The organism is Pseudoxanthomonas sp. LjRoot125, assembly GCF_964252705.1.
Taxonomy (GTDB): Bacteria; Pseudomonadota; Gammaproteobacteria; order Xanthomonadales; family Xanthomonadaceae; genus Pseudoxanthomonas_A.
Genome location: NZ_CAXUOY020000001.1, coordinates 2,085,852 through 2,198,005 on the forward strand (window position 1 = coordinate 2,085,852; position 112,154 = coordinate 2,198,005).

Sequence of the window (112,154 nt, forward strand, 5' to 3'; positions counted from 1 at the left end):
CGCAAGTAGCTGGCCGTCGCGGCTACGCCGAAGGCCAGCAGGGCGAGGACGGCGGTGCCGGCCATCACCCGGGTGGCGATGCTGCGGGAGGATGTACGAAGCAGAGCGGGCATGGCGACCTCGGAGGGGCTGTGCGATAGGGCGGTGCGTCGCACGCAGCGGATCCGTCAGGGCCGGACCGTCACGGCAGCGTCACAACCGGTATCGGCGCGCCCGGCGCGAGGTTGAGCGGATGGGGCGATGGATCGACGAAAGGTCGACCGGGGTCACGCCGCGCCGCGATCACGGGCGCTGCGCTGGCGCTCGAGGCGGAAGATGTAGCGCTGAAGCAGCGCATCGCCGCCGCGCGGCAGGTCGGTGAACTGGCATCCCGCGCGCCAGCTTTCGGTACCGTTCTGGTTGAGCTGGCTGTGCAGGCTCTTGACCATCAGCCGCAAGCTCAGCGGGCCGCTGTCGGGCAGGTGCAGCATGCAACCCGGAAATTCCTTGTACGGACGCAGCAGCGGATTCTCCGCCTGCACGGCCAGCGCGAGCCCTCCGCCGCTGATGTCCAGCACGCGGTAGCGATCGTAGGTGGTTTCGCCATCGGGATGATGCTGGGGAATGGCGCATTCCAGCGGTTGCGTCACCGGCACCTGCAGCCGGTAGAACTCCCGCCGCTGCAGGCGCAACACACTTTCCGGCAGGTCGGCGCGGAAGGCGATCTGGCCGCCCTGCATCACGCGGGTGAGTCCCTGCAGGCGGAACTGCACGTGGATGCGGTCCAGGCGCGAGACGCAGGTGATGTGCGAGGCTTCTTCGATGCTGCGATTGATGGTTTCGCTGGCGCTACCGTCTATCAGGATCGCATCGTCATCCTCCAGCACCTCCACCAGCGAGGTGGGAAAGGTGTGGTTGCGCGGCATCGCGCATCCGCTGACGAGCGCACGCTTGTCGATCAGCGACTGCATGATCTGCCGGATCGCGTGCTCGCCCCGCACCAGGAACTTTTCTTCGTCCTCGTAGCGGATCGGCTCGTCCAGCGGCGCGTCGGTGGAGTCGGTCATACAGGCAGGAACAGGGTCGCAGGCCTTGCGGAAGGCGTCACAGGCTGTATCGGCGTGCGTCGCACGATCTTTAGCGACACGCGAAACGCAAGCGGCCCGGTCGTGCCGGGCCGCTTGCGTGCAATGGGAGCGCCATCGCTGACGATCAGAACTCCTGCCAATCGCCGTCGGCGAAAGCGGGCTCGGGCTTGCGCGGGACCGGTTTGCGGGCCGCGGCCTTGGGTGCGGCCTTCGGCGTTGCCGTGTCGGCGATGGCCCGGCGCACGGGGGCGCTGATCGTGGCCTGCAGCTTGAACACCGACACCGAGGCCGTCAGCGCCTGGGCTTGTTCTTCCATGGAACGGGCAGCGGCGGAGGCTTCTTCCACGAGCGCAGCGTTCTGCTGGGTGGTTTCGTCCATCTGGGTGATGGTCTGGTTGACCTGTTCGATGCCGGCGCTCTGTTCCTGCGAGGCGGCGGAGATTTCGGCCATGATGTCGGTCACGCGCTGCACCGAGGCGACGATCTCGCTCATGGTCGTACCGGCCTGGTTCACCAGGGCCGAGCCATCGGCGACCTTGTCCACCGAGGTTTCGATCAGGCCCTTGATCTCCTTGGCCGCACTGGCCGAGCGCTGGGCCAATGTACGGACCTCGCTGGCGACGACGGCAAAGCCGCGGCCCTGTTCACCGGCACGCGCGGCTTCCACCGCGGCGTTCAACGCCAGGATGTTGGTCTGGAAGGCGATGCCGTCGATGACCGAGATGATCTCGGCGATCTTCTTGGAAGACTGTTCGATGTCGGTCATGGTGGAGACCACCTTGCCGACCACCTCGCCACCCTGCGAGGCGACACCGGCGGCGCCGATGGCCAGCTGGTTGGCCTGGCGGGCCGATTCGGCGTTCTGGCGCACGGTGGAGGTCAGTTCCTCCATCGAGGCGGCGGTTTCTTCCAGGTTGGCAGCCTGCTGTTCGGTACGACGCGAGAGGTCCAGATTGCCGGACGCGATCTCGCCTGCCGCCGTGTTGATGTTGCGCGAAGCATCCTGGATATGGCCGACGATCTCGGTCAACTGGGCGACCGTCGCATTGGCGTCATCACGCATGGTGGCGAATACGCCATGGAAGTCGCCTTCCATGCGGGCGGTCAGGTCGCCGCGGGCGATGGCCTGCAGCAGTTCGGAGACTTCGGCCAGGTTGCCGTCGGTGGTCTTCATCAGCCCATTGAGGCCTTCCACCATGTCGCGGAAGTCGTGCTGATACTTGTCGACGTCACCGCGATGGGAGAAGTCGCCTGCCGCGGCAGCGGAGGCCAGGCGTTTGATCTCGCCGTTGATCGCGGACAGGCTGGCCTTGGTCGCATCCATCGTCTGCGTGAGCACGGCCTTCTCGCCGGGCAGGCGGTCCATGTCGAGCGACAGGTCGCCGACCGCGTACCGCTGCATGACCTCGACGAGCCGCATCTTGACCGCGATATGCGAGGCCACCAGCGCATTGGTGGCACGTACCATGGCGCCGTACTCGCCGGGGAATCGGCTGTCGTCGATGCGGTAGCTGATGCTGCCTTCATCGTGCTGGCGCGTCATCTCGGTTTGTGCACCGATCACCGACACGACCTGCGTCTGCACGTGATGCATGGCCGACAACAGTTGGCCGACTTCGTCCTGGCGCCGGGTGTCGATCTTGCTGTCCAGCTTGCCCGCTGCCACGTGCTCGGCGATCTCGACGGCGGCGCGCAGGGGGTGCGACACCACCCGGCGCACCCCAATCCATGTCAGCACGGCGATGGCCAGGAGGGCGAGCGACGACAGCACCAGGATGCTGATCGTCAGCGCGTGGCTGGAAGCGACCACCGTCGAGCGTGGTTCCACGGCCACGAGCGCCCACTTCCATGGCGCGAAGCGTTTCACGGCCACCAGCGCGGGTTCGGCGGGCTCGCCCGCCTTGGGGGCGATATCGAGCACGTCATGGCCGTGATCCTGCTCGAGCAGGGCTTTCATCGCGGGCTGCGACTCGGCATCGACCACGGTGGTGTAGGACGACTCCTGGCTAGCCGGGTGCGCGGCGAGCGTGCCGTGATGGTCGCCTTCGGCGAGGTCGACGACGAAGAAATAGCCCGCTTCGCCCAGATGCGTATTGCGGAGCTTGTCCTTCAGCGCGGCCAGGCCATCGCCGTAATTCTGGCCGACGAACAGGATGCCTACCGTCTTGCCTTCGGCATCGGCGAGGGGTTCGTAATGGGTCATGTAGTCGCGGCCGAACAGACGCGCGCGGCCGGTGTACGGCTTGTCCTCGAGCATCAGCGCATAGGCCGGGTGCTTGTGGTCCAGCGCCGTGCCGATGACGCGTTCGTTCTCGGTGTTGCGGAGCGAGGTGGTGGCGCGGATGAACTCATCGTCCTTGCGCACGAACAGCGTCGCGACCACGTCGGTGGCCTCGGTGAACCGGTCGACGTCGGTGAAGTCGAGGTTGACGACTTGATCGCCGAAACGTAGTTCGGGGACTTCGTTGTCGCCGATCGGCATCGTGCGCGCAGGATCCACCGAGACGTCTCCCAACGGCAGCGTGGCGCGGAAGCTGTCCGCCATGCGCTGCGTGCCTTCCGAGAGCGTGCGGTCGTACAGGGAGACGGACTCCAGCATGACCTGTGCGGCGACGTCCAGGTCGGCGAGCGCGCGGTCCTCGATGGCGCGGCTGGACTGGCGCTGGACCACGAAGGCGAGGAGGAGCAGGACGATGGCGACGGCAACGGTCACCTGGAGCGAGAGCTTACTGCCGAGCGAGAGGCGCGCGAGTCGATTCATGAGGGCCGGAGGTGGGCTGAGTTATCGGAAGCGATATCGGCGTCGCGGCTCCAGCATTAAGTACATGAACGTACTTTCCCGATGAGCGGTAGGTGTTCTCCTGTCAGGCTCGCGCATTCGGAACGAAAACGGCCCGGAAATCCGGGCCGTCGTTCGAGCGAAGCGCTGATCCTTATGGGCTCAGAACTCCTGCCAGTCGCCATCGGCGAAGGCCGGCTCGGGCTTGCGCGGGGCGGGCTTGCGGGCCACGGCCTTGGGCGGGGCCGCCTTCGGTGCCATGGCGTCGGCGATGACGCGACGGACCGGCGCATTCATCGTGGCCTGGAGCTTGAACACCGACACCGACTCGGTCAGCACCTGCGCCTGTTCTTCCATGCTGCGCGCGGCCGCCGTGGCTTCCTCCACCAGCGCAGCGTTCTGCTGGGTGGTTTCGTCCATCTGGGTGATGGTCTGGTTGACCTGTTCGATGCCGGCGCTCTGTTCCTGCGAGGCAGCGGAGATCTCGGCCATGATGTCGGTCACGCGCTGCACGCTGGCGACGATCTCGCTCATGGTCGTACCGGCCTGGTTCACCAGGGCCGAACCATCGGCGACCTTGTCCACCGAGGTTTCGATCAGGCCCTTGATCTCCTTGGCGGCATTGGCCGAGCGCTGGGCGAGGGTACGCACTTCCGAGGCGACCACCGCGAAGCCGCGGCCCTGTTCACCCGCACGCGCGGCTTCCACCGCGGCGTTCAGCGCCAGGATGTTGGTCTGGAAGGCGATGCCGTCGATGACCGAGATGATCTCGGCGATCTTCTTGGAAGACTGTTCGATGTCGGTCATGGTGGAGACCACCTTGCCGACCACCTCGCCACCCTGCGAGGCGACACCGGCGGCGCCGATGGCCAGCTGGTTGGCCTGGCGGGCCGATTCGGCGTTCTGGCGCACGGTGGAGGTCAGTTCCTCCATCGAAGCGGCGGTCTCTTCCAGGTTGGCAGCCTGCTGCTCGGTACGGCGCGACAGGTCGCTGTTGCCGGAGGCGATCTCGCCGGCGGCGGTGTTGATGCTCAGGGCCGCCATCTGGATGCCGCCGACGATCTCGGTCAGCTGGGCCACGGTGGCGTTGGCGTCATCGCGCATGGTGGCGAACACGCCATGGAAGTCGCCTTCCATGCGGGCGGTCAGGTCACCGCGGGCGATGGCCTGCAGCAGTTCGGACACTTCGGCCAGGTTGCCGTCGGTGGTCTTCATCAGCCCATTGAGGCCTTCCACCATGTCGCGGAAGTCGTACTGGTACTTCTCCACGTCGCCACGCTGGGTGAAATCACCGGACGCAGCCGCCGTCGACAGGCGCTTGATCTCGCCGTTGATCGCAGACAGGTTGGCCTTGCACATGTCCATGGCTTCGGTGATGACGGCTTTCTCGCCGGGCAGGCGGTCCATGTCGATGGACAGGTCGCCAACCGCATAACGGCGCATGACATTGACGGCGCTCATCTTCACGCCGATGTGCTGCGCCACCAGGGTGTTGGTGTCGCGCACCATGCGGCCGTAGTCGCCGGGGAAGTTCGCATCGTCGATGCGGAAGCTGATCTGGCCTTCGTCGTGGCGACGGGTCATTTCGGCCAGTGCGGCGATCAGCGAGACCACCTGCACCTGCATGCGCTGCATGGCCGAGAGCAGCTGGCCCACTTCATCCTGGCGACTGGTGTCGATCTTGGCATCCAGGCGGCCGGCGGCCACGTCGTTGGCGACGCGCACCGCATCGGCGACCGGCCGCGCGATCGAGCGGCTGATGGTGAAGCCCAGCAACGATGCGAGCACGAGCACCAGCACCAGACCGCCGATCAGCGTGATCACCGTGCGCTCGTGCGCCTGGCGGGAGGCCTCGACGTTCTTGGACAGGTGGTCCACGTTGTACTGCGACAGCGTCTTGAGGTTGTCGAACAACTCACGACGCAGCTTGCGCGAATCGCTGCCGGAGATCGCCTTGGCGGTGTCGAAATCGTCGGCGGCGATCGCCGCGGCGATGCGGTCGTGCGCCTCGAAGTAGGCTGCGCGCGAGGACTCGACCTTCTTGTACAGCGCCAGCTCTTCGTCCGAGGACTCGGCCGGGATCGCGTTGTACGCGGCTTCCTCGGCGTCGATCAGTGCGCGGGTGTCCTTCAGGCGCTTGTCGTAGTCGGCCAGTTCGGCCGCGTCGCCCTGCTTGCCCAGTTGCGCTTGTTCGAACGTGCGGTACTCGCCCAGCTGCGCGCGCATTTCGCCGAGGTGCTGGACGGCGGGCATCCAGTTCTCGTTGACGTCGCGGATCTGCGCGTTGCCGTCATTCAGGCGCCACAGCGAGAACGCGCCGAGCAGCAGGGTCAGCAGCGTGGTGGAAGCGAAGGCCAGCGCCAGCTTGCGGGCGATGGACAGGTTCTGGAACCAGGTCATCTTGGATCTCCGGTGGAACATCAAAGGCGTGCATGCGGCGGAAGTCGGTGGGACTTCCATGACGCCAGGCATCGATGCCTCACTCCCGTGCCTGCGCAGCGACATTGCGCTGTCTGCACGTGGAGTAGCGGCGTATCGGGAGGGTTCTTTACGGCCGTTCGGCCGAAAGATAAGCGTGCTTACGAAACTGTCGCCGGCTCCCCGCGCGAACCGTGACCGGCGGCGCGGGGCAGGGGGGCGGAGCGGTCAGAACTGCAGCTGTGCGCGCAGCTCGAACACGGACGGATCGGCGGAGAAAGCGCCGCGCGTGGCGTCGGTTTTCACGTAGTTCGCCTGGAACTTGAAGTACTGCGTCAGGTACCAGTTCGCACCCAGCGTCCAATCGGACTGGCGGCCGCCGGCGATGCCATCGCTGTCCAGGTCGATGCGGCTGTAGCGCGCCAGTAGCTCCACGGCGCCGTACCGGCCCTTGGGCTTTGGATTGGCGACATTGCCGCCGCTGTAACCGCGCGATTCGCCCGTGGCGAACCAGCTGCCGAACACGTACGCGCCGTCCGCCGAGTAGGACGGCAGGCCGAGATCGCGCGCGGTCTCCTGGTGCAGGTACTCGCCCTGCACCGACCACGGGCCGTGGATCCACAGCGCTTCCAGGCCGGTGCGCTCGATGCGGTCCACGCGGGTCAGCGTGCCCGAATCCACCAGCCGGACCGCGGTCAGGGCGGCTTCCGGCTTGGCGCGCCAACGCACGCTCGGGTAGACGGTCACGCCGAGGCCGTTGACCTCGCTGTCCGGTCGTTCCTGCGATGCGGCCAGGCCGAGGTGCAGCACGTCGCCAGCGGCCTTGCGCGGTGTCCACGCCAGGCGCACGGCGGCGGTGTCGCCCTTGTTGTTGCCCAGCAGGTCGGATTCGAAGAAGTAGCCGGCATTGACCAGGTAGCGGTCGCGCTCGAAAGCCCAGTCGATGCCGCTGCGGCGGTTCTCGTAGAACGCCTGCGTGGGCAGCGACGCTTCCAGGAAGCTGACCGCACGCGTGGCGGTGTTGCCTTCGAAGCCCAGCGGAACCTTCATCTGGCCGATGCGCACCTTGCCCAGGTCGCGGCCGAACAAGGCCTTGGTTTCCACGCGCAGCGCCACGTCGTTCCAGCTCTTGGCCTGGAAGTCGTAGGTCACGCCGAGGTCGTACACGCCCTTGCGGCGCAGGGTGAAGCCGAGTTCCTGCCGGCGCCAGGCATCGTCGTCTTCCAGCACGGCGCCGTTGTAGCCTTCGCCGGAGAACTGGTTGAAGTCGTACTGGAGATTGCCGCCGAGGCTGAGTTCGGTGCCGTCGGCGAAGCTGATCTTCGGCGGCCAGGCAGCGGCCTTGGTTGCGCCGTCCGCGGCATGCGCGGGTGCGTGGGTGGCCGCCAGGGCCAGGGCGAGCAGGGAAAGTGCGTACTTCATGCGGATACCGTGAGTGTAAAGGCGTGCGTCACCGTCGTCGCCGGGAGACGGCGACGGGAGCGGTCACGCGGGGAAAGGGGTTCAGGCGGCCTGCTGCATCCGGCGCGTGCGCACCAGCCCGCCGATGTCGACGATCAGGGCGACGCGACCGTCGCCCAGGATGGTGGCGCCGGAGATGCCGTCGATGCGGCGGTAATTGTTCTCGAGATTCTTGACCACCACCTGCTGCTGGCCGATGAGTTCATCGACTTCCAGTGCAAGTTTCTGGCCATCGGCTTCGACCACCACGACGAGCGGGTCTTCGGCGCGCGCGTCGCCGTAGCGGTAGTACTCGTTGAGCGCGACCATCGGCAGATACTCGCCGCGCACGCGCAGCACGCGGCCGTCGCCGGCCACGGTGCGCACGTCCTCGGCCACCGGCTGCAGTGCTTCCAGCACGTAGCTCAGCGGCAGGATCAGGGTTTCGTCGCCCACCGACACCGCCATGCCATCGAGGATGGCCAGCGTCAGCGGCAAGCGGATCACCACGCGCGTGCCCTGGCCGGCCGCGCTTTCGAGCTGCACTTCGCCGCCGAGGGCCTGGATGTTGCGGCGGACCACGTCCATGCCCACGCCACGGCCGGACAGGTCGGTGACGGCGTCGGCGGTGGAGAAGCCTGGCTGGAAGATAAGGTCCCAGACCTGGGAATCGGTCGGGTTCTCCGGCACGGCGATGCCGCGTTCGGCCGCCTTGGCGAGGATGCGTTCGCGATTGAGGCCGCGGCCGTCGTCGCTGACTTCGATGACGATGTGGCCGCCCTGGTGCGATGCCGCCAGGGTGATCGTGCCGGTCTCGTCCTTGCCGGCTTGTGCGCGGACATCGGGCATTTCCAGACCATGGTCGATCGAGTTGCGGACCAGGTGCACCAGCGGGTCGGCGATGCGTTCGATCAGGCCCTTGTCGAGTTCCGTGCCTTCGCCGACGGTACGCAGGCGCACCTGCTTGCCGAGGCGGGCGGACAAGTCGCGGACCAGGCGCGGGAAGCGGCGGAACACCGCGTCCACGGGCAGCATGCGCACGCCGATGACGGCTTCCTGCAGATCGCGCGTGTTGCGCTCCAGCAGGTCGAGGCCGGCGAACAGGCGCTCGCACTGGGCGGGGTCGAGCACGCCCGACACCTGCTTGAGCATGGCCTGGGTGATGACCAGCTCGCCGACCAGGTTGATCAGACCGTCGATCTTGTCGACGCTGACGCGGATGGAGGTTTCGGCGGTGTCGTTGGCGGCGGCTTGCGCCGGAGCGGCACCGGCCTGCGCGGGGGCAGCGGCGCCGACGAGCTGCGCGGGCGCTGCTGCGGCGGCTTCGACGGCGGCGACCGGGATGGCATCGCGCTGCATCGGCTGGATGTCCAGCTCGCAATCGTCGACGACCCAGGCGAAGACATCGTCCACGGCGCTGCGCGGCACTTTGCCGATCAGGCCGAGGTCCCACGCGAGATAGGCTTCGAGCGGGTCGATCTGATCGAAGCCCGGCAGGCGTTCCAGCCGGCAGGCGACTTCCAGCGGGCCGAGGTGTTCCAGCTCACGGATGATCCGCAGCGGATCGTTGCCGCTCATGAACAGCGATGGCGCCGGCGTGAAGCCGATCTTCCAGCCTTCGGGCGTCTCGTCGGCCTTCGGCGCGGCCGCAACCGCGACGGGGGCGTCCTCGCCCGTCAGCACCGCGTTGAGGCGATCCTTGATCGCCTGCACGGCGGCAGGATCGGCGGGCGTACCGTGTTCGGCTTCGGCGAGCAACGCGCGCAGCACGTCCACCGAGGCGAGCATCGCGTCCACCGCCGGCGGGCTGACGGCGCGCTGGCCGGCGCGCAACTCGTCGAGCAGCGTTTCCAGCACGTGGGTCATGCCGGCGATCGCATCGAAGCCGAAGGTGGCCGAGCCGCCTTTGATCGAGTGGGCCGCACGGAAGATGGAATTGATCAGGTCGCCGTCACGGCTGCCTTGTTCCAGCGACAGCAGCCCCGCCTCCATGGCCTCGAGTCCTTCGCGACTTTCCTCGAAGAACGTGGCGTGGAAGCGCTGCATGTCCATGTTCATTGCGACGGAGACCTGTGGCGGAAGACGGTGTACGGGGGAAGGGTGGGGCGATCAGCCCAGGACTTTCTGGACGGTGGCGACCAGCTGTTCCGGATTGAACGGCTTGACCAGCCAGCCGGTCGCGCCGGCGGCCTTGCCTTCGGCCTTCTTGTCGGCGGCCGATTCGGTGGTCAGCATCAGCATCGGCGTGAACTTGTAGTCCGGCAGGCCGCGCAAAGCGCGGATCAGCGAGATGCCGTCCATGTTCGGCATGTTCACGTCGGTGACGACGGCATTGAAGCGTTGGCCCTGCGCGCGTCCCAGCGCGACCTGGCCGTCTTCGGCTTCGTCCACGGAGAAACCCGCCGAGCTGAGGGCGAAGGCGACCATCTGTCGCATCGAGGCCGAATCGTCCACTACCAGAATGCGTGCGCTCATGCGGCGTTCTCCACTTGTTGCGTATTGATGTTGATGTCGTCGGCGACCGGCAGGCCCAACTGGCGTCCCACGCCCAGCAGGCGTGCGGCGTCGCGGAAGCTCTGGCTGACCGCGCCGAAGTCGGTGGCCAGGCCCGCTTGCTGGCGCTGCCGCACGAAGCTGCACAGCACCTGCAGGCTGGCCGTGTGGATGCGCTGCACGGTGCCGGCATCCAGCACCAGCGGCGCCGCGTCGGCGACGTGCATGGCGAGATGCTGTTTGAGGTCGGTGGCAGCCTCGATACCGAGGTCGTCACCCAGGGGCACTGCGCTCATCGTGTCTCCGGAAGGGCGGCTCTAGAGCAGGTATCGGCGCGGGCCGATGGCTCTTTAGAGGTGCACGTGAATGTGTGACGCGCGTCGGACTGTCGCGGGGTGCGGTGCATGGGTCAGGTCAGCAGCTGCGAGGCGTCCAGCAGGATCACCGCGCGTTCATTGAGCCGCGCCACGCCGCGGAACAGCGGGTTGGCGATACGGCCCACGCGGGCGTTGTCCGGGGATTCGATCTGGTGGTCGCTGAGGTTGGCCACGTCCTCCACCGCGCTGACGCGCAGGCCGAGGATCTCGCCGTGCTCCTCGAGCACCACGATGCGGGTGGTCGCGTCGGGTTCGATCGCGCGTCGGCCGAGGTACAGGCCGAGGTCGATCACCGGCACCACCTGGCCGCGCAGGTTCATCACGCCGAGCATGTGCGGTGCGGCGCCGCGTAGCGGCAACAGGATGGCGGGCAGCACGACTTCCTGCACCTTTAGCAACTCCAGCGCGTAGTGCTGCTGGTCGCAGCGCAGGCGTAGCCAGCGCGTCTTGCGTTCGGTCGCCCGGCGGCGTTGGCCGGTGTCGACCGGCGTCTGCAGGTACGGGTGGGTAGGGAGCGGCGGCAAGGCGCGCGGCATCGCAGGTGCCACGGGTACAGCGGGTGCCGACGGTGGCTCCGCGACGGGCGCCGGCGACGGGGCGCGGGCCGTGGGTGCGGCATCCCCATGCAACGCATCGAGCAGGGCTTCGAACTCGTCGTCGGAAATCGCCTCGCCCGCCGGTGCGCGCGACGGCGCGATGGCCAGCGCAGGGGCCGCCGTTTGCACGGGCGTCGCAGCGGGTGCGGCTGGCGCCTGCGGGACGCCATCGCCATGCAACTGGTCGAGCAGGGCTTCGAATTCGTCGTCGGTGATCAGATCGGCTTCTGCGCCGGCACGGACGGGTGCGACTGCCAGGACCGGTGCCGACGGAGGTGCGGCAGGAACGTCAGGCGCGATAACCGGCGCCTCGACCACCTTCGCCTCGGCCACGGGCGCGGACGGGGGTTCGACGACGACGGCGGGCGGCGCTTCCGCCAACGGTGCCGGCGCAATGCCGACATCGCCGAGCAGGTCCTGCAGGTAATCGTCGAGGACGGCGGGCGTCGTCATGCCGCCTGCTCCGTGGCGCGCGCCTCGGTCAGCAGCAGCCAGTCCAGCGCGCGACGGTAGGCGGACAGGCCGCGGCCGGGATACTGCGCGGCCGGCGCGGAATGCGTCAGCGCTTCGACACTGCAGATGCGGGTGTCGTTGGGGATGGCATCGTTCCAGACCGACTCACCGTGGGTCTCCTGCATGGCTTTCAACGTGTCGGCGCCGGTGCGCGTGCGCTTGTCGTGCAGCGTGGGCAGGATCGACACCGGCAGCGCGCGGCGGCGCGAGCGTTCGATCATCTCGCTGGTGCGGCACATGCCCTTCAGGCCGTGCAACGCCAGCGGTTCGGTCTGGGTAGGAATGATGACGTGGTCCGCCGCGGCCAGCGCGTTGACCATCAGCAGGCCGAGCGTGGGCGGGCAATCGAACAGCACGTAGTCGTACGCGGTGCCGCCGCGCGTCAGCGCATTCGACAACGCCAGGCCCAGGCCGGGCTGGGTGGCGCTGCGGCGCTCCAGCGTGGCCAGCGGCGTCTGCGCGGCGACGAAGGCGAGGTTCTCGATCTCGGTGGCGCGCGCCAGGCGCGCCAGCTCGGGCGGATTCTCGTCGAACAAGTCCAGCACGCCGGCCGGCTGCGGATCGGCGGGCACGCCGAACGCACGCGTCAGCGATGCATGAGGATCCAGGTCCACCAGCAGCACGCGATAGCCGCGCATCGCCAGCCCGCGCCCGAGGGCGAGGGTGGTGGTCGTCTTGCCAACACCGCCTTTCTGGTTGGCGATCGCCCACACGCGCATCACTGGACTCCTTCATGGACCTGGGGCGCCGGCGGCGCTCCGGGCATGGGCGTCGCGGCGTGCGTCGGCAACGGCGGCAGCGAGATCACTGACGGCGGGGCGACGGCTTCCTGCTGAGCATGCAATTCCGGTGCCGGAGCACTGGGGCTCGCCAGGATGATCAGCAATACGCGGCGGTTGGCGTTGCGGCCCTCGATCGTCGCGTTGTCGGCGATGGGGCGGAACTCGCCGTAGCCGATCATCGCCAGCCGCTCCGGCGGGATTCCGTCGCGGACGAACAGGTGCACCACGCTGGCCGCGCGCGAGGACGACAGTTCCCAGTTGGAGGGGAACTGCGAGGTCCGGATCGGCCGGTCGTCGGTGTAACCCTCCACGCGGACCGAGTTCGGCACATCGGCCAGCACCGCGCCCAGCTTGCCGACGGTCTCCTGCGCCTGCGGGTCGAGCGTCGCGGAGCCGGTGGCGAACAGGATGTCGCTGTTGATCTGCACTTCCAGCCACAAGGAGGAGCGCTTGATGGTGACCAGCTTCTCGTCGATCAGCGGCGCCAATGCGCGCTCGAGGTCGTCGGCGATGCGCTTCAGCTCGCCCTGGGCGCTCTGCAGGCCCTTGGCGTCCAGCGCCAGGTTCATCTGCGAGGCCATCGCCGCCAGCAGGGTGACGTTGGGCGACGGCGAAGGGGCCGACGGGCCTTGCTTGGCACCGGACTTGATCGGTGAAGGACGGTCGAAGTCGGCGCCCTGCAACTGGTGGTTGCCCACCTGGACCGGGTTGATCGTGCGTGGAGCGCCGCCGAATGCAGCTGTCAGCGCGTCGGCCATCACCCGGTACTTGCCCTCGTTGATCGTGGAGATGGCGTACATCACCACGAAGAAGGCGAGCAGCAGGGTCATGAGGTCGGCGTAGGGGATCGCCCAGGCCTCATGATTGGCGTGTTCCTCGTGCTTGTGCCGGCGTGCCATGGTCGCGCCGGCTCAGTGCAGGAAGCCGGCCAGCTTGGCCTCGATGTTGCGCGGGTTCTCGCCCTGCGCGATGGCGATCAGGCCTTCGATGATCATTTCCTGCTCGCGGCTGCGCCCGCCGATGACGCTCTTGAGCTTGCTCGCGATGGGCAGGAAGAACAGGTTGGCCGAGGCGATGCCGTAGATCGTCGCGGTGAACGCGGCGGCGATGCCGTGGCCCAGCTTGCTGGGGTCGGCGAGGTTCTTCATCACGGCGATCAGGCCGAACACGGCGCCGATGATGCCCAGCGTGGGCGCGTAGATGCCCATGGCTTCGAACACTTTCGCAGCGGCGAGGTCCTGGTGCTCCTGGCCGTTGAGGTCGATTTCCATCATGTGCCGGATCGATTCCGGCTCCACGCCGTCCACCAGCATCTGCAGGCCCTTCTTCAGGAAGGGATCGTCCTGCTGGTTGACCAGCGGCTCCAGGCCCAGCAGCCCCTGCTTGCGCGCGATGTTGCTCCAGTCGACGATCTCGGCGATCAGTGCCTCACCGTCGTTGCCCGGCGGGCGGATCACCCAGCGCACGATGGCGACGGCGCGCTTGAACACCGGCGGCGGCGTGTGCACCAGGATCGCGGCGAGGGTGCCGAGGATCACGATGACGAACGCGGCCGACGACCACAGCGACGATAGGCCCGCACCCTTCAGGATGCTGCCACCGACCAGCGCGACGAGCGCGAGCAGGAGTCCGATGAGGCTGAAGATGTCCATGTAACGATCTATCGGCCCGATTCAGGTGGACTTGAGCTGGGCTTCTTGTAGGAGCGACGTAAGTCGCGACCGGGATCACACACCGATCTCTCACGTGGGAGCGACGTAAGTCGCGAGTTCTTTCCTTCAGGCATCTGGATTCGCCCGCACCGCGCCTCGCGGTCATCGCGACTTACGTCGCTCCCACGACAGCCTGCCGCGCTATGCGGTCGCGCGCAGGCCGTCCACGTCCAGGATCAGGGCCATGCGGCCGTCGCCGATCAGGGTGGCGCCGGCGTAGCCGGGCAGGCCGCGCACGGCGCGCGGCAGCGGCTTGATGACCACTTCCTCGCGACCGCGGACCTGGTCGACGACCAGGCCGAAGCGCTGGTCGCCCATCTGCAGCACCACGATGGTGAGCAGCGGTGCGGCGGTGGGTTCCACCTGCAGCCAGTCGCGCAGGTCGACCAGTGGCAGCGTGTGCGATTGGCGGTCGAGCACGGCGCGGCCGTCGAACCAGCGCAGGCTGGCGGCGGGCGCGTGCAGCACTTCCATGACCCGTGCCAGCGGCAGGGCGTAGACAGGCTCGCCGGCCTGCACCAGCAGCGTCGGCAGGATCGCCAGCGTCAACGGCACGCGGATGACGAAGCGGCTGCCGCGGCCCACGTCGGAATGGATGGTGATCTGCCCGCTCAGTTCGCGGATGCGCGACTGCACCACGTCCATGCCCACGCCACGGCCGGAGATGTCGGTCACCTCGGCCTTGGTCGAGAAGCCGGGCAGGAAAATCAGCTGCAGGCATTCGTCGTGCGACAGGCGCGCGGCGGCCTCGGGATCGATCAGGCCCTTCTCCAGCGCCTTGACGCGCAGGCGTTCGGGATCGATGCCGGCGCCGTCGTCGCGGATCTCGATGGTGACGAAATCGCCTTCCTGCTGCGCCGACAGGCGTACGTGGCCCTGGCGCGGCTTGCCGCTGGCATCGCGCAGCGACGGCACTTCGATGCCGTGGTCGATGGCGTTGCGCACCAGGTGCACCAGCGGATCGGCCAGGGCTTCGACCAGGTTGCGATCAAGCTCGGTGTCGGCGCCGACCAGTTCCAGGTCGACTTCCTTCTGCAGTTGGCGGGCGACGTCGCGCGCCACCTTGGGGAAGCGCGAGAACACCTTGCCGACAGGCTGCATGCGCGTGCGCATCACCGCGTTCTGCAGGCGCGCCGTGGCGATATCGAGGCTGCTGACCGCGCGGTCGAGTTCTTCGTCGCGGATGCGGGCGCGCAGGGTCTTCAGGCGATTGCGCGAAAGCACCAGTTCGCCGACCAGGTTGACGATCGCATCCAGCCGCTTGGTGTCCACGCGAATGGTCTGTTCCGCTTCGCCGCCGGCCTTCGCCGCCGGCTTGGCGGCCGGTGCGGGCTTGGGCGCGGCCGGTGCGGGGCGCGGTGTCGGCGCAGGCGCTGCGGCGGCTACCTGGGTGGGCGCGGCATCGCCGTGCAACTGGTCGAGCAGCGCTTCGAATTCGTCGTCGCTGATCAGATCGCCAGCGGCCGGCGCGGTCGACGTCGCGGCAGCAGGGGCGGCCGCCGGTGCGCTGCCGTGCACGTCGAACTGGTCGATCAGCGCCTGCGGCGCGTGCGGCGGTTCTTCGCCTGCGCCGATTGCGTCCAGCATCTGCTGCAGATAATCCAGCGACTGCTGGGCGGCGTCGAAATGATGCGGTTCCAGCGCGGCCTGGCCGGCGCGGACCAGGCCGAGGGTTTCTTCCGCCGCGTGGCAGAGGTTGACCATCGCCTGGATGCCGAGGAAGCCGGCGCCGCCCTTGAGCGTGTGGAAACCGCGGAACACGGCATTCAATTGTTCGCTGTCGGACGGGTCTTGTTCCAGCGTGACCAACTGTTCGCCCAGGCGATCGAGGATTTCCTGCGCTTCGATCAGGAAGTCGGCGGCGATTTCGGGCGTGACGGCGGACATGGACGGGCGGTTACCGGAAGCGGTCGATCAGCGGGCGGGGTGGACCAGGCGCGGCGACGCGGCGCGGCGCGCGGTCAGGCGCCGGGCGATCACGTCGCAGGCCAGCAGCAGCCCGACGAACAGCAGGAGGAGCGGATGACGATGGACGGAACGGTGGCGCATGGCAGGTCTCCGGTTCCGCAGCGCCCGGCGTGGGCTACAGGCCCAGGCCGGAGAGCAGGTCGTCGGCGTCGTCCTGCGAGAACGCGTTGCGGTCTAGACCAGCAACGGCCGGACCGGCGAGTTCTGAAGTCTCTTTCTTCTCCGGCGGCGGCAGGCCGAGCGCACCGAAGCCCTCGTGCACGCGGCGGACGATGCCGGCGACACGGCGGATGATCTGGCCGGTGAGGTCCTGGTAGCTCTGCGCCAGCGCCATTTCCGACAGGCCCTTGCCGATGCTGTCCACCAAGGCGGCCTGTTCGGCCGACAGGGCGGTGCCCTTCAGCTGGGTGGCGTAGCCGCGGCACTGTTCGGCCAGGTCCAGCGTCTTGTGGCTGGCCTGTTCGGTCATCTCGACCACGTGGTCCAGGCGCGAGCAGGCGTCGTCGAGTTCGCCCGCATCGGTTGGCGGAAGCTCGCCCAGGGTCTGTGCCAGCTCGCGGGCGAGGCGACCCAGGCCCTGCATCATCGGCTGCGTGCGCCAGGCGGCGATGGTGTCCAGTTCACGGCGCCAGCCAGCTTCGTCGCCCTGTTCCAGGGCGTCGAGCGCGTGCTGCAGCCGTTCCACCAGCGCGGCGCGCGCACCGGTGACGTCGGCGACGGCGTTCATCAGGCGGCTGCTCCCAGGCGTTCGAAGATCTTGCCGAGCTTCTCTTCCAGGGTCTGCGCGGTGAACGGCTTGATGATGTAGCCGTTCACGCCGTTCTGCGCGGCTTCGATGATCTGCTCGCGCTTGGCTTCGGCGGTGACCATCAGCACGGGGAGCGTCTTGAAGCGCTCGTCGGCGCGGATCGCCTTCAGCAGCTCGATGCCGGTCATGCCGGGCATGTTCCAGTCGGTGACCACGAATTCGAAGCTGCCCTGCGACAGCGCCGTCAGCGCGCTGTTGCCGTCTTCGGCCTCGGCGGTATTGGTGTAGCCGAGGTCGTTGAGCAGGTTCTTGATGATGCGGCGCATGGTGGAGAAGTCGTCCACGATCAGGATGCGCATGTTCTTGTTGGCGGTCACATCGAACTCCAGTAAAGCGTGCCCGGTGAGGGGCGAGGGCAGGGCAGGGGCTGCACGCGGCGGCCTACCGGAGCTTTATCGGCAGGCCGCGGGGATTCTTCAGTCGTCCGTTTCCAGGCCGGCGTCGGCCTTCTCGAAGACCTGCAGGCGGCCGCGCAGGCGGACCATGGCCTGGCCGTGGATCTGGCAGACCCGCGACTCGCTGACCCCGAGCACCGCGCCGATCTCCTTCAGGTTGAGTTCCTTCTCGTAGTACATCGAGAGGACGAGCTGCTCGCGTTCCGGCAGGTGGCCGATGGCCTTGACCAGTTGCTGGCGGAATTCGCTGCGCTCCAGGTTCTGCTGCGGCGACGGGCCGCCGGTACGCGCGGTGTTCGGCTCGCCGTGGTCGTCGATATGCGATTCCAGGCTCAACACCTGGCCGCGCGCGGCGTCTTCCATCAGGCGCAGGTATTCCGGCAGCGGCATCTCCATCGCCGAAGCGACTTCGGTGGCGATGGCGGCGCGGCCGGTGCGCTGTTCGATCTCGCGCACGGTGGCGGCGGCCTGGCGCGCACGACGGTGCACCGAGCGGGGCACCCAGTCGCCGCGGCGGATCTCGTCGATCATCGAACCGCGGATGCGGATCGAGGCATACGTTTCGAACGAAGCGCCCTGTTCGGCGTCGTAACTGCGCGAGGCTTCGATCAGGCCGATCATGCCGGCCTGGATCAGGTCGTCGATTTCCACGCTGGCCGGCAGGCGTGCCGCCAGGTGGTGGGCGATGCGGCGCACGAGGTCGGCATGCTGGGTGACGCAGTCGGTGGCGGCACTGCGCTGGACGGCGCGGTACTGGGCGGCGGCGGTGTTCATGCGGCCACCCCGCGCTGGATCAGGCGTTCGACGAAGAACTCCACGTTGCCGCGGGCACCCTGCGGCGGCTGCCAGCGGGCGGCGACGCGGGCGATGTCGGTGATGGCGCGTGCGGACGGGCTGCCCGGGTAGGCCTTCACGACGGCCTGCTGGCGCTGCACGGCGCGGCGCAGCCAGTCGTCCTGCGGCACGGCGCCCAGGTAGTGCAGGGCGACGTCGCCGAGGAAGCGTTCGCAGACGCGGGCCAGCTTCTCGTACAGCTTCCGGCCCTCGTTGGGATCGCGGACCATGTTGGCGATGACGTGCACGCGGTCCAGGCCGCGCTCGCGCGCCAGCACCTTGATCAGCGCGTAGGCGTCGGTGATCGAGGCCGGTTCGTCGCAGACCACCACGACGGTGTCCTGCGCGGCCTGGCAGAAGGTCAGCACGCTGTCGGTGATACCGGCGGCGGTGTCGACCACCATGACGTCGAGGGCGCGCTGCAGTTCGGAGAACACGTTGACCAGGCCGACGTGTTCGGCCGGCGTCAGTTCGGCCATGTGGCGGAAACCCGACGAAGCCGGCACCACCATCAGGCCTTCAGGGCCTTCCAGCAGCACGTCCTCGAGCTGGCAGCGGCCGGCGACGAGATCGGCCAGGGTGAACTTCGGCGACAGGCCGAGCAGCACGTCCACGTTGGCCAGGCCCAGGTCGGCGTCCATCAGCAGCGTGCGCTTGCCCATCTCGGCCAGCGAGATCGCCAGGTTCACGGAGACGTTGGTCTTGCCCACGCCGCCCTTGCCGCCGGTGATGGCGATGACGCGCACCGGATGGAACGCGGACGGGATCGGCGGGGTGCTGCGCGGATTGGTCTGCAGCAGGTGGTCAGGCGACATGGGTGGCCTCGGTCGAGCAGGGTTCGTCGGCTTCGCGGCGCAGCTGGTCCAGCCGCAGCACGAGGTGGGCGCTGTTGGCGCGGTGGAGGTCGTCGGGCACGCGCTGGCCGTCGGTCACCCAGGCCATCGGCAACTGGTGGTCCACGACCACCGACAGCGCGGAGCCCAGGCGACCGGTTTCGTCGAGCTTGGTCAGCACCACGCCTTGCGGCTGCACGGTGCTGAAGCGGCGGACGACTTCGTCCAGGTCGGAGAAATGGGAGTTGGCCGGCAGGCAGAGCAGGGTCTGCACCTGGCCGGAGGCGCGCAGCCAGTTGAGCTGGCCGACGAGGTTGCGGTCGCGCTGGCCCAGGCCGGCGGTGTCGATCAGCACCAGCTTGTAGTCGCGCAGGCGTTCCAGCACCAGCGCCAGGCTCTGCGCGCTGTCGGCTTCGTGGACCGCGATGCCGAGCTGGCGGCCGTAGCCGTGCAGCTGCTCGCGACCGCCGACACGCACGGTGTCGGTGGTGACCAGCGCGACGTCGCGCGCGTTGTGGCGCTGCGCGAAGCAGGCCGCCAGCTTGGCGATGGTGGTCGTCTTGCCGGCGCCGGTGGGGCCGACGAGCGCGATCACGCCGCCCGCTTCCAGCGGGTCGATCTCGGTGACGGGCAACTTCTTCGACAACAGGCCCAGCATCAGGCCGCGGCCGCGATGGGCTTCGGTGTCGGCAGGAATCTGCAGGGCGATGTCGCGGGTGATGCCGGCGTCGAAGCCGTAGTCCTCCATCAGTTCCATCGCCTGCATGCGCACCGGCGAACCGCGCAGGCGCTCGTCGGTGAGGCGGTGCATCTCGCGTTCGATCATTTCGCGCATCGCGGCCAGCTCGCCGCGCATGTGCACCAGTTGTTCGTCGCTTTCGCGGGCATCGGCCGTCTCGTCGGTCACGACGGTCAGCGTCGGCACGGTGACGGCGGAGGGGGCGGGGATGGCGGTCGCCGTGGTCGTGCGTGCGGCCGGCAAGCTGGCCACCTTCGGCGCGGGGGCCGGTTCCGGCAGCGAGACCGGCGGTGCGATCGACGGCAGCAGGGTATCCAGGTCCAGGGTGTCATCGACGTCCGCGCGCACGGCGGTACGCGCACGCGGCGCGGTGACGGGCTCGGCGATGGCGTCGTTGGTCGGGGCGATGGCCGGTCCCGGTTCGTTGGCGGGCGGTGCCGGCAGGCAGGCGGCCAGTTTGGAGGCGAAGGATTCGGGTTCGATCAGCTGCGGCGCGATCTCGCGCAGCGGCTGGCTGGGCGTGAAGCGCGGCGGCGCTTCGTTGGCAGCCGCGACCGGCGTGGCGGCGAGGGGTGCCGCGGGCGTGCGCGGCGCGACGACCGGGGTTTCAGTGCGCACGGCGGTTGCCTGTGCGGCCGGTGCCTGTGCCGTCTGGCGTCGCGCGAAGTAGCTGGCGGCGGCTTCGGCGGGCGACAGGACCGGTGCGCTCGGCGCGGGTGCCGCGGCATGCGCGTCGGTGTTCGTGGTGCGGTTCGGTGCGGCCGGATCGAGCAGCGGATGCAGCGGCGCGGTGGCGTTGGCCGGGCGCATCGCGTCCAGGGTGTGCTTCACCAGCGCTTCGTCGTAATTGCTGGCGGCGACGATTTCCACGCCGTCCTCGGTGACGCGATTGGACAGGATCACCGCATCCGGGCCGTGTTCCTGGCGGACCAGGGCGAAGGCGGTGCGCATGTCGGGAGCGACGAAGCGTTTGATTTTCATGGCGTGCTATCCGGTTCGGTGTCGCGTCGGGTTCTGCTGCTCCCGGTATCAGCTGATCGTGCCGACCAGCTTCAACCGCTTGTCTTCGGGAACCTCGCTGTAGGCCAGCACCGACAGCGAGGGGACGCTGTGGCGGACCAGGCGGGCGAGGGCGGCACGGACCGTTCCCGGTACCAGCACCACCGCAGGCTCGCTGCGGGCTTCCTGCTTGGTCACCACGTCGGCGAGGCTCTGGTGCAGGCGTTCCGCCAGTCCCGGTTCCAGCGCCGCGCCGGTTCCCTGGGTGCTGTCCTGCAAGACGCGTTCCAGATTCGGCGCCAAGGTGTAGACGGGCAGCTCAGGGGTCATGCCGGAGATCTCCTGCACGATGAAGCGCCCCAGCGAGGTGCGTACGGCGGCCGTGAGCGCGGCCGGATCGGTGTTCTGCGGCGCGAACTCGACCAGCGCCTCGACGATGCGACGCAGCTGGCGGATCGGCACGCGTTCGATCAGCAGGTTCTGCAGCACGCGCACCACGGTGGCCAGGGGCAGCGCCTTGGGCGTGAGGTCCTCGACCAGCTTCGGCGCGTTGCGGCCGAGCTGGGACAGCAGCTGCTGCACTTCCTCGTGGCCGAGCAGTTCCGGGGCGTGTTCGCGCACCAGGTGCGAAAGATGGGTGGCCATGACGGTGGCCGGATCGACCACGGTGTAGCCCAGCGATTCGGCCGTGGCCTTCTGGTGCGCCTGGATCCAGACCGCATCCAGGCCGAACGCCGGATCCTTGCCGGGAATGCCGTCGATGGCGCCGAACGCGCCGCCCGGGTCCAGGGCCAGCTCGCGATCGGGGTGGATCTCCGCAGTGGCGACCGGCACGCCGTGCACCAGCAGGCGGTACCCGTTGGACGGCAGTTCCAGGTTGTCGCGGATGTGCACCGGCGGGATCAGGAAGCCGAGGTCCTGGGTCAGCTTCCGGCGCACCGCCTTGATGCGGGACATCAGTTCGCCGCCCTGGTTCTTGTCGACCAGCGGAATCAGCCGGTAGCCGACTTCCAGGCCCAGCGGATCGACCGGGCGCAGTTCGTCCCAGGTCAGCTCGGCGTTGCGGTCGGGCGCACCCGGCGCGGGCAGGGCGGCGACATCGCCGCCGGCGGCCTCGGGGCCTTCCTGGGTGCGCTTCCACATCTTCCAGGCCAGGTAGCCGAGCACGGCGGCCAGCGTCAAAAAGGCGACGTTGGGCATGCCGGGCACCAGGCCGACCAGGCCCAGCACGCCGGCGGCCACCGCCAGCGCCTTGTGCTGGCCGAAGGCCTGGCCCATCACGGCCTGGCCCATGTCCTCCGAGCGCGAGGCGCGGGTGACAAGCATCGCCACGGCCGAGGAGACCAGCAGGGCGGGCAGCTGCGCGACCAGGCCGTCGCCGATCGACAGCAGCGTGTAGGTCGAGGCCGCATCCGCCGCCGGCATGCCGTGCTGGAACATGCCTACGGCGAACCCGCCGATCAGGTTGATGAAGAGGATCAGGATGCCGGCGATGGCATCGCCGCGGATGAACTTGTTGGCGCCGTCCATCGAGCCGTAGAAGTCGGCTTCCGCACGGACTTCCTCGCGGCGGGCCTTGGCTTCCTCGCGGGTCAGGATGCCCGCGTTGAGGTCGGCGTCGATGGCCATCTGCTTGCCGGGCATCGCGTCCAGGATGAAGCGTGCCGAGACCTCGGCGATGCGGCCGGCACCCTTGGTGATGACGACGAAGTTGATGATGGTCAGGATGGCGAACACCACGATGCCGACCGCGTAGTTGCCGCCCACCACGAACTCGCCGAAGGCCGCGATGACCTTGCCGGCGGCCTCGTGGCCGTCCTGGCCGTTGAGCAGGATCACGCGGGTGGAGGCCACGTTGAGCGCCAGGCGCAGCATCGTGGTCATCAGCAGGACGATCGGGAAGATCGTGAAATCCAGCGGCCGCTTCACGTAGATCACGGCCAGCAGCACCACCAGCGAGATGGCGATGTTGAAGCTGAAAAGCGCATCCAGCACGGCCGGGGCCAGCGGCACGACCACCATGGCGAGCAACGCCAGCACGACCAGGGGGGCGCCCAGGCCGTTCTTCAGCATGTCCATCCAGCGCATGCCGCCGGAGGCCGGTTGTGCGCTCATGCCTTGCCCCCGTGCTCATCCACGTCCACGGCGGGCATGTCCGGGTGCGGGGCGTCGCCCACGCGCCAGGCACGTAGCTGGTACACGTAGGACAGGATCTGGGCGACGGCGGCGTACAGTCTCACGGGGATTTCTCGGCCAAGCTGACCTTCGCGATACAAGGCGCGTGCCAAAGGCGGCGCCGACACGATGGCGATCCGGTGTGCGTCGGCGACTTCGCGGATCCGCAGGGCCAGTTCGTCCACGCCCTTGGCCACGACCCGGGGGGCACCCATCTGGCCGGCCTCGTACTTCAGCGCGACCGCGTAGTGGGTCGGGTTGACCACGATCACGTCGGCGGTGGGCACGTCTTCCATCATCCGGCGCTGCGACAGCTGGTGCTGCATCTGGCGGATGCGGCCCTTCACTTCCGGGCTGCCCTCGCTTTCCTTCATTTCCTTGCGCAGCTCTTCGCGGGTCATCTTCAGCTTCCGCAGCCAGTTCCACTTCTGGTACGGCGCGTCGAGGGCGGCCAGCAGGATCAAACCGCCGGTGGTGGCCAGCAGCAGGGTGCTGGTGAAGCCCAGGCCGCTGCGCACGGCCTGTTCCAGCGGCATCGTCAGCAGTTCGCGCAGGGGATTCAGGCCCAGCTTCAGGCAGATGGCCGCGGCGCCGCCGATCAGCACCACGCGCAGCAGCGACTTCAACAGCTCCGCCACGCTCTCCGCGCCGTACAGGCGCTTGAGCCCGGCCGCCGGACTCAACCGCTTGAAGTCGGGCATCAGCGCCTTCTGCGAGAACTGGAAGCCGCTCATCGCGATCGGCGCGGCCAGGCCGGCCAGCACGCAGATGCCGGCTACGGGTGCGACGACCGCCAGCAGCTTGAGCAGCAGCAGGCCGACGTGGCCGAACAGCTGGTCCGGCTGGCGCATCAGGGCGGGATCGGGGGTCAGCGCGATCTTCATCCAGCCCAGCGTGTTGCGGGCGAGGGAAGGCCCCATGGCGGTGATCGCCAGCACGCCCGCCCCGAATACCGCCGCCGTCGCCAGCTCGCGCGAGCGGGGGATGTTGCCCTGTTCCCGGGCTTCGCGGCGGCGTTTTTCGGTAGGAAGTTCTGTGCGTTCGCCGCTTTCGTCCTGCTCAGACATGGCGTGTTTCCGACGGGGTCGGGGCGATGGCTGCAAGTCCCGTTCCAGTCGGCGGGCGGGCGGCGACGTGGAATTGTCTAACGGCGCGTCGCGCGGCTAGCATGTAGGCATGCTGTTCCGCGCCCTCCGCCAACGCCGCTTCCTGCTTCGCCTGCCGGCGCTGGCGCTGCTGCTGCTGGCGGTGCTGGCCAATCCGGTGCTGGCCTCGCTGGGCGACCTGCATGAGCTGGGCAGCGGCGGCGAGCATCTGCATGCGGTCAGCGACCACGACGACGCGGGTCCCGCCCACGGACATGCCGATGGCGACGACGGCGAGGGCGACCTGCTGCATGCGCTGATGCATGCGAGCCATTGCTGCGGCCACCTGACGGCCATCGTGCCGGCACCGCTCGCGCTGCCCGGCATGCCGCCCGCGTGTGCGGCACCCATGGCCGACACCGTGCCGGTGCCTTCTCCGCAGCCGACTTCCCTGCTGCGTCCTCCGATCGTCGCGTGATGCCCGTGCCGGGCTGACGTTCCGTCGCCCGGCGTCCATCACCGACTTTCCGGAGATTTCCCATGTGGTTGCGACTGGCGGCATTGGCCGCCTTCGCGATCGCGCCGTGCGTGCACGCGCAGGCGCCATCGCCCGCTGTTCCCCCTGATGTCCTCACGCTCGACGACGCCATCGCGCGCGTCGCCCGTCTCCATCCCGACCTGCGCTTGTTCGATGCCCGCCGTGGCGCGCTACAGGCGGATTACGACGCTGCGTCACTGCAGCCGGCCCTGCGCGCGGGGCTGGAGATCGAGAACGCCCTCGGCAGCGGGGAGGCCCGCGCCTTCCGCCAGGCCGAGGCCACCCTGACCCTCGCCGGGGTGCTCGAACGTGGCGGCAAGCTGGATGCGCGGCGCACGCTGGCGCAGGCACGCATCGATGCGCTGGCCCTGCAGCGCGAAACGCAGCGACTGGACCTGCTGGCGGACGTCGCCCGCCGGTATCTGGCTGTCGCCGCGGCGCGCGCCCACAAGACCATCGCCCTGCAGGACATCGCGCAGCGCCAGCGGACCGTCGCCGGTGCACGTCACCGGCTGCAGGCGGGCGCTTCGCCGGAGTCCGTGGTGCTGACCGCGCAGGCCGCCCTGGCACGCGCCGAACTCGCGCAGGCGCGCGCAGAGCAGCAGGAGGTCGCCGCGCGCCAGCATCTGGCCGCGTTGTGGGGCGAACGCGCACCGCGTTTCGAGATCGTGCCGGCCGATCCGCTGGCGTTGCCCGACGTCGCAAGTGCGGCGGACTTGGCGGCGCTGCTCGACGGCATGCCGGAGCTGGCCCAGTTCGCCGACGAACGTCGCGTGCGTGAAGCGCGCGTGCGTCTTGCGCGCACTGCGGCAACACCCGATGTGGACTGGCAAGTGGGCGTGCGTCGGATGCAGGACGGCGGCGACATGGCGTTGGTCGGCGGCGTGTCGTTGCCGTTGGGTGGTGCGCGCCGCGCCGCGCCGGAGATCCGGTCCGCCGAGGCCGACCTCGCGGCGCTGGAGATCGAGCGCGAATCGCGCGACATCGCGCTGTACTCGACCCTGGCCGACGCGCATGGTCGTTACCGGGTGGCGCAGCTCGATGTGCAGCGCACACGCACCGATGTACTGCCGCGCCTGTTGCGTGCCGAGCAGGCGGCCGAGCGCGCGTATCGCGCGGGCGCCATCAGCTACCTCGAATGGGCGCAACTGCAATCCGAAACCACGGCGACGCGTCGCCAGCAACTCGACGCCGCGCTCGACGCGCAGGCGGCCCTGATCGAAATCCAGCGGCTCACCGGACAGGCGTTCGTCGCCGCCCCCGCCGCTTCACCGGAAGGAACGACACCATGACCCTGCGACCCCTGATCGGCGCGCTCGCGCTTTCCCTGTTGCTGGTCGCCTGTGGCGGCAAGGACGACCACGCCGAAGAGGGCCACGGCCACGAAGGCGAGGAACACGGCGCGGAAGAAGCCGCGCGCGGCGAACATGGCGGCCGGTTGCTGGCACAGGACGGCGTCACCGTCGAACTCGCCATCGCCGAGAGCGGCACGCCGCCGACCTACCAGGCGTGGCTCTACCGCGAGGGCAAGCCGCTGCCGGCGACGGCGGGCACCGTCGAAGTCCGGCTCGTCCGCCTGGGCAACGTGCGCGAAACCCACACGCTCGTGCCGCAGGCCGATGGCAGCCTGTTGGCGAAGAGCGTGGTCGGCGAACCCCATTCCTTCGATGTCGAGGTGGTCGCGACGGTGGATGGCAAGCCGCTGCGCTGGACCTATGACAGTTACGAGGGCCGCACCACCATTGCCGCGACGATCGCGGAGGATTCAGGGATCCGTGTCGCGCCCGCGCAGGCGGGCGTGATCGCCGACGAACACGAGGTGCAGGGCCTGCTGACGCCGGTGGAAGGGCGCGTGGCCAACATCGCGGCACGCTTCCCTGGGCCGATCCGTCGTCTCGCCGTCAATGTCGGTGATCGCGTGCAGGCCGGGCAGGCGCTGGCAACGGTCGAGAGCAATCTCAGCCTGACGACGTACACCGTGACCACGCCGATCTCCGGCGTGGTGCTGGCGCGCAACGCCACCGTGGGCGGCGTGGCCGGCGAGGGCGCCACGTTGTTCGAAGTGGCCGACCTGTCGTCGCTCTGGGTGGATCTGCACATCTTCGGCGCGGATGCCCAGCACATCGTGCCGGGCGTGCCGGTGACGGTGACGCGGCTCAGCGACGGCGCGACGGCGCAAACCACGCTGGAGCGCGTGCTGCCCGGCACGGCCACCGCCAGTCAGAGCACGGTGGCGCGCGCAACGCTGGCGAACGCCGATGGCCTCTGGCGGCCCGGCTCGGCAGTGAAGGCGCGGATCACGGTGGAACAGCAGCCCGCCGCGCTCGTCGTGCCAGTGGCGGCCTTGCAGACGTTCCGCGACTGGGACGTCGTGTTCGTGCGCGTCGGCGACACGTACGAAATTCGCCCGGTCGAGCTGGGCAAGCGCGATGCCGCGCGCGTCGAGGTGCTGTCGGGCCTCAAGGCGGGCGACCAGGTCGTGGTGGAGCAGAGCTACCTGGTGAAGGCCGACATCGAGAAATCGGGGGCCTCGCATGACCATTGAACCGACGCCCTTCGAACCGCGCGGCATGCTGGAACGCATCCTGCGCTTCGCCATCGCGCACCGCTGGCTGATGCTGGCGCTGACGATCGCACTGATCGCCGTTGGCAGCTGGAGTTTCAGCCGGCTGCCGATCGACGTCACGCCCGACATCACCAATGTGCAGGTGCAGGTCAATACGCAGGTGGACGGCTATTCGCCGCTGGAATCGGAACAGCGGGTGACCTTCCCGATCGAGACGGTGCTGGCAGGCCTTCCTGGACTGGACTACACCCGCTCGATCTCGCGCTACGGACTCTCGCAGGTGACCGTGGTGTTCAAGGACGGCGCCGACCTGTATTTCGCGCGCCAGCAGGTTGCCGAGCGCATACAGCAGGTGAAGTCCCAGTTGCCGGAGGGACTGGAGCCCGAAATGGGTCCCATCGCCACCGGCATGGGCGAGATCTTCATGTACACGGTGGAAGCCGAAGAGGCGGCGCGCAAGGCGGATGGCACCCCGTACACCGCCACCGACCTGCGCACGCTGCAGGACTGGGTGGTACGGCCGCAGTTGCGCAACGTGCCCGGCGTGACCGAGGTGAACACCATCGGTGGCTTTGCGCGACAGATCCACATCACGCCGGACCCGGCGCGGCTGGTCGCGCTCGGTTTCACCCTGCACGACGTGGTCACGGCAGTCTCCACCAACAACCAGAACGTCGGCGCGGGGTACATCGAGCGCAATGGCCAGCAGTTCCTCGTGCGCGCGCCCGGACAGGTCGCCGACCTGGATGGCATCCGTGACATCGTGCTCGACCGGCGCGACGGCGTGCCGATCCGCGTGCGCGACGTGGCGCAGGTCGGCGAGGGTCCGGAGTTGCGCACCGGTGCAGCGACGATGGACGGCCGCGAAGTCGTGCTCGGCACCACCTTCATGCTGATCGGTGCCAACAGCCGCGAGGTCGCGCAGGCCACCGCGGCGCGCCTGGCCGAAGCGGGCCGCAGCCTGCCGGCCGGCGTACGCGCCGTGCCGGTGTACGACCGCACCTCGCTGGTCGACCGCACCATCCGCACCGTGGCGAAGAACCTGGTGGAAGGCGCGTTGCTGGTCATCGCCGTGTTGTTCCTGCTGTTGGGCAACGTGCGTGCGGCGCTCATCACCGCGGCGGTGATCCCGCTGGCGATGCTGTTCACGCTGACCGGCATGGTCCGTGGCGGCGTGTCCGGCAACCTGATGAGCCTGGGCGCGCTGGATTTCGGCTTGATCGTGGACGGCGCCGTCATCATCATCGAGAACTGCCTGCGACGCTTCGGCGAGCTGCAGCACGCACTCGGACGCGCGCTGACCGAAGAGGAACGCCTGGATGCGACGGCGTCCGCGACTGCCGAGGTCATCCGGCCCAGCCTGTTCGGCCTGGGCATCATCACCGCGGTCTACCTACCGATCTTCGCGCTCACTGGCGTGGAGGGGAAGATGTTCCACCCGATGGCGATCACGGTGGTGTTGGCCCTGACCGGTGCGATGGTGCTGTCGTTGACGTTCGTGCCCGCCGCCATCGCGCTGTTCCTGCGCGGCAAGGTGCAGGAGAAGGACACGCGGCTGATGCAGTGGGCGCGCCGTGCCTACGCTCCGGCGCTGGCATGGGCGCTGCGCCGGCGCGTGCCGGTGGTCGCCGGCGCGTTGGCGACCGTGGTGCTGTGCGGCCTGCTGGCCACGCGCCTGGGTTCGGAGTTCGTGCCGAGCCTGGACGAAGGCGACATCGCGATGCACGCGATGCGCATTCCCGGCACCAGCCTGGACCAGGCCGTGCACATGCAATCCACGCTGGAGGCGCGGATCAAACAGTTCCCCGAGGTGTATCGCGTGTTCGGCAAGCTCGGCACCGCGGAGGTGGCGACCGATCCGATGCCGCCCTCGGTCGCCGACACCTTCGTCATGCTCAAGCCGCGCAACGAATGGCCCGATCCACGCAAGACGAAGGCAGCGCTGGTGGCCGAGATCGAAACCGCGGTGAAGCAGATCCCGGGCAACAACTACGAGTTCACCCAGCCGATCCAGATGCGCATGAACGAGCTGATCTCCGGCGTACGCGCGGATGTCGCGATCAAGGTCTACGGCGACGACCTGGATACGCTGGTCAAGCTCGGCGAACAGGTCGAAGCGGTGGCGAAGGCCGTGGATGGCGCCGCCGACGTGCGGCTGGAGCAGGCAACGGGCTTGCCGTTGCTGACGATCACCCCGGACCGCCAGGCGCTGATCCGTTACGGCCTTAATCCGGGTGATGTGCAGCACACCGTCGCGACCGCCGTAGGCGGCGAAGTGGCCGGCCAGTTGTTCGAGGGCGATCGTCGCTTCGACATCGTCGTGCGACTGCCGGAAGCGTTGCGACAGGACCCCGCCGCACTGCACGACCTGCCGATCCCGTTGGGCGGCGATGGCAACCTGGACGAGTCCACCCGCAAGCCGGGCTGGGATTCCGGCGCGCCGGGAACGGTGCCGCTGCGCGAGGTCGCCACGATCGCGACCACGCTGGGCCCGAACCAAGTGAATCGCGAGAACGGCAAGCGCCGCGTGGTGGTCACCGCCAATGTGCGCGGTCGCGACCTGGGCGGCTTCGTCGCCGAACTGCAGCAGCGGATCGATGCGGAGATCGAGGTGCCCGCCGGCTACTGGGTGGACTACGGCGGCACCTTCGAGCAGCTCATCTCCGCGGGCCAGCGCCTGGGCGTGGTGGTGCCGGTCACCCTGGTCATCATCTTCGCGCTGCTGTTCTGGGCGTTCGGCTCGTGGAAGGATGCGGCGATCGTCTTCACCGGCGTACCGCTGGCGCTGACCGGCGGCGTGGTGGCGCTGGCGCTGCGCGGCATCCCGTTGTCGATCTCGGCGGGCGTGGGCTTCATCGCGCTCTCGGGGGTGGCGGTGCTCAATGGCCTGGTGATGATCGCCTTCATCCGCAAGCTGCGTGAGCAGGGCGTGGTACTCGACACTGCCGTCGTCGACGGCGCGCTGGGTCGCTTGCGACCCGTGCTGATGACCGCGCTGGTGGCCTCGCTCGGCTTCCTGCCGATGGCGTTGAACGTGGGCGCGGGCTCGGAAGTGCAGCGCCCGCTGGCGACCGTGGTGATCGGCGGCATCGTGTCGTCCACGCTCCTGACCTTGCTGGTGCTGCCCGTGCTGTACCGATGGTGGCATCGCCGCGAGGAAGCGCGCGGCTGACATCGCCTAGAACAGGTCGTCCGCGATGACGTAGTTGTCGCGGCCGGCCGACTTGGCGCGGTACAACGCGGCATCGGCACGCGAGAACCAGTCGTGCCAGGTCTTCTCCTGTTCGCGCAGCAGCGCAGAACCGAGCGATATCGTGATGCGCCCGCCCGGTCCACGCAGCGCGCCACGCACCGCTTTGCGCAGACGCTCGGTGGCGGCTTCGAGGTCCGCGCTGGAATCCACTTCCAGCAGGACGACGAATTCCTCGCCGCCGAACCGGAACACCTGGTCGTTGCGTCGCATCTCGAAACGCAGGATCGACGCAAGGTCGGCGATGGCGGCATCGCCAGCCGCATGGCCGTAGAGGTCGTTGACCTCCTTGAACTTGTCCAGGTCCAGCACCACCAGGCCGAAGCCGCGGCCGCTGCGCTGGAACGCGTCGACCGCATCGGACAGCACGCGCTCCATGCTGCGTCGGTTTGGCAGGCCGGTCAGTGCGTCGAGCGCAGCGAGGCGCTCCAGGCGAGCGCGATCGTCCTGTGTCCTGGCCGCGAACACATGCGAGAAGCCGGTGACCAGGAGTGCGCTGATCAGCACCGAGGCGGCATGCACGCCATCGTGGAAGAAGCCCGGTATCAGCTGCATTCCGAGGATCAGCGCGACATTGCAGCCCACCGCCAGCCAGCGGTGCGCGATGAAGAAGTTGGTCAACAGGACGAGGTAGGTCCAACTGAGCGCCGTGTGCCCGGTGACCAGGCAGGCGGCGAACGTTGCCAGCGAGTTGAGAACGGCCAACGCATTCCCTGCGCGGACGCTGTCGCCGCTGCGCCAGGCGTACACCACCGGCAAGCACACGACCACGACGATGCCCAGGTCCAGCCAGGCCATCGGCCACTGTCCGGCGAACGCACGATAGGTGCCGAACGACGCGATGGTCACCGCCGTGATGGAACCCAGCAGGACGATGATGTCCAAGCGGAAATCGCGGCGTTTCGGCTTCATCTCGAGGGCCGGATGCGGACGATGGGAGTCGGTGTATTCGTCGCTCAACGGGAACAGGATCGGTCGGCTGCGCCACCCCGGCGCCCGCGCAGTGTAGGCCTTGGCCCGAAGGCGGGAGTGATGCCGGTCACGCTTGCCGACGCCGCGCCGGGTCGACCTGCACGGACCTCTCACACAATGCCCAAGCCGTCATTGCGCATTCAGCCGGTCGCGCCAAGACTCTCGCCACCGCATCGGAGGAGACCGGACATGAAGGCATTGAAGACCGCTGTGATGGTGGCGTCGCTGGGGTTTGCCATGGCGACCGCCATGCCGGCCCACGCGCAGACCGTGGGCTACAACATCCGCACCGGCGACGTCTGGGTGGATACGCGCCTGGGCGAAATCAACGATTACGGACGTCGTTACCGCGACCCGTTCGTGTCGGAAATGACCGGCTATTACGGAGCGCCACGCTCGCTGGTGCTCGAGCTGCTGGATCGTCGCGGGTGGGCGCCGGCCGACGTGTACTTCGCCTGCGCGATCGCGCGCGCGCTCGGCATCCCTTGCCTCGACGTCGTGCATCGTTACGACCGTAACCCGGGCATTGGCTGGGGCAATCTCGCCAAGCAGATGGGTATCAAGCCGGGCTCGCGCGAGTTCCACGCGCTGAAGAACGGCGCTGTCGGCACCTACGATCGCTGGGGCTACCCGATCCGTGTCGACCAGCGCGTCAGCGTGGACTGGTCCAAGCATGGTCCTGGCCATGGCAAGGGCGGCAACGGTGGCAAGCCCGCGCAGGCGGGTCCCGCGAAGCAGGACCACGCGGGCCATGGGCAGGGCAGCAACGGCAAGGGGCCCGGCAACAGCAACAAGGGCAACAACGGCAAGGGCAATGGGAAAGGCAACGGACGCGACTGAGCGCTCCGTTTCCGGAACGACGAACGGCCTCCTCGCGGAGGCCGTTTTCGTTTCTGGAGTCGTGTGCGTGCCATCACTGCGAGCGCGCGGGCGGCCCGCGTCGCGTGAGCGTCACGTGAAAGGGTTCTGGAGCGAGGTGTCGCATAGTCCGCCCGACGACATCCGCCTGCGCCACCCGCAGGCGCGGGCCTGATCGCCCGGCTCCATCCCGACGCCGATTGCACAGCACCGTTGGAACGAGGAAGCCCCACCATGCCGTTCCCCAGAACCGATCGACTTTCCTTCGCCATCGCAGGGTGGCTCGGCTGCACCGCCATGGCGGTGTCGTCCGCAGCATGGGGCGCGTGCGATACCCTCGCGCCCACCACGGGACAGCGCGTCGTCTGCGACACATCCGCACCCAATCCCGCCACCGGCGGCGTGGTCGCAGCGCCCGACAGCCGTGATGTGGGCGTGACCATTCTTTCCGGGAGCGCGCTCACGCCTGCCAGCGGGCCGGGCGTGCAGATTCGCGATGCGAGCCGGGTCGACAACCAGGGCACGATCGAACTCGCGGCCGGCAATACCCTCGATGCGGTGTTCGCACAGGGCAACGACAACGTCGTGACCAACGCCGGCCGCATCGTGACCGCGGGTGGCACGTCAGACGGTATCCAGACCAACGGCAGCCGCAACCTGCTCTCGAACGCCGCCACCGGCACCATCGCCACGACGGGTGCGGGCGCCAACGGGCTGCTGTCATTGGGCGGCAGCGCGAACACGCTGGAAAACGCAGGCGCCATCACCGTCGGCGGCACGGGAGCGAGCGCGATCCACGTCGACGGCGGCGTAGAAAACACCGTCGTGAATCGTGGAACCCTGACCGCACTCGGTGGCGCGGGCCACGGCATCAGCGTCGTCAATACCGCCGCGCGCGTGACCAACGAAGCCACCGGGCGCATCGCCAGCCAGTCCGGGCGCGGCATCGTCCTGACCGGCGGCGGTACGGTGGTGAACGAGGGCAGCATTGAAGCGCTGGCAGGCGTGGGCGTTGTCTTCGCCGGTACCGCGAATGGCACGTTGGTCAATCGCGGAACGATCCGGGGCACGGTGGGCGGGGTGGAGTTCGGTGCGGGTGCCGATCGGTTGGAGATGTTGGGTGGAACGATTTCCGGTGGCGTGAGCCAGGGCGAGGGCAACGACGTCCTCGTAATGGAAGCGCGCACCTTGCAGCAGGTCGACCAGGGCGGTGGCAACGACCAGGTCGACATGCGTGGCGGCACGATCACCGGTACCGTCCAACAGGGCGGTGGCGTGGACGATTTCGTGATGCGCGGTGGCCAGATAGGCGCGCTTCTGCAGGGGGACGCACTGGATACGTTCCTGATGACCGGCGGCCACATTGTCGGTGCCTTCGAGGATGGCGACCGCGCGGTGATGACGGGTGGCCGCATCGGTCGCGTCAACATGAAGTTGGACGACAACGTGTTCGAGATGTCGGGCGGGGTCATCGACGGCAACCTGGTGACTGGCTTCGGCAACGACACCATCGTGCTCACCGACGGCTACATCGGCGGCAACGTCAGCGTCAGCGGCGGCAACGACAGTGTGACCGTTCGTGGTGGCGTGATACGGGGCGAGGTGCGCGTCAGCACTGGCGACGACCGCTTCACGTGGGACAGCGGCGGCATCGTCTACGGCACCATCGATCTGGGCGATGGCAACGACGCGGCATCGCTGCGCAACCTGGGGAACGCACACCTGGGCGCGATGCCCTCGCTCGTGGGCGGCCTCGGTACCGACGCACTGCAACTGGACAACGTGACGACGGCTGGCGTAGCGCGGTACCAAGGGTGGGAGTCGATCGGCGCGCGCAATGACAGCCAGTTGGTCTTCGATGGCGATCTGGTGCTGGGTGACGCCGGCAGCGGTACCGGCGTCCTGGATGTCGATGCGAGCAGCACATTGTTCGCGGGCGGCGGCGCGCATGCCGTACTGCGCGCCTTCACGGATGGCCAGATGGCGGGCCTGGTGAACGCAGGTCGCATCGATCTGACCAATGGCACGTCGGGTGCGAGCGATACCTTCACCATCGTGGGCAATTACATCGGCCAGAATGCGGCGGTGTTCCTGCAGACGGTGCTTGGCGACGACACTTCCGCATCCGACCGCTTGATTCTGTCCGGCGGAACGGCGAGCGGTACGACCGGGTTGGAGATCGTCAACCTGGGCGGGCAGGGTGGTGCGACGTTGCTGGACGGCATCCTGGTCGTGCAATCGCTGGCGGGGGCGAGTTCCACGGACACGGCCTTCGCTTTGTTCAGTCCGGTGGCCGCGGGCGCGTTCGAGTACTTCCTGTTCAAGGGCGGCATCTCCGACGGCAGCTCGGAAAACTGGTACCTGCGCTCGACGCTGGTCGCGCCGCCGACAGCACCGCCGCCCACGCCCGCACCCGCGCCGGATCCCACCCAGCCAGACGGCGACGGCCCCGCGCCACCGCCACCGCCGCCGGTGGTGCCACCACCGCCACCCTTGCCGCCCGCGCCACCTCCGCCGCCGGAAGGCGTGGATGAGCCGAATCCGGAACAGCCACCCCCCGCACCGCCGGCGCCGCCACCTGAGCCCCCGGATGTCGCGCCTCCCGCGCCGCCGCCGCCGATCCCGCACGTGCCGGACGATCCGCCCTCGATTCCCGTGCCGTCGCAGCCGGATGCGCCAGCACCGCCTCCACCGCCACGCCCGAATCCAGAGGCCGTGCCTGCGACGGGCTCCGTGATCCTGCTCTATCGCGTCGAAACGCCTACCTATGCGGTCGTACCGCCGGTGGTCCATCAGCTCGCGGTGGCATCGCTTGGAACCTTCCACGAACGTCTCGGCGGCCAAGCGCTGTTGCAGAACGAAGGCGGACTGAGCGCGGCGTGGGGCCGCGTGATCGGACAGGACGTGGAGCAGAGCTGGTCAGGGAGCGTCGATCCCACGTTCGACGGTACGGTATGGGGGGTGCAAGCGGGCGTCGACTTGCATGCGCGCGAAACCGACGGTGGCGATCGCGACCATGTCGGCCTGTTCCTCGGTCGCGTGCGGGCGGACGGCGACGTGCGCGGGTTCGCGCTCGGCTGGCAGCATCTCGCCACCGGCACGGTGAAGCTGGACGACACCCATCTCGGCCTGAGCTGGACGCGGGTCGGGCCTGCAGGCGGTTATTTCGACGCGGTGCTGATGGCGAGCCGCTACGACGGCGACGCCACGTCCGTGCGCGGCGTAGGCGTGGACCTTGAAGGTGACGGGCTGACCGCTTCGCTGGAGGCGGGCTTGTCGTTCCGCTGGCGTGCGGCTTCGCGTTGGACGCTGGAGCCGCAGTGGCAGGTGATCTGGCATCGGGCGTCCTTCGACGACCGGGACGATGCGTTCGCGCACGTGTCGATCGACACCGATGCTGCGCTCAGCAGTCGCTTCGGGCTACGGCTTGCGGGCGACTTCGCCGGCCAGCGGAGCCATTGGCAGCCGTACCTCAAGCTCAATGTGTGGCATGGCTTCGGTGGCGATGATCGGGTGCGGCTGGATGCCGACGAGATCACGACGGCGCAGCGTTACAACGCACTGGAACTGGGCGGCGGCGTAGCTGCGCGCCTCGGCATGCATGTCAGCCTGTACTTCGCGCTCGATCACACGCGCGATGTCGGCAATGCGAAGGGGACGAAGCGCGCGTGGGAGGGCAGCTTCGGGCTGCGTGCCGACTGGTGAAGCCGCTGGCGGCCTCAGGCCGTCAGCGCTTCCAGCGTCTTGAATACCTGAGGCACGGCCATCGCCGGCGTGCCGCCGTTGACCGACACGGCGCGCAGGCCGTGCTGGTAGCTCTGCCAGATCATGTCGTCGGCATGCTGGATGTCCACGCCGCGGAATTCACCGGCGGCCATGCCGCGGCTGAGTTCGTTGCGCACGGGTTCGCGCATGCGGCGCAGTGCGGCATTCATTTCAGCTTCTACCGTCGGCGACCAGCGCGCCGAGACGCTCCACAAGGCCGGGAAGGCGATGAAATTGGCGGCATCCTCGCGCGCCATCCAGAAATAGAAATCCAGGATGCGCTGCGCGTGTGTCGATCCCTGTGGCCGTTCCACCATCGGTGCCCGCCGCGCCGTGTAATCGCGGATCAGCAGGGTGGCGATGATGTCCGCCTTGGTTTCGAAGTGCAGGATGACGCCGCGCGCGCTGAGTCCGGTCTCTTCACCCAGGTCCATCAGCGTGGTCTGGTCGAACCCCTTGGTGAAGAACAGGCGGCGTGCGGCGGCCAGGACGGCTTCCCGCGTCTCCTGGCTGGTGCGTCGCTTGTGCGTAGGGTTGGAACTCACAGGCATCCTCCGGTTTTGCGCGGGAAGGCGCTCCGACACCGGCGTGGGCATCGGCCCATTCCGTTCGCTGGCGTATGTTGCCCCTCCCACAGTCGCATTCTGCCCGGATTCATGCATTTATTGGAACAGGTTCCGCACATCCGCCGTGAAACGCGCACGTGCGTGCCGCGAATCGGGCCCGCGGACACGTTTTCACACGGTAACCAGGATTTCGTCAGTCGCTGATTTGCCGCGCTGCGTCAAAAGACAGGTCGAAGACGCGCTGGACCGGCGGGCCCAGTTCGCCCGCCAGCAGGGCCAGCAGGAACAGACCCAGCAGCAGCGCCGTAGGCAGGCCGAGCTGGATCGGGTTGAGCGCCGGTGCGGCGCGTCCCAGCACGCCGAAGGCCAGATTGACCGCCAGCATCGCCACCATCACCGGCAGGGCGAGCCCCACGGCCGCGCGCAGGATGTGGGTGAACAGCATGGGCGCCACTTCCAGCATCTGCTGTACGTCGGGCAGCGCATTGCCGATCGGCAGCGAGCGATAACTGTCGACCAGCAACGACACCATCGCCAGGTGCCCGTTGAGGGTGAAGAAGATCAGCCCGAAGGCGAGGTAGAACCATTGGCCGACGACGCCGGAATTCACGCCACGCAGCGGATCGGACATCTGCGCGAAGGCCAGGCCCGTGCCTTGCGAAATGAGTTCGCCGGCGAGCGCGCCCGCCTCGAACGCCAGGCGGAGCATGAAGCCCATGCTGGCACCGACAGCGAGTTCGCGTGCGACGTTGAGGACGGTGGACGCGTCGAAGGCGATGCGATCCGGCGTGCCGGGCAGCAACGGCGCGAGCGCCATCGCCAGCGCGCCGGCGATGATCACGCGTACACGCACCGACACCGCGCGCGTGCCGATCAGCGGCGCGGCCATCAGCAGCGCGCCGGTGCGCAGCATCGTCCACAGGATGGCGTTGATCATGCCGAAGGCCTGCTGGCCGTCGATCACCATCTGGGTGGCGGCATCCATCGCGTTGCGGCCGTCGTCAGCCGATCAGGTGCGGCAAGCGCTGGAACAGCGCCGTCGTGTACTCCACCAGCACGCCGAGCAGATAGCTGCCGGTGGCGAACAGGGCGGCCGTCAGCGCGATGGCCTTGGCAACGAAGGCGATGGTGGGCTCGTTGAGTTGCGTGGCTGCCTGGATCACGCCGACAACGACGCCGACGACCAGCACGACCAACAGCAGCGGGCCACCGACCCAGAGCGCGACTTCCAGGCCGCCGCGCAGTTCGGTGAGGGCGAGTTCGGGGCTCATGCCGGTCTCCTCAGACGCCGTTGAAGCTGGCGGCCAGCGAACCGACGATCAGCACCCAACCGTCGACCAGCACGAACAACAGGATCTTGAACGGCGCGGACACCAGCATCGGCGAGAGCATCATCATGCCCATCGACATCAGCACGCTGGCGACGACCAGGTCGATGATCACGAACGGGATGAAGATCAGGAAGCCGATTTCGAAGGCCGTCTTCAGCTCGCTGGTGATGAACGAGGCGACGACGATCGGGAAGGGGACGTCCGCCGCGCTCGCGTAGGCACCGTGGCCGGCCAGACCGGCGAAGGTCATCAGGTCGGTCTCACGCACCTGCGCCAGCATGAAGTCGCGCAGCGGTCCGGTGGTCAGCGTCCAGGCGCTGGAGAAATCGATCTGGCCGTTGAGATAGGGCGCCATGCCCTGGGCCCAGGCTTTTTCGCCCACGGGCATCATCACCAGCATGGTGAGGAACAGCGCCAGGCCGACCAGCACCTGGTTGGAGGGCGTCTGGCCGGTACCGAGCGCCTGTCGCAGCAGGCCGAGCACGATGATGATGCGGGTGAACGCGGTCATCGCCAGCAGCGCAGACGGGATCAGCGTGATCGCCGTCATCAGCAGCAGCGTCTGCAGCGGCAGGCTGACCGTGTTGTCGCCGACCTGGCCGACGTTGACCTTCGGCAGGGCAGGCAGGGTCGGCGCCGTCGGTGCGGCGGGCGTGGCCGGAGCGGCGGCGGGAGCGGCGGCAGGCGGCTGCGCAGCGGGCGCGGCCTGGGCCAGTGCCAGCACCGGTGCGCACAGCCACAGCAGGCAGATCAGGGAAAGGACGAAACGGCGCATCTCAGGTCTCTTTACGCAGGCGCTTGGCCAGCAGCTCGGCGAAGTTGGGCATCGTCGGCGCAGGCGCGACGACCAGCGGTTCGGGCAGGGTGTGCAGGGCGGTGATGCCGCCGGCGCTGACGCCGATCAGCAGCTGTTCCTTGCCGACTTCGATCACCATCACGCGCTCCTTGGCGCCGACCGACAGCATCGACACCACGCGCAGCTGTTCGCTGGGACGGATGCCCAGGCCAGCGCCTGGCAAACGCTTGAGCAGCCACGCCAGGCCGAGGATCAGGCCCAGCACCAGGATCAATCCGACCAGCGCGCCGCCGATGCCGGGCGTGGAGGGCGCGTGCTGGCCGATCTTCTGGGCGGGCGCCGCGGCGGCGGCGAGAAGGGCGAAGGCGTGCATCGTCGGGCTCAGCGCAGGCGGCGGATGCGTTCGCTGGGGCTGACCACGTCGGTCAGGCGCACGCCGAAGCGGTCGTTGACCACGACGACTTCGCCATGCGCGATCAGCGTGCCGTTGACGAACACGTCCAGCGGTTCGCCGGCGCCGCGCTCCAGTTCCACCACCGAGCCCTGGTTGAGCTGCAGCAGGTTGCGGATCGGCATGCGGGTGCGGCCGACTTCCAGCGACAACGTCACCGGCACGTCGAGGATGACGTCCAGGCTCATGTCGGGTTCGGCGGCGTGGGTCTCGGCCTGAGCGTCGTCGAGGGTCGCGAGGTCTTCGTTCTCGGGAATCATGGTGTGGCGTCCTGGAAAGCGAAAGGGGTGAGGGCCTGGCGTGAAATCTGCGGTGCCTTGCCGCTGCCGGGCGGGTGCTTGGCGACGATCTTCACGGCGTTCTGGCCGTTGGAGATGCCGAATTCGCCGGTGAAGACCGGCACCTGCTCGACGCAGACCGGCACGGAACGGGGGAGATCGATCGGCAGGATGTCGCCGACCTTCAGCTGGGTGAGCTGGCGCAGGTTGATGCGCTTCTCGGCGAGCACGCTGGAGACAGTGACCTCCGCCTGGCGCAGCTGCTGGTGCATCGTCTCGCGGAAGCTGTCGTCGTCGTGCACGCGGTCGGACTGGATGCCGGCGTCGAGCAGCTCGCGGATCGGCTCCAGCATCGAGTACGGCAGGGTGACGTGCAGGTCGCCGCCACCGCCGTCGAGCTCGACATGGAAGCGGCTGACCACCACGTACTCGCGCGGGCTGACGATGTTGGCGAAGTGCGGATTGACCTCGCTGGTGATGTATTCGAAATCCACGGGCATCACCGGCGCCCAGGCGTCGACCAGGTCGGTGAAGGTCTGCTTGAGCAGCAGTTGGATCACCCGCATTTCGGTCTGGGTGAACTCGCGGCCTTCGATCTTGGCTGGATAGCGGCCGTCGCCGCCGAAGAAGTTGTCCACCATGGTGAACACCAGCTTCGGTTCGAACACGATCAGGCCCACGCCGCGCAGCGGCTTGAACTTGATCAGGTTGAGGTTGGTCGGCACGTAGAGCGAATGCAGGTAGTCGCCGAACTTGATCGTCTCGATGCCGCGCACCGACAGTTCCGCCGAACGGCGCAGCAGGTTGAACAGGCCGATGCGCCAGGTGCGCACGAAGCGCTCGTTGATCATCTCCAGCGTCGGCAGCCTGCCGCGCACGATGCGGTCCTGACTGGCGAAATCGTAGGTGCGCGCGACCGTGGGGTCGTGCGGCGGTTCCTCGGTCTCGATCGCGCCGGAGTCGACGCCGTTGAGCAGGGCGTCGATCTCGTCTTGCGAAAGCAGGTCACTGGTCATGGCGGCGGGTTCCCGTCACTGCATCACGAAGCTGGTGAACAACAGCGAATCGGCGGAGGGCTTGCCGGTCTCGGCGACGAGCAGCGCCTTCACCTCGCCAAGCGCGGCGTTCTGCAGGCGTTCCTTGCCCTCGCGCGACATCAGGCCGGCGGCATCCTGCTGGGCGAACAGCATCAGCAAGCGGGCGCGGATGGCCGGGGCGTGCAACTCGATGGCCTTCAGCGATTCGGGGTCGCGCGTCATCAGCTGCACTTCCACCTGCAGGTAGCGCGCGCCGCCGCTCTCGCCGACAAGGTTCACGACGAACGGCGGTTCCAGCGCGAAGTACTGGGCCGGCGCGGGCACCGTGCCCGGGCTGGCGGCCTTCGGGCCTTCCGGCTTCTCTTCTTTCGCACCGTGGCTGGTGAAGTACCAGGCGCCGCCACCGGCAGCGCCGGCGGCGATGAGCGCGACCAGGCCGATGGTCAGCAGCGATTTGCCGCCCTTGGGCTTCTCAGCCTTGTCGGTCTTGGACTTGCTGGCGTTCTTGTCGGCTGCCACGGCGGTGGATCTCCTGAGGGGTCAGCCCAGGTGATGCAAGCGGTGTGCCGTGGCGTGGAGGCGGAGCCGACGGGGTTTTGACGGGAGGTGACCGGGACGTGCTGACGTGGGAGCGACGTAAGTCGCGATATCGAAGCCGAGACGCCTGGCCGCGGAGGACGCATCAACACCGATCGCCGACTTTCGCGACTTACGTCGCTCCCACAAGAGCAGATTCAGCCCTCAAGCGTACGCGTCGACTAGGCCGCGGGCGGTCATACGGACGGTGCGGGGCGTCTCGACGGTGGGTTCGGCGCTGTCTCCACGATCTTCGCCGGCAAGGGAGCTGCCCCCCTGCGACGGCGGTGCGTGCTGGTGACCGACATCGGCGTGCGCGAGCTGGAAGCCGTGCTGCCCCAGCATGTCGCGCAGGCGGGGCAGGCTGGATTCGAGCGCCTGGCGCACTTCGGCCTGGGCGCTGGAGAAGTCGGCGTGTACGCGGTCTCCGTCCAAACGCAGGCGGATCTCGACCGTACCCAGGTCGTTCGGGGTGACCTTGATGTGGGCGTGGCCGATCTTCTGGTCCGCCATCCAGCGGACGGCGTCACCGATGTCCTCGTCGAAGTGGCCGCCCTGCAGATCGGCGGACGGTGCCGCCATCGCGTTGACCGTTTCGGTGCGGGCCAGGCCGAGCGACGCGTTGGATGCGCCAACGCCCGCCAGCAGGTTGCCGGTCGGGGTGGTGCCGTCGGTATCTTCGCTGCGGAACGCCTCGACGATGTCGCGTCCCAGGGCGACCACCTCGGGCAGGGCGGCGGCGACCTGGCCCGTGGCCAGGTGGGTGGCGAAGGAGAGCAGGTTCTGCAGCGGCGCCTTGGCGGGCGCATCGGCAACGGGCGTGGCGAGCGCTGCCGGGGCGTCGGGCGCGGCCGCGGGGGCATCGGTAACGACGGGTGTCGCCAGCAGGGTCTCCATGGGCAGCGTGACGCGCGCACCGCCTTGGCCCAGCACCGCGTCCGTCGCCGGGGTGAACGGGGTGCTGGCAGGCTGTGGCGTCGCAAGGGCATCGACGGGCACCGCAGGGCCTGCCACCGGCACGGAGGCCGATGCGGGCACGGTGTTCGGCGCCGCGTCGAGCAGGGCCAGCAGCGCGATCGGTGCCGCGTCGTCCTGCTTGATCTCGTCTTCCGCAACCGCGTTGTCGGTCGCGTCATCCTGGGGGTGGAGCGTGCGCACTTCGCTGGTGGGGGTTTCGCGCGGTTCCGCATCGCGCTGCGCAGGCTTGCGCACGGGCGCGTCGTCACGCGGCGCGGGGCGGCGGACCAGGTCGTCGAACGCGGGCTTGGCCGCGTCCTTCGCTCCCTCTTGCCCCGCAGGCTTGGTGGTGGCGCCCGGTGTCGCGGGCGCGCTGGGGGCGGGCGCAAACGCGGCCATCGGCGAGGGCATCAGGCGTCGCCTTCCTGCGTGGTGGTCGCCGCCAGGCGCGCGCGGCGCGCGCCGAGGTCGTCCATCTCGCGCTGGTCGCGGCGGTCGACGATCTGCTTTTCCTGCACGCGGTAACTGGCGGCCAGCTGTTCCAGCACCTGCTTGTCACGGCTGGCGAGCAGCAGGCGGTCGCGTTCGATGTCCACGTTGGCGCGGCTGCGATCGACGGTCTGCAACTGTTGCTTCAGCGCCTGGTCGATGCGATCGAGGAATGCGCGGCGGTTGGCCAGCTGTGCCGGGCTGGTGGCGGCCATCTGGCTGTTGGCGTATTCCTCGGCGTACTGCCGCAGTTCCTCCAGCCGCGATTCCTGCAGCGTCAGCGTCTGTTGGCGTTCGGCCAGATCACGGGCGACGGAATCCTCGTGCTCCTGGGCGCGGCGCAGCAGGGGATCGATTCGGCGGGACTGCATCATGACAGGGGGTCCTTGGCGTTACTGCAGACCATCGGGCATCGGAATGCCGACGGGGGCGTTGCGTTGGATCAGGGTTTCCAGTGCGGCGCGGCTGCTCGGCAGGTCGGCGGCGTGCGCCACGTCCTGGCCGAGGAACTCGACGATTTCCGGCCAACGTTCCAGCGCCTCGTCCACGGTCGGATCGTTGCCGCGCTGGTAGGCGCCGATGGCGATCAGGTCGCGGTTGCTGGTGTAGGCCGACAGCAGCCGCTTCAGCTTGCGGATGCGGTCGCGCCAGGTTTCGTCGGCGATTTCGGTGACGACGCGGCTGACCGAGGATTCCACGTCGATGGCCGGGTACAGGCCGCTGTCGGCGACACGGCGCGACAGCAGGATGTGGCCATCCAGGATGGCGCGCGCGGCGTCGGCGATCGGGTCCTGCGGATCGTCGCCTTCGGTCAGCACGGTGTAGAAGGCGGTGATCGAGCCGCGCCCCTTCGCGCCGTTGCCGGCACGTTCGACCAGCGCCGGCAAGCGTGCGAACACGGAAGGCGGATAGCCGCGCGTGGTGGGCGGCTCGCCGACCGACAGGCCGATCTCGCGCTGCGCCTGGGCGAAGCGGGTCAGCGAATCCATCAGCAGCAGCACGTTGAGGCCCTGGTCGCGGAACCACTCGGCGATGGCGGTCGCGCGGTAGGCGCCCTGCAGGCGCGCCAGCGGCGGACGGTCGGCGGGACTGGCGACGACGACGGCGCGCGCCAGGCCGGCGGGACCCAGCGTGGTCTCGACGAAATCACGGACTTCGCGCCCGCGCTCGCCGATCAGGCCGACGACGATCACGTCGGCGGCGGTGTACTTGGTCATCATGCCCAGCAGCGTGGACTTGCCGACGCCGGAGCCGGCGAACAGGCCGACACGCTGGCCGCGCCCGATCGGGAGCAGCGCGTTGATCGCGCGCACGCCGACGTCCAGTGGCTGGGTGATCGGCTCACGGGACAGCGGGTTGATCGCCACGCCGGACAGGCCGACGCTGCCTTCGGCACGGATCGGACCGCGACCGTCGAGTGGCACGCCGTCGCTGTCGATCACGCGCCCCAGCAGGCCTTCACCGACTTCCACGCCGCCGCGACGGCGCGAGGGCACCACGCGCGCATTCGGCAGCAGGCCGTGCAGTTCGGCGCTGGGCATCAGGTAGGTGCGCTCGCCGGAGAAGCCGACGACTTCGGCATCGACCCAGCCGCCATCGACGACCTCAATCTTGCAGGTGGCGCCCATCGGCGCTTCGCAGCCGATGGCTTCCAGGGTCAGGCCGACGGCGCGGCGCAGGATGCCTTCGCGGATCAAGCCGCGGCCGCCGAGGTCGGGATTGATCTGCGACAGGCGCGCGGAGAGGCGCAGGTCGCGCGCGGTCAGCCATTCCAGCGGCTGGGCGCTCATGCGCGGGCTCCGCGGTTGAGCACGGTGTCCAGTGCGCCGCGCAGGCGCGCTTCAAGCGTACCGTCGATACGCACGCTTTCGGCGTGCACGCGCAGGTCGCCGCGGCTGAGGCTGGTGTCGGCGGTCAGGCGGGTATGGGGTGTCATCGCCAGCACGGGCGTGAGCGCGGCGATGTCGTCCGGGTGCAGGCGCAGTTCGACTTCGCGCTGCGCGCCGCCGACGGCATCCAGCGCGCTGGTCGCCAGTTCCTGCAGCAGCACCGGATCGGTCTGGTAGGCGCGGCCGACGAGGGCGCCGGCGATGCGCACGGCGAGTTCGGACAGCGCCGCGACGACTTCGTTTTCGAGACGGTCCAGCGGGCGCGAGAAATTGTCCAGGATGCCTTCCATCTGGGCGGCAAGCCGGCGCACCTCGGCCTGGCCGTGGGAGAAACCCTCGGCGTGGCCTTCCGCCAGGCCACGTTCCAGTCCTTCGCGATAGGCGGCGTCCTGGATGGCCTGGATCTCTTCCAGCGTCGGCGGGACCGGCGGCGGTACTTCCTGGGCGGCGGCAGCCGCCTGCAGCACCACGTCGAGCGGGGCCGGCATCCAGCGGATCGGCGACGGCGCGCTCATACCATTTCCTCGGCGCCGGCCATCAGCGAGATGACGCCCTGGTCAGCCAGGCGGCGCACGATCGCGAGGATTTCCTTCTGCGCGCCTTCCACGTCGGACAGGCGCACGGGGCCGCGGGCTTCCATGTCTTCCAGCAGGATCTGCGCGGCACGCTGGGACATGTTGCGGGTGATCTTCTCCTTCACCTTGGCGTCGGCGCCGCGCAGCGCCAGGCCCAGGCGATCGTTCGGGACTTCGCGCAGCAGCGCCTGCAGTTCGCGATCGCCCAGGTCGGCCAGGTTGTCGAAGACGAACATCAGGTCCTGGATGCGCGCGCCGAGGTCGGCGTCGACCTGGGTGATGTTGCCCAGGATGGCCTGGTCCTGGCCCGAATCCATGAAGTTGAGGATGTTCGCCGCGACTTTCACGCCGCCGATGCTGGAGGCCTTGAGGTTCTGGTTGCCGGCGAACTGGCGCTCCATGATCTCGTTGAGTTCGTTCAGCGCGTTCGGCGGGATGCCGTCCAGCGTGGCGATGCGCAGCAGCACGTCGGTGCGGGTGCGCTCGGGCAGCAGCTTGAGCGTGTCGGCGGCCTGGTCGCTGTCCAGGTGGGCGAGGACGATGGCGATGATCTGCGGATGCTCGTTGCGCACCAGGTCGGAGATCGCGCGCGGGTCCATCCACTTCAGCGTGTCCAGGCCGGTGGTGTTGCGGCCCAGCAGGATGCGGTCGATCAGGCTGCCGGCCTTGTCGGCGCCCAGCGCCTGCACCAGCACGTTGCGCACGTAGTCGTCGGCGCCCATGCCGAGCGAGGTCTGCTTGTCGAGCGCTTCGCCGAAGTTCGACATCACCTGCATGACCTGCTCGCGGCTGACGCCGGAGATGGTCGCCATGGCGATGCCGAGCTTCTGCACTTCCTTCGCGTTCATGTGCTTGAGCACTTCGGCCGCGTCCTGCTCGCCGAGCGAGAGGAGCAGCACGGCCGCGCGCTGCACACCGCTGAGGGCATTGTCCTGTGCGTTATTCATCGCTGGCCACCCAGTCCTTGACCACTTGCGCGACCTGCTTGGAATCGGTCTTCACCGCTTCGCGCGCCTGTCGCAGGCGGTCTTCATAGGCATCCGAGGGCAGGGCGCGCAGCGGCGGGTGCTCTTCGTGCGACAGGGCGGTGGCGGCGCGCGCGTGGTGTTCGTCGTCGTCGACCACGGTCACGTCGATGCCGTCATCGTCCTCGCGCTGGGCCTTCTTCGCTTTCGGGTCGATGATCTGGCGCATCGCCGGACGCAGCACGCCGAACAGCAGCAGGATCACCACCAGCGCGCCGATGCCGTAGCGGGCGATGTCGCGCACCATCGGGTTGTGCAGCCAGGGGCTTTCCCAGAACGGGACTTCCTCGGCCTTGTCGGTTTCGCGCACGAACGGTGCGTTCATCACCGAGACCGAATCGCCGCGCGCGGCGTCGAAGCCCACGGCTTCCTTCACCAACGCCTCGATGCGGGCCAGCGTGGCGGCGTCCAGCGCGGTCATGACGACCTTGCCGTTCTCGCCGGTGCGCGGCACGTGGTCGACCAGCACGGCGGCGGTGACGCGGCGCACGCGACCGGCCGGCTGGCGGGTGTGCTGCAGCGTGCGGTCCATCTCGAAGTTGCGGGTCGCGCTGCTGGACGTCTCCGTCGGCGCGGCGGGATTCGTCGCGGCCGCGGCATTCGGGCCGGGCGGCGTGTTGCTGGTCGCGCCGGGCACGCCTTCGGGACCGGCGGCGGCGACGGTGTTCTGGCTGACCTGCTCGCTGCGGATCTTGACCGGGTCGTTGGCGAAGGTCTCGCGGGCTTCTTCGGTGACCGAGAAGTCCATGTCCACCGCGACCTCGGCATTGATGCGGCCCGGGCCGGTCAGTGGCTCCAGCAGCTCGCGGATGCGCTCGTTGAAGGAGGTTTCCAGCTTGCGCACGCGCTCGAACTGGGCGGCGTTGAGGGCGGCCTCGCTGTTCGGGTCGCTGATGGTCAGCATGCGGCCGCTCTGGTCGACCACGGTGACGCGCTCCGGCGCCAGGTCGGGGATCGACGAGGACACCAGGTGGACGATGGCATCCACCTGGTTGCGTTCCAGCATCGCGCCGGAGCGCAGGTCCAGCACCACCGACGCACTGGCGACTTCGCGCTGGCGGGTGAAGGCGGACGGCTTGGGAATGGCCAGGTGCACGCGTGCATCGCGCACCGGGCGCAGCGTGGTGATCGTGCGGACCAGTTCGGTTTCCAGCGCGTGCTGGTAGCGCGCGTTCTCGACGAACTGGCTGACGCCGAAGCCCGGGTCGCGCTCCATCATCTCGAAGCCCAGGCGACCGCTTTCGGCCAGGCCGGCGCCGGCCAGCTTCAGGCGGGCGTCGTGCAGGTTTTCCTCCGGCACGGAGATCGCGCCGGTGGACTGGTCGAGCTGGAACGGGATCTGCGCCGCACGCAGCATGTCGGTGGCTTCGGCGGTGGCCTTGGGGTCCAGGCCGGTGTAGAGCGGGGTGTAGGCCGGTTTCTGCGACCAGAAGAAGACGAACAGGCCCAGCGCGACCGCGCCGGCGATCAGCAGCAGCGTGCCCATCTGCTTGAACACGCGCGCGTCCCCGATCTTGGTCAACGCTGCGCCTGCCTTGTCGGCGGTCAGCGATTCCTTCAGGGCTTCCTTGGACAGCGTGAGGGCCATGGCGATGGGTCGGTTCGTGGAGGGGACGGGTCAGGAGGTACGGCTTACAACGGCATGTTCATGACGTCCTGGTAGGCCTGCACCAGGCGATTGCGGACCTCGACGGTGGCGCGGAAGGCGACCTGCGACTGCTGCGCCGCCACCATCACCCGGGCCAGGTCCGCACGCGGGTCGCCGAGTTCGAAGGCCTGGGCCAGCGCACCGGCGTTCTTCTGCGCGCTGTTCACGCCTTCCAGCGCGTTCTGCAGCGTCTCGCCGAAGCTCGGTGCCTTGACGCCGGGCTGTTCGAGGCCAACCCCGTTGGGCGTGAATGCGCCCGGGTTCGGCATCGGCTCCACGGCGCGGGTGCCCAGCTGGTGCTGGTAGCTGCGGATCTGCGAGAGGATGGAGGTGACGTCGGACATGGGCGGGTGCTTCGGTCGTCGGTGTGTCTTGCCGTATCAGCTGCAAGACCTGTGCCGGAACCGTCGCCCGCCGCCAGTCAGTTTTCCGTCGCCAGGGCGGCGTCTTCGCGTTCCACGCCGTACTTGCGCAGCTTTTCCACCAGCGTGGTTCGGCGCAGGCCCAGCAGTTGCGCGGCGTGCGCCACCACGCCACCGGCGCGGTCGAGTGCGTCGCGGATCAGGTTCAGTTCGATCTGGGCGATGTGTTCGCGCAGGTCGATGCCGGCTTCCGGCAGGCGCTCGGCGCTCGGCGCCGGGGCGGCGGCCTGGGCTACGACGGGAGCGGCGTGGACGGCGGCAGGTGCCGGCGTCGCGGCGACCGGCACGGCCTCGGCTTCCGGCAGGTGTTCGGGCTGGTAACGCTTGGGCAGGTCATGCGCGCGCACCAGGCCACCCGGATGCAGCACGGCCAGGCGCTCGACCAGGTTGGTCAGCTCGCGCACGTTGCCGGGCCAGTTGTACTGGCGCAGCGCCAGCAGGGCGTCGTGGGCGAACTGCACCTCGCCGCGACCAGTGCGGGCCAGCTGCGCGGCGATGGTGGCGACCAGCGACGGCAGGTCGTCGGCGCGCTCGCGCAGCGCCGGCATTTCGATCGGGAACACATTGAGGCGGTAGAACAGGTCTTCGCGGAAGTGGCCGTCGGCGATGCGCTGTTCCAGGTTACGGTGGGTGGCGGCGATCACGCGCACGTTGCAGCGGATGGTCTGGTTGCCGCCGACGCGCTCGAAGCTGCGCTCCTGCAGCACGCGCAGCAGCTTGACCTGCATCGGCAGGCTCATGTCGCCGATCTCGTCCAGCAGCAGGGTGCCGCCTTCGGCCATCTCGAAGCGACCCTTGCGCGCGGTCAGCGCGCCGGTGAACGCACCCTTCTCGTGGCCGAACAGCTCGCTTTCCAGCAGTTCGGCCGGGATCGCGCCGCAGTTGATCGCGACGAACGGCCCATCGCGGCGCGGCGACTGGTCGTGGATGGCGCGGGCGACGACTTCCTTGCCGGTGCCGGATTCGCCCAGCACGAGCACGGTGGTGTCGAACGCGGCGACCTGGTCGATCATGCGGCGCAGGCGGGTCACGGCCGGGCTGTTGCCGGTGGGGCCGCTGGTGCTGACCTGCTGGGCCTGGTGTTCGGTATCCAGTCGCTTGAGGCTGGCGCGGCGCAGGCAGGCTTCCAGCTGCGCGTGGCGGATGGGGCTTTCGAGCGCCCAGACGCCGGCTTCGTGCAGGCCATGGGCGCTGGCGAAGGCGGCGGTGTCGCCCTGCAGCAGCAGGACCGGCGGCGGCAGCTGCGCCTTGCCCAGCCAGCCGAAGAAGGCATCGGCGGCCTTCTGGTCGTCGATCGAACCGACCACGACGGCCAGCCAATCGTGCGGGCGTTGCCGCTGCACATCCACGTCACCGGCACTGACGACCCAGCGCGGTGTGAGGTCCATGAACTCGAGCAGGCCGGCCAGGCGTTCAGCGCGGGCGGCGTCGGTGTCGATGACGAGGATGCGGGATTCACTCATGGCGGCGCTCTTTGAATCGTTCGAGGATGGGCAAGACTTCCTGGATGTAGGAAAGCTTGCTGACGAAGTCGTCGGCGCCGGCGCGCATCGCGTGTTCGCGGTGCTCGGCGTCGTCGAAGTGGCTGGCGATCACCACGAAGGGGGGCGCGTCCTGGGTCTTGATCAGGCGCGTGGCCTGCAGGCCGCCCATCTCCGGCATGGCCAGGTCCATCAGCACCACGTCCGGACGCAGGGTCTCGGAGCGTTCGATGGCTTCCAGGCCGTTGCTGGCGCGGCCCACGACATCCAGCCACTCCACCTTGCGCAGGTGGCGCAGGGCGGCGTTGATGAATCCTTCGTGGTCGTCCACCAGCAGTACGGTGATCTTGCTCATTGCGGTCGCGCTCCGTTATCCGGCCTTGGCCAAGACGGATACGGTAGCGCGTCGGCGTTCCCGGGCGGGAGCGATATCGAGCTGTTCCCGGTACTTCGCCACAGTTCGGCGGGCAATGTGAATGCCCTGGCGGGCCAGCAGGCCGGCGATCGCCTCGTCGGCGAGCGGCTTGCCCGCCGGTTCGGAGTCGATCAGGCGGCGCACCATCGCGCGCACGGCCGGGCCGGACACATTGGCGCCTTCCAGGCGCACGGCGAAGAAGTGCTTCAGCTCGAACGTGCCCCGCGGGGTCTGCATGTACTTGCCGGTGGTGATGCGCGAGATCGTGGATTCGTGCATGCCGATCTCGTCGGCGATCTCCTTCAGCGTCAGCGGGGCCATCGCTTCGTCGCCGTGGGCCAGGAAGCCGGCCTGGCGTTCGACGATGGCGCGCGCGGTGCGCAGCAGGGTGTCGTAGCGGATCGACAGGCCGCGGGTCAGCCAGCGCGCTTCCTGCAGCAGCTCGCGCAGCTTGCCGGCGCCGGGCGAGGCCTCGGCCTGTTCCAGGGCGCGTTCCTGCATCGCGTTCACGCGGATGCGCGGGGTGCTGGCCGGGTTCAGGGCCACGCGCCAGGCACAGTCGGCGTGCCAGGCGACCACGTCGGGAATGATGTAGCCGGACGGTGCCGGTGCCAGCGAGGCGCCCGGGCGGGCGTCCAGCGACAGCACCAGGCGCACGCCTTCCATCACCTGGTCGGTATCCAGGTCCAGCAAGCGGGCGAGGGCGTCGTATTCATGGGCGGCGAGCAGCGCCAGGCCTTCGGCGACGATGCGCTGGGCCACGCGGCGTGCGGGCACGCGGCCGTCCAGGCAGTCCAGCTGCACCAGCAGGCATTCGCGCACGTCGGCGGCGCAGAGGCCTGGGAATTCGCCGCGCATCAGGCGATCGCGCAGGCCGAGGACGACGTCGGTGCGCAGGTCGAAGCGGGCCGAGGCCAGCAGGGCAAGGGTATCGGGCGCCTGCTCCAGGTACCCGCCTTCGTTGGTGTGTTCCAGCCAGAACGCGATCACTTCCAGCGCGCGCTCGTCCAGCTCGAGCGCCAAACGGTCGAGCACGCGCACATGCGGGTCGGTCGATTCGCCGGCCGCCACGCGCTGCATGCGGTCGTCGTCGCCGTCCTGCCAGCCGGCCCCCGGCACGTCCCACAGATTGGATTCGGGCAGTTCGTCGAACGCGGCGGTTTCGGTGGCGGCAACGTCCTGCGCGGGCATCTCGTCCAGGTCGCCGGACGTGGCGGCGTCGTGGGTGTCCTCGATCTCCAGCAGGGGATTGAGTTCCAGCGCGCGGCGCACTTCCATTTCCAGCTGCAGGCCATCGAGCTGCAGCAGGCGGATGGACTGCAGCAACTGCGGCGTCAGGTGGAGCTGTTGGCCCAGCTGGGCGGAAAGTCCCGTCTTCATCCCCGTTGTCCCCGATTCGATGGCGTGCCAGGGCGGCTTCACATCGTGTGACTACTTTCCGCCTCGGGTGACGGAAAAAAAATCGGGGCGTTTCTGGTTGTGATACGGGCACGCCGGACCGGCCGTCAGGGTTTCCCCTACAGCGTCGGTTTAATGTCGAAGGTGGATGCCCGACGGGGCGCTGCGATCACGGGATTCCGTCACGGAAGCGGTGTCGCCCCCGGGGTACTGCAAGGCTCAGGCCAGTTCGTTCTGGTGGCGCGCGGCCAGCAGCAGCAGATCATTGGCGCGGCGGCAGCCCAGCGATTCCATCATGCGCGCACGGTGCGTTTCCACCGTCTTGACGCTGATGCCCAGCTGCGCGGCGATTTCCTTGCTGCTCATGCCGCTGCCCAGCTGGCGGAGGATCTCGCGCTGGCGCGGCGACAAGGCGGCGATGCCGGTGGGGCGCTGCGGATTGAGCATCGGCGCCAGCATTTTCGAGGACACCTGCGGGCTCAGGAACACCTGGCCGCTGGCGGCGGCACGCAGGGCGAGCTCCAGTTCCATCGGCGCGGCTTCCTTGACGACGAAGCCGGCGCAACCGCGGTCCAGCGCGACGCGGACCTGGGTGGGATCGTTGTGCATCGACATCATCACCACGCGCACCTGCGGCAGTGATTCGTGCAGCAGCGGCAGCAGGTCGAGACCGCTGCGATCGGGCAGCGAGAGGTCCAGCAGGATCACGTCGGGACGGTGGATGGCCGCCATGTCGAGGGCCTGCTGGGCATTGCAGGCTTCGGCCACGACGTCCACGTCGGGCAATGCCTGCAGCAGCCGGCTGATGCCGGCGCGGACCAGGGTGTGGTCGTCGACGATGAGTACACGCACGGGGAGGAGCCAGTCGTTGCCGCTTTGCAGGTCATGTCACGATAACGGTCGCGTCTTGTCACGCCAATTCACAATCGCGATGGAGACGTGAAACCACGACGTGAGTCACACTTGAGCGCCCGCCCCCCTTGTTGAAGTCGGGTGTGGCGCAATCGTGGTGTGTGATGACGGCACTCTCTGCGCGGAGCGCGCGGGCCGATTGCGCGAAACGCGTTTACCTGCGCGGTGACAGTTGCGACTGGCGCGCTTCGGCGACCTGCCGGCGATGCAGCCGGAAGAGGTGCCGGTCCATGGCTTCGGCGAGTCCGCCGTTAAGGCCTTCGAACTGCAGCCACAGATGATGTCCGTGAGTGCCTTCCACCTGCGCCAGCACGCGCGCAGGCAATTCGATGTGATCGCTCAGCCAAGCGGCCGGTTGCAGCGTCACCACGCCGTCGCTGCCATCGGCGGCCTCGAGCGGCGCGGCGATGTCCAGGCGCAGGCCGCGATGCGACCAGCGCAACGCGGTGACCGGCAGCAGGTCGTCGTGACGGCGCGCGAGGCGGCCGAGCAGCGACAGGACGAGGTCGAGCTTGGCTTCGATGCGCTGTTGGCTGGGTGTCGCTTCCTTGCGGTCGTCCGGGTCATCGCCACGGACGTCTTCGGCCACGGCCAGGCCCTGCAGCAGGGCTTCGGCAGGGGCCTGCATCACCGGGCGCGCGCCGAGGGTAAAGCGGGCAGGCAGTACCACGTCGCAGGTCAGCGCGCCGTCGAACAGCGTGTGTTCGGCCGGATGCTCCACCAGCACGACGGGCGCGGCCACGGGTCAGCCCCCGACGACCGAGAGATAGGCGCGTGCAGCGCGGTCGGCGCGCTGCGTGGACTGCATGCGGATGCGTGCCTGTTCGCGCGCGGCCTGCATGTCCTGCTGCAGTTCGAGCTGCGCGCGCAGCAATGTCGCCAGTGCGTCGTAGCCGGCGCTGCGGCCGCCGTCGGCGTGCAGGAACGCGCGCACATCGCGGTCGTGGCGGTTGAGCAGGGCTTCCACGCCATCCAGTTCGTCGGCGTGCAGCGCGGTGCGCATCGCATCCAGCTGGTCGAACAGGTCGGCGAGGGCCGGGGTGGTGTTCATCGCGCGGCCGCCATGGCCGGTGCCTGGCGCTGTTCGGCGGGAATCGCGTTCCATGCCGATTCGATTTCGCCCAGCAGTTCCAGCGATTCGCGCAACGCGGAGGCGTCGTTGTGCAGGTTGGCTTCGATCAGGCGGGTCTGCACGTAGTCGTACAGCGACGACAGGCTGCCGGCGATCTCGCCGCCGGCTTCATGGTCCAGCGAGCCGTTGAGGTGGCCGATGATCGCGCTGACTTCGCCGATCGCCTTGCCCTTGCGCGCCAGGTCGCCGCGCTCCACGCAGGCTTCCGCCAGGCGCAGGCGTTCGCAGGCGCCACCCAGGAGCAGGGCGACGAGGCGATGCGGGTCGGCCTCCATCACGGCGCTGCTGAGGCCGGTGTTGCGGTACTGCGCGGCATACGATTGAAGTGACATTCCATTTCTCCTGGGGTCCCGGCGCCGCACGGGCGCTCCGGCGGACCCGGCGGGGCTTATCCGGTCTGGTTGGCGAGCGAGGCCAGCTGTTGGGCAAGCGCGCTGCTGGTGGTGTTCATCTGCGAAATCATGCTGTCCAGCGCGACGAACTGCGCCTTGTAGCGGTTGCCGACGGCTTCCATGCGCGCATCCAGCGCGGTGCGCTGGGTGGCGACATCCTTGATCTGCGCGTTCAGGCCGTTGCTGCGCAGGGTGAACGCACCGTCGGTGCCGATGTAGCTGCCCACCGCCTTCTGCAGGGTGCCGGCGAAGGCGGTTTCGCCTGTAAAGGCGGTGTGGATCTTCTGGGGATCGGCGGCGAGCGCGGCGGCGAATTTGCTGCTGTCGAACACCAGGGTGCCGTCGGACGAGGGATACCCCTTCGTCTGCAGGCCCAGGGTCTTGGCGTCGAGCCCTTGCGCGGCCAGGTCGCCCAGCAGGTTGCCCATCATGTTGCGCAGTTGCCCCGCCGCGCTGCGCATCTGCGCGTCGCCGGTCAGGGCGGAGGGCTCGTTGTTTTCGGCGTCGTACTTGGTCGACGCGCTGATGGCGCCCAGCGCGGTGTTGTACGCCGTCACGAAATCCTGGATCAGCTTGCTGGCCGCCGCCGTGTCCGTGGATACGGTGACCGTGCTGGTGCCTTCTGCCTTCAGATCCAGGGTCAGGCCGGGTACGGCCTCGGTGATCTTGTTGCCGCTCGCGGTAACGGTCAGGCCATCGATGGTGACTTCGGCGTCGGCCGCCGGCACGCGTTCCTGCAGGCTGGTGACCAGGTTCTGCAGGTCGGTGGCGCCGGAGGTGAAGGCGAGGGTGAGGCCGTTGGACGCGCCGGTCTTGTCGGAGGACACCGACAGGTATTGGCCGTCATTGGAGGTCAGCACGGTGGCCTGGACGCCTTTGCTGCGCGCGACATCGTTGATGGCGCTGCGCACGTCCTGCAGGGTGGCGCCCTCGGCGACATCGATGGCAAGCGATTCGCCGCCGACCGTCAGCGTCAATTGGCCGGCGCCGAAGGTTTCGCCGCTGGCGACCGGGGTGTTGGTGATCCACTTGTTGGCGGTGGCCAGCGAGACCACTTCCACGTTGTAGATGCCGTTGGGCGTGCCGCTGGCGACGCTGGCACCCAGCACCGTGTCCGTACCGGACTTGACGGTGCGGACATCGAAGGCGGTCGCGGACTTCAGCGCTTTCAGCGCGGTATCCAGCGAACTGAACGCCGAACTGACCGTGCCGATCGCGGATAGCTTGAATTTGGCCTGGGTCTCGATGCGATTCAGGCGGTTGTCGGCGGGCTTGCGGTCGGCCGCGACCAACTGTTCGACCATGCCGGTGATATCCAGCCCCGAACCGATGCCGCCGTAACCAAGCGAGTAATCTGCCATTGCCGTTTCTCCTGTCGCGCCCTTTCCGCAAAAGGGTGGCCGGGCGGGCCGTCATCCGTTGGCGAATGCGGCCCGCCCGTACAGTTCCAGTAACGGCCTGCGGGAGCCGTTCTTTAGCCCGCATTTCTCCGTCTCCCACCGCCGCCGTGGGTCCGGCGGCTGGTGAGAAATGCGTGCGCGCGGATCCATGCAGGGTTTGTGCCAGACCGGCACTGGGCGGGCATAAAAAAACCCCTCCGTCGCCGGAGGGGTTGGGGTACTGCCAAACGGAGGGAGACGAATCCGTCCGTGGACGACAGAGAACTAGGAGGACTGCGGGTCTTGCGGCTGCGCCTCAGCGCAGCAGGGACAACACGTTCTGGGGCACCTGGTTGGCCTGGGCGAGCATGGCCGTGCCGGCCTGCTGCAGGATCTGGGTGCGGGTCAGTTCGGCGGTTTCCTTGGCGAAGTCCGTGTCGCGGATGCGGCTACGCGAAGCGGCCAGGTTTTCCGAGCTGGTCTGCAGGTTGGCGACCACCGAGGTGAAGCGGTTCTGGATCGCGCCGAGGTCGGCGCGCGCCGAGTTCACGGCGGTGAGCGCCTTGTCGACGATGGTCACCGCGCGCGACGCGTTGAGGAAAGTGGTCACGTTCAGGTCGGACAGGCCCTTGACCTCACCCGCGCCGGGTGCGCCGCCGGTAACGCCGACGCCCGAGGTAATACCCGCCGCACCGCTGGTGCCGTAGACGATGGTGATGCCGGCCGCTGCGCCGCTGCCGTTCAATGCGTCGCCAACGGTGTAGTACGAGCCCGTTGTGCCGGTCGATTCTGCATAGACGCCGGTTTCGCCCATCTTGGCGTTGATCGCGCCCATGATCCGGGCGGTGACCTGTGCGCCGGTATCGCCGACCTTCACGTCGACATCGTCGATCGCGATGGTCTTGCCCATCGGGTTGGTCACCGAGATGCCCGTGATCTTGCCGTCGGCGGTGGCCGTGCCGGTCGCGACGCCGACACCGGAGGTCGAGCCGAACTGTACTTTGCCCAGGGCCGTCGAGCGCGCATCGACGGTCTTGTCGATGGCGATGGCCTGGCCGGCGTTGGCGCCGACCTGGAACAGCTGGCTGGAGAACGAACCGTCCAGCAGCTTGGTGCCGTTGAAGTCCGACTGCTTGGCGACGCGATCGATCTCGGCGGTCAGCAGCTTGACCTCGGCGTTCAGCGCGGCGCGGTCGGAGGAAGAGTTGGTCGCGTTGGCCGACTGCACGGCCAGTTCGCGGATACGTTGCAGGTTGTTGCCGATTTCGGTCAGCGAGCCTTCGGCGACCTGGGCCAGCGAGATGCCGTCGTTGGCATTGCGCACGGCGACATCGAGGCCGCGGATCTGGGTGCTGAAGCGTTCGGAGATCGCCAGGCCGGCGGCGTCGTCCTTCGCGCTGTTGATGCGCAGGCCGGACGAGAGACGCTGGATGGTGGTGGCGAGCGAGGCGCCGCTGGTGCTCAGGTTGCGCTGGGCATTCAACGAGATCGTGTTGGTATTGATGACCTGTGCCATGGCGCGGACCTGGAAGAAGGGGTGGTGCGATCAGGAGCAGAAGGAACGCCCGGCGCCCGCCACCAAGCCGGTGGAGGGCGGATGGATGGCAAGGCCATCCATCCCGGCGCCAATCGGAGGGAGACGAATCCGTCCGGGACGCCCGCGTCGGGCAACGATTCCTGTGAAGCGGTTTAGCGGAGCAGCGACAACACGTTCTGCGGCACCTGGTTGGCCTGGGCCAGCATGGCCGTACCGGCCTGCTGCAGGATCTGGGTGCGGGTCAGTTCGGCGGTTTCCTTGGCGAAGTCCGTGTCGCGGATGCGGCTACGCGAAGCGGCCAGGTTTTCCGAGCTGGTCTGCAGGTTGGCGACCACCGAGGTGAAGCGGTTCTGCACCGCACCCAGGTCGGCGCGGGCCGAGTTGACCGAGGTCAGCGCCTTGTCGACGATTTCCAGTGCCTGCTGCGCGCCCTTGAACGTGGAGATGTCCAGGTTGGAGGCGTACTGCTTGGTGGTGGCCACGGTGCTGGCGGTGACGTCGGCCGGGGCGGTGCCGCCGGTCCAGGTGCCGGTTTCGATGGCGATGCCCTTGAACGCACCGTTGGTGCCCACGCTGTCCTTGACCGAGGTCAGGCTGACGGCGCCCGCCGCGCCGAGTTCGGCGTACACGCCGCTCTCGCCGATCTTGGCGTTGATGGCCGTGACCAGTGCCTTGGCGGCGGCGTCGCGGGTGCCCGCGGCCGTGCCCTGTGCGGCGACATCGACGGTGTCGATGGTGACCGTGGCGCCGTCGGCGTTGGTCAGCTGCAGGCCTTCGATCTTCAGCGCAGTCACGCCATCGGCCGGCGTAGCGGTGGTGAAGGTGGCGGTGGCGAACATCGCGCCGCCCAGCGAACCAGCCTTGGCGTCGACGACCTTGTCGATGGCGATCGCCTGGCCGGCATTGGCGCCGACCTGGAACAGCTGGCTGGTGAACGAGCCGTCCAGCAGCTTGGTGCCGTTGAAGTCGGCCTGCTTGGCGACGCGGTCGATTTCGGAGGCCAGCTGCTTGACTTCGGCGTTCAGTGCGGCGCGGTCGGACGAGGAATTCGTCGCGTTGGCCGACTGGACCGACAGCTCACGGATGCGCTGCAGGTTGTTGCCGATTTCCGTCAGCGAACCTTCGGCGACCTGGGCCAGCGAGATGCCGTCGTTCGCATTGCGAACAGCGACGTCGAGACCGCGGATCTGGGTGGAGAAGCGCTCGGAGATGGCCAGACCGGCGGCGTCGTCCTTGGCGCTGTTGATGCGCAGGCCGGACGAGAGGCGCTGGATGGTGGTGGCGAGCGAGGCGCCGCTGGTGCTCAGGTTGCGCTGGGCATTCAGCGAGATGGTGTTGGTGTTGATGACCTGTGCCATGGGAAAGTCCTGGAGTGGAGCGAGGAAGGAATGCCTGGCCGGAGCGGGCGGGAGAGACGCCCGCCCCGGTGCCTAGCGCCGCGTTAGCGGAGCAGGCTGAGCACGTTCTGCGGCACCTGGTTGGCCTGGGCCAGCATGGCCGTACCGGCCTGCTGCAGGATCTGGGTGCGGGTCAGTTCGGCGGTTTCCTTGGCGAAGTCCGTGTCGCGGATGCGGCTACGCGAAGCGGCCAGGTTTTCCGAGCTGGTCTGCAGGTTGGCGACCACCGAGGTGAAGCGGTTCTGCACCGCACCCAGGTCGGCGCGGGCCGAGTTGACCGAGGTCAGCGCGGCGTCGACGATTTCCAGGGCCTTCTGCGCGCCTTCGAACGTGGTGATGTCCAGGTCCTTGGCGAACGAAGCGGTGGCGGTGGCGGCTGCCGTCGTGGTGGCGGCGGTCAGGCCCGAGCCGGTCACCGTGCCACCGACGACCAGATCCTTGCCGGCCTTCACCGAGTTCAGGGTCACCTGGTCGGCGGTCACCGAGGCGTACACGCCGGTCTCGCCCATCTTCGCGTTGATTGCCGTGGCCAGACCCTTGGCGATGTCGTCGCCGGTGGTGCCGGTGGTGTAGGCGACGGTGTCGATGGCCACCGAGTTGATGGTCAGGCCGGCGATGCTGCCGTTGGCGGCGGCGTCGGCGATGGCCGTACCGGTCACGTCGGCAGCGAACTTCACGTTGCCCAGCGACTGCGAGCGGGCATCGACGACCTTGTCGATGGCGATCGCCTGGCCGGCATTGGCGCCGACCTGGAACAGCTGGCTGGTGAACGAGCCGTCCAGCAGCTTGGTGCCGTTGAAGTCGGCCTGCTTGGCGACGCGGTCGATTTCCGACGTAAGCTGCTTGACTTCGGCGTTCAGCGCGGCGCGGTCGGACGAGGAGTTCGTCGCGTTGGCCGACTGGACCGACAGCTCACGGATGCGCTGCAGGTTGTTGCCGATTTCCGTCAGCGAACCTTCGGCGACCTGGGCCAGCGAGATGCCGTCGTTCGCGTTGCGAACGGCGACGTCGAGACCGCGGATCTGGGTGGAGAAGCGCTCGGAGATGGCCAGACCGGCGGCGTCGTCCTTGGCGCTGTTGATGCGCAGGCCGGACGACAGCCGCTGGATCGTGGTCGCCAGCGAGGCGCCGCTGGTGCTCAGATTGCGCTGGGCATTCAGCGAGATGGTGTTGGTGTTGATGACCTGTGCCATGAGTTCGACTCCTTAGGCGTTTTCTGCACGGGGGATGATGTTGTCCAACGATTCCCCGCCGTGCCGCCGGGGACGCTAGGTTCAGCCTTGCAACAAGCTCAATACGTTCTGCGGCGCCTGGTTGGCCTGGGCCAGCATGGCCGTGCCGGCCTGCTGCAGGATCTGGGTGCGGGTCAGTTCGGCGGTTTCCTTGGCGAAGTCCGTGTCGCGGATGCGGCTACGCGAAGCGGCCAGGTTTTCCGAGCTGGTCTGCAGGTTGGCGACCACCGAGGTGAAGCGGTTCTGGATCGCGCCCAGGTCGGCGCGCGCGCCGTTGACCGAGGTCAGTGCCTTGTCCACCACTTCCAGGGCGCGTTGGGCGCCGGCGAAGGTGGTGATGTCCAGGCCCTGGACGAAGCTGTTCGTGGTGGCGAGGTCGCCGCCGTTGGTGCTGGTCTCGGTCAGGCCGAGGTTGGCGGCGGTCGATACCGTGGCGCCGGTGACGGCGGGGCCGCCGAAGGCGAGGGCGAATTCCTGACCGCCCTTGACCGAGGTCAGGTTGATGACGCCGGCCTTGACCTCGGCGTACACGCCGGTCTCGCCCAGCTTGTTGTTGATGGCGGCGGCGGCGGCCTGCGTGATCGACTGGCCGGCCTTCACGTCGAAGGCGCCGATGTTGACCGTGCTCGCGCTGCCGCCGGTCGGGGTGACCGAAATCTGCAGCTGCGAGTAGGTCGTGTCGGCGGCAGCGGCGTCGACGCCCAGCGCGGTGCCGGCGTAGACGTTGGCGAAGGTAACGCCACCCAGGGTCTGCGCACGGGCGTCGACGACCTTGTCGATGGCGATGGCCTGGCCGGCGTTCGCGCCGACCTGGAACAGCTGGCTGGTGAAGGTGCCGTCCAGCAGCTTGGTGCCGTTGAAGTCGGCCTGCTTGGCGACGCGGTCGATTTCCGACGTCAGCTGCTTGACTTCGGCGTTCAGCGCCGCGCGGTCGGAAGCGGAGTTGCTGGCGTTGGAGGACTGCACAGCCAGCTCGCGGATGCGCTGCAGGTTGTTGCCGATCTCGGTCAGCGAGCCTTCGGCGACCTGGGCCAGCGAGATGCCGTCGTTCGCGTTGCGGACGGCGACGTCGAGGCCGCGGATCTGCGTGCTGAAGCGTTCGGAAATGGCCAGACCGGCGGCGTCGTCCTTCGCACTGTTGATGCGCAGGCCCGACGACAGGCGCTGGATGGTGGTGGCCAGAGAGGCGCCGCTGGTGCTCAGGTTGCGCTGAGCGTTGAGCGACATCGTGTTCGTGTTGATTACCTGTGCCATGTTCGTCTCCTCTTATTTGGATTCACGGCGTTGAAGGGAAAAAGACGCTGCCGGTTTGTTTTGTTGGGCTAGTCGTCTTCGTGTTGCGAAATGAATAACGGCGCTGCCAAAAAAACCTTTAGGGCAGCTGCAAAAAAATGTGTTAGGGGCTCGAAACCCCTGCGGTGCAAGGGTTCGCGGGAAACGTCGGAAACGTGACATCTGCCCTAAAGATGGCTTGTGGCCTGCCGTTAAGGCCGCCCCGCGGGCACGCCAAGACACACCGGGCCGGTCACGACGCGTCGTGCGTGCGGTTTGAGCAGAAGGAAGGGGGTGTCGTGCGCCCCGGCGCAGGTATCGGGCTACGGCGTCGGCGTACGCCAGGCGTCGTCCGGATTGGCGAGCAGGGAAAGTCCAGGCATGCGGTACTCGCATCCGATCAACGTGCGTTGCTGCATGCCGGGATGCTCGCCGGAGTAGACCACCAGCGCATGCAGGTCATCGAGCGCGCCGGACAGCGGCGTGTCGCGGCTGTCCGCCAGGGACTGCTCCAGGCGCGCGCTGGCCGTGTCGATGGGCGCGTCGACCAGCAGCAACACGCGATTGTCGGTGATGACGATCGCATCGCCTTCGTTGCCCCAGGCGTCCACGGATTCGTCGAGCCGGTAGAGATCCATCTTCGGCGTGCCGTACTGACGCTCGGTCTGCATGAATTCGGCGGGCCGTTCGCGCCGCAGCCTGCTCAGCAGGCCGGCGATGTCGCCAGCCGATGTCCTGCAGGTCAGGGCGTCCACCAGCGTATCCGTCGCCTGTGCGGGCGACGGCGGGGCAGGAGAGGGGGGCGCGATGACCTGCGCCTCCAGCGTCGCGCTTGCGGCCAGCAGGGCCGATGCGAGCGCGAGGGCGGCGTTCCTATTCGATCTGCGCATTGGCATGCGCCGCGTCCAACGCTTCCATCGCGTCGCGGGGCTTGAGTTTGCCGGCCTTCTCATAGGCGGCGGCAGCGGCGTCTTCCTTCTTGTCCCCGTGCAGGAGCAGCAGCACGTTGGCGTGCTCGACGTGCGCGATCGGGGAGTCGGGCGTCAGTTTCAGTGCGGTCTTGATGTGGGATTCGGCTTCGCCCGCCTTGGCGCCATAGGTCAGGCCACCGATCATCGCGCCGATCTTGCCGATGATCTCCGCGTGGTAGAGCGCCAGCGCGGTGTGCGCCTCGGCGTGCTTCGGGGCCAATTCGAGTGCGGCGTCCAGCGAGGTGCGGACCTTGCCGGCGATGCCCTGTTTGAGCGCCTTGGCGATGCTGAGTCCCTGGCTGTAGCGGCCGAGCGCGAAGGCGTGGCGGTAGTGGCTGTTGGCGTCATCGGGCAGTGCCTTGATGGCGGCCTCGGCCAGCTTGGCGCCCTGTTCGAAGCGCTTGAGTTGTTCGGCTTCGTCGTCCACCAGGTACGTGGCGTGGATGCCGATGGCTTTCACCGCGACGGACGCGCCCAGCGGGCCGAGCGTCTCACCGGCCTCGTACGCCGCCTGGAAGTCGCCGCGATGGAAGGCACGCCACGCGTCCTGCAGCTGTTGGGCCAGATCGTCGGCCGTGATGCCTTTGGCGGCCTTGCCGGCCGCGGCGATCAAGGCCTTGGCGCGCTTCTCGTCGGGGTAGGGCTCCTGGTCGCCCGCATGCAGGGCAGGCCAGGCTTTCTTGAGCGCATCGCCTGCGTAGGCATAGGCCTTGGCGTCGTGCGGAAACGGGGCCCACTTCGAAGACTTCGCTGCCATCTGTCGTCCCTCCCAGGATGTCGCGAGCATGGCCGCGAACGCCGTCCTCAGGCAACCCCTACGCAATCCGTGCGGAGAGCGGCCAATAGTGTGATTGCTCAAGCCGCCGACGGCAGCATCGCATCAAGGAAGCCGGCCACCGTGGTGCGGCACGTGGAACTGAACATGGCCACCAAGAAGAATGCCCGCAAACCCCTCGAGCCGACCCTGCGCCACGTGTGGCTGGCAGGTCTGGGCCTGATCGTCGTGGGCCGCCGCGAAGCCCTGGCCGCTGTCGCCGATGCGTCCCAGCGCCTCGATGCCGCACGCCAGCAGGCTGCCACGTTCGCCAGCACCACGCAGCGCGATGTGCTCGGTCGCCTCGCGGACGCCCGCGAACAGGGCGAAGCCCGTGTTGGCCAGTTCAGCGCAGACGTGGAAGCGCGCCTGGAGCCGGTGCTGGTGAAGCTGGGGCTGAAGAAGAAGCCCGCGCGGAAGGCGTCGCGCAGCCGCAAGTCGGCGCCCGCACGAGCCAAGACGGCGCGTAAGCCCGCGCCGCGCAAACCCGCGGCCCGCCGCACGCGCCGCGCCTGAGCCTAAGGCCAGCACGACCCTGACGCCCCGGTTCACCGGGGCGTTTTCATTCATCTAGATGTGTCGTGTGACGGTGGGCTCGGAGAACCAGTCGTTGTCGCGACCGTTGAAGTAACGGATCGGCACCTGGGCCAAGGTCTCGGGCGCCACGTCGTCCAGGCAGGCCAGATTTATCGAGACGTATCGGCCGCCGAGGACCTCCAGCTCGCCCCGGCCGAACGATCTGATGCCGCAGTGCCGGCAGAACAGGTGCTCCGTGGCGAGGGTGCCAAACCGATACCGTCCCAGCTCATCCTCTCCCTGAAGCAGGCGGAATGCCCCGGGCTGCACGACCACGCCCCAGAACCGCGTCTTGGTGCAGATGGAGCAGTTGCATCGGCCGCTGCCTGCGGCCAGGTCGAGGTCCGCTTCGTAGCGGACGGCGCCGCAATGGCAGCTTCCGCGGTAGGTCTGAACGGCCATGGACGGGTGCTCCCGGTGGATGAGTAATCAGTGTGGCTGCTATCGAGGACAGAATCAGTCCGCAATAGGGGCCATACTGGGTCCATGCTCAGCACCTCCAACCGCCTGCTCCGCCTGTTGTCGCTGCTGCAGTCGCGCCGTCACTGGACGGGTGCGGAACTGAGCCAGCGGCTGGACATCGATCGCCGTACGTTGCGCCGCGACGTGGAGCGGCTGCGCGAACTCGGCTACCCCATCGACGCTTCCCCGGGCCTGGGCGGCGGCTATCGCTTGGGATCCGGAAGCGCGATGCCTCCCGTCCTGCTGGAAGACGACGAGGCGGTCGCCGTGGCCGTGGCGCTGCGGACCGCCGCCGCCAGCGTGGGGCGGATGGAAGACACCTCGTTGCGGCTGCTCTCGAAACTGGACCAGTGGCTGCCGGCCCGGCTACGCAAGCGCGCCAGCGCGCTGTACTCGGTAACGCTCTCGCTGGCAGGCGGTGCGCCGACCTCGGACGTGGATGCGCTGTTGCGCATCGCCGGCGCCTGTCGGGACGGCTTCAGGCTGCGCATGCAGTACCGCGACCGCAGCCAGAAGGCGAGTGAACGGCTGATCGAGCCGCTGCGGCTCGTGCACACCGGCAGTCGGTGGTACCTGGTGGCCTGGGACCTCAAGCGCGAGGACTGGCGGACGTTTCGGGTCGATCGCGTGCAGGCGCTGCACGACACCGGCATGCAGTTCCCGCCGCGCCCGTTCCCAGGCGATGTGGTCGACTATGTCGCCAAGTCGATCACCCAGCCGTTCACGCGCTTCCAGGTGCGGTTGCGCCTGCCGGGTTCCATCGAGGAGCAGGCCACGCGCGTACCGCCCTGGTGCGGCATCCTTGAGGCCGGCGATGCGCACCACTGCGTGCTGGAGCTGGGCGCGGAGTCGGTGGAAGCCTTGCTCGCGCTGATGGCCCTGGTGGGGCCTGACTTCGAAATACTCGATGATCGTGGCCTGCTGCCGCAGCTGCGCGCGGCGTCGACCCGTCTGGGCGACGTACTGGCGGCCGCGTAGGCGCGCTTCAGTCGGTATAGGCCTGCGTCAGCGTGTTGAGATGCACGCGCTCGGCGTCGCGCAGGAACGGCGCCACCAGCATCATCACCTGCACGATGCCCTGTCGGATCGCGGCCTGTTCGTCCTTTTCGCCACGGGTGGCCGCGTAGTTCAACCAGAACGTGGAAATGACCAATACGTTGGTCGCGGTCGCCGCGAGTTCGGCGGCCGAGGCACGCATCACCCCGGCATGGCCCAGCCCGCGCATCACCGCCAGCGCGCTGTCGTCGGCGCGCTTGAGGATGCGGGCGAAGCGCAGGCGCAGGCGGCGGTTGCGGCTCAGGATCTCGACCAGGTCGCGGTACAGGAAGCGGTAATCCCAGATGCACTCGAACACCAGGTGCAGCTGCAGCCAGATGTCTTCCAGCCCGGGCAGGCGATCGGTAGGCGGCGTCAGGGCGGCATCCATGCGCTCTTCGTAGCGGGCGAAGAGCTGCTCGATGATGTCGTCCTTGTTGCGGAAGTGGTAGTACAGGTTGCCGGGGCTGATCTCCAGCTCGTCGGCGATGTGATTGGTCGTGACGTGAGGCTCGCCCTGCGTGTTGAACATCGCCAGGGCGGCTTCGAGGATGCGCTGGCGGGTATCGCGCGCCACTACGCGGTGAGTTTCTTCACCAGGTCCACGTACTTCTTCTGGGCGTCTTCGGGCGCGGTGCCCTTGAGTTTGGCCCAGGCTTCGTACTTGGCGGTGCCGACGAAGTCGAAGAAACCGGGCTTGTCGCCCTTGACGTCGCCTTCCGAGCCTTGCTTGTACAAGCCATAGAGTCGCAGCAGGGTGTCGTTGTCCGGGCGCTCGGACAGCGTCTGGATGTCCTTGGATGCCTGGTCGAACGCGGTCTTCAGATCTGCCATGGATGATCCCTCCCAGTGATCGCGGCCATCACACCACGGGTGGTGCAGGCGGTCAATCCGCGGCGGGATTGTCGAACCGCAACGGCTCTGGCAACGTAGGCCGCAGGGCGGTCGGAGGGGCCGGCCCACACAATCGAGGGTTGGGTCGTCATGAGCTATTTCGTCACGGGCGCCACGGGATTCATTGGCCGCTATCTGGTCGGCAACCTCCTCAAGCGCAGCGGGACGGTCTACGTGCTGGTCCGGAAGGACTCGCAGAAGAAGTTCGACGCCATCGCCAAGAAGGCCGGCTGGGACATGAAGCGCGTGTCCGTGGTGCACGGCGACATGACCAAGCCGCGATGCGGACTCACCCCCGCCCAGCTGCGCACGCTGACCGGCAAGGTGAAACATTTCTTTCATCTCGCGGCCATCTACGACCTGACGGCCACCCGCGAATCGCAGCAGGCGGCCAACATCGACGGTACCCAGCACGCGCTGGACCTTGCCGCCGCGCTGAAAGCGGGCTGCTTCCACCACACCAGTTCCATCGCGGCCGCGGGCCTTTACCCCGGCATCTTCCGCGAGGACATGTTCGAGGAAGCCGAGGGCCTGGACGATCCCTACCTGAGGACCAAGCACGAGTCCGAAGGCCTGGTGCGCAACGAGAAGCGCATCAAGTGGCGCATCTACCGCCCCGGCATGGTGGTGGGCCACTCCAAGACGGGTGAAATCGACAAGATCGATGGCCCGTACTACTTCTTCACCCTGATCAAGAAACTGCGCGAGCTGCTGCCGCAATGGGTGCCGGTGCTCGGCATCGAAGGGGGGCGCATCAACATCGTGCCGGTGGATTTCGTCGCCGACGCAATGGACCACATCGCGCACAAGCCGAAGCTGGATGGCCATACCTTCCACCTGACCGACCCGGAGCCGATGCGCGTCGGCGAAGTGCTCAACACGTTCTGCCGTGCCGGCCATGCGCCGGAGATGACGATGCGCATCGACGCACGCATGTTCGCCTTCGTGCCCGGCAGCATCCGCATGGCGGTGGGCAACCTGCCACCGGTGCGGCGTTTCATCGGCATGCTGCTGCGCGACTTCAAGATTCCCAAGGAAGTGCTGAAGTTCATCACCTATCCGACGCGCTTCGACAGCCGCGAAACGGAGCGGGCGCTGAAAGGCAGTGGCATTGCCGTGCCGCGCCTGGACGACTACGCATGGCGCCTGTGGGACTACTGGGAGCGCCACCTTGACCCGGACCTGTTCGTCGACCGCTCGCTGAAGGGCAAGGTGCGCAACAAGGTGGTCGTCATCACCGGCGGTTCGTCCGGTATCGGCCTTTCCACTGCGCAGCGCGTCGCGGAAGCGGGCGCCACCACGATCATCGTGGCGCGCGGCGAGGAAGAACTGTTCAAGGCCCGCGACGACATGAAGAAGGCGGGCGGCAAGGTGTTCGCCTACACCGCGGACCTCTCCGACATGGCGGACTGCGACCGGCTGGTGAAGACGGTGCTGGACGAACACGGGCACGTGGACATCCTGATCAACAACGCAGGCCGTTCGATCCGCCGCTCCATCGAGGCCAGCTACGACCGCTTCCACGATTTCGAGCGGACGATGCAGCTGAATTACTTCGGCAGCATCCGCCTGATCATGGGCTTCCTGCCGAAGATGACCGAACGCCGCAAGGGCCACATCATCAACATCAGCTCGATCGGCGTGCTGGCCAATTCGCCGCGCTTCTCGGCGTATGTGGCTTCGAAGGCGGCCCTGGATGCCTTCAGTCGCTGCGCGCAGGGCGAGCTGTCGGGCAAGGGAATCAGCTTCACCACGATCAACATGCCGCTGGTGAAAACGCCGATGATCGCGCCCACCAAGATGTACGACAGTGTGCCCACGCTGTCGCCGGACGAGGCGGCCGACCTGCTGGTCAAGGCCATCATCGAGAAGCCCAGCCGCATCGCCACCCGCCTGGGCATTTTCGCCGCGCTGGTGAATGCCGTGGCGCCCAAGGCCTACGAAGTGGTGATGAACACCGCGTTCGAACTGTTCCCGGATTCGGCCGCTGCCAAGGGCGACCGCAAGGCGCTCAAGGAAGCAGCGCCGAGCCAAGAGCAGATCGCATTCGCCGCGCTCATGCGGGGCGTGCACTGGTAGCAGCCCTGCTGGCGGCGTGGCTGGGGATGTGGCGTCAGGTGCCCTGTGGCTCAGACCACCGCAACGGCACCGCCTGCAGGTTGCGCATGTGCATCGCGAGCGGTTCGATACGCGACCAGATGAAGTCGCGCAAGTCCGCGTCTTCCACCGTCTCGGTCATGGCGCCATGGAAGCACGCCAGCCAACCGCTGGCTTCGGCCATGCCGATCTGGAAGGGCAGGTGACGGGCGCGCAGCATCGGCGCGCCGTGCTTCTGGGTGAACAATGGCGGGCCGCCGAGCCAGCCGCTGAGGAATTCGAACAGCTTCTGCTCGCTGCCATCGAGCGAACCAGGATGTTGCGCGCGCACCGCGGCGGCTTCCGGCAGGGTGTCCATCAGCGCGTACATGCGCTGCGTCATCCGACGCAGGCCGGCCTCGCCGCCGATGCGATCGTAGGGAGTTGGGGCGTCTGTCATCGAGGGAGCACGCGGAAACAAGACCGCGGAATCATCCGGTGATGAGAGCCGGATGCACAGCGACCCAGTGTCGCGGTGCCCCGCCCTACAGGGTCTTGCACTGGCGCCAGCGCACGGGCTCGCTGCTGCCGGGCGGTGGATTGAGCTGCACGCGGGTGGTGCGCAGGGCGGGGTAGCGCTCCAGTTCCAGGCAGATCCACGGCCAGACTTCCTTTTCGCTGGCGATGCGGTCCACGCTCAGGGTCAGCTTGGTCTGCCATACACCGCGGGTGATGCCGGGCGTCTTGGCGAGCGCCTTTAGCACCTCGCGCATCTGGGCTTCCAGTTCTTCCTCGGTAGGTTCCTTGAAGCTGCCCGAGGTGGCCGGAGGCAGCGGAGTCGCTGCAGGCGCGGGCGCTGCCTGCGTCGCGGCGGGCAGGGTGCGTTCGACGGGGGCAGAGCCGCTTTGCTGGCCGGACCATGTGGCCATGGCGGCCGCACCGAGTGCGATGGCACCGAACCAAGCGATGCCGATATGGCGCTTGGCGCGAGCGGCCGCATAGGTCATCACTTGTTCGCGCAGGCTCGGTTCGATCAGATCGACGACCTCGGGCCACAGGCGGGGGCCGTCCAGGACTTCGATGTTGTTGCCTTGGGCCGCGTCGCGGCCTTCCTTCTCCACGTTGCCTTCGGTGGCGAGAATGCCGCCGTGGGCCGTGCCCAAGCGGATGCTCGCGGCCAGTTCCAGCACGGGCGCAGCAGCGATCCGGTACGCCGAGCCGTGCTTGCATGAGAGCAGCCAGCGTTCATCGCCCCGGGCGAGCAGGAAAGTGGATTGCGGTTCGCGGGATTCGTGCGGTTCCGGGCTGGCCTCCGCCAGGCCACGACGCTCCATCGCCGACAGCACCAGTTTGGAGAACTCGCGCCAGCGCAGCCCGGACAGGGCATGCAGGCCGTAGGACATTTCATCGCGGGGACGGCGGACCAACCAGAGATAGGCGGTTGCCGCCATGCCGGTCACCAGGGTGACGGCCAGGCCAAGGAGCCAGATGGACATGCGTCGCGGAGGCGCTTTTTGTTATTCGAAGCCGCGATTCTACCCGGCGCGCCACGGAGTGTCTGTTGTCGCGTCACTCCTGATGGAGGATGCGATGTGGGCGGGCATGGAAAAGCCCGCCAGTCCGAAGCCGTAAGGGGAGGGGAGCAAACGAACTTCGGTGGACTGGCGGGCTGGAATGATTGTTACGCCATTCGATGGTGCTTCGCAACAAAATTCTGTTCAGAAAAGCACACGAAAAAGCATATGCAACCTTATGGTGCAGCCTTCTTGCGCGATGCACGTTTGGCGGGCGTTTTCTTCGCTGCCGGTGCCGGTTTTTTGGCGGCCGCGGTCTTGCGGGCCTTCGCTGGTTTCGCGACGGAAACGCCGCCCAGCTTGCGTAGTTCGGCATTGAGCGCGTCGACGCGATCGATCAGGGCGGAGAGGTCTTCGCGGCTCGGCACTTCGAGACGGCGCAGTGCGCGATGCACGCGTTCTTCGAAAACCTTCTCGAGACGATCCCACGTATCGGAGGCGCGCTCGCGGGCCTGGCCCACCGTGGTTTCCACCGCATCGCGCATCGCCTGCGCCTTGCCGCCGGCCGTCTTGCGCGTGATCTGCTCCAGCGAGAGGCCTTCTTTCACGAGGGTCTCGAACAGCTTGGTGCCTTCGGCCTGCGCGCGCCCGAAAGCCCCCACGCCGGCGAGCCAGACCTGCTGCGCGGATTCGCCCAGGCGCTTGGAGAGCTGCTCGGCTTGGGCCTGCAGTTGTTCGTTGTTGGAGGAAGTAGCGGATGCGGTCTTCTTGCGTGCGGATTTCTTCAACGTGGCCATGGCGTTCCGTCGGCGATGTGGTGGCAGGGATTGCGCGCCAGAATCGGAGCGCTGTCTAGAGTTTTCACACCAGCCGGTGACGCACCCGTGATCGGATCACGGGCGACGGGCGGCTCGGCGGCTGGAAACCAGTTGGTCCACATCGTCCAAGGCGCGACGCAAGCGGGCCGTGGTCTCGGTCATGCGCGGGGTCACGTCCAGGCCGTCGAGGATCGAGCGGTGGCGGTCGTTGACGATGTCGTCGTTGTAGCGGATGCCATGCGCCGCCAGCATCGGCTTGAGCACGGCGGCGCGCTTGCGCAGGTCGGCCAGGGTGTTGCGGTAGGCGAGTTGGCAGACGCGGTGGCGCGAAGAGAAGCTGAAGAGATTGGTGAAGAAGAGCTCGCTGTCGTCCGAGTTGGGCTCGAACACCAACTGGTCGATGTCAGGGTACCGGTGCGGATACTTCTCCATGCCGATCTGCATGCGCGACTGCAGCAGGGTGCGCAGGGTCTGCGACAGGACGGCGGGCAATCCGCCGCTCGCCAGTCCGACCTGTTCGGCTTCGTCGGCCTGCGGGGCCGCCTGGTTGGCATCGAACGGTACCAGCGGATTGATGCCGATCATCAGGTCGATATCGCGGTCCAGCACGGTGCTGGCGTGCATCGTGCGGCGCAGCGCGCCATCGAGGAAATGCCGACCTCCGATTTCCACCGGCGGGTACAGGCCGGGCAGGGCGGAACTGGCTTGCACGGCGCGCGAGATCGGGATGTCGTCCCAGCCTTCCTCGCCGAAGCGCACCGCTTCGCCGCTGTCCAGGTCCACCGCCACCACGAACAGGTCCGCGTCCAGCGTGCGGAAATCGTTGCTGCGACCGCGCCGGCTGAAGATGTCGCGCAGGAAGCGTTCGACTTCCTCGTTGTCGAAGATGCCCGTCGGCACCAGGCCGCCGAAACGCAGGAACAGGTCGGACCAGCGCGTGGCCCGGCGCGGGTTGCGGACCAGGCGCGACAGCCAGTCGGCGTATAGCCCCGGCAGGCTCGCGGCGCGACGCAGGTATTCGCTGACGTTAGGGCGCAGGAAGGTCTCGGGCCGGAATTCGGCGTCGTCGCTGGTGCCGGTGATGAAGATGCGGCACATCTCGGCCGTCCCCATCCGGTTGGCCAGGCCGGCAGCGAGGAAGGCGCCGGAGCTGACGCCCACGTAGCAGTCCATCCGGGTCAGGTCCAGGCCGTCGAGCGCTTCGTCGAGGGCACGCAGCGCGCCGAGTTCGTACATGCCGCCGATGGGGCCGCCGCCGGCGATGGCCAGCCCGATCTTGCCGTTGTGGCCCCGTTTCCGCGCGCTGTGGATCGAAAGCATGTACTACCCGTGATGACCTTGCCGCCCGAGTGTAGCCGACCGGCCTGCGGCTTGCGGGGCGCCCGGCCGGCCCGGATCATGTCACCCATGGCCCGAGGAAATCCGCTGATCGAACGCGTGGGCAGGCGGCTGGCCTGGCATCAGGCGTTGCATGACCCGGACGTCGAGCCGCGGAACCGCCTGCGTTGGCTGCCCGAACTGCGGCGCTGGCAGGCCGCGCGGCTGGAGACCAGCTTCACCCATTTCCTGAACGACCCGAAGCGCCGCGCGGCGGCGATGTTCTTCCTGACCGATGTCTATGGCGACCACGACTTCAGTCGCCGCGATGCCAACGTGGCCAAGGTCATGCCAATGATGCAACGGCTGTTGCCGGGGGCCGTGCTGGGGACCGTCGCCCATGGCATCGAGCTGGGGGCGCTGACCCATGCCCTGGACATGCGGATGGCCGAGGCGCTGCATCGCTTGGCGCCCAGTCGCCGCAAGCTGGACGCGGACCTTTACGGCCGCGCGTACCGCGAGGTTGGCCTGCCACGACTGCGTGGACACCAGATCGACCTGATCGCGGAAGTCGGCGTAGGCCTGGCGCAGGCGGTGAAGACGCCGGGCGTAGCCACCCTGCTCAAACTGTCGCGTGGACCGGCCAAGGCCACCGGCCTGGGCGAGCTGCAGGGGTTCCTGGAGCGGGGGTTCGCGGCCTTCGCCGCGCTGGGCGATGGCAAGGCGTTCGTGCGCGACATCGAGAAGGCGGAGAGGACGATTTCGCGCCGCCTGTTCGCGGCCGATCCCGATCCCTTCCGCGATTGATCCTCAGTCGAACTTGTCGCTCAGTACCCGGCGGATTTCCGCTTCGATCGGTCCTTTCATGGCCGAAAGCAGGAAGCCCAGGTTCGCTGTGACGCGGAGCTTGTCGGCCAGCAATGCGATCTTGCCTTCCACGCCGGAGCGGCTGAAGTTCAGCGTATCCCCGTCCCAGCCATAGTCCATGTCGAAGCGTTCGGCCAGTTTCTTGGCGACATCCTCGACGGCCTTGCGGGCCTGCTTCGGGGACTTGGAATGCGCGTGCTGGATATCGATGCTGGCCATGCGTGTACTCCCTCGGTTCGCCGGTATTGTGCGCGGCCGCCGCGCGCCATGCCAAGCCGGGGCTGCCCTGCGCACGCCAACCTGATAGGCTCACGCCGCGTGCAGAACCTCCGACTTCACTTCACCAACCGTCCTTCGCCCGACCGGCCGCTGACCACCGGCGTGCACCGCATCGTGCGCGAAGCGGCCGGCACCATCGGGGTCGGCGATGCCTTGCAGGGCGCACTGCTCGCGCAGATTTGCGTGGACCGCCGCGGCCTCTGGCTGCAGGTCGCCAATGGCATGCGCGGCGTACACATCAACGGCAGGCCGGTGAAGCGGATGGCGGTGCTGCGACCCGGCGATGCGGTGTACGTGGAAGGGGTGGAGCTGCTGCTGCAGTCTGGCTTCCAGTCGGCCACCGACGTGCGCGACGCCGATGCCGGTCAAGGCGATGCCCGCGTGGTCCTGAGAGGACTGGGAGGCAAGTTCCATGGTCGCAGCGTGTCGCTGGAGCACCCCTGCATCGTGGGCCGCGCCCGCGATGCCGACATCCGCGTGGATGACCCGACCTTCGCCGAGCGGCACGCGCGGCTGGAGCTCCGCGGCGACCGCGTCCTGCTGCGCGACCTGGGTTCGGCCGACGGTTCCCGTGTGAACGGCGTTGCGGTGCGCGACGCGCTGTTGGTCGCGGGTGACCAGGTGGTGTTCGACGCGCAGCACCGTTTCGTATTGGAAGTGCCGTGGGCGCCCAGCGCGCAGGGGAACGACGCCCTTGCCGCGGACATGGACGATGAAGCGCAGGCGGACGAGGTCCGCACGCGTCCCGCGGTGCGGTCTGCACGGCGCTGGCCCTGGTTGCTCCTTGCCGCGTTGCTGATGGCGGCCGCGCTCAGCGCGCTGTTGTTGTTCGGCGCCGGCTGAACGATTTCCACACCCGCCATCCCAGCAGCGCGGCCAGGATGACCGCGTACAGCAGCGGCTCGCGGATGTCGGATTTCACCAGCCACCAGAAGTGCAGCACGGCCAGCACGCCGATCGCATAGACCAGCTTGTGCAACTGGCCCCAGCGCCGGCCGAGGCGCCGCATCCAGCCCTGGGTCGAGGTGATCGCCAAGGGCACCAGCAATAGCCACGCGGTGAACCCCACGGTGATGTAGGGGCGCTTGACGATCTCCTCGAAGATCTGCGTCCAGTAACCGCGCAGGTCCAGCGCCAGGTACGCCGTCAGGTGCACGCTGGCGTAGAAGAACGCATACAGCCCGATCATCCGGCGGAACCGCAGCAACACCGGCTGGCCGGTCAGTTGCCGTAGTGGTGTGATGGCCAGCGCCACCATCAGCAGGCGCAGCGCCCACAGGCCGGTACGGTGTTCGATCTCCGCCACCGGATCCGCGCCCAGCGCATCGCTACCGGTCCGCCAGACATCGACGAACTGCCAGGCCAGTATGCCCAGGGGCACCAGCGCAAGCGCATGGACGGTGGTCTTGGCGGCGACCAGGCCAGCGGAGGTCTTACGCATCGATCCGGCTCAGTACCACTTCTTCAGGTCCAGGCCGGCATACATCGAGGCGACCTGGTCTGCGTAACCGTTGAACAGGCGCGTCGGGATGCGTTCGGCGAACAGCTTGCTCTGGGTGCCGGCGATGCGCCGCTCGGTCTTCTGGCTCCAGCGGGGATGGTCCACGTTCGGATTGACGTTGGAAAAGAAGCCGTACTCGGATGGCTGCAGGTCGTGCCAGGCCGTCTCGGGCATGCGCTCGACGAACTTGATCTCCACGATCGACTTGATGCTCTTGAAGCCGTACTTCCACGGCACTACCAACCGCAGCGGCGCGCCGTTCTGCTGCGGCAGCGGTTTGCCATACAGCCCGGTGGCCAGCAGGGTGAGCGGGTGCATCGCTTCGTCGATGCGCAGGCCCTCGCGGTAAGGCCAGTTGATCGAGGCGTAGCGCACGCCCGGCATCTGCACCGGGTCGGCCAGGGTGGTGAAGGCGACGTACTTGGCCTTGGAGGTGGGCTGGAATTTCTTCAGTACCTCGCTCAGCGGCACGCCCAGCCATGGGATCACCATCGACCAGCCCTCCACGCAGCGCAGCCGGTAGATGCGTTCTTCGGGAGTGAGCCCCTTCACCAGGTCCTCCAGCGACAGCTTGCCCGGCTTCGCGCACTCACCGCCCACCACCACCGACCAGGGGGAGGTCTTCAGGGTCTTGCGCGCGGTCGACGGGTCGGCCTTGCCGGTGCCGAACTCGTAGAAGTTGTTGTAGCTGGCGACGTCCTCGTAGCGGGTCAGGGTCTCTGCCGTGCGGAAACCCGAACGCGCCTGTTCCGGCGTCACCACGACCTTCGGGGGTGCGGGGGGCTCGGCCTCCGCGCAGCCGGCCAAGGCGAGGGCAGGCGCGGCGGCGAATGCCTGCAACAGGCGGCGGCGATCCCGATAGACGGATTCGTCGGTTATCCGGGACTCGGGGATCCGCAAGGCGTCGCGCAGGGACATGGACTTCTCCGGCAAGGGGGTAGCGGTTGGATCGCATTCCCGTCGGAAAATTCCCGCGCAAGCGATCCACGTGCAGCCTATACGTAGTCGGGTGTTCGCAGGATGCACGGCGTACGCCATTCATGCTCCTGCGTCCGCTTCGTTGCCCCTGCAACTGATGCGCTGCGGCATACTACGGACCCTCCTGTTCAGGTGCCCCATGACGCGCGCGTTCAACTTCAGTGCCGGTCCCGCCACCCTGCCCGAATCGGTCCTGCGGCAGGCGCAGGCCGAGATGCTCGACTGGAACGGCATCGGCGCGTCCATCGTGGAAATCAGCCACCGCAGCCAGGACTTCATTACGGTCGCGGCCGAGGCCGAGGCCGACCTGCGCCGGTTGGTCGGCATCCCGGACGACTACGCGGTGCTGTTCCTGTCCGGTGGCGCCACCACCCACCAAGCCCTGCTGGCATTGAACTTCGCCGGCCCCGGGCAAGTGGTGGACTACGTGGTCACCGGCCACTGGGGCAAGACCGCCATCAAGCAAGCCGCGCCGTATTGCACGGTCAACATCGCGGCCGACGGTGAGGGTGGTGGGTTCCACGACATCCCGCCGCGCGATACCTGGACGCTCACGCCCGGTGCCGCTTACGTGCACATCACCGCCAACGAAACGATCCACGGTGTCGAGTTCCGCGACACCCCGGACGTGGGCGAGGTGCCGTTGTTCGCCGATTTCAGCTCATCGATCGCCTCCGAGCCGCTGGATGTATCGAAGTACGGCGTGATGTACGCCGGCGCGCAGAAGAACCTGGGCCCGGTCGGCGTGGCGGTGGTCATCATCCGCAAGGATCTGTTCGAACGCGCCGGCCAGCCGCGCGCCGACATCTTCGATTACCGCTCGCATGCGGCGCGCGACTCCATGCTCAACACGCCGCCGACCTGGAACTGGTACCTCGCCGGCCTGGTGTTCAAGTGGATGCTGGCCGAAGGCGGCGTGGCCGAGTTCGCGCGACGCAATGCGGTGAAATCGTCGCTCGTCTACGACGCCATCGACGCGTCCGGCGGCTTCTACCGCAACGACGTGGCGCCGGCGGCGCGCTCGCGGATGAACATCCCGTTCTTCCTGCCCGACGACACCCTCAACGCGCGCTTCGTGGCCGAATCCAAGGCGGCCGGTCTGCTGGCGCTGAAAGGCCACAAGGCGGTCGGTGGCATCCGCGCCTCGCTCTACAACGCGCTGCCGGTGGAAGGCGCGCAGGCGCTGGTGCGGTTCATGCACGACTTCCAGCAACGCAACGGATAATCGACCGCATCATCCCGATGTGGGAGCGACGTAAGTCGCGATGAAGCGTTACCGGTAACCTTTCGCGACTTACGTCGCTCCCACAGGGAGGCGACGGGACTACGGAAAACGACATGGCATCCAAACCCAGCAAGCCGAAGAAGACCGCCAAGCCTGCCAAGGGCAAGAAGACCGAGGCGACGCCCGCCCCGGTGCTCTCCGACGTGCGCGCCAAGATCGATGGCATCGATCGCCAGATCCAGTCCCTGATCGCCGAACGCGCCGTCTTCGCCCACCAGGTCGGCAAGGCCAAGGGCAAGCTGGCCGCCGCCGTGGACTACTACCGTCCCGAGCGCGAAGCCCAGGTGCTGCGCATGGTGGTGGACCGCAACGAGGGCCCGCTCAGCGACGAAGTGCTGGTGCACGTCTTCCGCGAGATCATGTCCGCCTGCCTGGCGCAGCAGGAGCCGCTGAAGATCGGCTACCTCGGCCCGGAGGGGACCTTCAGCCAGCAGGCTGTGCTGAAGCACTTCGGCCGCTCGGCGCATGGCTTGCCGCTGGCGAGCATCGAGGAGGTCTTCCAGGAGGTGGCCAGTGGCAACGCCGATTTCGGCGTGGTGCCGGTGGAGAACTCGGGGCAAGGCACCATCCAGATCACCCTGGACATGTTCCTGACCTCGGACCTGAAGATCTGCGGCGAAGTCGAGCTGCGCGTTCACCAGTTCCTGATGTCGCGCACCGGTCGCATCGACGACATCGAGCGCATCTACGCGCACCCGCAGTCGTTCGCGCAGACCGCGGGCTGGCTGCGCGCCAACCTGCCGAAGGTGGAGAAGGTGCCGGTGTCGAGCAACGCCGAGGGCGCCCGCCGCGCGCGTGGCAACGACGATGCCGCTGCCATCGGGGGCGAGAGCGCGGCGCACGTGTACGGCCTGAAGAAGGTCGTCATGAGCCCGATCCAGGACGACAAGGACAACACCACGCGTTTCCTGGTGATCGGCCGCAGCATCTTCCCGCCGTCGGGCCACGACCGCACCTCGGTGCTGGTCTTCATCCACGACAAGCCCGGCGCGCTGTTCGACGTGCTCAGCCCGTTCGCCCGCCACGGCATCAGCATGAACCGGATCGAGTCGCGGCCGTCGCACCACGCCAAATGGGAGTACGGCTTCTTCATCGATCTGGCCGGCCACATCGACGACGAGTCGATGAAGCAGGCACTGGCGGAACTGAAACAGCATTCGGCGCAGATCAAGGTACTGGGGTCGTACCCCGTCGCGGTGCCCTGATCCGTTGCCCGGGCCCGCGCATGGGCCGATGAACCGAGAGACCTGATGAGCAGCAAGCAAGACTGGATCGCCTCCGCCGGCCGCGCGCTGCGCGGCACCCTGGACATCCCCGGCGACAAGTCGGTATCGCACCGTGCGGTGATGTTCGCCGCGCTGGCCGACGGCACGTCGACGATCGACGGCTTCCTGGAAGGCGAGGACACCCGCGCCACCGCCGCGATCTTTTCGCGCCTCGGCGTGCGGATGGAAACGCCCTCGCCGTCGCGCCGCGTCGTGCACGGCGTGGGCGTCGACGGCCTGAGTGCCGCGGACGGCGCGCTGGACTGCGGCAATGCCGGCACCGGCATGCGCCTGCTCGCCGGCCTGCTGGCCGCGCAATCGTTCGACAGCGTGCTCATCGGTGACGAATCGCTGTCCAGGCGTCCCATGCGCCGCGTCACCGGCCCGCTGTCCACGATGGGTGCGCGCATCGACACCGAAGAGGGCGGCCTGCCGCCGTTGCGCATCCACGGCGGACAAGCCCTTGCCGGCATCGACTACACGCTGGAAGTCGCCAGCGCGCAGGTGAAATCGGCCGTGTTGCTGGCTGGCCTGTACGCAGAAGGCGAGACCGTGGTGCGCGAGCCGCACCCCACGCGCGACTACACCGAGCGCATGCTGAAGGCGTTCGGTGTCGACATCGACTTCTCCCCCGGCTTCGCGCGCCTGCGCGGCGGGCAGCGCCTGAAGGCGACCGACATCGCCGTGCCGGCCGACTTCTCGTCGGCGGCGTTCTTCCTGGTCGCGGCCAGCATCATTCCCGGTTCGGAGCTGCGCCTGCGCGCGGTCGGACTGAACCCGCGCCGCACCGGCCTGCTGCAGGCACTGCGGCTGATGGGCGCGGACATCACCGAAGAGAACGCCAGCGAACACGGCGGCGAGCCGGTGGCGGACCTGGTCGTCCGCCATGCGCCACTGCAGGGCATCGAGGTGCCGGAGGCGTTGGTGCCCGACATGATCGATGAGTTCCCGGCGCTGTTCGTCGCGGCCGCCGCGGCAGAGGGCCCCACCGTCGTGCGCGGCGCCGCGGAATTGCGGGTGAAGGAGTCCGACCGTCTCGCCAGCATGGCCAATGGCCTGCGCGCGCTGGGCCTGCGCGTGGACGAAACGCCGGACGGCGCCACGATCTTCCCCGGTGCCTTGCAGGGCGGCACCGTCGATTCCCACGGCGACCATCGCATCGCGATGGCCTTCTCGATCGCTGGTCAGCTCGCTGCCGGCGACGTGCGCATCGGCGACGTGGCGAACGTGGCCACGTCGTTCCCGAACTACGACGGGTTGGCGACGGGGGCGGGCTTCGCGTTGCGAAAGGCCTGAGGCCGGCAGCGGACCACAAAAAAGGGGGACGCCTGCCCGCGTCCCCCTTTCCTTTCCTCGTCAGCTCCGTGTGGGGAGCATTGCGGCGCTTAGATGGGCTTGAAGTCCACCGGCACCTTCACGCTGGTCGCGATCGCCTTGCCATTGCGCATGGCCGGCTCGAAGCGCCACTGGCGCACGGCACTCACGGCAGCGCGATCCAGATCGCGTTCGCCGCTGCGTTCGACGACGCGTACGTCGATCGGGTTGCCCTGGGCATCGACGTCGGCCAGCACCACAACCGTGCCACCGACACCGGCGCGCAGCATCGAGGCCGGATACTTCGGCTCGGCGTTGCCGGCCAGCGGGCGGGCATCACGACTCACCGACGCCGGGCGCGTGGCCGTGGTGCGTTCGGTGCGCTTGCGGTCTGCCGTGGCGGCAGCGCGTTCATTGGCCGGCGCATTGGCGGCGTCATCCGCCACCGGGGCAGGCAATGCGGCGACCGGTGTTTCAGTGCCGGCATGGCGCGACTGCGTCCACCACATCAGGCCTGCTGCCGTGACGGCGAAGGCGAGCAGCATCAGCAGCACGGGCGAGGTGGTGCGGCGCGGTTCCACCGTGGTGTCTTCGACGGTGTCCGGCGTGCGGTATTCGTTGTTGGTGGGCATCGACATGTGAACCTCCGTTTCGCGTTGTGGGTTCCGCGTTGGAACGGGGCCGAGTCTTTACGCAGCGATGTTTGCAATGCGTGATCGAGCGATGAAGCGAGCAGATTGAAGTTCAGCTATTGAAACGCGGGTTCAGACTTGTGTGCAGGATGTCTAGTTCCGCAGCATCACGGCGATGAACGTGATGAAGTACAGGAGAGTCAGCACGCGCAGAATCGTTCTCGCGTTGAACAGGTACCAGTTGAACCATCGCGTGGTTTCTTCGGGTGCGAGCTGTTTGCGATAGGCGCGCAATTGAACGGTTGGCCAGTTGCGGAGGATCGGGTCCCACTCGTGCTCGTTCGTGACGACAACGCCGTCGTCTACCAGTCGCGTGCAGACCACCACGCCATACAGTAGCCAGAACCCGCCAAGAGCAACGGCGAAAATCGCGAACCCCACCATCAACACGGTCATGTCGTTGACAGGCCTCTGTGATGCATGCCGTGTCTACGGTTGCCGGATGCTCACCGCATCTTGAAATCGATCGGCACCGTCACCGCGCCGACCACGGCCTGGCCGTCACGCTGGGCGGGCTGGAAGCGCCACTGGCGCACGGCGTCCACCGCGGCGCGATCGAGATCGCGCGACCCGCTGCGCTGGGCCACATCGACCGACAGCGGCACGCCATCGGTGCCCACTTCTACGCGCACCATCACCGTGCCCTGGTCGCCGTTGCGCATGGCGGCCTGCGGATATTCGGGGGCCGGGGTCTGGCCGGGGATCGGCACCGGCACGTCGCCGGGGGCCAGGGAGACGACCGGTGCGACGGGTGTGGTGTCCGTCGGCGCAGTGGGTGCAGTCGTCTCGTCGACCGGGGTCGGCATCGGCTTTTCTTCGACCAGCTGCGGACGCTCCTCGCTGGCCGGGCGCGGAGCCGGTTCTTCCATGCCACTGGCGCCGTCGCCGGTAGACAGCGGTTCGGGCAGCGCCTCGATGGGAGCGGCCTTGCCGGGGAGCGTGGGCTCGGCGGTGTAGAACCCGTCGTCGCGGCTGGCCCACCAGACGATCACGAAGAGCAGCAGGCCGGCGCCGAAGGCGATGGCGGCGTTGCGCAGGGCGGTGCGGGGCAGGCGGAAGGTGAAGTGCGGGTCGTTCTGTTGCGGGGCCGACATGGGAGTCACCGGTAAGGTCGCGCCGATTCTTGCACAGCCGGCGTTAATCGCGCGGGCAACCGGTCGCGATTGGGCGATAATGCCCGCTTCCTTCGCCAGACCGCTGTTTCCATGCTCGATCCCGTCCTGCTCCGCACCCAGCCCGCCGAACTCGCCCAGCGCCTCAAGGAGAGCCGCGGCTTCGATCTGGACGTGTCCCGCATCGCCGACCTGGAGGCCTCGCGCAAGCAGATCCAGAAGCGCACCGAGGAACTGCAGAACCTGCGCAACACCCGCTCCAAGGCCATCGGCCAGGCCAAGGCCAAGGGCGAGGACGTGGCCGCGCTGATGGCGGAAGTGGCGGGCTTCGGCGACGAGCTGAAGGCCTCGGAAGTGAAGCTGGACGAGATCCGCGCTGAGATCGAAGCCATTGCCCTCGGTATCCCGAACCTGCCGCACGCCAGCGTGCCGGTCGGCAGCGACGAAGCCGGCAACGTCGAACAGCACCGCTGGGGCACCCCGCGCGCGTTCGACTTCGACGTGAAGGACCACGTGGAGCTCGGTGCCCGTCACGGCTGGCTCGACGCCGACACCGCCGCCAAGCTGTCGGGCGCGCGCTTCACCGTGCTGCGCGGCCAGCTGGCGCGCCTGCACCGCGCGCTCGCGCAGTTCATGCTCGACCTGCACACCAACGAGCACGGCTACGAAGAGACCAGCGTGCCCGTGATCGTCAACGCTGATTCGATGCGGGGTACCGGCCAGTTGCCGAAGTTCGAGGAAGACCTGTTCTCCACCGAACTTGGCGAGCATAAGCGCTACCTGATCCCGACCTCGGAAGTGCCGCTGACCAACATCGTCCGCGACGAGATCCTCGACGACGCCCGCCTGCCGCTGCGCATGACTGCGCATTCGATGTGCTTCCGCTCCGAAGCCGGCAGTGGTGGCCGCGACGTGCGCGGCATGATCCGCCAGCACCAGTTCGAGAAGGTGGAGCTGGTCTCCATCGCGCGCCCGTCGGAGAGCTACGACGAGCAGGAGCGCATGACCCGCGCCGCCGAAACCGTGCTGGAGAAACTGGGCCTGCCGTACCGCCGCATGCTGCTGTGCACGGGCGACATGGGCTTCGGCGCCACCAAGACCTTCGACCTGGAAGTCTGGCTGCCGTCGCAGGACACCTACCGCGAGATTTCCTCGTGCTCCAACTGCGAGGACTTCCAGGCGCGCCGCATGCAGGCGCGCTGGCGCAACCCGGCCACCGGCAAGCCCGAGCCCGTGCACACGCTCAATGGCTCCGGCACCGCCGTGGGCCGTGCGCTGATCGCGGTGATGGAGAACTACCAGAACGCCGACGGGTCGATCACCGTGCCCGAGGTGCTGCGCCCGTACATGGGTGGCGCCGCACAGATCGCCTGATCCGGGGCGCCCGCCGTTCGCGGGCGCTAGGCGTTCTTCGTGCGTCCCTTGGTGGCCTTCGCCACCTTCGTGCGCACGGCCGTGCGGTTGAGATCGCGCAGCGCGTCCTTGCCGATCCAGCGCCGCGTCGCATCGTCGGACGCCGCCAACTGCGTGGCCAGCGCAATCGCCCGCGCATGCAGCGCCGCATTGCGATGGCCGATGGCGCGCAGTGCCCAGCTCACGCCCTTGCTGACGAAATTGCGCTCGTCGCCGGCCGCGGCATCCACCAAGGCGAGGCCGTCGAGGAAGGGAGCGTCGGGCGTATGGCGGTCATGCACCGCCAAGCCGGCCAGCAGCGCGAACGCTGCGCGTTTTTCGAACTCGCCGCGCTTGCGCGCCCATGCATCGATCCTGCCCCAGGCATGCGGACTGCGATCGAACAGGTGCAGGCACAGCGTGTCGCAGACCGCCCAGTTGTCGAACTGACGGCACCAACGGTCCATCTGGGTGGCGGTGAGTTGCACGGGATCGGCGATGAAGGCGACCAGCAGGCGTGCTTCGTAGATGCCGCTGTCCCACAGCGGGTGCGCCAGCGCGGGCTGGCGGCCGATGCGCTTGCCGAGCGCCTGGATGTCGCGCATCGGCACGCCGAGCGCGTGCGTATCCGGAATCCCGTAACGCGCCAGCCCGGCGCGATGCACCGGGCTGGCGGCGGCCTGCAGCAAGGCGATGGCCTGCGCGGTGTCGATCTGTTCCGGGGTGGCTAGCCGGGCGGGCATCGGCAGGTAGGCAGGACGGATGCCGGCAGCATACCGGCCCCGTCCCTCGACCTGCAGTGGCTCAGGCGGCCTTGCGCAGCGGGGCCGGGATGCTGGCCAATGCGGCTTCGATCGCCTGGGCCTTGTGCTCGGGCGAGTAGGCCACGCGCTCGGCGCGGATGAATTCGACGTCGGTGATGCCCAGGAAGCCGAACACCTGCTTCAGGTACGGCGCCACGAAATCGATCGCCGTACCGGCGTATTCGCCACCACTGGCCTCGGCCACGATGACCTTCTTGCCGCCGGCCAGGCCCACGGGGCCGTTCTCGGTGTACTTGAAGGTGCGGCCGGCCACGGCGACGCGGTCGATCCAGGCCTTCAGCGTGGAGGGCACGCCGAAGTTGTAGCGGGGGGCGCCCAGGACGATGACGTCGGCGGCCAGGAATTCCTGCATGGCTGCTTCGCCGGCTTGTGCGGCGGCGGTGTCGCCCCCACCCAGTACGGCATTGGTCAGGTGGACCAGCGGGTCGGTGTCGAGGTCGCGGTAGGTGACCTCCAGGCCGGGCACGCTGTCCTGCCAACGGGCTACGATGGCGGCGGTGAGTTGGCGGCTGACCGAATTGGCGGCCAGGGCGCTGCTGTCGATATGCAATAGTTTCATGGGGTGTCTCCGGTCGGGATGCGGCCTCAACCGCGTTGGAGCGCACTCTAGATCGTTGCATTGGTGGGATAAACGTGGTCTAACGTCACTGATTGTTCTATAGGCGGAACTCTAGATGCAGCACGACCTCAACGATCTCTATTACTTCGCCATGGTGGTGGACCACGGCGGATTCGCCGCCGCCGAGCGCGCGCTGGGCATTCCCAAGTCCCGTCTCAGCCGGCGCATCAGCCAGTTGGAGACGGATCTGGGCGTGCGCTTGCTGCAGCGTTCGACGCGTCGTTTCGCGGTGACCGACGTGGGCATGAGCGTGCACCGCCATGCACAGACGATGCTGGCCGAAGCGCAGGCCGCGCGCGAGGTCGTGGATCGCCTCAGCGCCGAACCGCGCGGCGTGGTCCGCGTCAGCGTGCCGGTGGCGGTGGCGCAGATGCAGTTGCCGAAGATCCTGCCGGCCTTCCTCGACAAGTACCCGAAGGTGCGCCTGCAGCTGCACGTCAACAACCGCCGTGTCGACATCATCAACGAGGGCTACGACGTGGCCCTACGCGTGCGCGCCAAGCTCGACGACGACGGCAGCCTGGTGATGCGCAGCTTCGGCCAGATCCAGGAACTGCTGGTCGCCAGCCCGAAGTACCTCAACCGCGCCGGCCGCCCCAAGGTGCCGGAAGACCTGGCCGACCACGTCACCCTGAGCATCAGCGAGGACGAAGCACGCCAGCGCTGGGAACTGCACGGTCCGGACGGTGAAGTGCGCCGGATCGAACTCAATCCGCGCCTGGCCGGGTTCGATTTCCCGCTGCTGCAATCGATGGCGAAGGACGGCTACGGCATCACGCTGCTGCCGGAGACGGTTTGCGCCGAGGCCGTACGCAAGGGCGAGCTTGAAGTCGTGCTGCCGGAATGGAGCCTCCCGCAGGGCATCTGCCACGCGGTGTTCGCCTCGCGTCGGGGCATGTTGCCGGCGGTGCGTGTGTTCATCGATTTCCTGGCCGAGCACCTGCCGCAGCAGATCGAATCCTCGCGCCTGGATTGCGGCGGCAAGTGCGCCGAAGAAAAGGAAAAGGCGATCGCGGTCGCCATCGACAACGCCAAGGCCGCCAAGGTGAAGAAAGCCTCGTAGGCCACGACCGCGGGGTTCGTGCGAAAATGCGCGCCGGCCTGCATGGGGCCGGGCGCGCCGCAGGGGTAGGGCGGCGATGCACCGCGATCGGTCGCGGGAAGTTCCAGAAAACGGAGAGATGGCCCAGTGGTTTAAGGCAGCAGTCTTGACTGCGTAGGCCGAAGGCCGGAGCGAACATCGACCGCAGGTCGATGGTAAAACTGCCGTACGGCGCGCAGCGCCGCGGTAGGGTAGTTAAAACGGAGAGATGGCCGAGTGGTTTAAGGCAGCAGTCTTGAAAACTGCCGTAGGTGTAAGCCTACCGTGGGTTCGAATCCCACTCTCTCCGCCACGTTCGCAACCGCCTCATGGCGGAGGGAGGAACAGCTCATGTCTCGTCTCCTCGTACTTGCGCTGTTCCTGTTGCACAGCGCCGCTTTGGCAGCCGACCCTCCGGCGCGCGTGATCGTCATCGGCACCTACCACTTCAGCAATCCGGGCCAGGACAAGGCCAACGTGGACGCGGTGGACGTCACCGTGCCCCAGCGACAGGCGGAGCTGCAGGCGGTGACCGATGGCCTCGCGACATTCCAGCCGACCTTCGTCGGCGTCGAGTGGCCCGCCGACGCCGCGCGCGATCAGTACACGCGCTATCTCGCCGGCACGCTGCCGCCGTCCAGCAACGAAGTCGTGCAGCTGGGATTCCGGTTGGCTAAACAGCTGGGGCTGGCCAATGTCCATGGGCTGGATGTTCCGGGCGACTTTCCGTTCGAACCGTTGAGTGCGTGGGCGCAGGCGAACGGCAGGGCGGACGACCTGCAGGCGCTGATGGCGCAGGCCCAAGGCATTACGACGCGCATCACCGCAATGCAAGCCACACACAGCATCGGAGGCGTTTTGCGCGAGATGAACACCACGCGCGCTACCGAAGAGGCCGCGAGCTTCTACGCAGAGTTCCTGCGCTACGGCAGCGGTGAACAACAGCCCGGCGTCGAGCTCAATGCCGCGTGGGCGAAGCGGAATTTCGCCATCTGCGCACGCCTGCTGCAGGCGTTGAAGCCGGGCGATCGCGCGGTGGTGTTCTATGGGCAGGGGCACGTGCCGCAGTTGGCGGCATGTTTGCGATCAGCGCCGGGCGTGGAGCTCGTCGAGGCGGCTCAGTTCTTGCCTTCCTCCTGAGTGCTTACACCCTTCATCATGATGTGCACCACGGTGTAGCGTCACCTGCGTGTGCTAGAAACGTAGCGCTGTCAGACCACAGTTCCCGAGAACAAGGAGAGAAGGATGATCAAGCGTTCGCTCGCGCTCACACTCGTCACTGTAGCCTGCGCTCTTCACACGGGAGGGCACGCCTTGGCCGCCGAGACGCAGAGGCTCCCAGGGCAAGGTGTGGATGCCATCAACAAGAGAGCACCGCCCTTGGGGCGTGCTGCGAAGAATTCACCCCAGAACGCGCAGCGCCACGCCACGGCCCTGGGGTTGGGGCCGGAGTACAGCCTTCGGATCAAGGACTATTCGGAGGACCAGATCGGATCCTATTACCGATACATCCAGCTCTATCGCGGCATCCCCATCCATGGCCAGCAAGCTGTCGTGTCCGAAGACAAGGAGGGCCGCATCCGTTCGACCTTCGGAAGGGTGACGAAGAACGTCCACAGGGATGTACCGAACATCCAGCCCAGGTTGTCGGGGAGTCAGGCGGAGTATTTCGCCACCCAGCATTGGGCGCGGTCCGTGCCAGGTTCTGGCAAACCCATCATGACTACCTCGGAACTTTCGATCGCCGTCGACCAGGCCAGCAAATCGCGGTTGGTGTACGTGGTGAGTTTCGGTACCGAGGGCGGCAAGGTCGGGCCGCAGTCTCCGGAGGTCGTGGTCGACGCCAATTCAGGAGAAGTGGTGTCTTCCGCGGACAGGAACCGCCATTGATGGCGTCTAAGACCATTCGCTAACCCGCGCGGTGCTCTCCCCCCCATTGCCGCCCGCTAGACTGCGGTGACCACCCGACCGGACGCCGCCGCGCATGAAACTCACCCCCACGCTCATCACCGCCGCCATCGCGGGGCTGTTCGCCGGGGTCGTGATGCCGCTGGTCTGGCCGCGACTGGGGGACGAGACCTTGAACTGGGTGTTCGCGTTCCTGCTGGTGATCGCGCTGCCGATGCATGTGCTGGTGGTCGGGTTCAACCAGCCGCGCGAAGCGGGGCAAGGCGGATTGAACAGCGCGCTGATCAAGCGCGTGGCGGTGTGGCTGGCGTCGGCCGTGGCCGCCGTGGCCCTGATGCGGATCCTGTCGCTGTAGCGTCGGCGTTCGGGTCTATACTCGACTCACCCAAACGGATAGGGGAATTCCATGCGCAAGATCGCCATCTTCCTTGCCCTGATGCTCGCCGCCGGCACCGCACTGGCGGATACCTACGCTTTTGGTAATCGCGTGGTCAGTAGCGGGGACAGTATCGGCAGGCTCGTCGAGATCGCTGGCAAGCCCGACCTGGTAACCCCATTGGAAAACCAGTACGGGGCCCGTGAAGGCGAGAACTGGACGTACTTCCGCGACGGCAAGACCATCGTCTTCGCCATCAACACCAGCGGCAAGATCCTCCGCATTACCGAAGCCCGCTGACCGGCGCCATGCCTGGCGTCGGAGGCCACGAATACTGTTCCAGTATCCGTGGCCTTGCGGCTGCATGGGCTTCGAGCTGCCGCCGCATGACCTGGCTGGCGTCCAGCCCGGATAGTCCATGACTTCCGGCGCTTAAGTCGTGATGCCAGGCCCGTATGATTTACCTCGCATAGGAGGGGTCATGCGTGCATTGATCGGAGCCTGTCTGCTCGCGCTGTTGCCGTTCGCCGCGATGGCGGCAGGGACGGTGCCTCCCATTCCCACCCGTGCCGCACTGGACGCCGAAGCCGCCGCGGCGATGAAAGCCGCGGAGGCCAACGGCCTGGCCATCGCCGTGATCGACGCCGGCAAGGTCGTGCACGTGGCGGCCTACGGCCAGCGCAACGCCCAGGGTGATCCGCTGCAGACCGCGACCGTCATGTACGGCGCCTCACTGACCAAGACCGTGTTCGCCTACACCGTGCTGCAACTGGTGGATGAAGGGAAGCTGGACCTCGACCGGCCCATCGGCGAGTACTTCGACAAGCCGCTCACCGACTATCCCGCCGAGGACGGCTACGGCCCCTGGCCCGACCTGGCCGGCGATCCACGCTGGAAGACCATCACCGCGCACATGCTGCTGACCCACAGCAGCGGTTTCGCCAACTTTGCCTTTCTCGAACCCGACGAGAAGCTGCGCATCCACTTCACCCCGGGCGCGCGCTACGCCTATTCGGGCGAAGGATTGATCCTGCTGCAGTACGTCCTCGAGCGTGGGTTGGGGCTGGACTTGGGGGCGGAGATGCAGCGGCGCGTGTTCGACCGCTTCGGCATGCCGAACACCAGCATGGTCTGGCGCCCGGACTTCGCCACCAACCTCGCCGATGGCTGGAGGGAGGACGGCACGGTCGAGCCGCACGACGAACGCGGCCGCGTGCGCGCGGCAGGTTCGATGGATACCACCATCGCCGACCTGGCGAACTTCGCCGCGGCACTGATCCGGGGCGAAGGCTTGTCGCCAGCCAGCGCCGCGGCGATGACGGCCGCGCAGTTGCCGATCACCACGCCCTCGCAGTTCCCCACGTTGCAGGACGAACTGCCACCCGCACAGCGTCGCAAGGACCTCGCTGCTGGCTTGGGCGTGGTCGTGTTCGACGGCCCGCAAGGGCGTGGCTTCTACAAGGGCGGGCACAACGATTCCACCGGCAATACCTGGGTGTGCGTGCGCCAAGGCCAGCGCTGCGTGGTGATCCTGGGCAACGACGTGCGCGCCGAGCGTGCGTTCCCGCGGCTGGTGGCGTTCGTGCTGGGCGAGACCGGCGTGCCGTGGACGTGGGAGTACGGCGACAAGGTGTTCGTGCCCTGACACCTGTGTGCACCACGATGGCGACACGGAACACCCCGTCGCTCGGGTAAAGTGCGCACCTGATCGCCGTGCTGTTCCCCGCCAGGGAATAGCACCCTGGGGGAGGGCAGGCGAGGCGTTCTTCCATCGTGTCGGCGGTGTCGAAGGGGGCAGGTTGGCCAGCGTTGCAAACAGACAGATCGGGCGGGCCGGAGCGCTGCGCCGCGCGTGCGTGCGTGCGTGGTGCGCGACGCTGGCCTGTGCGTGGCTGGTGGCGTACTCACAGCTCGCGCATGCGCTGGACCCGCAACGACAGATCGCCCAGTTCCACCACACGGCGTGGACGGTGCGCGAGGGCGCACCGGGGCAGATCACCGCGCTGGCGCAGACCACCGACGGTTACCTATGGCTGGGTACGCAGGTGGGTCTGTATCGCTTCGACGGGGTGGCGTTCGAGCGCTACGACCCGCCGGACGGGCAGGCCTTTCCGGCTACCAGCATTTCCACGCTGTATCCAACGCCTGACGGTGGCCTGTGGATCGGGTTCCGTTATGGCGCGGTGAGTTTCCTGCGCAACCAGCAGGTCACCCACTTCGGTGAAGCGCAGGGACTCCCGACGAGCACGGTGTTCCGTTTTGCCCAAACGCCGGACGGCCGTCTGTGGGCCGCGACCTTCAGTGGACTGGTGTACCTGCGCGAAGGGCGCTGGCACCGCGTTGAGGCCGAATGGCAGGCGCCGGGCACCCAGGCGCGATCGGTGTTCACCGATCGCGAAGGCACCTTGTGGCTGGCCACGGAGGGTGCGCTGGCCCGCCTCAAGAAAGGCGCGCGCTCCTTCGAAACGTTGGATATCCGCGTGGGGCGCATCAGCCAGATGGCGCAGGCGCCGGATGGGAGCCTGTGGATTGCTGAGAACGAGAGCGGTGTGCGTCGGGTGCCGCTCGAAGGCGCGGCTTCGCCACCGGTCATCGCGGCGCCTTCGGCCGGACTGTTGTTCGACCGCGATGGCACGTTGTGGGCCGGCACGATGGGTGAGGGCGTGCAGCGCGTGGCGCAGCCGCTGCAGCCTTTACGCAACACCATGATCGAGCAGTTCCGCCAGGACGATGGGCTCAGTGCGGATTACCTGCTGCCGGTGCTGGAGGACCGCGAGGGCAACCTCTGGGCAGGCAGCAGCCGAGGACTCGACCGTTTTCGCCACACCAACGTCATCCTTGCGATGCTGCCCGACGGTGCGCAGGATTTCGCGATCGTCGCCGGCGCCGATGGCGCGCTGCTGGCCGGCAGCCGCAACCGCCCGTTGATGATCCTCGACCGTGGACCGCTGCGTGAACTCGACTTGCCGCCACCGCTCACCGCCGCGCATCGCGATCGCGACGGTATCGTGTGGCTGGGCGGGCCGGGCGGCTTGTGGGCGCTGCGCGATGGCCGTCTGGCGCCGGTGACTCCGCTACCGGTGTCGGGATATTCCGGCGTGCAGGCGATCGCGCGCGACGGCGACGGCGTGCTGTGGGTGTCGTTGAACACGCCCGGCATCCATCGCCTCGCGAACGGACGCTGGCAGCAGCTGCGTGGCCGCAAGGGGCTGCCGCCGGGGTCATCGCCGCTGGTGATGCTGCCTACCCGCGACGGTGCGGTGTGGATGGGCTACGCGCGCGATCAGATCGCGATCCTGCACGGCGATGACATTCGCGCGTTGGGGCGCGACGATGGCCTCGCGGTCGGCAATGTCACCGCGCTGGTGGAAGGCCGCGACGGGGTATGGATCGGCGGCGAGCGCGGGCTGGCGCGCTTCGCCCAGGGACGCGTGCGCAGCCTGCAACTACCGGCCGACAGTCCGTTCCGCGGCATCACCGGCATCATCCAAACGCGGGCGGGCGACCTGTGGTTGAACGGCGCGCGCGGCGTGCTGCACGTGCAGGCAGCGGACGTGGCGACGATCTTCGAAACGGCGACGCCGCGCTACGAACGGTTCGACTTCCTCGATGGCATGCCGGGCGTGCCGGCCCAGTTCCGGCCCATACCGACAGCGGCTGAGGGTGGCGATGGCCGCCTGTGGTTCGCGACGACCAGCGGCGTAGTGTCGATCGATCCGTCGGCGATCCGTCGCAATCCACTGGCGCCGCCGGTGGCCATCCTCTCGCTGGCGGCCGATGGACAGCTGCACTCCGCTACCGCTGGCACGATGCAATTGCCGGCGGGTACCCGCAACCTGCAGATCGCTTACACCGCGCTGAGCCTTTCCATCCCCGAGCGCGTGCGCTTCCGTTACAAACTCGACGGCTACGACACCGATTGGCAGGACGCGGGCACGCGCCGCACGGCCTTCTACAATGATCCGGGACCGGGGACGTATACCTTCCGGGTGATCGCCGCCAATAACGACGGCGTCTGGAACGAGGTGGGTGCGGCCTTGCCGGTGGTAATCGCGCCGCGTTACTACCAGACCGCCTGGTTCCTCGTGCTGTGCGTGCTGCTGGGCGTCGCGCTGTTGTGGATCGCCTACCTGCTGCGCCTGCGCCATCTGTCGGTGCAGATCCGTGAGCGCTTGCACGAGCGCCACCACGAACGCGAACGCATCGCGCGCGAGCTGCACGACACCCTGCTGCAGAGCGTGCAGGGTCTGATCCTGCGCTTCCATGCGGTGTCGCAGTCGCTCGGTCGCGATGCGCCCGGCCACGCGGCGATGGAGCGGGTGCTGCAGCGGGCCGACGATGTGCTGGCCGAAGCGCGCGACCGCGTGCTGGACTTGCGGCGCGCGCGCATGTCGGGCGAGTTGTCCGAGGCGCTGGCCGCACTCGGCGAGGATCTCGTGCCGGAGCACGCGACCGAGTTCCGTCTGGAAATGGAAGGCGAGCCGCGTGCGCTGGATGGGCTGGTGCGCGACGAGCTCTACCGCGTCGCGCGCGAAGCCGTGTTCAATGCCTTCCAGCACGCGCAGGCCGGCCACGTGGAAGTGGACCTGGACTACCAGGCCGACGCGCTGCACCTGCGCGTTCGCGACGACGGCGTAGGTTTGCCCGAGGCCGTGCTGCGTGCCGGCGGACGCCAGGGCCACTGGGGCCTGTACGGCATGCGCGAGCGCGCCCAGCGTATCGGCGGCACGCTGGCGGTCACGTCGGCCGCAGGCCAGGGCACGACGGTGTCGTTGCGGGTGCCCGCCAGCGTGGCCTATCGCGTCGCGCCGCAGCGACCGTCGCGCTGGCATCGCGTCGGGCGGTGGCTGCGGGGCGGCGGTCGGCGCCGCTGAAGCCTCAGTCCAGGCGTTCCAGCAGGACCTTCGCCACATCCAGGGCCGAAGCGGGGTTCTGCCCGGTGATCAACTCGCGATCGATCACCACGTTCGACTGCCACGGCTGCGTGTTGCTGCGGTACTGCACGCCGGCCTGCTGCAACGCGGTCTGTGGGTAGAACTTCATCGTGCCGCCGTTGAGCAGACCCTTGGCCTGTTCTTCCTCGTCGTTGCTGATCACGGTGACGCGGTAGCCAGCGTAAATCCATTGCGGCGGGCGCGCGGCACGGTTGTCGCGTTCCATCTGGCGCAGGAACGTGGCGTTGTCCGGCAGCGTCGACAGCAGTGCGATGGGGCCGTGGCAGACCAACGCGGTCGGCTTGCCATGCGCGTGGAAGTCGCCGAGCAGGCGGCCCAGCGCGGGACTGGCCAGCAGGTCCTGCATTGGCGCATGTCCGCCGGGGATGTAGACGGCATCGAAAGCGCCGTAGCCGATCTGTTCGACCCGGGCGAGGCTCAGCACGGGCGACTGCGCGCTGGAGGTCAGCTTCAGCTGCGCGAGCAGATCTTCGTGTGCCTTCAGCGCGGCCGCTTCATTGCCGAAGTACGCCTTGTCGATCGAGCTGCGGTCGACGGTGGGCGCGCGGCCTTGCGGCGTGGCGAAAGTGACCTCGTGGCCGGCGTCGCGCAGTGCCCTGACCGGCTGCATCAGCTCATTGAGGTAGAAGCCGGTCGGGTAGACCTCGCCGTCCCGCAGGTCGAGGTGGTCGGCGTCGGACAGCACCACCAGCACATGGGCGGCCTTGGCCTGGGCGGAGCCAAGGGCCAGCAACAGGGCAGCGGCGAGGGGGGCAAGGCGTTTCATGGCGGTCTCCAGTGGGGCGGGGTGCCCGGGTTGGCGCGCACTTTATTCCGCGCGATTCGGGCGATAAATTGGGGTCTTGGGAAGACATCTGTTCTCTGGAGGCAACAATGCCGCGCCGATTCGATCATCTGGCCGACGTCGAGGCACTGGTGGCCGTGGTGGATCACGGCTCGCTGACGGCGGCAGCGGTGGCGCTGTCCACCACGCCGTCGGTGGTCAGCCGGGCGATCGCGCGACTGGAAACACGCCTGGGCAGCCAGTTGCTGCGGCGGACGACGCGCCGGATCGGCCTGACCGAAGCCGGGCGCCTTTACGTGGAGCAGGCACGCAGCGCCTTCCATCTGATCGACGATGCCGAGCGCGCGGTGCAGGGCGAAGCTGGCACGCTCACAGGGCAGGTGCGGATCAGCGTGCCGACCACCTACGGTCACTACCGGCTGCCGTGGCTGCTGGGCGATTTCCTGCAGCGTCATCCGCAGGTGCGGGTGGAAGTGAACATCGCCAACCGCAATGTGGACCTGGTGGCCGAGGGCTTCGACCTGGCCATCCGCCTCGGTGCCTTGCCCGACAGTGGATGGGTGGGGCGCACCCTGGAAGACGCGACCTTGAGCGTCGTGGCATCACCGGCGTATCTGGCCGCGCACGGCACGCCGCAGACGCTCGACGATCTTGCGGCGCACACCTGTTTGCCGTTCGTATTACCGAGCAGTGGGCGTGTTGCGCCATGGCTCTTTCGCATGCAGGGCGAGGATGTCGAATGGACGCCGGCCTCGCGCATCGCGGTATCGGACGATGTGCTCGGTGTCGTCTCGCTGGCGCAAGCGGGCGTGGGGCTTTGCCAAACCTACGACTTCATCATCGATGCGTGCACGCGGCGCGGTGCGGAGCTGGTGCGCGTGCTACCGCTGTCCGGTGGACGCGCGCGCCCGTTCTCGTTGATCTATGCGCCACATCGCCGTCTTTCTGCGGCATCGCGCGCGTTGATCAATGCGCTGGTGGAAGGTGCTGCACGTAGGCCGTGAAGCGATCACGCGTGAAATGCCTGAAAAACCGGCATTTTCCCGCTCAAATTTAACGTTCTTAACATTGCGTTGACTTCCGTGGTGTCGATGCGCACTACAATGCTGCATCGCATCAGTCGATGCCTGCGTCCGCACCTGGGGATGGACGCGCATCTGCAGCGCTTTGCGCGCAGCGTGCCACGCACGCGGCATTCCTCTTCGCACCCGCTTTCGCGGTGCCTTCGATGCGATGACTCCCCGCCTGCGTCCTCTGACGCCTTGCGTCGTGCCTCGTGCGCGGCACACCACCCACTGGAGTGCATCTGCATGAGCCTGTTGGAATCTTCTTCGCAACCGTTGCTGCTCGCCACCGATCTGGATGGCACCTTCCTCGCCGGCGATACCGACGCACGCAAGCGCCTGTATCACCTGGTCGATGCGCATCCTGACGTGAAGCTCGCCTGGGTCACCGGTCGTGGGCGCGAGGCGATCCTGCCGCTGCTGGCCGATCCCGGCCTGCCGACGCCGGACTACGTGATCTGCGACGTCGGCGCCACCGTGTTGCGTACGGCCGACATGCAGCCGATCCAACCGCTGCAGTCGCGCATCGAAGCCTGCTGGCCGGGCGAGCATGTCGTCGCCGAGGCGATGCGCCGTTTCCCCATGCTGGTGCGGCAGGAAGTGCCGCAGGAGCGGCGCTGCTCCTACTACTGCCACCCGGAACACCTGTCGACGTTGCGCGACGAACTGGATGCCGTTGCGGCATCGCTGGGCTGCGAAGTGCTGTACTCGGCCGACCGTTACCTGGACATCCTGCCGCGTGGCATCCGCAAGGGCAGCACGCTGTCCGCGCTGGTGGACGAACTCGCGCTGGCCCCGGCGCGCGTGCTGGTGGCGGGCGATACGCTCAACGATCTGTCGATGTACGGCGAAGGCTTTCCCGGCGTATGCGTGGGCGATTCGGAGCCTGCGCTGCTGGCAGCGACGACCGGCATGGACGACGTGCTGCATGCCGATGCCACCGGGTGTGGGGGGATCCTGCAGGCGATGGCCCACTTCGACCTGCTGCAGGCCGACGACTACGCGCCGCCGCTGCACCAGCCAGGCAAGGCGGAACTGGTGATGGTTTACCACCGTCTGCCGTACGAGGAGCACATCGTCGATGGCGAACGCGTGCGCAAGCCGCACAGTTCGCCCAACGGCATCATTCCCAGCCTGCTGAGCTTCTTCGCTGACGGACGCCCCGGTTCCTGGGTCGCCTGGACGGTGGAGGATGCCAAGGCGCCGCCACTGCCCACGCACGCGATGGTGGACCGCGCCGCGTATCCGGGCCTGACCGCGACCCACGTGCCGCTGACGAAGCACGAGGTGGACGTGTTCTACAAACGCTTCTCGAAGGAAGCGTTCTGGCCGGTGATCAACAGCTTCTGGGAGCGCGCGCGTTTCAGCGAGGAGGACTGGGCGCTGTTCAAGCGCGTCAACCGCCGCTTCGCCGAAGCGGCCGCCGCCGAAGCCGCGCCCGGTGCGACCGTGTGGCTGCACGACTACAACCTGTGGATGGTGCCCTCGGTGCTGCGCGAGCTGCGCCCGGACGTGAAGATCGCGTTCTTCCACCACACGCAGTTCCCGTCGGCGGACATCTTCGCGATCCTGCCGTGGCGGCGCGAGATCCTGGGCAGCCTGCTGGCCTGCGACTACGTGGGCTTCCACATCCCGCGCCACGCGGAGAACTTTACCGACGCGGTGCGCAGCACCTTCCCGGTGGACGTGGTGGCGCGCACAGCGTGCGCGCCGCGCTTCCTGACCTTCGGTTGTGCGGTGGGCGTGGAGGACATGGCCACCGAACTGCGCATCGACGGACGCACCGTGCGCATCGGCGCGCATCCGATCGGCACCGACGTGGCGCGCATCCGCGCCTGCCTGGAGACCGACGAGGTGGAGGCCGACATCGCACGCATCCGCGAGGAGATCGGCGGGCGCCGACTGGTGCTCTCCATCGAACGGCTGGACTACACCAAGGGCATCCTGCAGAAGCTGCAGGCGTTCGAGCGCCTGCTGGACGAGTCGCCGGAACTGCAGGGTGAAGTGACGCTGGTGCTGGTCTGCGTGCCGGCCGCCAAGGAGATGACGATCTACCGGCCGCTGCAGCAGCAGATCGAGCAGGCCGTGGGCCGCATCAACGGCCGGCTTTCTCGACTGGACTGGACGCCGGTGCGCTTCTTCGCCCGCGTGCTGCCCTTCGCGAGCGTGGTGGCGCACTACGCAGCCGCCGACGTCATGTGGATCACGCCACTGCGCGATGGCCTGAACCTCGTCGCGAAGGAGTTCGTCGCGGTGCAGGGGTTGGTGGGCGGCGACGGCGTGCTGGTGCTGTCGGAGTTCGCCGGTGCGGCGGCGGAGTTGAAGGGTGCGGTGCTGACCAATCCCCATGACCCGGCCGATCTAGCGCGCACGCTTCGACAGGCGCTGGCGATGCTGCCGACCGAGCGCGAGGACCGCCAGCGTCGCCTGTACGGCATCGTGCGTCATCACGACCTGTCGCGGTGGGGGCGCGAGTTCCTCGAGGCGGTGCAATCGGGCGATGCGCGCGACGAGGTAAATGAAGCGAAGCACGCGGCCATCGCGGCGTGAATGCATTTACCTTTGACAGGTAATGCCTGCGTCGCGATAGTCACCTCACGGGAACAGGGGATGACGTGCACATGCGCAGCTTGCTGATACGGAGCATGGGTTGGCTGCTGATCGCCGCCACCGCCTTGATGTTGCTTGGCCTGGCGCAGGTGCCCGAACTGTGGGCCGGCGCGCCGTGATCCGCGGATCGCGGGCAAAAGAAAACCCGACCAAGAACGGTCGGGCCTGAAGGGGGAGTCCCCGGCTCCGGCAGTGCTGCTTGCTCAAGGCAGCGCCCGTTTCCATTGCAGAGCGGCCTTTCGTGGCCTGCGCAGGGCGTGCTGCCGGGGACAGGGCTATCGTCGCGGATGTGAATCACATTCGCAGTCGGGTGGAACCCCGATGCCGTGTAGGAAAAGTCCTACTCCAATCCACCTCAACCGAACAGCGCATTGATCGCGCCGTAACCCATGGCCTGCGGGTCGGGCAGCGTGGTGTGCGTGCCGTGCAGGAAGTCGTCCATCTGCCGGCCGACATGGCCGAACGCGGCTTCGGCCAGCGCAGAGCCTGCGCTGACGCGACGCACGCCCCACGCGGCCAGCGCGTCGAAATCACGCAACTGCGGTCGCAGCATCACGTTGAGCGGCAAGCCAGCATCGCGGGCGAGCACGCGGATGTCGGCTTCCGCGACAACGGCGGGGACGAACAAGCCATCCGCGCCAGCCTCGCGATAACGCGCGGCACGCGCGAGGGTTTCATCCACGCGCGCGGATTCTTCGGCCAGTCCGCGCAGGTAGACATCGGTGCGCGCGTTGATGAAGACGTCGACACCGTGCGCGGTGCACGCTTGCCGGATCGCGCGGATCTTGTCGGCGAGCAGCGCGGGGTCGCCGTTGCCGTCTTCCAGGTTGATGCCGGCGGCGCCCGCCTGCACGACGCGCAGCACCGTTTCCGCGACCCGCGCGGGATCGTCGCTATAGCCGCCTTCGACATCGACCGTCAGGGGAATCTGGATGACACGCACGATGGCGGACACCGCATGCAGCAGCGCATCCACCGCGAGCTGGTCGCCATCCGGGTAGCCCTGAGACCAGGCGAGACCGGCGCTGGTAGTGGCGACCGCAGGTGCGCCGTGGTGTTCTGCGAGTCGAGCCGTGCCGGCGTCCCACGCGTTGGCAAGCCGCAGCAGGCCTCCCTGATGCAGATGACGGAAGCGGGCGACGGCGTCGGGGAGGGCAGGCATGGTGGGCATCCGGGCTACGGGGCGCACAGCGTGCCACGCCGGCGTTGCGAAGACTCACCGTTTGCGGACAGCGACCCTCGGCGCCGGCCCGCGGCTCAAGCGCACATGCGCCAGCCGTTGAACAGGCGCCAGCGGCCGTCGCCGCCTTCGATGTTGATGGCGTAGTCCAGACCCTGCTGGTGGCGCTGGTTGGCCAGCTTGACGGCGTAGCCCAGGGCGGCGCCACGCGAATCGAAACGCAGCGGAGGCGACTCGTTGATCGAGAGCTCGTACGTGCCGTCCTCGGCAGGCGTATTGAAGAGGTCGAAGGTCATCATGACGACGGTGGGGATCAGGTCTCTGCCATGTACGGTAGGCGCGCATCCGTGACGTCGATGCGAATTCAGGCGGGCCTGTTCGCGGGGGTTAAGCCATGTGCAGCGGGTGTTACGAAAACGTGCAGTCCGGCTGAACGATCTACACGCGGTCTTCGCATCCTGGCCCGTACAACACGCGCAGTGGTCGGGCCGACGGATCCACCCCCTCTGTCTCCCGAAACAACCCTGCTACCGAGTTGAAAGACTGACACCCAGGGCCCCACGAGAGAACCGAACGCAGCGCATCGGACACCCCCTGTTCCAATGCTGCGCCTGGCGGTGGACCGCGAGTCCGACACCGTCGCCGCCCGGAGAGCCAGGCGTGTTCTCGATCACAACGGCCCCTACGGGGGCCGTTCTGCCATGCAGGCATGCACGGCCTGCAGTTCGCCCGCGAACAGCGATGCCGTGACCTCCGCTGTTGCCGGTAGCGGCGCGCCGGCCAGATGCTGCTCGAGATCGCGCAGCGCGTGCTGCATCGCTTGGGCATCCGCCGGACCGAAGGCAAGCGTGGGTTCGACGCCCTCATGGCTGCGCTGCCAGCAAGCAGCCAGCATCCGATAGGCCAGTTGCTGGATCGCCGCCACCAGTGGCCACTGGTCCTCGGCCGCCGCCCGTTGCCGGGGCGAAGCGCCAATCGCCGATCCGTACGCCTGTTCCAACCCGAACGTCATGCGCTGCAGGTCGCGTCGCGCAGTGCGTGCCGGCACATCGTCCACATGGCCGGCCGCCAGCATCGGCGCCAGCGTGGCGACGCCATGCAGCACGCGCGCCATTGGTGGCGCGAGACCCCGCCCGTCGTTGCGCACCGGCAGGGCGCGATAGACCAGCAGCGCCACCGCGCAGCCCACCAGGGTGTCCAGCCCGCGCGCGAAGAGATACTCGCCGGGTGCGGCGACGGGATGTCCGCCGCTGGCGAGCGTCAGTGCCGCACCGGTGATGAACACCACCGCCAGCGCGTAGTGGCGCACGACCAGCATCTCGACGACGAACTGCAGCAGCATGATCGTCGCCACCAGCCACAGGCCCTGCGGATGCCATAGCAGGATGGCGCCCGCGATCAGCAGGCCCGCCCACGTGCCGAGCAACCGTTCGAGCGCGCGGAGCACGGTACGCGTCCAGTCGAAACCCTGGTGGAGCATCAGCATTGCCGCCGCGACCGCCCAGTACGCGCGTTCCAGATGGAAGAGCGCACCGAGCCCGCCGGCGAGCAAGGCGGCCACGCCCACGCGGACGATGACCTGCCGTGACGCGGATTCGATCAGTGCGCCCTTCAATGCATGCCAGGCACCGGGATGCCCAACGGGAACGCCGGTCGGGATGGGCAGCGCATCGGGTGGGCGACGGCGTGGCAGGGCGAGTGCCTGCGTTTCGATGCGGCGGACGTCGTCGAACAGCATGGGCGATGCGCGCTCGTCACTTCCCAGTGCGCGCGCGAACACGAGATGCAGGTGGCGGTTGAGGCCACGAAGCGTCGCCAGTCGTCCGTTGGGCCGCGCCGCCACGGGTTGGTAGGTCACCAGCGCGGACCAGGCCTGATGCAGCGCGAGCGCGGCCTCGTGGCGCGCGGCGGCCTGCAGCGGTGTGCCGGTGGTTTCCAGATAGGCGAGTACCGCGCGCGCAGCCTGCGCGACCGCGGCTTTCTCCGGTCCGCGCGGCCACGCCAGCGCGCCGGCCATGTGCACGCACCAGGCGAAGGCGCCGCCCGCGAGCACGAGCAGTCCCGCGTGCCAGGGATCGAAAGGGGGCTTCAGCATCGACGCTGAGGCTGCGCACGCCATCAGGAACAGATACCCGCCCGGTGGCCCGACCTGCAGTGCATTGCAGAACCAGGTGGCGAGCATCGCCAGCAGCGCGACGACCGGCACGGCGAGCGGCCAGCCGAACGGCGCGACGGCCAGGCCAAGCGCGGTGACGGCGGCGAACGCGACCGCGATCAGCGCCAGTTCGCGTGCGCGGCTGAGATAGGGGCGGCCGCTGCCGTAGACGGCGGTGAAACCGCCCGTCGCGGCCATCAGTCCGGCGGCGGTATGGTCCGACAGCCAACCGACCAGCACTGGCACGCCCATGCAGGCGGCGGCACGCAGGGCGAACCGCCAGCGACCGGGTGGGCCGCGACGGACCTTCAGCAGGCCCGGCAGCGATTGCCGGAGCGACGGTGGCGCGGGAGGCGGTAGAAGAGGCGGGTTCACGCGGGAGAGCGGGCATGCGCGCGATGCGGCACGCCCATTCTAGTTCCGGTGCCGTGAACTGCCGATGCGACGAAGGACGCGGTCAGTGCTTCGCGGCGGTGCCCTGGTCCCAGGCGCGCAGGCCTTGCTCGACCACGCGCAGGGCATCGTCCACGCGCTGGCTGTCGAGTTCGGCCGTGGTGTCGCGCGGGCTGTGGATCACCTGCATCACCTTCGGTACCTGCGCTGGCTTGCCGCCGCTGAAGACGTCCAGGATAGGGCCGATCTCATCGCCACCGACCAGGGAGAACGACACCGCCGGCCACCCCGCCTTGAGGAAGGCGAGGTGATCGGTGGGCGGATACTTGTCGCCCGGCTCGAAGGCGAGCTTTTCGTGTTGGCTCGATGCCCGCAACGAGGCGACCAACGGGGTGTCGGCCTCCGGCGTCATCATCCACAGCGTGTCGCCCCAGCCGAACACGTCGAAGTTGACGTACAGCGCGGGCTTTTCACGCCCGGCGCTGGCCACCCAGGCGCGTGAGCCGAGCAGGCCCTTCTCCTCCAGGTCCCAGAACACCACCTGCACGCGGTGGTGCGCCAGCGGCTTGGCTTTCAGTGCGGCAGCCAGTTCCAGCACGGCGGCCACACCCGAGGCGTTGTCGGTGGCGCCGTGGCCGACGTCGACCTGGTCGTAATGCGCGCCGATCAGCAGCAGTGGCGCGTCCTTGGGACCGCCGAGATCGGCCACCAGGTTCTGGCCGGCCTGACCGTTCTGCTCGAAGGCTTCGCGCTTCCACGCGATGCCCAGCGCATCGAGGCGTTTGCCGATGACATCGCCACGCGCCGTGGTGTCGGCATGCGCGCTGATGTCGCCGACCTGGGTCTGCCAACGTTCCGAGACGGTGTCGGCCCAGGCCGGGCCGGTGGCGAGCAGGGCGAGCAGCAGCACGGAGCGCAAGTGAACGTTCGACATGTGGAATCCCCGGTGGAAAGCCCGAGTATGCCGCAGCGCCGGTGGCGGCTCGATAGGCCGGAATGCATGTACCTGCATCGCGCCGATAGAATGTTAATTGCGCGGCGAGGGACAGCCACCTACGCTCGACCCGAGACCCCAGGCACGTTCCCATGACCATCCGCGTTTTCCTGATTGACGACCACGCTCTCGTACGCACGGGCATGCGCCTGATCCTGGGCACGGAATCCGACATCGAAGTCGTCGGCGAGAGCGAAACCGGCGAAGCCGCGTTGCCGCTGGTGCGCCAGCTGAAGCCCGACGTGGTGCTGTGCGACCTGCACCTGCCGGGCTACAGCGGCCTGGAAGTCACCGAGCGCATCGTCCGCGCCGATATCGGCGTGCGCGTCATCATCGTATCGGTGCTGGAGGACGGGCCGCTACCGAAGCGTCTGCTGGAGGCCGGTGCGTCCGGTTACCTGGGCAAGGCCGGCGACGCGGCCGAACTGATCCGTGCCGTGCGCGACGTGGCGCGCGGCAAGCGCTACCTGGGCAGCAACGTGGCGCAGAACCTGGCGCTGCACACGGTGGGCGGTGACGCTTCGCCGTTCGATGCCTTGTCGCCGCGCGAGCTGGAAGTGGCGATGCTGCTCACGCAGGGCTTGCGCCAGGAAGAGATCGCGCGCCGGCTCAACCTCAGCGCGAAGACGGTAAACACGCACAAGACGCGGTTGTTCGAGAAGACCGGCGTGCAGGACAACATCGCCTTGGCGCGCCTGGCGGCCCAGTGGGGCCTGATGGATCCGACCCGCGCCCTCTGATCCTGCGCGAATTCCACCGCGCTGAAACGACACTGGCCGCTTTCGCGGCCAGTGTGCTGTAGCGCATCCCGAAAAGGGCGCAGCGCGTCAGACGCTGCGTTCTTCCGAGGTGGTGTCGTCCTGCTTGTCGTCGGCAGGCGCGTCGGCCGGCTTGGCCGGGGTCACCGGTTCGAACAGGCTGCGCGTCACCGACGGCGGTGTGTCCGCATCGGCGACGAAGAACAGCGAACCCGTCGCCGGGGCAGGGGCGGGCTTCGGTGCCGGTTGCGGCGCAGGCGCCGGTGCTTCCACGACGGCGATCGGCGCTTCCACCACGGGGGCTTCCGCTGTCGCTTCGTTCACCGCATCGACCAGATCGATCTGCACGGGCTCGTTGCGCACGTCGGCGATCGTCTCGCTGACTTGCGCGATCTCGACCGGGGCCTCCACGACATCGGCCACCACGACAACAGGCGTTTCCGCGATATCCGCCTTCACGGTTTCGACGATGGCGACAGCGACCGGTGCTTCCTGCTGCACGACGGCAGCGACCACCGGCTGCACGACCTCGGCTTCGGCCTTGACCTCTTCAATCACGGCGGCGGCGTCGACCTGGGCCGGAAGGCGGGCGATCGGTTCGACGACGGGCGCCGGCGCAGCCGGAGCAGCCACGTCGGCGGCAACGATCACCGGAGCCACGACGGCAACGGCGGCAGCAGCAGGCGCGTTGGTGCGAGCGGGTGCAGGCTCTTCATCGTCGAAGTCGAATTCGGGCTGCGAGCGATCGGCTACCGGTGCGGCGTCTTCGTCGCTGCCCAGTTCGTCGATGGACAGACCGTCTTCGCCCTGCGCGGCTTCACCGTTGCCACGACGGCGACGGCGGCCACCACGACGACCGCGACGACGGCGGCTGCCGCCTTCACCGGCTTCGCCGTCGGCACTGGGTGCGGCGTCGCCTTCGATGGCGACGATGCCCGCCTCGGTGTCCGACGCCTCGATCGGGGCAACGGGGGAGGGTGCCGGTGTGGCACGCACGGCCTCTGTCGCCACGACGGTGGCGGCTGCGGCTGCCGTCACCACGTCGACATCGGCAACGACCGCGGGCGCGATGGGCTTGATGGCCTGGTCTGCCTGCGGCGCGCGCGGTGCTTGCTGGCGCTGCCCTTCCTGCGGCTTGTTGCCCGCCGGCTGCTGCACCTTGGGCGCCTTCGGCTGCTGCGGGTTCTGCTGACCCTCGGCCTTGGGCTTGTTGGCCTTCTGGCCCTGCTGCTCGTTGCGCGGCTTCTGCTGCTGGGCGTTGCCGCCCTGCGGGTTCTGGCCCTTGGTGCGCTCGTCGCGGCGTTGACCGTCCTGCTTGCCGCCGCGACCCTGGTTCTGCTGGCCGCGGTTGTCACGGCCTTCGCGGTTGTCGCGATTCTCGCGGCGTCCGCTGTTGCGGTCGTTGCGCTGGCGGTTGTCCTGCTGCGGACGGGCCTGCGGTGCCGGTGCGGCGGCCGCAGACTCGCCACCGAACAGGCGCTTGAAGAAGCCGACCACGCCACCGGACGCGGGCGCTGCCACCGGCGCAGCAGCCACTGCAGCGGCCGGTGCGACGACCGGCACGGGCTGTTCGCGTTCTTCGCGCACCGGGGCAGGCTGGGCGTGCTTGACGTGGGTGACCACCGGTGCCGGCGGGATGTTGAGCTGCGACTTGGTCAGCGCGTGCACCGGCAGCTTGCGCGGCGTGCCGCGCTGGTAGCTGGGCTTGCTGGACTCTTCGCCCAGCTCGTTCTCGCGGATGCGGGTGACTTCGTAGTGCGGCGTGTGCAGTGCTTCGTCGGCAACGATGATGATCGGCGCGTCGTGGCGCTGCTCGATTTCGCGCAGGGCGCCGCGCTTCTCGTTGAGCAGGAAGTTGGCGATCTCCAGCGGCGCCTGGATCAGCACCTGCCCGGTGTTGTCCTTCATCGCGTGCTCTTCGGCCACGCGGATGATCGACAGCGACAGCGACTCGACGCTGCGCATGCGGCCGTGGCCATCGCAGCGCGGGCAGACGATCTGGCTGGACTCGCCCAGGCTGGGGCGCAGGCGCTGTCGGCTCATTTCCAGCAGGCCGAAGCGCGAGATGCGCCCGATCTGGACGCGGGCACGGTCGTACTTCAGCGCGTTCTGCAGCTTGTTCTCGACTTCGCGCTGGTGCTTGTTCGACGACATGTCGATGAAGTCGATCACCACCAGGCCGCCCAGGTCGCGCAGGCGCAGCTGACGGGCCACTTCTTCGGCCGCTTCCAGGTTGGTGTGGAACGCGGTTTCCTCGATGTCGCCACCCTTGGTGGCGCGCGCCGAGTTGACGTCGATGGCGGTCAGCGCCTCGGTCTGGTCGACCACGATCGAGCCGCCGGAGGGCAGGCGGACGTTGCGTTCGTAAGCGCCTTCGATCTGGGACTCGATCTGGAAGCGGTTGAAGAGCGGAATGTCGTCCTTGTAGTGCTTCAGCTTGCGCAGGTTGTGCGGCATCACCTGCTGCATGAACTCGCGCGCGGTCTCGTGCAGTTCCTCGGTGTCGACCAGGATCTCGCCGACATCGTTGCGCAGGTAGTCACGCAGGGCGCGCACGATCAGGCGGCTTTCCTGGTAGATCAGGAACGGCGCCGGCTTGGTCAGCGCGGCTTCGGCGATCGCGCGCCAGACGCTGAGCAGGTAATCGAGGTCCCACTGGAGTTCTTCGGCATCGCGGCCGACGCCGGCGGTGCGGATGATCACCCCCATGTCGTCGGGGATGTTCAGCTTGTCCATCGCCTCTTTCAGGGCGGCGCGGTCGTCACCCTCGATCCGGCGGGACACGCCGCCGGCGGTGGGCGAGTTGGGCATCAGCACCATGTAGCGGCCGGCCAGCGAGATGAACGTGGTCAGGGCCGCGCCCTTGTTGCCGCGTTCGTCCTTGTCGACCTGGACGACGACTTCCTGGCCTTCCCGCAGCAGTTCGCGGATGCCGGCCTTGTTGTGGTCCACGCCCGCCTGGAAGTAATCGCGGGAGATTTCCTTCAGCGGCAGGAAGCCATGGCGTTCGCCGCCGTAATCGACGAAGGCGGCTTCCAGGGAGGGCTCGAGCCGGGTGATGCGGCCCTTGTAGATATTGGACTTCTTCTGTTCCTTCGACGGCTGTTCGATATCGATGTCGTACAGGTTCTGGCCGTCGACGATGGCCACGCGCAGCTCTTCGGCCTGCGTGGCATTGATCAACATACGTTTCATTGTGCGTTCCTCGCGCGCTGCTACCGCGCGGAACGCCATGGCGTTTCGCCTCTGGAATGTTGCACCACCCCTTGCGCAGGCGCAGCGGGGCAGGTCGGGCTTCCAGCGCTACGACACCACGGCAGGCCGCGGGAGCGCTTGTTCTAATGGGGTGTTGCGGGCCGGCGGCAGCTTCCCTCGAGAGGTCGCGCCGCACGGGACATGTTCAGCACAGGTGCCGTCACGCACCCGGCGGTATCCGGGCCTGCCGATGAGCCGCTAACATGGCCGCCCCTGGGGCGGTGGCCGCGCACTTGCCGGAATCGCGGGGAGACGGGCTTCTGGCCCAACTGCAACTCCCAGCGAAATCAAACCCTTATCTCGCCCCCCGAGTCTAACAGATTAGCGTTCATGACCCCTAGCCCCCCGTCCGACAAACCGGCGGCCCCGCCCAAGACCGCTGTGCGTACCGTCACCGTGCCTGAAGACCGGGGCGGGCAGCGGCTGGACAACTTCCTGCTCGGCCAACTGAAGGGCGCGCCGCGTAGCCTGGTCTACAAGCTGGTCCGCAGCGGCCAGGTGCGGGTCAATGGCGGACGGGCGAAGGCCGAGCGCAAGTTGGAGGGGGGGGATGAAGTCCGCATTCCGCCCGTCAGTCTCAGCGAAGTCGGAGAAAAGGTCGGGCCGCCGGCTGGCTTCCTGAAACGGATGGAAGCAGCCATCGTCTTCGAGGACGAGCGCCTGCTGGTGATCAACAAGCCGTCCGGCGTCGCCAGCCATGGTGGCAGCGGCATCAGTCATGGCGCCATCGAAACCATGCGCGCGCTGCGCCCCAACCAGACGCTGGAGCTGGTGCACCGGCTGGATCGCGATACCTCGGGCCTGCTGGTGATGGCCAAGAAGCGCTCGGCGTTGTCCGAGCTGCAGGCGCTCTTGCGCGAGGACAGCGAGGGCGGGGCGCGCGGCATCGAGAAGCGCTACCTCACCTTGTTGGTCGGCCGCATGCCCGATGGGGTGATGAGCGTCGAGGCGCCGCTGCACATCGGCCTGCGCCAGGGCGGCGAGCGCCACGTCCAGGTGCATCGCGACGGCAAGGCCTCGCTGAGCCATTTCAAGGTGCTGGAGCGCCGTGGCGGACACTCCTATTGCGAAGTGCGGATCGAGACCGGCCGCACCCACCAGATCCGCGTGCACGCCCAGCACATCGGCCATCCGGTGGCGGGCGACGACAAGTACGGCGATCCGGCGGTGAACAAGCGCCTGCGCGAGCAGGCGGGATTGAAGCGCCTGTTCCTGCATGCCGCGTCATTGCGGTTCGCCCTGGATGGCGGCAAGACGCCTTACGTCTTGAACGCCCCGTTGGCGGAGGAACTCGTCGAGGCGCTGGACGACCTGCGCTGAGGTCGTAGCAACCTCAGTGCCAGAGGCCGAGCACGAGCCCGAACAGGGCGAACTGCACGGTGTGGTAACCGCCATCGATCAGCCATAGGCGCGCGCCGCGCTGGGCGAACAGGTAGTTGATGCCGAAGCTCGCCGCGACCAGGCCGAACCCGACAAGCACGCCGCGGCACACGGCGAACGACAGCGGCGGTTGCGGCCCGAGGAACCAGGCGAACACCGCGGCCGCGAGCAGCGAAAAGACTAAGGCACCACCGAAGATCTTCGCCGGGTGCCCCTGCTTCTGAGGGTCCATGCCGGCGGCCGCATTCCACGCCTTGCCGAACAGCGGGCCGTACCAGATGCCGCCGAGCAGGAAACTCGAAACGGCCGCGACAAGTACGGCCCACAGGTTGACTCCGTCCATCGATGCCCCCTCGCTAGCGATCTGTCAGTGGGCGCTGCCCTGCGCGAAGCAGCGGGTCGGCTTTTCCAGCACCGGCGGGAACGTCACCGGCACGGTGATCGTATGCGTGACCGGCTGGCCATTCCGGGTTGCGGCGCGGAACGTCCAGGTACGCACCGCTTCGAGTGCGGCCTTGTCGAGCGCGTCGTTGCCGCTGCCCTGTGCCTGCGCGACCTGCGTGGGAACGCCGTCCTTCTCGATGGTCACGCGCAGGACGGTGGTGCCTCCCTCGCTATTGCACTCGGCCTCGGGCGGATACGCCGGCGGAGGCGTGTCGATCGCCGCCAGTTCGGTGGGCGGGACAACCGGCGTGGCGGGGGCCTCGGTCTTGCCGCAGGCGACGAGCACGACGACGAGGGCCGGCAGCAACACCGGGCGTAGGGCACGCAGCATGTCCATCAGGCTTCTCCCAGCAAGGCGCTGGCTTTCGCCGCGCAGATGAAGTCGTTCTCGCTCAAACCGCCCACGTCGTGCGTGGAGTAGCGCACGACCGCACGGTTGTAGTGCACGCCCAGGTCGGGATGGTGGTCTTCCGCGTGGGCGATGAAGGCGAGCGCATTCACGAACGCCATCGTTTCGTAGTAGTTCTCGAACGGAAACGTACGCAGCAGCGCGTGCCCGTCCTCCACGAGTTCCCAGCCGGGCACCTGCGGCAGCAGTTCGGCGATGCGGGCGGGCGGGAGCCGATGTTCGCTGCCGCGCAGCGGCACGCAGTGCGCCTGGGCGAGGGGGATCAGGTCGGACATCGGGAATCTCCTGCGTGGCAGCCAGTCTGAACGAAGACCGACAATGGGCCCGTTAATGTGAATGCCCGTGGGGCAGGGGGCTAGAATACCCGCATGATCCAGATTTCCGACAGCGCACAGGCGCACTTCCGCAAGCTGATCGAACGCGAGTCGCTCGCCGGGCTGGGCGTCCGTTTGAGCGCCGTGCATCCGGGCACCGCACAAGCGGACGCACGGCTGGAATTCGCCGAGCCGCGCGACCTGGCGGGCGATGAGTGGGCCGTGGACTGCGATGGCTTCACGCTCTACGTGGATGCGGGCAGCGTGCACTGGCTGGACGGCGCCGAGATCGATTACGTCGTGAAGGGTGCGGGTACCCAGCTGACCATCAAGGCGCCGCGCATCAAGGGCGAAGCGCCCGGCGACAGCGCGTCGCTGGTCGAGCGCGTGCGTTGGGTGGTCGACAACGAAATCAATCCGCAGCTCGCGGCCCACAAGGGCCGGGTGGCCGTGGAGGAAGTCGGCGGCGACGGCGTGGTCTGGCTGCGCTTCGGCGGCGGCTGCCACGGCTGCGGCATGGCCGACGTCACCCTGAAACAGGGCATCGAGAAAACGTTGATGGCGCGCGTGCCCGGCATCACTGCCGTGCGCGATGCCACCGACCACGGGACCGGGGACGCCCCGTACATCCCGCGCGGCAACGCGGCCTGACGGACGCCAGCGCCGGTGACGAACGCCACCGACGTCATCGCGCACCTGCTGCCACGCAAGGCAGCGACCATCGTCGAGCGTCAAACCGGCCTGCCGTTCGGGTGGGGTCTGTGGCTGCGCGCCTTGCCCGAGCGATTGGGCCGGATCACCCGCGAGCGGGCGGATTCGGTTGTCGCGCTGTTCGCCGCGCGTGCACCGCGCCCGGCCGATCCGGTACCGCCGGTTCCCGGACGCATCGGCGCGTTGCGTTCGTTGCTTTACCAGGGCTGGGGACCGCCACCGCGCGAAGAGCGCTGGATGCGCTGGACCGCGGGCTTCACCAGCACGCTGATGCATGTGGCGTTCTTCCTGTTCCTGCTGTGGGTGGCGCTGGTGAAGATCCCACCGCCGGAGCCGGACACCGGTGACGACAGCAGTCGCGTACGCCTGGAAATGATCGGCCAGGGGGCGCCCGAAGAACCCGGAGCCGCGCCGCAGGCAGGCGCACCGGCGAGTGCCGCTTCTTCGCCGTCACAGGCTTCGTCTGCCGCGCCGGCAGCGCCCTCCCAGACCGCAGCCGCCTCGTCGGACGAGCAACCGGTGCCGGTTCCCTCCGAGGAACTCGCGGCCGCCGCGCCCGACGTGGTCGTGGTGCAACCCGACGTGCGTATGCCCGAGCCTGCACCAGCCGAGCCTGCCGCGCAGTCGGTGCAAGTGACCGAAGTGCCCGAACCCACGCGCGCCTACGTATTGCCGCCACCGACACCGCGCGAACCACAACTTCGCCAACCGGCCCCGCGTGAGGCCAGCGTGCGCGCGCGCGATGTCGCGGCGCCGGTCGAAGCGCCCGTGGTGCGGAATGCGACGCCTGCGCGCGTCGTCAACGCGGCGCCCGTGGCTGCGCGACCGCTGGATGTGCGTGAGCGCGAAATGGTGGCACCCTTACCGCAGCCGCGCACCGTAGCCGTGCCGACACGCGATGTCGCGCCCCGTGCCGTCAACACGCCGCAGCGCGACGTCAGGCAGGCCCAGGTGAGCGAACCGTCACCGGCGCCGCCGTCGCCCACGCCCTCCGTCGCGCCAGCGGCGAATGCAGCCGCATCGACGCCCTCTCAAGCGACCGCACGTTCGAACACGCCGGCGCCGTCGACGGCGCCCCGCGGAACGGCGCCTGCGTCTGGCGCACCGACGGTCGCACCGACGACCAAATCCGGAGGCTGGGCCGCACCGAATCGTGCGGACGACTGGGGCAATTCCCGGCGTAACGTCGCTGGCGACAGCGCGGCGAACGGACAGGACAAGCCCGGCCTGTACAACGCCGATGGCAGCCTGCGCGTGCCGGGTGATGCGGGCGACAACACGGCGCAACGAGGCGCGCCCGGCGGCAACAACGACCAGTGGACGCGCGAGCGCCTCGAGCAATCCGGCACTTGGTTGCAGCGCCCGCCGTACGACTACGAGCCCACCAGCTTCGACAAGTACTGGGTGCCGAGCGAATCGCTGCTGGCGGAATGGGTGCGTCGCAACGTGAAGGAAATGGAGATCTCGATCCCGGGCACCAACCTCAAGCTGAAGTGCACGATCTCCGTGTTGCAGTTGGGCGGTGGCTGCGGCCTGGGCAACTTCTTCCCGGACCCGCCGGTCGCACGGCCGCCGCCGGAGATCCCGGTGAAGCGCAAGCCGATCCCGACCGACAGCTGAGGGTTTGCGCGGTAACGGTGCCGGAACGAAAAACGGAGCCTTGCGGCTCCGTTTCTGCATGCCCGGCGGGGGCTTGAAACTTACTCGTGCACGCCGTGCAGATCGCGCAGCTGCGACGGACGCGAGCCGAAGTACGCCGCCAGGTCGGAGATGTCCTGGTCGCTGAGCGAGGCCGCCTGCGGGCTCATCAGCGCGTGCTGGCGATCGCCGCTGCGGTAAGCCTGCAGTGCATGGGCGAGGTAGTCGCCGTACTGGCCGCCGAGCTTCGGATAGGTGTCGTCGATGGGCGCATTGCCTTCGGCACCGTGGCAGTCGATGCAGCTCTGGCCGGTGGCCTTGCCCTTGGCCTTGGCCAGTTCCTCGCCCTTGGCGATGTGGCCCTTGGGCAGGCCGGCGGACGAGCTGGAACCATGTTCACCGCTGGCGTGGCCGGGGTTCTCGGCCGAGACCTCGGTGTTTTCCACCTTCGAACATGCCACCAGGGCGAGGGCAGCGAGCAGGGCGATGGCTAGACGCTGGGCGTGCTTGGCGTTGGGCATGGTGGTCTTACTTGACGGTGGAAAGGAATGCGGCGATGTCGGCGATGTCCTGGTCGCTGAAGCTCTGCGCCTGGGCCTGCATCGTGGGGTGCTTGCGGTTGCCGTTGCGGTACTCGGTCAGCGCATTGGCCAGGTAATCGGCAGACTGGCCCCCGATCCGCGGCACGTGGAAGTTCGGGTACGCGTTCTTGTAGCCCTCGATGCCGTGGCAGCCCTGGCAGGTGTAGGTCAGCGTGCGACCCGTGTCCGGGTTGCCGACCAGCGGCTTCGGCGCGGCAGCAGCGGGAGCGGCGGCAGGTGCCGCAGCGTCGACCGGGGCCGGCGTGGCCGGGGTTTCCTGTTGGGCGGTCAGGGCGGCCAGCGGGAGGGCGGCCAAGGCAAGGCAAGCGGCGAGCGGCAGCAGTCGCATCATTCTCGGGAAACTCTCAGGTTGCGCGCGCCGCGTACCACCGCGGCGCTTGGCTGAACGCAAGTATAGCCTGCGACCGAATGTCGCGCACAGGCGCGGCATGCCACCGCATGTCCGCGCAGCGCGCTCCAGCCGCCGGACGGCTTCCGTCATCGGGACGCGGATGACGTTGCGGATGGAGAATGCGGCCGCGCGTTGTCCGGCATCGCGCGTCGCCGGCGAAGCAACCTTCCATCGCTCCCGCGCATCGAAGGCTGGAGCCCCGAACACGACGCCCGACGCAAGTCACCATGACCTTCGGCGCATGGAAGTTGTTCAGGGGTGATATACCTTCATACAACACCACCACAACACCACCACGGTACCACCCCATGTCCCGACCCAGCCCCCTTTCCGGCCGTCCCTACCTGCGCCTGGCCCTGGTGCCTGTCCTGTGCAGCCTGCTGGTCCTGACCGCCTGCAAGGGCGGCGGCCCGACCCCGGAGGCTCAGGCCAAGAACGGCGAGGCCCCGAAGGAGCCCGATGCGGTGCCGGTCGAGGTCGCGAAGGCCACCCATCGCCCGGTCGCGGCCAGCTATAGCGGCACCGCGGCACTGGAGGCGCTGGGCGAGTCCCAGGTGGTCGCCAAGACCTCCGGCGTGGCGCTGGCCGTCCTGGTGGAAGAAGGGCAGGTGGTGCGTGCCGGGCAGGCGCTGGTCCGGCTGGACCCCGATCGCCTGCGCTTGCAGGTGGCGCAGGCCGAAGCCCAGATGCGCAAGCTGGAGAACAACTACCGCCGCGCGCAGCAGTTGGTCGAACAGCAGATGATCAGCGCCAACGACGTCGACCAGATCAAGTACGACCTGGAGAACGCGCGTGCCGTCTATCGTGCCGCCGCGCTGGAACTGTCCTACACCACGGTCACCGCGCCGATCTCCGGCGTGGTCGCCTCGCGCTCGATCAAGACGGGCAACTTCGTCCAGATCAACACGCCGATCATCCGCGTCGTCGACCAATCGCGCCTGGAAGCCACGCTCAACGTGCCCGAACGCGAGCTCTCCACGCTGAAGGCCGGCCAGCCGGTCGCGCTGGCGGTCGACGCGTTGCGTGGCAAGGTGTTCCAGGGCACCGTCGACCGCATCGCGCCGGTCGTCGATGCGGGCAGCGGTACGTTCCGCGTGGTGTGCTCGTTCGCCAGCGACGGCGTGCTGCAGCCGGGCATGTTCGGCCGCATCAAGATCGATTACGACCAGCGCGCCGACGCCCTGGTGGTGCCGCGCGTCGCGCTGCTTGACGATGGCGACCCGGCGGTCTACGCAGTGCGTAGCGGCAAGGCGACGCGCGTGCCGGTCAAGCTGGGCTACGTGGACGGCGAGTGGATCGAAGTGCGCGAAGGCCTCAAGGCCGGCGACCAGGTCGTGACCGCCGGCAAGGTAGCGCTGCGTGAAGGCAGCACGGTGCAGGTGATCGGCGCTGAGCCGGCCAAGGTGGCCGCCAAGGCCGACGCCGACAAGACCGCCGGAACCAAGCAATGAGCGCGCCCGGCCACGCACCCGGGGAGCAGGATCCCCACGCAGGGAGTGGTGGCACGCTGGGGGGAGGACTCGTCGAGTTCTCCACCCGCCGTCGCGTCACCATCGCGATGTTCTGGATCACGATGTTCCTGTTCGGCGTGATCGCGC

The 112,154-nt window shown here is 67.9% G+C and carries 104 protein-coding genes, 1 tRNA gene and 3 pseudogenes (2 of these 108 cut by a window edge); 31 read left to right on the plus strand and 77 right to left on the minus strand.

What is annotated here, in order from left to right; all coding sequences use genetic code 11:
• The 21 genes and pseudogenes from ACSION_RS09615 to flhB form a co-directional block, all read right to left on the minus strand.
• Positions 1-113 (minus strand): annotated as a pseudogene (locus tag ACSION_RS09615) (cache domain-containing protein) (its annotated part extends 538 nt beyond the left edge of the window); the annotation flags it as partial.
• Positions 114-266: 153 nt separating this feature from the next.
• The gene (locus ACSION_RS09620) at positions 267-1,046 is read right to left on the minus strand and encodes a flagellar brake protein (RefSeq protein WP_435305793.1); all 780 of its coding nucleotides are present in this window, start codon (positions 1,044-1,046) and stop codon (positions 267-269) included.
• Between the two features lie 145 nt (positions 1,047-1,191).
• Entirely contained in the window at positions 1,192-3,828 is a 2,637-nt protein-coding gene (locus tag ACSION_RS09625; protein WP_435305794.1) for a Cache 3/Cache 2 fusion domain-containing protein, read from the minus strand.
• 180 nt (positions 3,829-4,008) lie between these two features.
• Positions 4,009-6,246 (minus strand): methyl-accepting chemotaxis protein, encoded by a 2,238-nt coding sequence (locus tag ACSION_RS09630; RefSeq protein ID WP_435305795.1) that lies wholly within the window; start codon positions 6,244-6,246, stop codon positions 4,009-4,011.
• Positions 6,247-6,492: 246 nt separating this feature from the next.
• Positions 6,493-7,686 carry an OprO/OprP family phosphate-selective porin gene (locus ACSION_RS09635; protein WP_435305796.1) on the minus strand — a complete coding sequence of 398 codons (1,194 nt, stop codon included), beginning with the start codon at positions 7,684-7,686 and terminating at the stop codon, positions 6,493-6,495.
• Between the two features lie 81 nt (positions 7,687-7,767).
• Entirely contained in the window at positions 7,768-9,762 is a 1,995-nt protein-coding gene (locus ACSION_RS09640) for a chemotaxis protein CheA (protein WP_435305797.1), read from the minus strand.
• A gap of 51 nt (positions 9,763-9,813) precedes the next feature.
• Positions 9,814-10,179, minus strand: coding sequence for a response regulator (locus ACSION_RS09645; protein ID WP_056878962.1), 366 nt, complete (start codon positions 10,177-10,179; stop codon positions 9,814-9,816).
• Positions 10,176-10,493, minus strand: a complete 318-nt coding sequence (locus ACSION_RS09650) for an STAS domain-containing protein (RefSeq protein ID WP_435305798.1) — start codon at positions 10,491-10,493, stop codon at positions 10,176-10,178. Before ACSION_RS09650 ends, ACSION_RS09645 begins: the two co-directional genes overlap by 4 nt.
• A 113-nt stretch (positions 10,494-10,606) precedes the next feature.
• Positions 10,607-11,623, minus strand: a complete 1,017-nt coding sequence (locus tag ACSION_RS09655; RefSeq protein ID WP_435305799.1) for a chemotaxis protein CheW — start codon at positions 11,621-11,623, stop codon at positions 10,607-10,609.
• Entirely contained in the window at positions 11,620-12,402 is a 783-nt protein-coding gene (locus tag ACSION_RS09660; protein ID WP_435305800.1) for a ParA family protein, read from the minus strand. The genes ACSION_RS09655 and ACSION_RS09660 overlap by 4 nt, the downstream gene beginning before the upstream one ends.
• Entirely contained in the window at positions 12,402-13,364 is a 963-nt protein-coding gene (motD, locus tag ACSION_RS09665) for a flagellar motor protein MotD (protein ID WP_435305801.1), read from the minus strand. The genes ACSION_RS09660 and motD overlap by 1 nt, the downstream gene beginning before the upstream one ends.
• Before the next feature lie 12 nt (positions 13,365-13,376).
• On the minus strand, positions 13,377-14,117 hold the full coding sequence (locus tag ACSION_RS09670) for a flagellar motor protein (protein ID WP_093485671.1): 741 nt from the start codon (positions 14,115-14,117) through the stop codon (positions 13,377-13,379).
• Positions 14,118-14,318: 201 nt separating this feature from the next.
• Entirely contained in the window at positions 14,319-16,064 is a 1,746-nt protein-coding gene (locus ACSION_RS09675) for a chemotaxis protein CheA (RefSeq protein WP_435305802.1), read from the minus strand.
• A gap of 27 nt (positions 16,065-16,091) precedes the next feature.
• Positions 16,092-16,226 carry a hypothetical protein gene (locus ACSION_RS09680; RefSeq protein WP_255412345.1) on the minus strand — a complete coding sequence of 45 codons (135 nt, stop codon included), beginning with the start codon at positions 16,224-16,226 and terminating at the stop codon, positions 16,092-16,094.
• A 34-nt stretch (positions 16,227-16,260) separates the two neighbouring features.
• Complete coding sequence (locus tag ACSION_RS09685; protein ID WP_093485675.1) at positions 16,261-16,872, minus strand: protein phosphatase CheZ; 612 nt, start codon at positions 16,870-16,872, stop codon at positions 16,261-16,263.
• The gene (gene cheY / locus ACSION_RS09690) at positions 16,872-17,252 is read right to left on the minus strand and encodes a chemotaxis response regulator CheY (protein ID WP_435306692.1); all 381 of its coding nucleotides are present in this window, start codon (positions 17,250-17,252) and stop codon (positions 16,872-16,874) included. The genes ACSION_RS09685 and cheY overlap by 1 nt, the downstream gene beginning before the upstream one ends.
• A 117-nt stretch (positions 17,253-17,369) precedes the next feature.
• Positions 17,370-18,122 (minus strand): RNA polymerase sigma factor FliA, encoded by a 753-nt coding sequence (locus ACSION_RS09695; RefSeq protein WP_093485677.1) that lies wholly within the window; start codon positions 18,120-18,122, stop codon positions 17,370-17,372.
• The gene (locus tag ACSION_RS09700; RefSeq protein ID WP_081420167.1) at positions 18,119-18,997 is read right to left on the minus strand and encodes a MinD/ParA family protein; all 879 of its coding nucleotides are present in this window, start codon (positions 18,995-18,997) and stop codon (positions 18,119-18,121) included. Before ACSION_RS09700 ends, ACSION_RS09695 begins: the two co-directional genes overlap by 4 nt.
• Complete coding sequence (gene flhF / locus ACSION_RS09705) at positions 18,987-20,735, minus strand: flagellar biosynthesis protein FlhF (RefSeq protein ID WP_435305803.1); 1,749 nt, start codon at positions 20,733-20,735, stop codon at positions 18,987-18,989. Before flhF ends, ACSION_RS09700 begins: the two co-directional genes overlap by 11 nt.
• 48 nt (positions 20,736-20,783) lie before the next feature.
• Positions 20,784-22,868 carry a flagellar biosynthesis protein FlhA gene (gene flhA, locus ACSION_RS09710; RefSeq protein ID WP_435305804.1) on the minus strand — a complete coding sequence of 695 codons (2,085 nt, stop codon included), beginning with the start codon at positions 22,866-22,868 and terminating at the stop codon, positions 20,784-20,786.
• Positions 22,865-23,995, minus strand: coding sequence for a flagellar biosynthesis protein FlhB (flhB, locus tag ACSION_RS09715; protein WP_435305805.1), 1,131 nt, complete (start codon positions 23,993-23,995; stop codon positions 22,865-22,867). Before flhB ends, flhA begins: the two co-directional genes overlap by 4 nt.
• A gap of 109 nt (positions 23,996-24,104) precedes the next feature.
• On the opposite strand from flhB, the gene ACSION_RS09720 reads away from it, so the two are divergent.
• From ACSION_RS09720 to ACSION_RS09735, 4 genes are all read left to right on the plus strand, one after another.
• The gene (locus ACSION_RS09720; protein ID WP_435305806.1) at positions 24,105-24,491 is read left to right on the plus strand and encodes a hypothetical protein; all 387 of its coding nucleotides are present in this window, start codon (positions 24,105-24,107) and stop codon (positions 24,489-24,491) included.
• Positions 24,492-24,553: 62 nt separating this feature from the next.
• Positions 24,554-25,843: a TolC family protein gene (locus tag ACSION_RS09725; protein ID WP_435305807.1), complete on the plus strand. Its 1,290-nt coding sequence runs from the start codon at positions 24,554-24,556 to the stop codon at positions 25,841-25,843.
• Positions 25,840-27,096, plus strand: a complete 1,257-nt coding sequence (locus ACSION_RS09730; protein ID WP_435305808.1) for an efflux RND transporter periplasmic adaptor subunit — start codon at positions 25,840-25,842, stop codon at positions 27,094-27,096. Before ACSION_RS09725 ends, ACSION_RS09730 begins: the two co-directional genes overlap by 4 nt.
• Before the next feature lie 25 nt (positions 27,097-27,121).
• Positions 27,122-30,289 carry an efflux RND transporter permease subunit gene (locus ACSION_RS09735; protein WP_435306693.1) on the plus strand — a complete coding sequence of 1,056 codons (3,168 nt, stop codon included), beginning with the start codon at positions 27,122-27,124 and terminating at the stop codon, positions 30,287-30,289.
• Positions 30,290-30,295: 6 nt separating this feature from the next.
• On the opposite strand, the gene ACSION_RS09740 is transcribed toward ACSION_RS09735, so the two are convergent.
• Complete coding sequence (locus ACSION_RS09740; protein WP_435305809.1) at positions 30,296-31,279, minus strand: GGDEF domain-containing protein; 984 nt, start codon at positions 31,277-31,279, stop codon at positions 30,296-30,298.
• A gap of 249 nt (positions 31,280-31,528) precedes the next feature.
• Between ACSION_RS09740 and ACSION_RS09745 the strand changes: the two genes are divergently transcribed.
• Together ACSION_RS09745 and ACSION_RS09750 are read left to right on the plus strand one after the other, a co-directional pair.
• Positions 31,529-32,179, plus strand: coding sequence for a hypothetical protein (locus ACSION_RS09745; RefSeq protein ID WP_435305810.1), 651 nt, complete (start codon positions 31,529-31,531; stop codon positions 32,177-32,179).
• Positions 32,180-32,431: 252 nt separating this feature from the next.
• On the plus strand, positions 32,432-35,902 hold the full coding sequence (locus ACSION_RS09750; RefSeq protein WP_435305811.1) for an autotransporter domain-containing protein: 3,471 nt from the start codon (positions 32,432-32,434) through the stop codon (positions 35,900-35,902).
• A 14-nt stretch (positions 35,903-35,916) separates the two neighbouring features.
• Here the strand turns inward: ACSION_RS09750 and ACSION_RS09755 are convergent, their stop codons facing one another.
• The 29 genes and pseudogenes from ACSION_RS09755 to ACSION_RS09895 all read right to left on the minus strand — a co-directional run bounded on the left by ACSION_RS09755 (position 35,917) and on the right by ACSION_RS09895 (position 62,277).
• Positions 35,917-36,507, minus strand: coding sequence for a TetR/AcrR family transcriptional regulator (locus ACSION_RS09755; RefSeq protein WP_435305812.1), 591 nt, complete (start codon positions 36,505-36,507; stop codon positions 35,917-35,919).
• A 214-nt stretch (positions 36,508-36,721) separates the two neighbouring features.
• The gene (gene fliR / locus ACSION_RS09760) at positions 36,722-37,513 is read right to left on the minus strand and encodes a flagellar biosynthetic protein FliR (protein ID WP_435305813.1); all 792 of its coding nucleotides are present in this window, start codon (positions 37,511-37,513) and stop codon (positions 36,722-36,724) included.
• A gap of 16 nt (positions 37,514-37,529) precedes the next feature.
• On the minus strand, positions 37,530-37,799 hold the full coding sequence (locus ACSION_RS09765) for a flagellar biosynthetic protein FliQ (RefSeq protein ID WP_093302879.1): 270 nt from the start codon (positions 37,797-37,799) through the stop codon (positions 37,530-37,532).
• A 10-nt stretch (positions 37,800-37,809) separates the two neighbouring features.
• Positions 37,810-38,634 carry a flagellar type III secretion system pore protein FliP gene (gene fliP, locus ACSION_RS09770; protein WP_435305814.1) on the minus strand — a complete coding sequence of 275 codons (825 nt, stop codon included), beginning with the start codon at positions 38,632-38,634 and terminating at the stop codon, positions 37,810-37,812.
• 1 nt (position 38,635) lies between these two features.
• A complete protein-coding gene (gene fliO / locus ACSION_RS09775) occupies positions 38,636-39,028 on the minus strand; it encodes a flagellar biosynthetic protein FliO (RefSeq protein ID WP_435305815.1) in 393 nt (130 codons plus the stop codon).
• Between the two features lie 8 nt (positions 39,029-39,036).
• A complete protein-coding gene (gene fliN, locus ACSION_RS09780) occupies positions 39,037-39,366 on the minus strand; it encodes a flagellar motor switch protein FliN (RefSeq protein WP_435305816.1) in 330 nt (109 codons plus the stop codon).
• Positions 39,363-40,400 carry a flagellar motor switch protein FliM gene (fliM, locus tag ACSION_RS09785; RefSeq protein WP_435305817.1) on the minus strand — a complete coding sequence of 346 codons (1,038 nt, stop codon included), beginning with the start codon at positions 40,398-40,400 and terminating at the stop codon, positions 39,363-39,365. The genes fliN and fliM overlap by 4 nt, the downstream gene beginning before the upstream one ends.
• A gap of 15 nt (positions 40,401-40,415) precedes the next feature.
• Positions 40,416-40,940 (minus strand): flagellar basal body-associated FliL family protein, encoded by a 525-nt coding sequence (locus tag ACSION_RS09790; RefSeq protein WP_435305818.1) that lies wholly within the window; start codon positions 40,938-40,940, stop codon positions 40,416-40,418.
• 222 nt (positions 40,941-41,162) lie between these two features.
• A complete protein-coding gene (locus ACSION_RS09795) occupies positions 41,163-42,365 on the minus strand; it encodes a flagellar hook-length control protein FliK (protein WP_435305819.1) in 1,203 nt (400 codons plus the stop codon).
• Positions 42,365-42,817: a flagellar export protein FliJ gene (gene fliJ, locus ACSION_RS09800; RefSeq protein WP_435305820.1), complete on the minus strand. Its 453-nt coding sequence runs from the start codon at positions 42,815-42,817 to the stop codon at positions 42,365-42,367. Before fliJ ends, ACSION_RS09795 begins: the two co-directional genes overlap by 1 nt.
• Positions 42,818-42,835: 18 nt before the next feature.
• Positions 42,836-44,233, minus strand: coding sequence for a FliI/YscN family ATPase (locus ACSION_RS09805; protein WP_435305821.1), 1,398 nt, complete (start codon positions 44,231-44,233; stop codon positions 42,836-42,838).
• On the minus strand, positions 44,230-44,820 hold the full coding sequence (locus ACSION_RS09810) for a FliH/SctL family protein (RefSeq protein ID WP_435306694.1): 591 nt from the start codon (positions 44,818-44,820) through the stop codon (positions 44,230-44,232). Before ACSION_RS09810 ends, ACSION_RS09805 begins: the two co-directional genes overlap by 4 nt.
• A 23-nt stretch (positions 44,821-44,843) precedes the next feature.
• Positions 44,844-45,854, minus strand: coding sequence for a flagellar motor switch protein FliG (fliG, locus tag ACSION_RS09815; RefSeq protein ID WP_435305822.1), 1,011 nt, complete (start codon positions 45,852-45,854; stop codon positions 44,844-44,846).
• Positions 45,847-47,520: a flagellar basal-body MS-ring/collar protein FliF gene (fliF, locus tag ACSION_RS09820; protein ID WP_435305823.1), complete on the minus strand. Its 1,674-nt coding sequence runs from the start codon at positions 47,518-47,520 to the stop codon at positions 45,847-45,849. The genes fliG and fliF overlap by 8 nt, the downstream gene beginning before the upstream one ends.
• Before the next feature lie 44 nt (positions 47,521-47,564).
• A pseudogene (gene fliE / locus ACSION_RS09825) lies at positions 47,565-47,795 on the minus strand (flagellar hook-basal body complex protein FliE); the annotation flags it as partial.
• A gap of 206 nt (positions 47,796-48,001) precedes the next feature.
• A complete protein-coding gene (locus tag ACSION_RS09830) occupies positions 48,002-49,465 on the minus strand; it encodes a sigma-54 dependent transcriptional regulator (protein ID WP_435305824.1) in 1,464 nt (487 codons plus the stop codon).
• Positions 49,458-49,838 carry a response regulator gene (locus tag ACSION_RS09835; protein WP_056878992.1) on the minus strand — a complete coding sequence of 127 codons (381 nt, stop codon included), beginning with the start codon at positions 49,836-49,838 and terminating at the stop codon, positions 49,458-49,460. Before ACSION_RS09835 ends, ACSION_RS09830 begins: the two co-directional genes overlap by 8 nt.
• Positions 49,839-49,853: 15 nt before the next feature.
• Positions 49,854-51,278: an RNA polymerase factor sigma-54 gene (gene rpoN, locus ACSION_RS09840; protein WP_435305825.1), complete on the minus strand. Its 1,425-nt coding sequence runs from the start codon at positions 51,276-51,278 to the stop codon at positions 49,854-49,856.
• Between the two features lie 237 nt (positions 51,279-51,515).
• Entirely contained in the window at positions 51,516-52,148 is a 633-nt protein-coding gene (locus ACSION_RS09845) for a response regulator (RefSeq protein WP_056878994.1), read from the minus strand.
• Positions 52,149-52,362: 214 nt separating this feature from the next.
• Positions 52,363-52,950 carry a PilZ domain-containing protein gene (locus tag ACSION_RS09850; protein ID WP_435305826.1) on the minus strand — a complete coding sequence of 196 codons (588 nt, stop codon included), beginning with the start codon at positions 52,948-52,950 and terminating at the stop codon, positions 52,363-52,365.
• A gap of 3 nt (positions 52,951-52,953) precedes the next feature.
• Positions 52,954-53,259: a hypothetical protein gene (locus tag ACSION_RS09855; protein ID WP_435305827.1), complete on the minus strand. Its 306-nt coding sequence runs from the start codon at positions 53,257-53,259 to the stop codon at positions 52,954-52,956.
• Positions 53,256-53,672: a flagellar export chaperone FliS gene (fliS, locus tag ACSION_RS09860; protein ID WP_435305828.1), complete on the minus strand. Its 417-nt coding sequence runs from the start codon at positions 53,670-53,672 to the stop codon at positions 53,256-53,258. The genes ACSION_RS09855 and fliS overlap by 4 nt, the downstream gene beginning before the upstream one ends.
• A gap of 56 nt (positions 53,673-53,728) precedes the next feature.
• Positions 53,729-55,093, minus strand: a complete 1,365-nt coding sequence (gene fliD, locus ACSION_RS09865; protein WP_435305829.1) for a flagellar filament capping protein FliD — start codon at positions 55,091-55,093, stop codon at positions 53,729-53,731.
• Positions 55,094-55,427: 334 nt separating this feature from the next.
• Entirely contained in the window at positions 55,428-56,627 is a 1,200-nt protein-coding gene (locus ACSION_RS09870) for a flagellin (RefSeq protein ID WP_435305830.1), read from the minus strand.
• A 173-nt stretch (positions 56,628-56,800) separates the two neighbouring features.
• A complete protein-coding gene (locus ACSION_RS09875) occupies positions 56,801-58,006 on the minus strand; it encodes a flagellin (RefSeq protein WP_093485729.1) in 1,206 nt (401 codons plus the stop codon).
• Positions 58,007-58,089: 83 nt separating this feature from the next.
• On the minus strand, positions 58,090-59,238 hold the full coding sequence (locus ACSION_RS09880) for a flagellin (RefSeq protein WP_093485731.1): 1,149 nt from the start codon (positions 59,236-59,238) through the stop codon (positions 58,090-58,092).
• 81 nt (positions 59,239-59,319) lie between these two features.
• Positions 59,320-60,531, minus strand: coding sequence for a flagellin (locus ACSION_RS09885; RefSeq protein WP_435305831.1), 1,212 nt, complete (start codon positions 60,529-60,531; stop codon positions 59,320-59,322).
• Positions 60,532-60,872: 341 nt separating this feature from the next.
• On the minus strand, positions 60,873-61,439 hold the full coding sequence (locus tag ACSION_RS09890; RefSeq protein WP_435305832.1) for a hypothetical protein: 567 nt from the start codon (positions 61,437-61,439) through the stop codon (positions 60,873-60,875).
• The gene (locus tag ACSION_RS09895; RefSeq protein ID WP_435305833.1) at positions 61,423-62,277 is read right to left on the minus strand and encodes a hypothetical protein; all 855 of its coding nucleotides are present in this window, start codon (positions 62,275-62,277) and stop codon (positions 61,423-61,425) included. The genes ACSION_RS09890 and ACSION_RS09895 overlap by 17 nt, the downstream gene beginning before the upstream one ends.
• Before the next feature lie 165 nt (positions 62,278-62,442).
• On the opposite strand from ACSION_RS09895, the gene ACSION_RS09900 reads away from it, so the two are divergent.
• A complete protein-coding gene (locus ACSION_RS09900) occupies positions 62,443-62,850 on the plus strand; it encodes a hypothetical protein (RefSeq protein ID WP_435305834.1) in 408 nt (135 codons plus the stop codon).
• 54 nt (positions 62,851-62,904) lie between these two features.
• Here ACSION_RS09900 and ACSION_RS09905 read toward each other — a convergent pair whose 3' ends face one another.
• Complete coding sequence (locus tag ACSION_RS09905) at positions 62,905-63,312, minus strand: GFA family protein (RefSeq protein WP_435305835.1); 408 nt, start codon at positions 63,310-63,312, stop codon at positions 62,905-62,907.
• A gap of 84 nt (positions 63,313-63,396) precedes the next feature.
• Between ACSION_RS09905 and ACSION_RS09910 the strand changes: the two genes are divergently transcribed.
• On the plus strand, positions 63,397-64,350 hold the full coding sequence (locus ACSION_RS09910) for a helix-turn-helix transcriptional regulator (protein WP_093485743.1): 954 nt from the start codon (positions 63,397-63,399) through the stop codon (positions 64,348-64,350).
• Positions 64,351-64,357: 7 nt separating this feature from the next.
• Here ACSION_RS09910 and ACSION_RS09915 read toward each other — a convergent pair whose 3' ends face one another.
• A complete protein-coding gene (locus ACSION_RS09915) occupies positions 64,358-64,984 on the minus strand; it encodes a TetR/AcrR family transcriptional regulator (protein ID WP_093485745.1) in 627 nt (208 codons plus the stop codon).
• The gene (locus ACSION_RS09920) at positions 64,984-65,241 is read right to left on the minus strand and encodes an acyl-CoA-binding protein (RefSeq protein WP_056879007.1); all 258 of its coding nucleotides are present in this window, start codon (positions 65,239-65,241) and stop codon (positions 64,984-64,986) included. Before ACSION_RS09920 ends, ACSION_RS09915 begins: the two co-directional genes overlap by 1 nt.
• 150 nt (positions 65,242-65,391) lie before the next feature.
• On the opposite strand from ACSION_RS09920, the gene ACSION_RS09925 reads away from it, so the two are divergent.
• Positions 65,392-67,380, plus strand: a complete 1,989-nt coding sequence (locus ACSION_RS09925) for an SDR family oxidoreductase (RefSeq protein WP_435305836.1) — start codon at positions 65,392-65,394, stop codon at positions 67,378-67,380.
• A gap of 34 nt (positions 67,381-67,414) precedes the next feature.
• Here ACSION_RS09925 and ACSION_RS09930 read toward each other — a convergent pair whose 3' ends face one another.
• The 4 genes and pseudogenes from ACSION_RS09930 to ACSION_RS09945 form a co-directional block, all read right to left on the minus strand.
• Positions 67,415-67,837: a group II truncated hemoglobin gene (locus ACSION_RS09930; protein ID WP_435305837.1), complete on the minus strand. Its 423-nt coding sequence runs from the start codon at positions 67,835-67,837 to the stop codon at positions 67,415-67,417.
• Positions 67,838-67,922: 85 nt separating this feature from the next.
• Positions 67,923-68,873 carry a restriction endonuclease gene (locus tag ACSION_RS09935; RefSeq protein WP_435305838.1) on the minus strand — a complete coding sequence of 317 codons (951 nt, stop codon included), beginning with the start codon at positions 68,871-68,873 and terminating at the stop codon, positions 67,923-67,925.
• A 434-nt stretch (positions 68,874-69,307) separates the two neighbouring features.
• A pseudogene (locus ACSION_RS09940) lies at positions 69,308-69,688 on the minus strand (phasin family protein); the annotation flags it as partial.
• Between the two features lie 96 nt (positions 69,689-69,784).
• Positions 69,785-71,029, minus strand: a complete 1,245-nt coding sequence (locus ACSION_RS09945; protein WP_435305839.1) for a patatin-like phospholipase family protein — start codon at positions 71,027-71,029, stop codon at positions 69,785-69,787.
• 87 nt (positions 71,030-71,116) lie between these two features.
• On the opposite strand from ACSION_RS09945, the gene ACSION_RS09950 reads away from it, so the two are divergent.
• A complete protein-coding gene (locus tag ACSION_RS09950; protein ID WP_093485755.1) occupies positions 71,117-71,833 on the plus strand; it encodes an FFLEELY motif protein in 717 nt (238 codons plus the stop codon).
• A gap of 3 nt (positions 71,834-71,836) precedes the next feature.
• Here ACSION_RS09950 and ACSION_RS09955 read toward each other — a convergent pair whose 3' ends face one another.
• On the minus strand, positions 71,837-72,112 hold the full coding sequence (locus ACSION_RS09955; RefSeq protein WP_093485757.1) for a polyhydroxyalkanoic acid system family protein: 276 nt from the start codon (positions 72,110-72,112) through the stop codon (positions 71,837-71,839).
• 99 nt (positions 72,113-72,211) lie between these two features.
• Here ACSION_RS09955 and ACSION_RS09960 point away from each other — a divergent pair, with 99 nt between their 5' ends.
• On the plus strand, positions 72,212-73,015 hold the full coding sequence (locus ACSION_RS09960; protein WP_435305840.1) for an FHA domain-containing protein: 804 nt from the start codon (positions 72,212-72,214) through the stop codon (positions 73,013-73,015).
• Here ACSION_RS09960 and msrQ read toward each other — a convergent pair.
• Together msrQ and msrP are read right to left on the minus strand one after the other, a co-directional pair.
• The gene (msrQ, locus tag ACSION_RS09965; protein WP_435305841.1) at positions 72,984-73,613 is read right to left on the minus strand and encodes a protein-methionine-sulfoxide reductase heme-binding subunit MsrQ; all 630 of its coding nucleotides are present in this window, start codon (positions 73,611-73,613) and stop codon (positions 72,984-72,986) included. The genes ACSION_RS09960 and msrQ overlap by 32 nt on opposite strands.
• 9 nt (positions 73,614-73,622) lie before the next feature.
• Positions 73,623-74,591, minus strand: coding sequence for a protein-methionine-sulfoxide reductase catalytic subunit MsrP (gene msrP / locus ACSION_RS09970; RefSeq protein ID WP_435305842.1), 969 nt, complete (start codon positions 74,589-74,591; stop codon positions 73,623-73,625).
• 199 nt (positions 74,592-74,790) lie between these two features.
• Between msrP and serC the strand changes: the two genes are divergently transcribed.
• The 3 genes from serC to aroA all read left to right on the plus strand — a co-directional run bounded on the left by serC (position 74,791) and on the right by aroA (position 78,497).
• Positions 74,791-75,876 carry a phosphoserine transaminase gene (gene serC / locus ACSION_RS09975; protein WP_435305843.1) on the plus strand — a complete coding sequence of 362 codons (1,086 nt, stop codon included), beginning with the start codon at positions 74,791-74,793 and terminating at the stop codon, positions 75,874-75,876.
• Positions 75,877-75,989: 113 nt separating this feature from the next.
• Positions 75,990-77,141, plus strand: coding sequence for a prephenate dehydratase (gene pheA / locus ACSION_RS09980; RefSeq protein ID WP_435305844.1), 1,152 nt, complete (start codon positions 75,990-75,992; stop codon positions 77,139-77,141).
• Between the two features lie 45 nt (positions 77,142-77,186).
• Positions 77,187-78,497: a 3-phosphoshikimate 1-carboxyvinyltransferase gene (gene aroA / locus ACSION_RS09985; protein WP_435305845.1), complete on the plus strand. Its 1,311-nt coding sequence runs from the start codon at positions 77,187-77,189 to the stop codon at positions 78,495-78,497.
• A gap of 89 nt (positions 78,498-78,586) precedes the next feature.
• Here aroA and ACSION_RS09990 read toward each other — a convergent pair whose 3' ends face one another.
• The 3 genes from ACSION_RS09990 to ACSION_RS10000 form a co-directional block, all read right to left on the minus strand.
• The gene (locus ACSION_RS09990; RefSeq protein WP_435305846.1) at positions 78,587-79,153 is read right to left on the minus strand and encodes an energy transducer TonB; all 567 of its coding nucleotides are present in this window, start codon (positions 79,151-79,153) and stop codon (positions 78,587-78,589) included.
• A gap of 147 nt (positions 79,154-79,300) precedes the next feature.
• Positions 79,301-79,603 carry a hypothetical protein gene (locus ACSION_RS09995; protein WP_435305847.1) on the minus strand — a complete coding sequence of 101 codons (303 nt, stop codon included), beginning with the start codon at positions 79,601-79,603 and terminating at the stop codon, positions 79,301-79,303.
• 50 nt (positions 79,604-79,653) lie between these two features.
• Positions 79,654-80,301, minus strand: a complete 648-nt coding sequence (locus ACSION_RS10000) for an energy transducer TonB (protein WP_435305848.1) — start codon at positions 80,299-80,301, stop codon at positions 79,654-79,656.
• 111 nt (positions 80,302-80,412) lie between these two features.
• On the opposite strand from ACSION_RS10000, the gene serS reads away from it, so the two are divergent.
• Positions 80,413-81,693 carry a serine--tRNA ligase gene (serS, locus tag ACSION_RS10005; protein ID WP_435305849.1) on the plus strand — a complete coding sequence of 427 codons (1,281 nt, stop codon included), beginning with the start codon at positions 80,413-80,415 and terminating at the stop codon, positions 81,691-81,693.
• A 26-nt stretch (positions 81,694-81,719) separates the two neighbouring features.
• Here serS and ACSION_RS10010 read toward each other — a convergent pair whose 3' ends face one another.
• The gene (locus ACSION_RS10010; protein WP_435305850.1) at positions 81,720-82,454 is read right to left on the minus strand and encodes a DNA alkylation repair protein; all 735 of its coding nucleotides are present in this window, start codon (positions 82,452-82,454) and stop codon (positions 81,720-81,722) included.
• 61 nt (positions 82,455-82,515) lie between these two features.
• Positions 82,516-83,094 carry an FMN-dependent NADH-azoreductase gene (locus ACSION_RS10015; RefSeq protein ID WP_435305851.1) on the minus strand — a complete coding sequence of 193 codons (579 nt, stop codon included), beginning with the start codon at positions 83,092-83,094 and terminating at the stop codon, positions 82,516-82,518.
• Positions 83,095-83,209: 115 nt separating this feature from the next.
• Here ACSION_RS10015 and ACSION_RS10020 point away from each other — a divergent pair, with 115 nt between their 5' ends.
• The 8 genes from ACSION_RS10020 to ACSION_RS10055 all read left to right on the plus strand — a co-directional run bounded on the left by ACSION_RS10020 (position 83,210) and on the right by ACSION_RS10055 (position 91,393).
• Entirely contained in the window at positions 83,210-84,217 is a 1,008-nt protein-coding gene (locus ACSION_RS10020) for a LysR family transcriptional regulator (RefSeq protein WP_093485782.1), read from the plus strand.
• A 241-nt stretch (positions 84,218-84,458) separates the two neighbouring features.
• Positions 84,459-84,548, plus strand: a tRNA-Ser gene (locus ACSION_RS10025).
• Positions 84,549-84,586: 38 nt separating this feature from the next.
• Positions 84,587-85,375 (plus strand): DUF5694 domain-containing protein, encoded by a 789-nt coding sequence (locus ACSION_RS10030; RefSeq protein ID WP_435305852.1) that lies wholly within the window; start codon positions 84,587-84,589, stop codon positions 85,373-85,375.
• A 105-nt stretch (positions 85,376-85,480) separates the two neighbouring features.
• Complete coding sequence (locus tag ACSION_RS10035; protein ID WP_435305853.1) at positions 85,481-86,125, plus strand: hypothetical protein; 645 nt, start codon at positions 85,481-85,483, stop codon at positions 86,123-86,125.
• A 94-nt stretch (positions 86,126-86,219) separates the two neighbouring features.
• On the plus strand, positions 86,220-86,498 hold the full coding sequence (locus tag ACSION_RS10040) for a hypothetical protein (RefSeq protein ID WP_435305854.1): 279 nt from the start codon (positions 86,220-86,222) through the stop codon (positions 86,496-86,498).
• 51 nt (positions 86,499-86,549) lie between these two features.
• The gene (locus tag ACSION_RS10045) at positions 86,550-86,819 is read left to right on the plus strand and encodes a hypothetical protein (protein ID WP_093485798.1); all 270 of its coding nucleotides are present in this window, start codon (positions 86,550-86,552) and stop codon (positions 86,817-86,819) included.
• 181 nt (positions 86,820-87,000) lie between these two features.
• Entirely contained in the window at positions 87,001-88,164 is a 1,164-nt protein-coding gene (locus tag ACSION_RS10050; RefSeq protein WP_435305855.1) for a serine hydrolase domain-containing protein, read from the plus strand.
• A 211-nt stretch (positions 88,165-88,375) separates the two neighbouring features.
• On the plus strand, positions 88,376-91,393 hold the full coding sequence (locus ACSION_RS10055; RefSeq protein WP_435305856.1) for a sensor histidine kinase: 3,018 nt from the start codon (positions 88,376-88,378) through the stop codon (positions 91,391-91,393).
• A 4-nt stretch (positions 91,394-91,397) separates the two neighbouring features.
• Here the strand turns inward: ACSION_RS10055 and ACSION_RS10060 are convergent, their stop codons facing one another.
• Positions 91,398-92,240, minus strand: coding sequence for a type 1 glutamine amidotransferase domain-containing protein (locus ACSION_RS10060; protein WP_435305857.1), 843 nt, complete (start codon positions 92,238-92,240; stop codon positions 91,398-91,400).
• Positions 92,241-92,347: 107 nt separating this feature from the next.
• Between ACSION_RS10060 and ACSION_RS10065 the strand changes: the two genes are divergently transcribed.
• Positions 92,348-93,262 (plus strand): LysR family transcriptional regulator, encoded by a 915-nt coding sequence (locus ACSION_RS10065; RefSeq protein WP_435305858.1) that lies wholly within the window; start codon positions 92,348-92,350, stop codon positions 93,260-93,262.
• Between the two features lie 306 nt (positions 93,263-93,568).
• Entirely contained in the window at positions 93,569-95,872 is a 2,304-nt protein-coding gene (ggpS, locus tag ACSION_RS10070) for a glucosylglycerol-phosphate synthase (protein WP_435305859.1), read from the plus strand.
• A 415-nt stretch (positions 95,873-96,287) separates the two neighbouring features.
• On the opposite strand, the gene ACSION_RS10075 is transcribed toward ggpS, so the two are convergent.
• The 4 genes from ACSION_RS10075 to ACSION_RS10090 form a co-directional block, all read right to left on the minus strand.
• Entirely contained in the window at positions 96,288-97,094 is an 807-nt protein-coding gene (locus tag ACSION_RS10075) for an isocitrate lyase/PEP mutase family protein (RefSeq protein ID WP_435305860.1), read from the minus strand.
• Between the two features lie 95 nt (positions 97,095-97,189).
• On the minus strand, positions 97,190-97,411 hold the full coding sequence (locus ACSION_RS10080) for a hypothetical protein (protein ID WP_435305861.1): 222 nt from the start codon (positions 97,409-97,411) through the stop codon (positions 97,190-97,192).
• 383 nt (positions 97,412-97,794) lie between these two features.
• Positions 97,795-99,642 carry an FUSC family protein gene (locus ACSION_RS10085; RefSeq protein ID WP_435305862.1) on the minus strand — a complete coding sequence of 616 codons (1,848 nt, stop codon included), beginning with the start codon at positions 99,640-99,642 and terminating at the stop codon, positions 97,795-97,797.
• 82 nt (positions 99,643-99,724) lie between these two features.
• Complete coding sequence (locus ACSION_RS10090; protein ID WP_435305863.1) at positions 99,725-100,594, minus strand: M20/M25/M40 family metallo-hydrolase; 870 nt, start codon at positions 100,592-100,594, stop codon at positions 99,725-99,727.
• Between the two features lie 152 nt (positions 100,595-100,746).
• On the opposite strand from ACSION_RS10090, the gene ACSION_RS10095 reads away from it, so the two are divergent.
• Positions 100,747-101,394 carry a response regulator gene (locus tag ACSION_RS10095; RefSeq protein ID WP_093485812.1) on the plus strand — a complete coding sequence of 216 codons (648 nt, stop codon included), beginning with the start codon at positions 100,747-100,749 and terminating at the stop codon, positions 101,392-101,394.
• A gap of 87 nt (positions 101,395-101,481) precedes the next feature.
• Here the strand turns inward: ACSION_RS10095 and rne are convergent, their stop codons facing one another.
• A complete protein-coding gene (rne, locus tag ACSION_RS10100) occupies positions 101,482-104,607 on the minus strand; it encodes a ribonuclease E (protein ID WP_435305864.1) in 3,126 nt (1,041 codons plus the stop codon).
• 390 nt (positions 104,608-104,997) lie between these two features.
• On the opposite strand from rne, the gene ACSION_RS10105 reads away from it, so the two are divergent.
• A complete protein-coding gene (locus ACSION_RS10105; RefSeq protein WP_435305865.1) occupies positions 104,998-105,987 on the plus strand; it encodes an RluA family pseudouridine synthase in 990 nt (329 codons plus the stop codon).
• A gap of 13 nt (positions 105,988-106,000) precedes the next feature.
• On the opposite strand, the gene ACSION_RS10110 is transcribed toward ACSION_RS10105, so the two are convergent.
• The 3 genes from ACSION_RS10110 to ACSION_RS10120 are packed head-to-tail and all read right to left on the minus strand — an operon-like array spanning position 106,001 to position 107,175.
• Positions 106,001-106,390, minus strand: coding sequence for a DUF1761 domain-containing protein (locus ACSION_RS10110; protein ID WP_435305866.1), 390 nt, complete (start codon positions 106,388-106,390; stop codon positions 106,001-106,003).
• Positions 106,391-106,414: 24 nt separating this feature from the next.
• The gene (locus ACSION_RS10115) at positions 106,415-106,828 is read right to left on the minus strand and encodes an energy transducer TonB (protein ID WP_435305867.1); all 414 of its coding nucleotides are present in this window, start codon (positions 106,826-106,828) and stop codon (positions 106,415-106,417) included.
• Positions 106,828-107,175: a 4a-hydroxytetrahydrobiopterin dehydratase gene (locus tag ACSION_RS10120; RefSeq protein ID WP_435305868.1), complete on the minus strand. Its 348-nt coding sequence runs from the start codon at positions 107,173-107,175 to the stop codon at positions 106,828-106,830. Before ACSION_RS10120 ends, ACSION_RS10115 begins: the two co-directional genes overlap by 1 nt.
• A 93-nt stretch (positions 107,176-107,268) precedes the next feature.
• Here ACSION_RS10120 and ACSION_RS10125 point away from each other — a divergent pair, with 93 nt between their 5' ends.
• Both ACSION_RS10125 and ACSION_RS10130 read left to right on the plus strand, forming a co-directional pair.
• On the plus strand, positions 107,269-107,865 hold the full coding sequence (locus ACSION_RS10125; protein WP_093485822.1) for an NfuA family Fe-S biogenesis protein: 597 nt from the start codon (positions 107,269-107,271) through the stop codon (positions 107,863-107,865).
• 15 nt (positions 107,866-107,880) lie between these two features.
• Positions 107,881-109,545 (plus strand): hypothetical protein, encoded by a 1,665-nt coding sequence (locus ACSION_RS10130; protein ID WP_435305869.1) that lies wholly within the window; start codon positions 107,881-107,883, stop codon positions 109,543-109,545.
• Between the two features lie 80 nt (positions 109,546-109,625).
• On the opposite strand, the gene ACSION_RS10135 is transcribed toward ACSION_RS10130, so the two are convergent.
• On the minus strand, positions 109,626-110,084 hold the full coding sequence (locus ACSION_RS10135; RefSeq protein WP_435305870.1) for a c-type cytochrome: 459 nt from the start codon (positions 110,082-110,084) through the stop codon (positions 109,626-109,628).
• Between the two features lie 7 nt (positions 110,085-110,091).
• Complete coding sequence (locus ACSION_RS10140; RefSeq protein WP_435306695.1) at positions 110,092-110,493, minus strand: c-type cytochrome; 402 nt, start codon at positions 110,491-110,493, stop codon at positions 110,092-110,094.
• Between the two features lie 371 nt (positions 110,494-110,864).
• On the opposite strand from ACSION_RS10140, the gene ACSION_RS10145 reads away from it, so the two are divergent.
• Both ACSION_RS10145 and ACSION_RS10150 read left to right on the plus strand, forming a co-directional pair.
• A complete protein-coding gene (locus ACSION_RS10145) occupies positions 110,865-112,007 on the plus strand; it encodes an efflux RND transporter periplasmic adaptor subunit (RefSeq protein WP_093485828.1) in 1,143 nt (380 codons plus the stop codon).
• A protein-coding gene (locus tag ACSION_RS10150) for an efflux RND transporter permease subunit (protein WP_435305871.1) crosses the window boundary here: on the plus strand, positions 112,004-112,154 show its 5' end (the start). It continues 3,365 nt past the right edge of the window; only the first 151 of its 3,516 coding nucleotides appear in the window; the start codon lies at positions 112,004-112,006; its stop codon lies off the right edge, out of view. Before ACSION_RS10145 ends, ACSION_RS10150 begins: the two co-directional genes overlap by 4 nt.

What these genes read in the sequence shown, in the direction of transcription:
- ACSION_RS10110 (WP_435305866.1), bottom strand. Translation starts at nt 106,390, where the DNA reads ATGGACGGAGTCAACCTGTGGGCCGTACTTGTCGCGGCCGTTTCGAGT.
- ACSION_RS09950 (WP_093485755.1), top strand. Translation starts at nt 71,117, where the DNA reads ATGGCCCGAGGAAATCCGCTGATCGAACGCGTGGGCAGGCGGCTGGCC.
- ACSION_RS09935 (WP_435305838.1), bottom strand. Translation starts at nt 68,873, where the DNA reads ATGTCCATCTGGCTCCTTGGCCTGGCCGTCACCCTGGTGACCGGCATG.
- fliJ (WP_435305820.1), bottom strand. Translation starts at nt 42,817, where the DNA reads ATGATGCAGTCCCGCCGAATCGATCCCCTGCTGCGCCGCGCCCAGGAG.
- ACSION_RS10045 (WP_093485798.1), top strand. Translation starts at nt 86,550, where the DNA reads ATGCGCAAGATCGCCATCTTCCTTGCCCTGATGCTCGCCGCCGGCACC.
- ACSION_RS09835 (WP_056878992.1), bottom strand. Translation starts at nt 49,838, where the DNA reads ATGAGCAAGATCACCGTACTGCTGGTGGACGACCACGAAGGATTCATC.
- flhF (WP_435305803.1), bottom strand. Translation starts at nt 20,735, where the DNA reads ATGAAAATCAAACGCTTCGTCGCTCCCGACATGCGCACCGCCTTCGCC.
- ACSION_RS09925 (WP_435305836.1), top strand. Translation starts at nt 65,392, where the DNA reads ATGAGCTATTTCGTCACGGGCGCCACGGGATTCATTGGCCGCTATCTG.
- ACSION_RS09735 (WP_435306693.1), top strand. Translation starts at nt 27,122, where the DNA reads ATGCTGGAACGCATCCTGCGCTTCGCCATCGCGCACCGCTGGCTGATG.
- ACSION_RS09900 (WP_435305834.1), top strand. Translation starts at nt 62,443, where the DNA reads ATGGCCACCAAGAAGAATGCCCGCAAACCCCTCGAGCCGACCCTGCGC.
- ACSION_RS09675 (WP_435305802.1), bottom strand. Translation starts at nt 16,064, where the DNA reads ATGTCCGCCGTCACGCCCGAAATCGCCGCCGACTTCCTGATCGAAGCG.
- flhA (WP_435305804.1), bottom strand. Translation starts at nt 22,868, where the DNA reads ATGAGCGCACAACCGGCCTCCGGCGGCATGCGCTGGATGGACATGCTG.
- ACSION_RS10135 (WP_435305870.1), bottom strand. Translation starts at nt 110,084, where the DNA reads ATGCCCAACGCCAAGCACGCCCAGCGTCTAGCCATCGCCCTGCTCGCT.
- ACSION_RS09855 (WP_435305827.1), bottom strand. Translation starts at nt 53,259, where the DNA reads ATGAACACCACCCCGGCCCTCGCCGACCTGTTCGACCAGCTGGATGCG.
- ggpS (WP_435305859.1), top strand. Translation starts at nt 93,569, where the DNA reads ATGAGCCTGTTGGAATCTTCTTCGCAACCGTTGCTGCTCGCCACCGAT.
- pheA (WP_435305844.1), top strand. Translation starts at nt 75,990, where the DNA reads ATGGCATCCAAACCCAGCAAGCCGAAGAAGACCGCCAAGCCTGCCAAG.
- fliO (WP_435305815.1), bottom strand. Translation starts at nt 39,028, where the DNA reads ATGCACGCCTTCGCCCTTCTCGCCGCCGCCGCGGCGCCCGCCCAGAAG.
- aroA (WP_435305845.1), top strand. Translation starts at nt 77,187, where the DNA reads ATGAGCAGCAAGCAAGACTGGATCGCCTCCGCCGGCCGCGCGCTGCGC.
- ACSION_RS09740 (WP_435305809.1), bottom strand. Translation starts at nt 31,279, where the DNA reads ATGAAGCCGAAACGCCGCGATTTCCGCTTGGACATCATCGTCCTGCTG.
- ACSION_RS09955 (WP_093485757.1), bottom strand. Translation starts at nt 72,112, where the DNA reads ATGGCCAGCATCGATATCCAGCACGCGCATTCCAAGTCCCCGAAGCAG.
- ACSION_RS09870 (WP_435305830.1), bottom strand. Translation starts at nt 56,627, where the DNA reads ATGGCACAGGTCATCAATACCAACACGATCTCGTTGAATGCCCAGCGC.
- ACSION_RS09805 (WP_435305821.1), bottom strand. Translation starts at nt 44,233, where the DNA reads ATGAGCGCCCAGCCGCTGGAATGGCTGACCGCGCGCGACCTGCGCCTC.
- msrP (WP_435305842.1), bottom strand. Translation starts at nt 74,591, where the DNA reads ATGTCCCTGCGCGACGCCTTGCGGATCCCCGAGTCCCGGATAACCGAC.
- ACSION_RS09930 (WP_435305837.1), bottom strand. Translation starts at nt 67,837, where the DNA reads ATGACAGACGCCCCAACTCCCTACGATCGCATCGGCGGCGAGGCCGGC.
- fliF (WP_435305823.1), bottom strand. Translation starts at nt 47,520, where the DNA reads ATGGCCCTCACGCTGTCCAAGGAAGCCCTGAAGGAATCGCTGACCGCC.
- ACSION_RS09890 (WP_435305832.1), bottom strand. Translation starts at nt 61,439, where the DNA reads ATGCGCAGATCGAATAGGAACGCCGCCCTCGCGCTCGCATCGGCCCTG.
- ACSION_RS09680 (WP_255412345.1), bottom strand. Translation starts at nt 16,226, where the DNA reads ATGCGCCACCGTTCCGTCCATCGTCATCCGCTCCTCCTGCTGTTCGTC.
- ACSION_RS09685 (WP_093485675.1), bottom strand. Translation starts at nt 16,872, where the DNA reads ATGAACGCCGTCGCCGACGTCACCGGTGCGCGCGCCGCGCTGGTGGAA.
- ACSION_RS09630 (WP_435305795.1), bottom strand. Translation starts at nt 6,246, where the DNA reads ATGACCTGGTTCCAGAACCTGTCCATCGCCCGCAAGCTGGCGCTGGCC.
- ACSION_RS10050 (WP_435305855.1), top strand. Translation starts at nt 87,001, where the DNA reads ATGCGTGCATTGATCGGAGCCTGTCTGCTCGCGCTGTTGCCGTTCGCC.
- ACSION_RS09810 (WP_435306694.1), bottom strand. Translation starts at nt 44,820, where the DNA reads ATGCCGGCCCCGCTCGACGTGGTGCTGCAGGCGGCTGCCGCCGCCCAG.
- ACSION_RS09795 (WP_435305819.1), bottom strand. Translation starts at nt 42,365, where the DNA reads ATGCCCTCGCCGATGGCCGCGTTTGCGCCCGCCCCCAGCGCGCCCGCG.
- rne (WP_435305864.1), bottom strand. Translation starts at nt 104,607, where the DNA reads ATGAAACGTATGTTGATCAATGCCACGCAGGCCGAAGAGCTGCGCGTG.
- ACSION_RS09695 (WP_093485677.1), bottom strand. Translation starts at nt 18,122, where the DNA reads ATGAACACCGCCGCCGCCCAGTACCGCGCCGTCCAGCGCAGTGCCGCC.
- ACSION_RS09620 (WP_435305793.1), bottom strand. Translation starts at nt 1,046, where the DNA reads ATGACCGACTCCACCGACGCGCCGCTGGACGAGCCGATCCGCTACGAG.
- ACSION_RS10030 (WP_435305852.1), top strand. Translation starts at nt 84,587, where the DNA reads ATGTCTCGTCTCCTCGTACTTGCGCTGTTCCTGTTGCACAGCGCCGCT.
- ACSION_RS10040 (WP_435305854.1), top strand. Translation starts at nt 86,220, where the DNA reads ATGAAACTCACCCCCACGCTCATCACCGCCGCCATCGCGGGGCTGTTC.
- ACSION_RS09700 (WP_081420167.1), bottom strand. Translation starts at nt 18,997, where the DNA reads ATGTCGCCTGACCACCTGCTGCAGACCAATCCGCGCAGCACCCCGCCG.
- ACSION_RS09625 (WP_435305794.1), bottom strand. Translation starts at nt 3,828, where the DNA reads ATGAATCGACTCGCGCGCCTCTCGCTCGGCAGTAAGCTCTCGCTCCAG.
- ACSION_RS09635 (WP_435305796.1), bottom strand. Translation starts at nt 7,686, where the DNA reads ATGAAGTACGCACTTTCCCTGCTCGCCCTGGCCCTGGCGGCCACCCAC.
- fliP (WP_435305814.1), bottom strand. Translation starts at nt 38,634, where the DNA reads ATGCGCCGTTTCGTCCTTTCCCTGATCTGCCTGCTGTGGCTGTGCGCA.
- ACSION_RS10075 (WP_435305860.1), bottom strand. Translation starts at nt 97,094, where the DNA reads ATGCCTGCCCTCCCCGACGCCGTCGCCCGCTTCCGTCATCTGCATCAG.
- ACSION_RS09655 (WP_435305799.1), bottom strand. Translation starts at nt 11,623, where the DNA reads ATGACGACGCCCGCCGTCCTCGACGATTACCTGCAGGACCTGCTCGGC.
- fliN (WP_435305816.1), bottom strand. Translation starts at nt 39,366, where the DNA reads ATGATTCCCGAGAACGAAGACCTCGCGACCCTCGACGACGCTCAGGCC.
- serS (WP_435305849.1), top strand. Translation starts at nt 80,413, where the DNA reads ATGCTCGATCCCGTCCTGCTCCGCACCCAGCCCGCCGAACTCGCCCAG.
- ACSION_RS10125 (WP_093485822.1), top strand. Translation starts at nt 107,269, where the DNA reads ATGATCCAGATTTCCGACAGCGCACAGGCGCACTTCCGCAAGCTGATC.
- ACSION_RS10105 (WP_435305865.1), top strand. Translation starts at nt 104,998, where the DNA reads ATGACCCCTAGCCCCCCGTCCGACAAACCGGCGGCCCCGCCCAAGACC.
- fliS (WP_435305828.1), bottom strand. Translation starts at nt 53,672, where the DNA reads ATGTCACTTCAATCGTATGCCGCGCAGTACCGCAACACCGGCCTCAGC.
- ACSION_RS10095 (WP_093485812.1), top strand. Translation starts at nt 100,747, where the DNA reads ATGACCATCCGCGTTTTCCTGATTGACGACCACGCTCTCGTACGCACG.
- rpoN (WP_435305825.1), bottom strand. Translation starts at nt 51,278, where the DNA reads ATGAAGACGGGACTTTCCGCCCAGCTGGGCCAACAGCTCCACCTGACG.
- ACSION_RS10010 (WP_435305850.1), bottom strand. Translation starts at nt 82,454, where the DNA reads ATGCCCGCCCGGCTAGCCACCCCGGAACAGATCGACACCGCGCAGGCC.
- flhB (WP_435305805.1), bottom strand. Translation starts at nt 23,995, where the DNA reads ATGTCTGAGCAGGACGAAAGCGGCGAACGCACAGAACTTCCTACCGAA.
- ACSION_RS09830 (WP_435305824.1), bottom strand. Translation starts at nt 49,465, where the DNA reads ATGAGTGAATCCCGCATCCTCGTCATCGACACCGACGCCGCCCGCGCT.
- fliG (WP_435305822.1), bottom strand. Translation starts at nt 45,854, where the DNA reads ATGAATAACGCACAGGACAATGCCCTCAGCGGTGTGCAGCGCGCGGCC.
- ACSION_RS09880 (WP_093485731.1), bottom strand. Translation starts at nt 59,238, where the DNA reads ATGGCACAGGTCATCAACACCAACACCATCTCGCTGAATGCCCAGCGC.
- cheY (WP_435306692.1), bottom strand. Translation starts at nt 17,252, where the DNA reads ATGCGCATCCTGATCGTGGACGACTTCTCCACCATGCGCCGCATCATC.
- ACSION_RS09725 (WP_435305807.1), top strand. Translation starts at nt 24,554, where the DNA reads ATGTGGTTGCGACTGGCGGCATTGGCCGCCTTCGCGATCGCGCCGTGC.
- ACSION_RS09920 (WP_056879007.1), bottom strand. Translation starts at nt 65,241, where the DNA reads ATGGCAGATCTGAAGACCGCGTTCGACCAGGCATCCAAGGACATCCAG.
- ACSION_RS10065 (WP_435305858.1), top strand. Translation starts at nt 92,348, where the DNA reads ATGCCGCGCCGATTCGATCATCTGGCCGACGTCGAGGCACTGGTGGCC.
- ACSION_RS09765 (WP_093302879.1), bottom strand. Translation starts at nt 37,799, where the DNA reads ATGAGCCCCGAACTCGCCCTCACCGAACTGCGCGGCGGCCTGGAAGTC.
- ACSION_RS09660 (WP_435305800.1), bottom strand. Translation starts at nt 12,402, where the DNA reads ATGCGCGTGTGGGCGATCGCCAACCAGAAAGGCGGTGTTGGCAAGACG.
- ACSION_RS10090 (WP_435305863.1), bottom strand. Translation starts at nt 100,594, where the DNA reads ATGTCGAACGTTCACTTGCGCTCCGTGCTGCTGCTCGCCCTGCTCGCC.
- ACSION_RS09650 (WP_435305798.1), bottom strand. Translation starts at nt 10,493, where the DNA reads ATGAGCGCAGTGCCCCTGGGTGACGACCTCGGTATCGAGGCTGCCACC.
- ACSION_RS09730 (WP_435305808.1), top strand. Translation starts at nt 25,840, where the DNA reads ATGACCCTGCGACCCCTGATCGGCGCGCTCGCGCTTTCCCTGTTGCTG.
- ACSION_RS10000 (WP_435305848.1), bottom strand. Translation starts at nt 80,301, where the DNA reads ATGTCGGCCCCGCAACAGAACGACCCGCACTTCACCTTCCGCCTGCCC.
- ACSION_RS10060 (WP_435305857.1), bottom strand. Translation starts at nt 92,240, where the DNA reads ATGAAACGCCTTGCCCCCCTCGCCGCTGCCCTGTTGCTGGCCCTTGGC.
- ACSION_RS10020 (WP_093485782.1), top strand. Translation starts at nt 83,210, where the DNA reads ATGCAGCACGACCTCAACGATCTCTATTACTTCGCCATGGTGGTGGAC.
- ACSION_RS09995 (WP_435305847.1), bottom strand. Translation starts at nt 79,603, where the DNA reads ATGACCGTGTTGATGGTGGGGTTCGCGATTTTCGCCGTTGCTCTTGGC.
- ACSION_RS09945 (WP_435305839.1), bottom strand. Translation starts at nt 71,029, where the DNA reads ATGCTTTCGATCCACAGCGCGCGGAAACGGGGCCACAACGGCAAGATC.
- ACSION_RS09720 (WP_435305806.1), top strand. Translation starts at nt 24,105, where the DNA reads ATGCTGTTCCGCGCCCTCCGCCAACGCCGCTTCCTGCTTCGCCTGCCG.
- ACSION_RS09640 (WP_435305797.1), bottom strand. Translation starts at nt 9,762, where the DNA reads ATGAACATGGACATGCAGCGCTTCCACGCCACGTTCTTCGAGGAAAGT.
- ACSION_RS10115 (WP_435305867.1), bottom strand. Translation starts at nt 106,828, where the DNA reads ATGGACATGCTGCGTGCCCTACGCCCGGTGTTGCTGCCGGCCCTCGTC.
- ACSION_RS09905 (WP_435305835.1), bottom strand. Translation starts at nt 63,312, where the DNA reads ATGGCCGTTCAGACCTACCGCGGAAGCTGCCATTGCGGCGCCGTCCGC.
- ACSION_RS09750 (WP_435305811.1), top strand. Translation starts at nt 32,432, where the DNA reads ATGCCGTTCCCCAGAACCGATCGACTTTCCTTCGCCATCGCAGGGTGG.
- fliD (WP_435305829.1), bottom strand. Translation starts at nt 55,093, where the DNA reads ATGGCAGATTACTCGCTTGGTTACGGCGGCATCGGTTCGGGGCTGGAT.
- fliR (WP_435305813.1), bottom strand. Translation starts at nt 37,513, where the DNA reads ATGGATGCCGCCACCCAGATGGTGATCGACGGCCAGCAGGCCTTCGGC.
- ACSION_RS09670 (WP_093485671.1), bottom strand. Translation starts at nt 14,117, where the DNA reads ATGGACATCTTCAGCCTCATCGGACTCCTGCTCGCGCTCGTCGCGCTG.
- serC (WP_435305843.1), top strand. Translation starts at nt 74,791, where the DNA reads ATGACGCGCGCGTTCAACTTCAGTGCCGGTCCCGCCACCCTGCCCGAA.
- ACSION_RS10140 (WP_435306695.1), bottom strand. Translation starts at nt 110,493, where the DNA reads ATGCGACTGCTGCCGCTCGCCGCTTGCCTTGCCTTGGCCGCCCTCCCG.
- ACSION_RS09910 (WP_093485743.1), top strand. Translation starts at nt 63,397, where the DNA reads ATGCTCAGCACCTCCAACCGCCTGCTCCGCCTGTTGTCGCTGCTGCAG.
- ACSION_RS09875 (WP_093485729.1), bottom strand. Translation starts at nt 58,006, where the DNA reads ATGGCACAGGTCATCAACACCAACACCATCTCGCTGAATGCCCAGCGC.
- ACSION_RS09990 (WP_435305846.1), bottom strand. Translation starts at nt 79,153, where the DNA reads ATGTCGATGCCCACCAACAACGAATACCGCACGCCGGACACCGTCGAA.
- ACSION_RS10145 (WP_093485828.1), top strand. Translation starts at nt 110,865, where the DNA reads ATGTCCCGACCCAGCCCCCTTTCCGGCCGTCCCTACCTGCGCCTGGCC.
- ACSION_RS10015 (WP_435305851.1), bottom strand. Translation starts at nt 83,094, where the DNA reads ATGAAACTATTGCATATCGACAGCAGCGCCCTGGCCGCCAATTCGGTC.
- ACSION_RS09645 (WP_056878962.1), bottom strand. Translation starts at nt 10,179, where the DNA reads ATGAGCGCACGCATTCTGGTAGTGGACGATTCGGCCTCGATGCGACAG.
- fliM (WP_435305817.1), bottom strand. Translation starts at nt 40,400, where the DNA reads ATGACCAGTGACCTGCTTTCGCAAGACGAGATCGACGCCCTGCTCAAC.
- ACSION_RS10120 (WP_435305868.1), bottom strand. Translation starts at nt 107,175, where the DNA reads ATGTCCGACCTGATCCCCCTCGCCCAGGCGCACTGCGTGCCGCTGCGC.
- motD (WP_435305801.1), bottom strand. Translation starts at nt 13,364, where the DNA reads ATGGCACGCCGGCACAAGCACGAGGAACACGCCAATCATGAGGCCTGG.
- ACSION_RS10035 (WP_435305853.1), top strand. Translation starts at nt 85,481, where the DNA reads ATGATCAAGCGTTCGCTCGCGCTCACACTCGTCACTGTAGCCTGCGCT.
- msrQ (WP_435305841.1), bottom strand. Translation starts at nt 73,613, where the DNA reads ATGCGTAAGACCTCCGCTGGCCTGGTCGCCGCCAAGACCACCGTCCAT.
- ACSION_RS10080 (WP_435305861.1), bottom strand. Translation starts at nt 97,411, where the DNA reads ATGATGACCTTCGACCTCTTCAATACGCCTGCCGAGGACGGCACGTAC.
- ACSION_RS09885 (WP_435305831.1), bottom strand. Translation starts at nt 60,531, where the DNA reads ATGGCACAGGTAATCAACACGAACACGATGTCGCTCAACGCTCAGCGC.
- ACSION_RS09745 (WP_435305810.1), top strand. Translation starts at nt 31,529, where the DNA reads ATGAAGGCATTGAAGACCGCTGTGATGGTGGCGTCGCTGGGGTTTGCC.
- ACSION_RS09895 (WP_435305833.1), bottom strand. Translation starts at nt 62,277, where the DNA reads ATGGCAGCGAAGTCTTCGAAGTGGGCCCCGTTTCCGCACGACGCCAAG.